Source organism: Micromonospora sp. NPDC006766, from assembly GCF_040636055.1.
GTDB lineage: Bacteria > Actinomycetota > Actinomycetes > Mycobacteriales > Micromonosporaceae > Micromonospora.
Genome location: NZ_JBEYIX010000009.1, coordinates 55,885 through 170,035, shown reverse-complemented (window position 1 = coordinate 170,035; position 114,151 = coordinate 55,885). Strand labels below are relative to the sequence as shown.

General features: G+C 72.6%; 104 protein-coding genes and 1 riboswitch. Of the genes, 87 read left to right on the top strand and 17 right to left on the bottom strand.

Annotated features, from left to right (window positions below):
* Positions 1-226 precede the first annotated feature (226 nt).
* The gene (locus ABZ671_RS12690; RefSeq protein ID WP_357855752.1) at positions 227-838 is read right to left on the bottom strand and encodes a hypothetical protein; all 612 of its coding nucleotides are present in this window, start codon (positions 836-838) and stop codon (positions 227-229) included.
* A 598-nt stretch (positions 839-1,436) separates the two neighbouring features.
* Here ABZ671_RS12690 and ABZ671_RS12685 point away from each other — a divergent pair.
* Together ABZ671_RS12685 and ABZ671_RS12680 are read left to right on the top strand one after the other, a co-directional pair.
* Positions 1,437-3,005, top strand: a complete 1,569-nt coding sequence (locus ABZ671_RS12685; RefSeq protein ID WP_357855749.1) for an MFS transporter — start codon at positions 1,437-1,439, stop codon at positions 3,003-3,005.
* 11 nt (positions 3,006-3,016) lie between these two features.
* A complete protein-coding gene (locus ABZ671_RS12680) occupies positions 3,017-3,625 on the top strand; it encodes a TetR/AcrR family transcriptional regulator (protein WP_357855746.1) in 609 nt (202 codons plus the stop codon).
* 13 nt (positions 3,626-3,638) lie between these two features.
* On the opposite strand, the gene ABZ671_RS12675 is transcribed toward ABZ671_RS12680, so the two are convergent.
* Both ABZ671_RS12675 and ABZ671_RS12670 read right to left on the bottom strand, forming a co-directional pair.
* Positions 3,639-5,573: a helix-turn-helix domain-containing protein gene (locus tag ABZ671_RS12675; protein WP_357855744.1), complete on the bottom strand. Its 1,935-nt coding sequence runs from the start codon at positions 5,571-5,573 to the stop codon at positions 3,639-3,641.
* On the bottom strand, positions 5,573-6,355 hold the full coding sequence (locus tag ABZ671_RS12670) for a 3-hydroxybutyrate dehydrogenase (RefSeq protein ID WP_357855741.1): 783 nt from the start codon (positions 6,353-6,355) through the stop codon (positions 5,573-5,575). Before ABZ671_RS12670 ends, ABZ671_RS12675 begins: the two co-directional genes overlap by 1 nt.
* Positions 6,356-6,537: 182 nt before the next feature.
* Here ABZ671_RS12670 and ruvC point away from each other — a divergent pair, with 182 nt between their 5' ends.
* The 8 genes from ruvC to ABZ671_RS12630 all read left to right on the top strand — a co-directional run bounded on the left by ruvC (position 6,538) and on the right by ABZ671_RS12630 (position 15,983).
* Positions 6,538-7,065, top strand: a complete 528-nt coding sequence (gene ruvC / locus ABZ671_RS12665) for a crossover junction endodeoxyribonuclease RuvC (protein ID WP_357855738.1) — start codon at positions 6,538-6,540, stop codon at positions 7,063-7,065.
* Positions 7,062-7,664, top strand: a complete 603-nt coding sequence (ruvA, locus tag ABZ671_RS12660) for a Holliday junction branch migration protein RuvA (protein ID WP_357855735.1) — start codon at positions 7,062-7,064, stop codon at positions 7,662-7,664. Before ruvC ends, ruvA begins: the two co-directional genes overlap by 4 nt.
* Entirely contained in the window at positions 7,661-8,719 is a 1,059-nt protein-coding gene (gene ruvB, locus ABZ671_RS12655) for a Holliday junction branch migration DNA helicase RuvB (RefSeq protein WP_357855732.1), read from the top strand. The genes ruvA and ruvB overlap by 4 nt, the downstream gene beginning before the upstream one ends.
* A gap of 143 nt (positions 8,720-8,862) precedes the next feature.
* Complete coding sequence (gene yajC, locus ABZ671_RS12650) at positions 8,863-9,210, top strand: preprotein translocase subunit YajC (protein WP_357855729.1); 348 nt, start codon at positions 8,863-8,865, stop codon at positions 9,208-9,210.
* Positions 9,211-9,457: 247 nt separating this feature from the next.
* Complete coding sequence (gene secD, locus ABZ671_RS12645; RefSeq protein ID WP_357855780.1) at positions 9,458-11,362, top strand: protein translocase subunit SecD; 1,905 nt, start codon at positions 9,458-9,460, stop codon at positions 11,360-11,362.
* Between the two features lies 1 nt (position 11,363).
* Entirely contained in the window at positions 11,364-12,548 is a 1,185-nt protein-coding gene (gene secF, locus ABZ671_RS12640) for a protein translocase subunit SecF (RefSeq protein ID WP_357855726.1), read from the top strand.
* Between the two features lie 105 nt (positions 12,549-12,653).
* A complete protein-coding gene (locus ABZ671_RS12635) occupies positions 12,654-13,220 on the top strand; it encodes an adenine phosphoribosyltransferase (protein ID WP_357855724.1) in 567 nt (188 codons plus the stop codon).
* A gap of 315 nt (positions 13,221-13,535) precedes the next feature.
* Positions 13,536-15,983: a bifunctional (p)ppGpp synthetase/guanosine-3',5'-bis(diphosphate) 3'-pyrophosphohydrolase gene (locus ABZ671_RS12630; RefSeq protein ID WP_357855778.1), complete on the top strand. Its 2,448-nt coding sequence runs from the start codon at positions 13,536-13,538 to the stop codon at positions 15,981-15,983.
* 90 nt (positions 15,984-16,073) lie between these two features.
* Here ABZ671_RS12630 and ABZ671_RS12625 read toward each other — a convergent pair whose 3' ends face one another.
* Together ABZ671_RS12625 and ABZ671_RS12620 are read right to left on the bottom strand one after the other, a co-directional pair.
* The gene (locus ABZ671_RS12625) at positions 16,074-16,913 is read right to left on the bottom strand and encodes a peptidylprolyl isomerase (RefSeq protein WP_357855720.1); all 840 of its coding nucleotides are present in this window, start codon (positions 16,911-16,913) and stop codon (positions 16,074-16,076) included.
* 68 nt (positions 16,914-16,981) lie between these two features.
* Entirely contained in the window at positions 16,982-17,833 is an 852-nt protein-coding gene (locus ABZ671_RS12620; protein ID WP_357855717.1) for a peptidylprolyl isomerase, read from the bottom strand.
* A gap of 182 nt (positions 17,834-18,015) precedes the next feature.
* Between ABZ671_RS12620 and ABZ671_RS12615 the strand changes: the two genes are divergently transcribed.
* From ABZ671_RS12615 to ABZ671_RS12575, 9 genes are all read left to right on the top strand, one after another.
* Complete coding sequence (locus tag ABZ671_RS12615) at positions 18,016-18,735, top strand: MBL fold metallo-hydrolase (protein WP_357855775.1); 720 nt, start codon at positions 18,016-18,018, stop codon at positions 18,733-18,735.
* Between the two features lie 54 nt (positions 18,736-18,789).
* On the top strand, positions 18,790-20,127 hold the full coding sequence (gene hisS, locus ABZ671_RS12610) for a histidine--tRNA ligase (protein WP_357855714.1): 1,338 nt from the start codon (positions 18,790-18,792) through the stop codon (positions 20,125-20,127).
* A gap of 52 nt (positions 20,128-20,179) precedes the next feature.
* The gene (locus ABZ671_RS12605) at positions 20,180-21,130 is read left to right on the top strand and encodes an acyl-ACP desaturase (protein ID WP_357855711.1); all 951 of its coding nucleotides are present in this window, start codon (positions 20,180-20,182) and stop codon (positions 21,128-21,130) included.
* A 204-nt stretch (positions 21,131-21,334) separates the two neighbouring features.
* Entirely contained in the window at positions 21,335-22,393 is a 1,059-nt protein-coding gene (locus ABZ671_RS12600; RefSeq protein WP_357855708.1) for a S1 family peptidase, read from the top strand.
* A 203-nt stretch (positions 22,394-22,596) separates the two neighbouring features.
* The gene (locus ABZ671_RS12595) at positions 22,597-23,064 is read left to right on the top strand and encodes a zinc ribbon domain-containing protein (protein WP_357855706.1); all 468 of its coding nucleotides are present in this window, start codon (positions 22,597-22,599) and stop codon (positions 23,062-23,064) included.
* A 19-nt stretch (positions 23,065-23,083) separates the two neighbouring features.
* Positions 23,084-24,889 carry an aspartate--tRNA ligase gene (gene aspS / locus ABZ671_RS12590; RefSeq protein ID WP_357855703.1) on the top strand — a complete coding sequence of 602 codons (1,806 nt, stop codon included), beginning with the start codon at positions 23,084-23,086 and terminating at the stop codon, positions 24,887-24,889.
* Positions 24,890-24,996: 107 nt separating this feature from the next.
* Positions 24,997-25,809, top strand: a complete 813-nt coding sequence (locus ABZ671_RS12585; protein WP_357855700.1) for a sugar nucleotide-binding protein — start codon at positions 24,997-24,999, stop codon at positions 25,807-25,809.
* Between the two features lie 85 nt (positions 25,810-25,894).
* Positions 25,895-26,515, top strand: a complete 621-nt coding sequence (locus ABZ671_RS12580) for a helix-turn-helix domain-containing protein (RefSeq protein WP_357855697.1) — start codon at positions 25,895-25,897, stop codon at positions 26,513-26,515.
* A complete protein-coding gene (locus tag ABZ671_RS12575) occupies positions 26,512-27,855 on the top strand; it encodes an MFS transporter (RefSeq protein ID WP_357855694.1) in 1,344 nt (447 codons plus the stop codon). The genes ABZ671_RS12580 and ABZ671_RS12575 overlap by 4 nt, the downstream gene beginning before the upstream one ends.
* A 65-nt stretch (positions 27,856-27,920) precedes the next feature.
* On the opposite strand, the gene ABZ671_RS12570 is transcribed toward ABZ671_RS12575, so the two are convergent.
* Positions 27,921-28,661: a GNAT family N-acetyltransferase gene (locus ABZ671_RS12570; protein ID WP_357855691.1), complete on the bottom strand. Its 741-nt coding sequence runs from the start codon at positions 28,659-28,661 to the stop codon at positions 27,921-27,923.
* Between the two features lie 141 nt (positions 28,662-28,802).
* Positions 28,803-30,035 carry an MFS transporter gene (locus ABZ671_RS12565; RefSeq protein WP_357855688.1) on the bottom strand — a complete coding sequence of 411 codons (1,233 nt, stop codon included), beginning with the start codon at positions 30,033-30,035 and terminating at the stop codon, positions 28,803-28,805.
* Between the two features lie 78 nt (positions 30,036-30,113).
* On the opposite strand from ABZ671_RS12565, the gene ABZ671_RS12560 reads away from it, so the two are divergent.
* The 17 genes from ABZ671_RS12560 (at position 30,114) to nusB (ending at position 46,059) form a co-directional block, all read left to right on the top strand.
* Entirely contained in the window at positions 30,114-30,566 is a 453-nt protein-coding gene (locus ABZ671_RS12560; protein ID WP_357855684.1) for a helix-turn-helix domain-containing protein, read from the top strand.
* Positions 30,563-30,763, top strand: coding sequence for a GNAT family N-acetyltransferase (locus ABZ671_RS12555; RefSeq protein ID WP_357855681.1), 201 nt, complete (start codon positions 30,563-30,565; stop codon positions 30,761-30,763). The genes ABZ671_RS12560 and ABZ671_RS12555 overlap by 4 nt, the downstream gene beginning before the upstream one ends.
* 102 nt (positions 30,764-30,865) lie before the next feature.
* Entirely contained in the window at positions 30,866-31,048 is a 183-nt protein-coding gene (locus ABZ671_RS12550; protein ID WP_357855678.1) for a hypothetical protein, read from the top strand.
* 87 nt (positions 31,049-31,135) lie between these two features.
* A complete protein-coding gene (locus ABZ671_RS12545; protein ID WP_357855675.1) occupies positions 31,136-32,635 on the top strand; it encodes a replication-associated recombination protein A in 1,500 nt (499 codons plus the stop codon).
* Between the two features lie 1,817 nt (positions 32,636-34,452).
* Positions 34,453-35,070 (top strand): hypothetical protein, encoded by a 618-nt coding sequence (locus tag ABZ671_RS12540; protein WP_357855772.1) that lies wholly within the window; start codon positions 34,453-34,455, stop codon positions 35,068-35,070.
* Between the two features lie 146 nt (positions 35,071-35,216).
* Complete coding sequence (locus tag ABZ671_RS12535; protein ID WP_357855672.1) at positions 35,217-35,678, top strand: DUF948 domain-containing protein; 462 nt, start codon at positions 35,217-35,219, stop codon at positions 35,676-35,678.
* Positions 35,679-35,702: 24 nt separating this feature from the next.
* Positions 35,703-36,008, top strand: a complete 306-nt coding sequence (locus ABZ671_RS12530; protein WP_357855669.1) for a DUF6167 family protein — start codon at positions 35,703-35,705, stop codon at positions 36,006-36,008.
* Positions 36,005-38,683 (top strand): alanine--tRNA ligase, encoded by a 2,679-nt coding sequence (gene alaS, locus ABZ671_RS12525; protein ID WP_357855666.1) that lies wholly within the window; start codon positions 36,005-36,007, stop codon positions 38,681-38,683. The genes ABZ671_RS12530 and alaS overlap by 4 nt, the downstream gene beginning before the upstream one ends.
* A 73-nt stretch (positions 38,684-38,756) precedes the next feature.
* Positions 38,757-39,218, top strand: a complete 462-nt coding sequence (gene ruvX / locus ABZ671_RS12520; protein WP_357855663.1) for a Holliday junction resolvase RuvX — start codon at positions 38,757-38,759, stop codon at positions 39,216-39,218.
* On the top strand, positions 39,215-40,432 hold the full coding sequence (mltG, locus tag ABZ671_RS12515; protein ID WP_357855660.1) for an endolytic transglycosylase MltG: 1,218 nt from the start codon (positions 39,215-39,217) through the stop codon (positions 40,430-40,432). The genes ruvX and mltG overlap by 4 nt, the downstream gene beginning before the upstream one ends.
* On the top strand, positions 40,429-41,238 hold the full coding sequence (locus ABZ671_RS12510; protein WP_357855657.1) for a shikimate dehydrogenase: 810 nt from the start codon (positions 40,429-40,431) through the stop codon (positions 41,236-41,238). Before mltG ends, ABZ671_RS12510 begins: the two co-directional genes overlap by 4 nt.
* A 224-nt stretch (positions 41,239-41,462) precedes the next feature.
* Positions 41,463-42,641: a chorismate synthase gene (aroC, locus tag ABZ671_RS12505; RefSeq protein WP_357855654.1), complete on the top strand. Its 1,179-nt coding sequence runs from the start codon at positions 41,463-41,465 to the stop codon at positions 42,639-42,641.
* A complete protein-coding gene (locus ABZ671_RS12500) occupies positions 42,638-43,159 on the top strand; it encodes a shikimate kinase (protein ID WP_357855651.1) in 522 nt (173 codons plus the stop codon). The genes aroC and ABZ671_RS12500 overlap by 4 nt, the downstream gene beginning before the upstream one ends.
* Positions 43,156-44,235, top strand: coding sequence for a 3-dehydroquinate synthase (gene aroB, locus ABZ671_RS12495; RefSeq protein WP_357855648.1), 1,080 nt, complete (start codon positions 43,156-43,158; stop codon positions 44,233-44,235). The genes ABZ671_RS12500 and aroB overlap by 4 nt, the downstream gene beginning before the upstream one ends.
* Entirely contained in the window at positions 44,232-44,672 is a 441-nt protein-coding gene (aroQ, locus tag ABZ671_RS12490; RefSeq protein ID WP_357855644.1) for a type II 3-dehydroquinate dehydratase, read from the top strand. The genes aroB and aroQ overlap by 4 nt, the downstream gene beginning before the upstream one ends.
* A 395-nt stretch (positions 44,673-45,067) precedes the next feature.
* On the top strand, positions 45,068-45,625 hold the full coding sequence (gene efp, locus ABZ671_RS12485; RefSeq protein WP_357855641.1) for an elongation factor P: 558 nt from the start codon (positions 45,068-45,070) through the stop codon (positions 45,623-45,625).
* 23 nt (positions 45,626-45,648) lie between these two features.
* Entirely contained in the window at positions 45,649-46,059 is a 411-nt protein-coding gene (nusB, locus tag ABZ671_RS12480) for a transcription antitermination factor NusB (RefSeq protein ID WP_357855771.1), read from the top strand.
* Between the two features lie 74 nt (positions 46,060-46,133).
* On the opposite strand, the gene ABZ671_RS12475 is transcribed toward nusB, so the two are convergent.
* Entirely contained in the window at positions 46,134-46,622 is a 489-nt protein-coding gene (locus ABZ671_RS12475; RefSeq protein ID WP_357549717.1) for a transcriptional regulator, read from the bottom strand.
* 284 nt (positions 46,623-46,906) lie between these two features.
* Between ABZ671_RS12475 and pyrR the strand changes: the two genes are divergently transcribed.
* The 19 genes from pyrR to ABZ671_RS12380 all read left to right on the top strand — a co-directional run bounded on the left by pyrR (position 46,907) and on the right by ABZ671_RS12380 (position 69,862).
* Positions 46,907-47,491, top strand: coding sequence for a bifunctional pyr operon transcriptional regulator/uracil phosphoribosyltransferase PyrR (gene pyrR / locus ABZ671_RS12470; RefSeq protein WP_357855638.1), 585 nt, complete (start codon positions 46,907-46,909; stop codon positions 47,489-47,491).
* Entirely contained in the window at positions 47,488-48,414 is a 927-nt protein-coding gene (locus ABZ671_RS12465; protein WP_357855635.1) for an aspartate carbamoyltransferase catalytic subunit, read from the top strand. The genes pyrR and ABZ671_RS12465 overlap by 4 nt, the downstream gene beginning before the upstream one ends.
* Positions 48,411-49,688 carry a dihydroorotase gene (locus tag ABZ671_RS12460; RefSeq protein WP_357855632.1) on the top strand — a complete coding sequence of 426 codons (1,278 nt, stop codon included), beginning with the start codon at positions 48,411-48,413 and terminating at the stop codon, positions 49,686-49,688. The genes ABZ671_RS12465 and ABZ671_RS12460 overlap by 4 nt, the downstream gene beginning before the upstream one ends.
* 2 nt (positions 49,689-49,690) lie before the next feature.
* Positions 49,691-50,833 carry a glutamine-hydrolyzing carbamoyl-phosphate synthase small subunit gene (carA, locus tag ABZ671_RS12455; RefSeq protein WP_357855768.1) on the top strand — a complete coding sequence of 381 codons (1,143 nt, stop codon included), beginning with the start codon at positions 49,691-49,693 and terminating at the stop codon, positions 50,831-50,833.
* Positions 50,826-54,173, top strand: a complete 3,348-nt coding sequence (carB, locus tag ABZ671_RS12450; RefSeq protein WP_357855629.1) for a carbamoyl-phosphate synthase large subunit — start codon at positions 50,826-50,828, stop codon at positions 54,171-54,173. Before carA ends, carB begins: the two co-directional genes overlap by 8 nt.
* A 103-nt stretch (positions 54,174-54,276) precedes the next feature.
* Positions 54,277-55,296 (top strand): quinone-dependent dihydroorotate dehydrogenase, encoded by a 1,020-nt coding sequence (locus ABZ671_RS12445; protein ID WP_357855626.1) that lies wholly within the window; start codon positions 54,277-54,279, stop codon positions 55,294-55,296.
* Positions 55,297-55,413: 117 nt separating this feature from the next.
* A complete protein-coding gene (locus tag ABZ671_RS12440; RefSeq protein WP_357855623.1) occupies positions 55,414-56,688 on the top strand; it encodes an adenosylmethionine--8-amino-7-oxononanoate transaminase in 1,275 nt (424 codons plus the stop codon).
* Positions 56,689-56,956: 268 nt separating this feature from the next.
* On the top strand, positions 56,957-57,799 hold the full coding sequence (pyrF, locus tag ABZ671_RS12435; RefSeq protein ID WP_357855620.1) for an orotidine-5'-phosphate decarboxylase: 843 nt from the start codon (positions 56,957-56,959) through the stop codon (positions 57,797-57,799).
* A gap of 172 nt (positions 57,800-57,971) precedes the next feature.
* Positions 57,972-58,289 carry an integration host factor, actinobacterial type gene (gene mihF / locus ABZ671_RS12430; RefSeq protein ID WP_357855617.1) on the top strand — a complete coding sequence of 106 codons (318 nt, stop codon included), beginning with the start codon at positions 57,972-57,974 and terminating at the stop codon, positions 58,287-58,289.
* A 25-nt stretch (positions 58,290-58,314) separates the two neighbouring features.
* A complete protein-coding gene (locus ABZ671_RS12425; RefSeq protein WP_357855614.1) occupies positions 58,315-58,848 on the top strand; it encodes a guanylate kinase in 534 nt (177 codons plus the stop codon).
* A 45-nt stretch (positions 58,849-58,893) separates the two neighbouring features.
* Complete coding sequence (rpoZ, locus tag ABZ671_RS12420) at positions 58,894-59,160, top strand: DNA-directed RNA polymerase subunit omega (RefSeq protein ID WP_013285517.1); 267 nt, start codon at positions 58,894-58,896, stop codon at positions 59,158-59,160.
* 14 nt (positions 59,161-59,174) lie between these two features.
* Positions 59,175-60,383, top strand: coding sequence for a bifunctional phosphopantothenoylcysteine decarboxylase/phosphopantothenate--cysteine ligase CoaBC (gene coaBC, locus ABZ671_RS12415; RefSeq protein ID WP_357855611.1), 1,209 nt, complete (start codon positions 59,175-59,177; stop codon positions 60,381-60,383).
* A gap of 99 nt (positions 60,384-60,482) precedes the next feature.
* Entirely contained in the window at positions 60,483-61,673 is a 1,191-nt protein-coding gene (metK, locus tag ABZ671_RS12410; RefSeq protein ID WP_357855608.1) for a methionine adenosyltransferase, read from the top strand.
* A gap of 59 nt (positions 61,674-61,732) precedes the next feature.
* Positions 61,733-63,655 (top strand): primosomal protein N', encoded by a 1,923-nt coding sequence (locus tag ABZ671_RS12405; protein WP_357855605.1) that lies wholly within the window; start codon positions 61,733-61,735, stop codon positions 63,653-63,655.
* A 219-nt stretch (positions 63,656-63,874) separates the two neighbouring features.
* A complete protein-coding gene (locus ABZ671_RS12400) occupies positions 63,875-64,858 on the top strand; it encodes an AAA family ATPase (RefSeq protein ID WP_357855602.1) in 984 nt (327 codons plus the stop codon).
* A gap of 122 nt (positions 64,859-64,980) precedes the next feature.
* Positions 64,981-65,541: a peptide deformylase gene (gene def, locus ABZ671_RS12395; protein WP_357855600.1), complete on the top strand. Its 561-nt coding sequence runs from the start codon at positions 64,981-64,983 to the stop codon at positions 65,539-65,541.
* Between the two features lie 4 nt (positions 65,542-65,545).
* Positions 65,546-66,472: a methionyl-tRNA formyltransferase gene (gene fmt / locus ABZ671_RS12390; protein ID WP_357855597.1), complete on the top strand. Its 927-nt coding sequence runs from the start codon at positions 65,546-65,548 to the stop codon at positions 66,470-66,472.
* Positions 66,469-67,935: a transcription antitermination factor NusB gene (locus ABZ671_RS12385; RefSeq protein ID WP_357855594.1), complete on the top strand. Its 1,467-nt coding sequence runs from the start codon at positions 66,469-66,471 to the stop codon at positions 67,933-67,935. Before fmt ends, ABZ671_RS12385 begins: the two co-directional genes overlap by 4 nt.
* Positions 67,936-68,434: 499 nt before the next feature.
* The gene (locus tag ABZ671_RS12380; RefSeq protein WP_357855591.1) at positions 68,435-69,862 is read left to right on the top strand and encodes a M28 family peptidase; all 1,428 of its coding nucleotides are present in this window, start codon (positions 68,435-68,437) and stop codon (positions 69,860-69,862) included.
* A gap of 52 nt (positions 69,863-69,914) precedes the next feature.
* On the opposite strand, the gene ABZ671_RS12375 is transcribed toward ABZ671_RS12380, so the two are convergent.
* Positions 69,915-70,799, bottom strand: coding sequence for a septum formation family protein (locus ABZ671_RS12375; RefSeq protein WP_357855588.1), 885 nt, complete (start codon positions 70,797-70,799; stop codon positions 69,915-69,917).
* A gap of 126 nt (positions 70,800-70,925) precedes the next feature.
* On the opposite strand from ABZ671_RS12375, the gene rpe reads away from it, so the two are divergent.
* The 7 genes from rpe (at position 70,926) to ribH (ending at position 77,127) form a co-directional block, all read left to right on the top strand.
* Complete coding sequence (rpe, locus tag ABZ671_RS12370; protein ID WP_357855585.1) at positions 70,926-71,606, top strand: ribulose-phosphate 3-epimerase; 681 nt, start codon at positions 70,926-70,928, stop codon at positions 71,604-71,606.
* A gap of 1 nt (position 71,607) precedes the next feature.
* On the top strand, positions 71,608-72,564 hold the full coding sequence (locus tag ABZ671_RS12365) for a response regulator (RefSeq protein WP_357855582.1): 957 nt from the start codon (positions 71,608-71,610) through the stop codon (positions 72,562-72,564).
* An 81-nt stretch (positions 72,565-72,645) separates the two neighbouring features.
* A riboswitch (FMN riboswitch) is annotated at positions 72,646-72,818 on the top strand.
* 165 nt (positions 72,819-72,983) lie between these two features.
* Positions 72,984-74,045: a bifunctional diaminohydroxyphosphoribosylaminopyrimidine deaminase/5-amino-6-(5-phosphoribosylamino)uracil reductase RibD gene (gene ribD / locus ABZ671_RS12360; protein WP_357855579.1), complete on the top strand. Its 1,062-nt coding sequence runs from the start codon at positions 72,984-72,986 to the stop codon at positions 74,043-74,045.
* A 1-nt stretch (position 74,046) separates the two neighbouring features.
* Positions 74,047-74,679: a riboflavin synthase gene (locus ABZ671_RS12355; RefSeq protein WP_357855576.1), complete on the top strand. Its 633-nt coding sequence runs from the start codon at positions 74,047-74,049 to the stop codon at positions 74,677-74,679.
* Positions 74,679-75,365 (top strand): nicotinamide riboside transporter PnuC, encoded by a 687-nt coding sequence (gene pnuC / locus ABZ671_RS12350; protein WP_357855573.1) that lies wholly within the window; start codon positions 74,679-74,681, stop codon positions 75,363-75,365. The genes ABZ671_RS12355 and pnuC overlap by 1 nt, the downstream gene beginning before the upstream one ends.
* Positions 75,362-76,627, top strand: a complete 1,266-nt coding sequence (locus ABZ671_RS12345) for a bifunctional 3,4-dihydroxy-2-butanone-4-phosphate synthase/GTP cyclohydrolase II (RefSeq protein WP_357855570.1) — start codon at positions 75,362-75,364, stop codon at positions 76,625-76,627. The genes pnuC and ABZ671_RS12345 overlap by 4 nt, the downstream gene beginning before the upstream one ends.
* 2 nt (positions 76,628-76,629) lie before the next feature.
* Entirely contained in the window at positions 76,630-77,127 is a 498-nt protein-coding gene (gene ribH, locus ABZ671_RS12340) for a 6,7-dimethyl-8-ribityllumazine synthase (RefSeq protein WP_357855566.1), read from the top strand.
* Between the two features lie 26 nt (positions 77,128-77,153).
* Here ribH and ABZ671_RS12335 read toward each other — a convergent pair whose 3' ends face one another.
* The 5 genes from ABZ671_RS12335 to ABZ671_RS12315 form a co-directional block, all read right to left on the bottom strand.
* Entirely contained in the window at positions 77,154-78,464 is a 1,311-nt protein-coding gene (locus ABZ671_RS12335; RefSeq protein ID WP_357855563.1) for an MFS transporter, read from the bottom strand.
* The gene (locus ABZ671_RS12330; protein ID WP_357855560.1) at positions 78,461-79,075 is read right to left on the bottom strand and encodes a helix-turn-helix domain-containing protein; all 615 of its coding nucleotides are present in this window, start codon (positions 79,073-79,075) and stop codon (positions 78,461-78,463) included. Before ABZ671_RS12330 ends, ABZ671_RS12335 begins: the two co-directional genes overlap by 4 nt.
* A gap of 67 nt (positions 79,076-79,142) precedes the next feature.
* The gene (locus ABZ671_RS12325) at positions 79,143-79,886 is read right to left on the bottom strand and encodes an amino acid ABC transporter ATP-binding protein (protein WP_357855765.1); all 744 of its coding nucleotides are present in this window, start codon (positions 79,884-79,886) and stop codon (positions 79,143-79,145) included.
* A gap of 1 nt (position 79,887) precedes the next feature.
* The gene (locus tag ABZ671_RS12320) at positions 79,888-80,733 is read right to left on the bottom strand and encodes an amino acid ABC transporter permease (RefSeq protein WP_357855558.1); all 846 of its coding nucleotides are present in this window, start codon (positions 80,731-80,733) and stop codon (positions 79,888-79,890) included.
* The gene (locus ABZ671_RS12315; RefSeq protein WP_357855556.1) at positions 80,730-81,590 is read right to left on the bottom strand and encodes a transporter substrate-binding domain-containing protein; all 861 of its coding nucleotides are present in this window, start codon (positions 81,588-81,590) and stop codon (positions 80,730-80,732) included. Before ABZ671_RS12315 ends, ABZ671_RS12320 begins: the two co-directional genes overlap by 4 nt.
* 129 nt (positions 81,591-81,719) lie before the next feature.
* Between ABZ671_RS12315 and ABZ671_RS12310 the strand changes: the two genes are divergently transcribed.
* The 11 genes from ABZ671_RS12310 to ABZ671_RS12260 all read left to right on the top strand — a co-directional run bounded on the left by ABZ671_RS12310 (position 81,720) and on the right by ABZ671_RS12260 (position 91,260).
* On the top strand, positions 81,720-82,001 hold the full coding sequence (locus ABZ671_RS12310) for a phosphoribosyl-ATP diphosphatase (protein WP_357855762.1): 282 nt from the start codon (positions 81,720-81,722) through the stop codon (positions 81,999-82,001).
* 49 nt (positions 82,002-82,050) lie between these two features.
* Entirely contained in the window at positions 82,051-82,896 is an 846-nt protein-coding gene (gene hisG, locus ABZ671_RS12305) for an ATP phosphoribosyltransferase (RefSeq protein ID WP_357855553.1), read from the top strand.
* Positions 82,893-83,855, top strand: coding sequence for a DMT family transporter (locus ABZ671_RS12300; protein ID WP_357855550.1), 963 nt, complete (start codon positions 82,893-82,895; stop codon positions 83,853-83,855). The genes hisG and ABZ671_RS12300 overlap by 4 nt, the downstream gene beginning before the upstream one ends.
* A complete protein-coding gene (locus ABZ671_RS12295) occupies positions 83,852-84,322 on the top strand; it encodes a PH domain-containing protein (protein WP_357855547.1) in 471 nt (156 codons plus the stop codon). The genes ABZ671_RS12300 and ABZ671_RS12295 overlap by 4 nt, the downstream gene beginning before the upstream one ends.
* Before the next feature lie 432 nt (positions 84,323-84,754).
* On the top strand, positions 84,755-85,423 hold the full coding sequence (gene infC / locus ABZ671_RS12290) for a translation initiation factor IF-3 (RefSeq protein ID WP_357855544.1): 669 nt from the start codon (positions 84,755-84,757) through the stop codon (positions 85,421-85,423).
* A 19-nt stretch (positions 85,424-85,442) separates the two neighbouring features.
* Positions 85,443-85,637: a 50S ribosomal protein L35 gene (rpmI, locus tag ABZ671_RS12285; RefSeq protein WP_026267805.1), complete on the top strand. Its 195-nt coding sequence runs from the start codon at positions 85,443-85,445 to the stop codon at positions 85,635-85,637.
* 32 nt (positions 85,638-85,669) lie between these two features.
* Positions 85,670-86,062 carry a 50S ribosomal protein L20 gene (gene rplT / locus ABZ671_RS12280; RefSeq protein ID WP_357855541.1) on the top strand — a complete coding sequence of 131 codons (393 nt, stop codon included), beginning with the start codon at positions 85,670-85,672 and terminating at the stop codon, positions 86,060-86,062.
* A gap of 32 nt (positions 86,063-86,094) precedes the next feature.
* On the top strand, positions 86,095-86,940 hold the full coding sequence (locus ABZ671_RS12275) for an RNA methyltransferase (RefSeq protein ID WP_357855538.1): 846 nt from the start codon (positions 86,095-86,097) through the stop codon (positions 86,938-86,940).
* A 207-nt stretch (positions 86,941-87,147) separates the two neighbouring features.
* Complete coding sequence (gene pheS / locus ABZ671_RS12270; RefSeq protein ID WP_357855535.1) at positions 87,148-88,209, top strand: phenylalanine--tRNA ligase subunit alpha; 1,062 nt, start codon at positions 87,148-87,150, stop codon at positions 88,207-88,209.
* A 38-nt stretch (positions 88,210-88,247) separates the two neighbouring features.
* The gene (gene pheT / locus ABZ671_RS12265; RefSeq protein ID WP_357855532.1) at positions 88,248-90,797 is read left to right on the top strand and encodes a phenylalanine--tRNA ligase subunit beta; all 2,550 of its coding nucleotides are present in this window, start codon (positions 88,248-88,250) and stop codon (positions 90,795-90,797) included.
* 1 nt (position 90,798) lies between these two features.
* The gene (locus tag ABZ671_RS12260; RefSeq protein WP_357855529.1) at positions 90,799-91,260 is read left to right on the top strand and encodes a S26 family signal peptidase; all 462 of its coding nucleotides are present in this window, start codon (positions 90,799-90,801) and stop codon (positions 91,258-91,260) included.
* Between the two features lie 107 nt (positions 91,261-91,367).
* On the opposite strand, the gene ABZ671_RS12255 is transcribed toward ABZ671_RS12260, so the two are convergent.
* On the bottom strand, positions 91,368-91,583 hold the full coding sequence (locus tag ABZ671_RS12255; RefSeq protein ID WP_357855526.1) for a hypothetical protein: 216 nt from the start codon (positions 91,581-91,583) through the stop codon (positions 91,368-91,370).
* 156 nt (positions 91,584-91,739) lie between these two features.
* Here ABZ671_RS12255 and ABZ671_RS12250 point away from each other — a divergent pair, with 156 nt between their 5' ends.
* From ABZ671_RS12250 to ABZ671_RS12240, 3 genes are read left to right on the top strand one after another with little or no spacing between them, the layout of a single operon-like run.
* Positions 91,740-92,291, top strand: coding sequence for a MauE/DoxX family redox-associated membrane protein (locus ABZ671_RS12250; protein WP_357855524.1), 552 nt, complete (start codon positions 91,740-91,742; stop codon positions 92,289-92,291).
* A gap of 34 nt (positions 92,292-92,325) precedes the next feature.
* Positions 92,326-92,868, top strand: coding sequence for a thioredoxin-like domain-containing protein (locus ABZ671_RS12245; RefSeq protein WP_357855521.1), 543 nt, complete (start codon positions 92,326-92,328; stop codon positions 92,866-92,868).
* Complete coding sequence (locus tag ABZ671_RS12240; protein WP_357855518.1) at positions 92,865-94,739, top strand: ABC transporter ATP-binding protein; 1,875 nt, start codon at positions 92,865-92,867, stop codon at positions 94,737-94,739. The genes ABZ671_RS12245 and ABZ671_RS12240 overlap by 4 nt, the downstream gene beginning before the upstream one ends.
* Before the next feature lie 16 nt (positions 94,740-94,755).
* On the opposite strand, the gene ABZ671_RS12235 is transcribed toward ABZ671_RS12240, so the two are convergent.
* Positions 94,756-96,294 carry a BTAD domain-containing putative transcriptional regulator gene (locus ABZ671_RS12235; RefSeq protein ID WP_357855515.1) on the bottom strand — a complete coding sequence of 513 codons (1,539 nt, stop codon included), beginning with the start codon at positions 96,292-96,294 and terminating at the stop codon, positions 94,756-94,758.
* Between the two features lie 163 nt (positions 96,295-96,457).
* Positions 96,458-97,375 carry a helix-turn-helix transcriptional regulator gene (locus ABZ671_RS12230; RefSeq protein WP_357855759.1) on the bottom strand — a complete coding sequence of 306 codons (918 nt, stop codon included), beginning with the start codon at positions 97,373-97,375 and terminating at the stop codon, positions 96,458-96,460.
* A gap of 441 nt (positions 97,376-97,816) precedes the next feature.
* Here ABZ671_RS12230 and ABZ671_RS12225 point away from each other — a divergent pair, with 441 nt between their 5' ends.
* Genes ABZ671_RS12225 through ABZ671_RS12175 form a run of 11 tightly spaced genes read left to right on the top strand, consistent with a single transcriptional unit; the run spans position 97,817 to position 114,143 of the window.
* A complete protein-coding gene (locus tag ABZ671_RS12225; RefSeq protein ID WP_357855512.1) occupies positions 97,817-98,077 on the top strand; it encodes a hypothetical protein in 261 nt (86 codons plus the stop codon).
* A gap of 28 nt (positions 98,078-98,105) precedes the next feature.
* Positions 98,106-99,923, top strand: coding sequence for a BTAD domain-containing putative transcriptional regulator (locus ABZ671_RS12220; protein WP_357855510.1), 1,818 nt, complete (start codon positions 98,106-98,108; stop codon positions 99,921-99,923).
* On the top strand, positions 99,923-102,097 hold the full coding sequence (locus tag ABZ671_RS12215; RefSeq protein ID WP_357855507.1) for a TOMM precursor leader peptide-binding protein: 2,175 nt from the start codon (positions 99,923-99,925) through the stop codon (positions 102,095-102,097). Before ABZ671_RS12220 ends, ABZ671_RS12215 begins: the two co-directional genes overlap by 1 nt.
* Positions 102,094-103,974 carry a TOMM precursor leader peptide-binding protein gene (locus ABZ671_RS12210; RefSeq protein ID WP_357855504.1) on the top strand — a complete coding sequence of 627 codons (1,881 nt, stop codon included), beginning with the start codon at positions 102,094-102,096 and terminating at the stop codon, positions 103,972-103,974. The genes ABZ671_RS12215 and ABZ671_RS12210 overlap by 4 nt, the downstream gene beginning before the upstream one ends.
* Positions 103,975-103,982: 8 nt before the next feature.
* Positions 103,983-105,575, top strand: a complete 1,593-nt coding sequence (locus ABZ671_RS12205; RefSeq protein ID WP_357855501.1) for a SagB family peptide dehydrogenase — start codon at positions 103,983-103,985, stop codon at positions 105,573-105,575.
* A complete protein-coding gene (locus ABZ671_RS12200; protein ID WP_357855498.1) occupies positions 105,572-108,304 on the top strand; it encodes a lantibiotic dehydratase in 2,733 nt (910 codons plus the stop codon). Before ABZ671_RS12205 ends, ABZ671_RS12200 begins: the two co-directional genes overlap by 4 nt.
* A complete protein-coding gene (locus ABZ671_RS12195) occupies positions 108,301-109,374 on the top strand; it encodes a lantibiotic dehydratase C-terminal domain-containing protein (protein WP_357855495.1) in 1,074 nt (357 codons plus the stop codon). The genes ABZ671_RS12200 and ABZ671_RS12195 overlap by 4 nt, the downstream gene beginning before the upstream one ends.
* On the top strand, positions 109,371-110,537 hold the full coding sequence (locus tag ABZ671_RS12190) for a peptidase M50 (protein WP_357855492.1): 1,167 nt from the start codon (positions 109,371-109,373) through the stop codon (positions 110,535-110,537). The genes ABZ671_RS12195 and ABZ671_RS12190 overlap by 4 nt, the downstream gene beginning before the upstream one ends.
* Positions 110,534-111,460 (top strand): ABC transporter ATP-binding protein, encoded by a 927-nt coding sequence (locus ABZ671_RS12185; RefSeq protein ID WP_357855489.1) that lies wholly within the window; start codon positions 110,534-110,536, stop codon positions 111,458-111,460. The genes ABZ671_RS12190 and ABZ671_RS12185 overlap by 4 nt, the downstream gene beginning before the upstream one ends.
* Positions 111,457-112,212, top strand: coding sequence for an ABC transporter permease (locus ABZ671_RS12180; protein WP_357855486.1), 756 nt, complete (start codon positions 111,457-111,459; stop codon positions 112,210-112,212). Before ABZ671_RS12185 ends, ABZ671_RS12180 begins: the two co-directional genes overlap by 4 nt.
* Positions 112,209-114,143: a TOMM precursor leader peptide-binding protein gene (locus ABZ671_RS12175; protein WP_357855483.1), complete on the top strand. Its 1,935-nt coding sequence runs from the start codon at positions 112,209-112,211 to the stop codon at positions 114,141-114,143. The genes ABZ671_RS12180 and ABZ671_RS12175 overlap by 4 nt, the downstream gene beginning before the upstream one ends.
* The last annotated feature ends 8 nt before the right edge of the window (positions 114,144-114,151 follow it).

The following is a 114,151-nucleotide window of genomic DNA, read 5'->3' as shown; positions in this document are numbered from 1 at the left end:
GGGGGGGGCGTGGGTGCCGGGCCCGGGGCGGTCAGGCTTGATCCCTGCGCCGGTCACCCTCGCCCCCAGCCCCGTCGTGCACCCTGTCCGCCCGCCCTTCACGCTTCTTCTCCGCGCCGCTTGCAGATCTTGGAGAGTTGCCGTTCGTGGTGAACGGTAGGTCTCCAAGATCTGCAAGATGCCGCTGGCCGGCACCCGTGTTCGGGTGCCGGCCAGCGTGCTTGTGTCAGTTGTTCCAGTGCTGGGCGACCAGGTCGGCGGCCTGCTGCTCCCACTGGGCGTAGGCATCCGGGTAGGCCGACACCTGCACCGTCTGGGCGGCCTTGGTCAGGGGCATGTCCTGCCATCCGTCAACCTGCTTCAGGCCCTTGAGGAACGCGGTCGTCGCGTACTCGGGGTCGGTGATCTGTTCCGGGGTGCCCCATCCACTGGACGGGCGCTGCTGGAACAGGCCCAGCGAGTCGTGGTCGTTCTGGTCACCCAGGTGGCCCAGGTTCTCCAGCTTCGACTCCTGCAGGCTCGTGGCGATCGAGATGACCGCGGCCCGCTCGGGCAGGCCGGCCTTCTTCGTCGCCGCGATGATCGCCTTCGCATCCGCGACCTGCTCGTCGTTCAGGTTGATCTTCGACTGGGCGCCCTGCACATCGTGCGGGATGAGCGCGCTCATGTCCGGCTTGGCGGCCTGCGCGGCCGGCTGGTCGGCCTGGACCACGGCGGCGGGGGTCGTCGCGGTGCTGGGGGTCGCCTCGTGGTGGGCCAGCGGGCCGGCGATCACACCACTGGTGAAGGCCAGACCGGCGATACCGATAATGCTCTTCCGCAGCAGCATCGTGTTCATCGCAAGAGCTCCATTCGGGGGTTGGCGCACCCGCCGATGGGGGTCGGCTGTGGTGCGCAAGCACCGTCAGGCGCTCAAAGAAAAAAGGGGGGAAAGTCTCTGCCCGGTCGGCTCGCGGGGCGGGGCCTCTTCGCGGCGCCGGGACCATGTACAACGACCGGCGGCCCGCCAACATTCCGGGCCTCGCACACCCCGCCTGGCGGGGGGCGTCCTCCTCGGCCGTGCACCCGTGTTCAACGACCGACCGCCGCCCGCCATTCCGGCCCCGCGACGCCCGCCCACCACGCCCACAAACCGGACACACCATCCCACCGGTGGTCACGCCGGCCAGGTGCCAGGCCCGTCAGTGGAACACCACGGACGTCAAACGGCCCCGGTGACCTCCATGGCGTTCCACCCACCGCACCCAGCCAACCCGCAACCGGACATAACCCGCCCGCAGACCGCGCCATCCCGGCACCAGGGGGTGGGTGCGTGACCCGGCACACATACGATACGAACCGGTTCCGTATCGAAACTCGCTCGCTTACGCTCAGGGCCGTTACGAGTCTGCCCCGTATCGTATTTCGACGCGGGTAAACCGGGGGGAGAACCGGCCGTGGAACAGCACGAGAACACCGGACATCCGAGGAGGTGGGCGATCCTCGGGGTACTGGTGATCAGCCTCCTCGTGGTCGTCCTCGACAACACCATTCTCAACGTCGCCCTGCGTACCCTCGCCGACCCGGTGCACGGCCTCGGCGCCACCCAGGGCCAGCTGGAATGGGCGATCAACTCCTACACGCTGGTCTTCGCCGGCCTGCTCTTCACCTTCGGCGTCCTCGGTGACCGCCTTGGGCGCCGGCGCTTCCTGCTGATCGGTCTGGCCCTGTTCGGCCTGGCGTCGCTGCTGTCGGCGTACGCGCAGGACCCGGCGCAGTTGATCGCCACCCGCGCGCTGATGGGCGTCGGCGGTGCGGCCATCATGCCGGTGACCCTCTCGATCATCTCCAACGTCTTCGACCCCCAGGAACGAGCGAAGGCGATCGGCGTCTGGGCCGGGGCGGTCGGTCTTGCCGTGGCGATCGGCCCGGTCCTCGGCGGCGCGCTGCTCGAGCACTACTGGTGGGGATCGGTCTTCCTGATCAACGTGCCGGTGGTGGCGCTCGGCGTGGTCCTGATCGCCGTGCTGGTGCCGGAGTCCCGCGATCCGAACCCCGGCCGGGTGGACCTGCCCGGCGTGCTGCTGTCCGTGATCGGCCTGGTCGCCCTCACCTACGGCATCATCGACGGCGGCGAGCACGGCTTCGACCGGCTGCCGGTCTGGGTCGCCATCGTCGGCGGGCTCGCGGTGCTGGCCTGGTTCGTCACTCACGAACTGCGCAGCGAGCACCCGTCGCTGGACGTCCGGCTGTTCCGAGTGCCCCGCTTCGCCGCACCGGTAGCGATGGTCGGGCTGGTCTTCTTCGCCGCGATGGGCGTGATGTTCTTCGGGGCGTTCTACCTTCAGCTGGTACGCGGCTACAGCCCGCTGCAGAGCGGCCTGCTCTTCCTGCCGTTCGCGGTCGCTCAGCTGATCTTCGCCCCGCGTAGCGCTGCCATGGTCCGCCGATACGGCGGCCGGGCCGTATCCACCGTCGGGCTGCTGCTCACCGCCGCCGCGCTCGGCGCGTACGTCCTCATCGACGCGGACACGCCGATCTGGATCTTCTCGGCGTTGGGCTTCGTCCAGGGCGCCGGGATGGCCAACATCATGCCGCCGGCCACCGAGTCGATCATGTCGGCGCTGCCCCGGGAGAAGGCCGGGGTCGGTTCGGCGGTGAGCAACACCGTCCGCCAGGTCGCCGGCGCGCTCGGCGTGGCGGTGCTCGGTTCGGTGCTCTCCGCGGTCTACCGGGACGAGGTCGCCTCGGCGCTCGCCGGGCTGCCCGAGCCGGTCCGGGCGGCGGCCGGCGAGTCCATCTCCGGCGCGTACGCGGCGGCCGCTCAGCTCGGCCCGGCGGCGCCGAGGCTGATCGCGGCGGCCAACGACTCGTTCGTCTCGGCGATGCACTGGGCCGCGGCGGTCTCCGCGCTGGTGGCCGCGCTCGGCATCGGCATCGTGCTCCGCTGGATGCCGGGCCGCCCGGTGTCCGCCCAGGCCGACGCCCGGCCGGGCACGAAGCCGGAATTGGCCGGGACTCCGTAGGTTCCGTAACAATGTCCGACATGAGTTCCACCGCCGATGCTCCGCGGTCGCCCGGGCGACCGCGGAGCATCCGCGCCGACGAGGCGATCGTCCAGGCGACCCTGGACCTGCTTGCCGAGGGCAGCACGATCGAGGCGCTCTCCATCGAGGCGATCGCCGCCCGCGCCGGGGTGGGCAAGGCCACCATCTACCGCCGCTGGTCGGGCAAGGACACCCTGCTGCTCGACGCGCTGCGCACCCTCAAGGGGGTCGTGCCGCAGCCCGCCGGGCACTCCGTCCGGGACGACCTGGTGCTGCTCGTGGGCGCGGTCGGCCACAACATCGACCCGCGGGCCGCCAAGATCATGCCGTGTCTGGTGCCCGAGGTGAACCGCAGCCCGGACCACTTCCAGCTCTACCAGAACATCATCGAGCCCCGCCGGAAGCTGATGCGCGAGGTGCTGCGGCGCGGCGTGGCCAGCGGGGAACTGCGGGCCGACCTCGACATTGAGCTGGCGTTGGCGCTGCTCACCGGCCCGATGCTGATCCAGCGGATGCTGCGCTGGCACCCCGAGCTGGACGAGAAGATCCTGCCGGAGCGGATCGTCGACGCCGCACTGGAGGGCCTGCGCGCCCGCTGACCGGCGGCTCGGCTCACTCAGTCGTGGCACGCAGCCGGTGCAGCCGCAGCGCGAGCTGCACCTCCAGCGCCCGTTCCGGCTTCTGCCAGTCGGCGCCGAGCAGCTGCCCGACCCGCTCCAGCCGCTGGGTCACCGTGTTGACGTGCACGTGCAGCAGTTCCGCCGCCCGAGCCAGGCTGCCGCCCATCCCGAAGTACGCCTCCAGCGTCTTCACCAGCGCGGTGCCGCGCCGGGCGTCGTAGTCCACCACCGGCCCGACCGTCGCGGCGAGGAACCGGGCCACGTCCCGATCGCCGGAGTCACCGACGGCACCCAGCAGCAGCCCCACGAAGCCCAGCTCTGCGGTGCTGGCGCCCTGCCCGGCGCGGCCCAGCGCGCCCAGCGCGGTCAGGCAGCGGTCCGCCTCGGCGAAGACGGTGGCCAGCGACGCCGGCCCGGTGGACGGCCCGCTCCCCCCGGCGGTCACCGGCCGGCCGGTCACCCGGGACAGGTCGCGGGCCACCGCGCGCGCCGCGCCGCCGGCATCCTTGCCGGGCAGCATCAGCACCACCCGGCCGTCCCGCGCCGCCGCCAGCCCGCCCCGCGTCGAGGCGTACGTGATGGCCCAGGAGAGCACCCGCTGCCGCGCCGAGCCGGTCGCGGCGAACGCGTCGTCGCCGACCGCGACCAGCACGTGCGGGGCGTCCAGGTCCACCCCGAGCCGGCGGGCCCGGCCGCGCAGCGCGTCGGTGTCCTGCGCCGGCCGGGCGATCAGGTCGTCGAGCAGCTCGCCCCGGACCCGTCCCTCCGCCTCCGCCACGGTCCGCCGGAACAGCAGCAGCAACGCGGTCACCAGCGCGGCCCGTTCCAGGATCCGCTGGTCGGCGTCGACCAGCTCACCGTCCGGGCGCAGCACCAGCGCGCCCAGATTCTCCGCGCCGGCCACCACCGCCGCGTACCAGAGCGGACCCCGGCGGACGCTGCGCCCCTCGGTCCGGGAGGCGGCCACCGCCTCCACCAGATCCGCCCGGTCCGGCTCCCCGATCTCGCCCACCCGGGCCAGCCGCCGCCCCTCGGCGTCCAGCGCCAGCAGCGCCCCGCCGAGCACGTCGGTGACCGCCGCCGCCAGGTCCTCCATCCCGCCACCGCGCACCACCAGAGCGGTCATCCGGTCGTGGGCGGCGGCGGCCCGCTCCACCGAGCTGCTGTGCGCCCGGATCGTGCTGTTCGCCGCCGACAGCTCGGCCAGCGCCGCGCGGGTCTCCGCCAGCAGCCGGGCGGTGTCGATCGCCACCGCCGCGTGCGCCGCGAGGGAGACCAGCAGCGACACCTCCTCCCGGGCGAACGGCCGGGCCGACCGGTTGGCCGCGTACAGCACGCCGATCACGCTCGACCCGAGCCGCAGCGGCACGCCGAGGATGGCCACCAGGCCCTCCTCGCCGACCCCGCCGTCGATCTCTCCGGTGTGCCGGAAGCGCTTGTCCTCCTGATAGTTCGAGGTGACGTACGGGGTGCCGGTCTGGGCCACCAGGCCGCCGAGGCCGTCGCCCATCTCCAGCCGCAGCCCCTGGAACCGGGCCGAGATCGAACCGTCGGTGACCCGCATGTAGGTGTCGCCGCGCTCGTCGTCGTTGAGCGTCATGTACGCCACGTCGGTGCTGAGCAGGATCCGGGCCCGGTGCACGATCGCCCGCAGCACGTCGTCCAGGTCGCGCAGCCCGGCCAGGTCGCTGGCCGTGTCGTACAGGCCGGAGAGCTCGATTTCCCGGCGGCGCCGGCGTTCCAGCAGCGCGCGGACCCGCAGCGCCACCACCTTCGCCTGCTCCAGCTCGGCGAGCCGATCGGCCGGCAGGCCGGCGGCGCGGGCCGCGACCAGCGGCCCCTCGAACTCGATCGCGGCGGCCTCCCGGGCCAGCAGCTCGAGAAACTCGACCGGCGACGACATGCCCGCCATTGTGCGCGCGGCCACTAGTTGGCCGTCCAGCCCCCGTCGAGGGCGATCGAGGCGCCGGTGATGAACGCGGCCGGCGGCGAGCAGAGGTACGCGACCAGCTCCGCCACCTCCTCGGGCTCGATGAGGCGCTTGATCGCCGCCCTAGCCAGCATGATCTTCTCGACCACCTCGTCCTCGCCGATGCCGTGGCTGGCCGCCTGGTCGGCGATCTGGCTCTCCACGAGCGCGGTCCGCACGTACGCCGGGTTGATGCAGTTGGCGGTCACCCCGTGCGCGGCACCCTCCAGCGCCACCACCTTCGACAGCCCTTCCAGGGCGTGTTTGGCCGACACGTACGCCGCCTTGTACGGCGAGGCGCGCAGCCCGTGCACCGAGGAGATGTTGACGATCCGGCCCCAGCCCTGCGCGTACATGTGCGGCAGGGCGCGACGGATCAGCAGGAACGGCGCCTCCACCATCACCCGGTGCAGGTACTCGAAGCGCTCGGTGGAGAAGTCCTGCACCGGCGCGACGTGCTGCAGTCCGGCGTTGTTCACCACGATGTCCACGTCCGCGTCGAGCCGGTCCACCGCCGCCGGGTCGGCCAGGTCGATGCCTTCGGCCCGGCCGCCCGCCTCGGCGGCCACCGCCTCGGCCGCCGCCACGTTGCGGTCGACCACCAGCACCGCCGCGCCGGCCGCCGCCAGCCGCAGGGCGCAGGCCCGTCCGATGCCGCTGCCACCACCGGTCACCAGGGCGATACGACCGGAGAGGTCGACGCGTACGACGTGGGGGACCGCCACGGGTTCTGCCGTCATGGCGCAAGAAGTTACGAGCTGTGTGGCCGGCGGCACATGGGGCGGTGACACATACTCGGCGGCGGTTGTGTGTGGGGCCGGTCCGCCCGAGCGGGCCGCGGGCGTGTCCCGCCCGGCGGGCGCCGAAGTGGATCGGTAGGGTGTCGAACACACGTTCTGCTTGATGCTCGGGAGGAGGCGGCGTGCGGGTGCTCGGCGTCGACCCGGGGCTGACCCGGTGCGGGGTCGGCGTGGTCGAGGGCGTGCCGGGGCGGCCCTGCACCCTGGTCGGCTACTACGTGGTCCGCACCGATCCCGACGACGAGCTGCCGCTGCGCCTGCTGCACCTGGACCGCTCGCTCACCGACCTGGTCGCCGAGCACCGGCCCGACGCGGTGGCGGTGGAGCGGGTGTTCAGCCAGCACAACGTGCGCACCGTGATGGGCACCGCCCAGGCCAGCGGGATCGCCGTGCTCGCCGGGGCGCGGGCCGGGCTGCCCGTGCAGACGTACACCCCGAGCGAGGTCAAGGCGGCGGTGACCGGGTCCGGTCAGGCCGACAAGGCGCAGATGACCATGATGGTCACCCGGCTGCTGCGGCTGGCCGAGCCGCCCCGGCCCGCCGACGCCGCCGACGCCCTGGCCCTGGCCATCTGCCATGTCTGGCGCGGCGGCACCCGGTCCAAGCTGGCCGCCGCGGCCGAGCGGGTACGACGAGAAGGAGCGCGATGATCGCCAGCGTGCGCGGCACGGTGACCGCGACCGGTCCGGACCACGCGGTGGTGGAGGTGGGCGGCATCGGCCTGGCGGTGCAGTGCGCCCCCGGCACCCTCGCCGAGCTGCGGGTCGGCCAGCCGGCCCGGCTCGCCACCAGCCTGGTCGTCCGGGAAGACTCGCTCACCCTCTACGGCTTCGCCGACGACGACGCCAAGCAGCTGTTCGAGCTGCTCCAGACCGCCAGCGGGGTGGGCCCCCGGCTGGCCCAGGCGGTGCTCGCCGTGCACACCCCGGACGCGGTACGCAAGGCCATCGCCAACGCCGACACCGCCGCGTTGACCCGGGTGCCCGGCATCGGCAAGAAGGGCGCGGAACGGCTCGTCCTGGAGCTGCGTGACCGGATCGGCCCGGTGCCGGTCGGGCCGGACGGCGCCGCCGGGGTCACCGGGGGCGCCTGGCCCGAGCAGGTGCGCCAGGCCCTGGTCGGGCTCGGCTGGAGCACCGCCCAGGCCGAGCAGGCCGTCGCCGCCGTCGCGGAGACCGTCGACGGGGCGACCCCGCCGGTGCCGGTCCTGCTCAAGCAGGCCATCCGTCTGCTGGGCCGCACCCGATGACGGCAGAGAATCTGGTCTCGGCGTACGTCAGCGACGCGGAACGGGACGCGGAGGTCAGCGTCCGGCCGAAGCGCCTGGACGAGTTCATCGCCCAGCACCGGGTCCGCGACCAGTTGGACCTGCTGCTCCAGGGCGCGATGCGGCGCGGCTCCCCGCCCGACCACATTCTGCTCTCGGGGCCACCTGGCTTGGGTAAAACGACGTTGGCCAACATCGTGGCGGCCGAGCTGGGCTCGGGCATCCGGGTGACCAGCGGCCCGGCGATCGAGCGTTCCGGCGACCTGGCCGCCATCCTGACCAGCCTCGCCGAGGGTGATGTCCTGTTCATCGACGAGATTCATCGGATCGCCCGGCCGGCCGAGGAGCTGCTCTACAGCGCGATGGAAGACTTCCGGGTCGACGTGGTGGTCGGCAAGGGCCCGGGGGCCACCGCCATCCCGCTCGACGTCGAGCCGTTCACGCTGGTCGGCGCGACCACCCGCTCGGGCCTGCTCACCGGGCCGATGCGGGACCGGTTCGGCTTCGTCGCCCACCTCGACTTCTACACTCCGGCCGAGCTGGAGGTGCTGCTGCGCCGGTCAGCCCGGATCCTCGGCGTGCCGATCACTGACGAGGGCGCGGCCGAGGTCGCCGGCCGGTCGCGGGGCACCCCGCGGATCGCCAACCGGCTGCTGCGCCGGGTCCGGGACTTCGCCGAGGTCCGGGCCGACGGGGTGGTCACCCTGGAGACCGCCCGGGCCGCCCTCACCGTGTACGACGTCGACGCGCTCGGGCTGGACCGGCTGGACCGGGCGGTGCTCACCGCGCTGGTCGACTCGTTCCGGGGCGGTCCGGTTGGCCTCTCCACCCTGGCGGTGGCGGTGGGGGAGCAGCCGGACACGGTCGAGGAGGTCTGCGAGCCGTTCCTGGTGCGGGCCGGGCTGCTGGCCCGTACGCCTCGGGGCCGGGTGGCCACCGAGGCCGCCTGGCACCACCTGGGGCGAACGCCACCGAATGGTACATTTGGCACCGATGCTCCTGCCGCGCCCGATCTGTTCTCGACTCAGGCCGAGTAGCCGTGATCCGAACGTGATCTGCACCGCATTCGGTCTTCTCAGGCGCAGGGATTAGACTTCGCCGCGTTTGTACAGGACGTAAGAATGCACCTCCGCTCCGCGCCCCTCGGCGCGACGCGGAAACCAATGGGAAGGTCTGAACCGTGGTCTACGCAGCAGCGAGTGGTGGGGGAGCCGGCGGCCTGACGCCGATCCTGATGATCGCTCTGCTCTTCGGCGTCATGTACTTCATGATGATCCGCCCGCAGCAGAAGCGGCGTCGGGAGGCCGAGCAGATGCAGTCCGCGCTCGCCCCGGGCGACGAGGTCGTCACCATCGGCGGGCTCCACGGCACGGTCACCGGCGTGGACGACGAGACCGTCCTGCTGGAGATCGCGCCGGGCGTGCAGACCAAGTACGCGCGTCCAGCCATCGCCAAGGTGGTCAAGCAGGCCGAGCGCCCCGAGGCGATCGAGTCGGCCGTCGAGGAAGTGGAGCCGGTCAAGGAGTGACCGGCGGCCCCGGACGGGGCAGCGGAGTCATCGTCACAAGTGAATAGTTGGGTCGGCGCTCGACGCCGGCACGTGGAGATCTCGTTCGGCGCCGCTGCGTCGTCACCCTTCGAGGCGTGTCGGCCGGCGGCGCCGGCTCGTCGGGGCAGTCGGGCGGACACCCCCGGCCCGATATTCGTTGCCGCTGCCCAGCGGCGCGACCGTACAGGGAGACAGGACAGCCGTGGCACCACCACCTCAGGGACAGATGCGCCCCGGACGGCAGCTCGCCGTGCTTGGGCTCATCTTCGTCGTCCTCTATCTTTTGGTGTTCTTCTCGGGCGGCGCCAGCGGTGGCCTGAGAGATCGGCTGGAGCCCCGGCTCGGCCTGGACCTGGTCGGCGGCACCCGGCTGACGCTCGAGGCCACCAACAGCGTCGACGGCAAGCCCCCGACGGCGGCCAACCTCGAAGAGGCGCGGCAGATCATCGAGAACCGGGTCAACGCGTACGGCGTGGCCGAGGCCGAGGTGGTCACCGAGGGCAACCGCAACATCGTCATCTCCCTGCCCGGCTCGAACCGGGACCTGACCGACGTCGGCAGCGCCGCCGAGCTGCGCTTCCGCAAGGTCCTCAAGGCCACCGACGGCAGCGGCATGACCGTCGCCCCGGCGCCGAGCGCCAGTGCCACCCCGGAGCCGTCCGGCAGCGCCACCCCGGCCCCGTCGGGCAGCGCGACGCCGAAGCCGTCCGGCAGCGTCGAGCCGAAGGCCAGCTCGTCGCCGAGCAGCGGCGGGCAGGGCGGCATGGCCCCGGCGCCGAGCGCCAGCGCGTCGGCCTCGCCGAGCGCCGCCGAGCCGAGCGCGAGCGCGGAGCCGACGTCGAGCGCGGCAGCCGAGCCGGTGTCGCAGAGCGTCGAGGAGCAGCGCAAGGCCGTCGAGCAGAAGGTCGGCCCGGACGCCTGGGCCGCCGCCACCGGCCTGAAGGACCCGGCCGATCTCAGCGCCGACCCGGCGCTGGCGGAGAAGCTCAAGCCGTTCGGTGCCCTCTCCCCGGAGGAGATCGCGGTGCTGCCGGTCGGGATGCAGTTCAACGTCCCGACCATCACCTGCGCCCAGCTCGACAAGCGGCCGCCGGCGTCGATCAAGGACGAGAAGCAGCAGGCCGTCGCCTGTGAGTACGGCGCCAAGTACCTGCTGGACCAGGCGAAGGTGCTCGGCACCGACGTCAAGAACGCGTCCGCCCAGCTCGACCAGGCCAGCGCCTGGGTGGTGAGCTTGAACTTCACCAGCAAGGGCCAGGAGCGGTGGACCAACCTGACCCGCGAGGCGTTCAGCAACGAGGGCCAGGCCTGCGACGCGTCCGCGCTCGGCGAGGGTGGCAAGTGCCGGGTCGCCGTGGTGCTGGACAACGAGATCGTCTCGTCCCCGGTGATCCAGGGCGTGCTGACCGGTGATTCGCAGATCAGCGGCAGCTTCGACAGCCAGAGCGCGAACCAGCTGGCGAGCCAGCTGCGTTACGGCGCCCTGCCGGTGACGTTCGTGCCGCAGGAGCAGCAGAACGTCACCGCGACCCTGGGCGACAGCCACCTCAAGGCGGGCCTGCTCGCGGCCGGCATCGGCATGCTGCTGGTCATCATCTACTCGTTCTTCTACTACCGGCTGCTCGGCTCGGTCATCTTCCTCAGCCTGGTCCTCTCCGGCCTGCTGGTCTTCGGCTCGCTGGTGGTGCTCGGCCGGTCGATCGGGTTCACCCTCACCCTCGCCGGCCTCGCCGGCATGATCGTCTCACTCGGCGTGGCGGCGGACTCGTTCGTCATCTACTTCGAGCGGCTCAAGGACGAGATCCGGGAGGGGCGCAGCCCACGTAGCGCGGTGCCGCGGGCGTGGATCCGGGCTCGCCGGACGATCATCTCGGCGAACGCCATCACCCTGATGTCCGCCGTGGTGCTCTACCTCGTCTCGGTCGGCACGGTGAAGGGCTTCGCCTTCGCGCTCGGCCTGGCGACGATCCTCGACCTGGTCGTCGTCTTCCTCTTCCGCCACCCGATCATGACGATGTTCGCCCGGACCCGGGCGTTCCTGTCCCCGCGGGTCAGCGGTCTCGGTCGGGCCCTGCCGGCCCGGTCGGCCGAGCAGGCCGCCGCTCACAACCCGCGCGTCAAGGAGGCCTGAGATGGCTAAGAATGGTCTGGCGTCCCGGCTCTACCGGGGCGAGGCCGATCTCAACATCGTCGGCCGGCGCAAGATGTGGTTCGCCGCGGCCGGCCTGCTGGTGCTCGTGGCCGTGCTGAGCTTCACGTTCCGCGGCTTCAGCCTCGGCATCGAGTTCGCCGGCGGCAACACGTTCCAGGTGCCGGCCAGCGTCGGCACCCTGGACCAGGCCGAGGCGAAGGTCAACACGGTGCTGGCGGCCAAGGGTGGCGGCATCACGGTGGTCACCGCGCAGAAGGTCGGCAGCACCAGCGGCGAGTACTACGAGCTGCGCACCGCGCAGCTCAGCGCCGAGGATGCCAACGCGGTCAAGACCGAGATGGCCCAGGAGTTCGGCATCAACGCCGACCAGATCAGCGGCAGCCAGGTCTCCGAGGCCTGGGGCCATCAGGTCACCGAACGGGCGCTGCTCGGTCTGCTGATCTTCATCGCGGTGGTGGCGATCTACCTGATCCTGCGCTTCGAGTGGCGGATGGCGGTCGCCGCGATCTCCTCGCTGGTCATCGACCTGCTCCTCACCTCCGGCATCTACTCGCTGGTCGGCTTCGAGGTCACCCCGTCGACGATCATCGGTTTCCTCACCATCCTGGGCTTCGCGCTCTATGACGTGGTGGTGGTCTTCGACAAGGTCCAGGAGAACACCCGCGGCATCACCGCCAACAACAACCAGACCTACGGCGAGGCGGCCAACCTGGCGTTGAACCAGAGCCTGATGCGGTCGCTGAACACCTCCGTGGTCGCCCTGCTCCCGGTCGGTGGCCTGCTCTTCATCGGCGCGGGCCTGCTGGGCGCCGGCACCCTGAAGGACCTGGGTCTGGTGCTGTTCGTTGGTATGGCGGTGGCGTTCCTGACCTCGATCCTGCTGGCCACCCCGGCGCTGGTGCTGCTGAAGAACCAGGACCCGCGGATCAGTGCGCACAACAAGCGGGTGCTGGCCCGTCGGGGCGCCATCGCCCGGGGCGAGGTCACCCCGAAGGGCGCGTCGCGGGTCGTACCGGCCGGTGACGACGTCATCGACCCGGAGGAGGCGGCCCTCGCCGGCGCGGCGCCTAAGGTCGGCGCCCGCCCGGCCGGCAAGCGTCCGTCCGCTGTCCGGGGCGGTCGTCCCGGCGGCGGTAACCGGCCGGGCGGCGCCAAGCGCCGCTGACCCCCGACCGGGACACCCGGTAGGAACCGACTGGACGGCGTCCGTCATGCTGTGCGAGCGGCATGACGGACGCCGTTGTCGTTTTGAAGGGACATGGGACCTACCGTGACGGAGACCCACACCACCGTGGTACGGGGAGACAGCGGCCCGGCGGTCGCCCAGTTGGTCGCCAGCCGGGTGCTGGACGTGCCGGACTTCCCCAAGCCCGGCGTGATGTTCAAGGACCTGATGCCGCTCTTCGCCGACGGTGCCGTCTTCCGCGAGGTGATCGACGGGATCATCGCGTATCACGGGCGGGACTCGTTCGACACGGTGGCCGGCATCGAGGCGCGCGGCTTCGTGCTCGCCGCGGCCATCGCGTACGCCACCGGGGTCGGGGTGGTGCCGGTGCGCAAGGCCGGCAAGCTGCCCCGCGCCACGCACTCCGCCTCCTACGCCCTCGAATACGGCGAGGCGACGCTGGAGGTGCACCAGGACGCCTTCACCGCCGGCCACCGGGTCCTCGTGGTGGACGACGTCCTCGCCACCGGCGGCACCGCCGAGGCCACCCTCGACCTGGTGGAGCGGGCCGGCGGCACGGTCAGCGGCTTCACTGTCCTGCTGGAGCTGGGTTTCCTCGACGGGCGGGAGCGGCTCGCCCCGCGTCCGGTCCATGCCCTCCTGACCGTTTGAGCGCGCGCCTGCCCGGACCGACCCGGCAGGGTCCGTCCGGTGGAGGCGCGGTGTACCCCGCGTGCGGGTAGCATTGCCCTTTGCTGACCGGGCGGGTGACCGTCCGGCGGCGCGACGACCGGCCCGACGGCCGGCGCGGCGCGCGGGGCGGCCGGGACCGCGAGGTCCCCGGCGGCCGGCGCGAACCACGTCGACGGGGCGGGGCGGCGCGGAACAAGACCGGCTCCCGGGCCGGTTGAACAAAACGTCGGCCGGACGGCCGGCGCATCCCGGCGAGCGGTGAGGAGGCCGGTGTCCCACGATGTCGCCCCTCCGGTGGAGGGCACGGTGCACCCGACAGGCGACGCGGACGGCGCGGCGACCGGGCAGAACGGCAACTCGCCGACCCGGGTGACCGGCTCCGGCAGCGGGCCCGACGCCCACGCGGACGGCGGCGGGGCGGCCGTGGTGCCGTTGCGGGCCGATGGCCCGGGGGAGTCCTCCCCCGGCGGCGGCTTCGCCCTCGCCAGCGCCCCGACCGGTCGCCGGGTGCGTGCCCGGCTGGCCCGGTTCAACGCGCCGTGGCAGACCTCCCAGGTCAGCGAGGTGTTGGAGCCGCTGATCTCGCTGCACCGCGAGAACCACCCCAAGGCGGACGCTCGGCTGCTGCAACGGGCCTTCGACACCGCGGCCCGCTGGCACTCCGGCCAGTACCGCAAGTCCGGTGACCCGTACATCACCCACCCCCTGGCTGTGGCGACCATCCTGGCCACCCTGGGGATGGACACCACCACCCTGGTCGCGGCGCTGCTGCACGACACGATCGAGGACACCGAATACACCCTCGACCAGATGCGCGCCGACTTCGGCGGTGAGGTGGCCCTGCTGGTCGACGGCGTCACCAAGCTCGACAAGGTCAAGCTCGGTGACGCGGCCAAGGCGGAGACCATCCGCAAGATGGTGGTCGCCATGGCCAAGGACCCGCGGGTCCTGGTGATCAAGCTCGCGGACCGGCTGCACAACATGCGTACCCTCACCTTCCTGCCCCGCCCCAAGCAGGAGCAGAAGGCCAAGGAGACGTTGGAGATCCTGGCCCCGCTGGCGCACCGCCTGGGTATGAACACGATCAAGTGGGAGCTGGAGGACCTTGCCTTCGGCACCCTGTTCCCGAAGCGGTTCGAGGAGATCAACCGCCTGATCGGGGAGCACCAGCCGCAGCGCGAGGCGCTGCTGCGCCAGGTGACCCAGAAGGTGGGCACCGACCTGAAGGCCGCCAAGATCAAGGCGGAGGTCACCGGGCGGCCGAAGCACCTCTACTCGATCTACCAGAAGATGATCGTGCGGGGGCGCGACTTCAACGACATCTACGACCTGGTCGGGGTGCGGATCCTGGTCGACACGGTGCGGGACTGCTACGCGGCGTTGGGCGTCATCCACGCCAACTGGCAGCCGGTGCCGGGTCGGTTCAAGGACTACATCGCAATGCCCAAGTTCAACATGTACCAGTCGTTGCACACGACGGTCATCGGGCCCACCGGCAAGCCGGTGGAGATGCAGATCCGCACGTACGCGATGCACCGCACCGCCGAGTTCGGCATCGCCGCGCACTGGAAGTACAAGGAGCACAAGGGCGCCCAGATCGTCGGCCCGCCGGCGCACATCGACGAGATGACCTGGCTGCGCCAGCTGCTGGACTGGCAGCGGGAGGCGGCTGATCCGAGCGAGTTCCTCGACGCGCTGCGCTTCGACCTGTCCAGCCAGGAGGTGTACGTCTTCACCCCGAAGGGTGACGTCATCCCGCTGCCGACCGGGTCGACGCCGGTGGACTTCGCGTACGCGGTGCACACCGAGGTCGGGCACAAGTGCATCGGTGCCCGGGTCAACGGCAAGCTGGTGCCCCTGGAATCGACGCTGTCCAACGGCGACGTGATCGAGATCTTCACCTCGAAGTCCGACACCGCCGGGCCGACCCAGGACTGGCTCGGGTTCGTCAAAAGCCCGCGCGCCCGCACCAAGATCCGCCAGTATTTCAACAAGGAGCGGCGCGAGGAGGCGATCGAGGCCGGTAAGGACTCGATCGTCAAGGCGATGCGCAAGCAGGGCATGCCGCTGCAGCGGATGCTCACCCCGGACGCGCTGATGGCGATCGCCCGGGACCTGCACCTGGCCGATGTCGCCTCGCTCTACGCGGCGGTCGGCGACAGCCAGGTCTCCGCGCAGTCGGTGGTGCAGAAGCTGATGGCCACGTACGGCGGCGAGGAGGGCGCGGCGGAGGACATCGCCGAGACCGCCGTCGCCACCCGGCCGCCGCGCAGCCGGGCGAGCAGCCACGATCCGGGTGTGGTGGTCCGGGGCGTCAGCGACGTCTGGATCAAGCTGGCCCGGTGCTGCACGCCGGTGCCGCCGGACGCCGTCTTCGGCTTCGTCACCCGCTCCGGCGGGGTGAGCGTGCACCGCGACGACTGCGCCAACGCCGAGGACCTCAAGGCGCAGAGCGAGCGCATGGTCGAGGTGAGCTGGAAGCTCACCTCCGCGTCGACCTTCCTGGTCGCCATCCAGGTGGAGGCCCTCGACCGGCACAAGCTGCTCACCGACGTCACCCGGGTGCTCTCCGACGAGCGGGTCAACATCCTCTCCGCCACGGTCACCACCACCCGGGACCGGGTGGCGGTGAGCCGGTTCAGCTTCGAGATGGCCGACCCGAAGCACCTGGGGCACCTGCTGGCCGCGGTCCGCAAGGTCGACGGTGTCTTCGACGCCTACCGGGTCACCTCGGGGTCCTGAGGCGGTCCTGAGGCGGTTCCTGGGGCATACGAGAGCGCCCGCCGGCTCCAAGGCCGGCGGGCGCTCTCGTATGCGGTGCGAAGGCGGGGCTCAGCCGCCCTGGATGTCGCTCATCGTCAGCTTGTTGATGACGACCTCCTTCTTCGGGTGCCCGCCCCCGGCGTTCTCGTTGAACGCGCCGTCGTCACCGGCCGCCGCGACCTGCTCCACCAGGTCCATGCCGCCGGTGATCGTGCCCAGCACCGTGTAGTCCGGGGGGAGCTGGGAGTCTTCGTACACGATGAAGAACTGGCTGCCGGTGCTCCCGGGCGCCGACGACTTGGCCATCGCGATGACGCCCGCCGGGTACGGCGGCCGCTTGTCGGTGGGCAGGTTCTCCTCGGGCATGTTGTAGCTCGGGCCGCCGGTGCCGTCGGTGTCCCGCCAGCCCTTGCCGGTCGCGCTCGGGTCGCCGCACTGGAGGACCTTGATCCCCTCGGTCACCAGGCGGTGGCATTTGGTGTTGTCGAAGAAGTTCTTGCTGGCCAGGTGGGTGAAGCTACCGGCGGTGCAGGGCACCTGCTCGCGGTTGATCTTGGCGGTGATCGGACCGAGGTTGGTGTCGATCGTCATCGTCTGGGTGCCCTTGTTGTCCTGCTGGTTCGGGGGCCGCCCGACGTCCTTGATCTCCTTGGTGCGCGCCTCCGCGGGAATCTCGTTGTAGACGCACTGCGAGTAGCCCGCCGTGCTGGCGGTCTGCTGCTTGTCGTCGTCACCACCGAGCTTGGTGACCAGCCACACGCTGCCGGCGACCACGAGCACCAGCACAGCCGCCGCGCCGGCGATGGCCTGTGTCTGCCGGCGCTTGCGCGCCTTGGTGGCGCGCTCGGCCATCTCCCGCTCGAGTCGGGCCCGCGCCGCCGCGCGCTGCCGCTCTCTGGTGGACGTCACGGTCACTCCTTACGGTGTATTTCGGGCGCGGACGGTGCCGCGGCTGCTGGGGATGGAAGGCGGCCGGGTCAGCTGGCGCTGCTGCTCGCCGCCGCCCCGAGGTTTGCCTCGCCGACGGTGAGGCTCTGGATCACCACGTCCGTCTTCGGCTTGACCTTGGCCCCGTTCCCATTGTCCACGGTCGCCAGGGCACCGATCTTCTCCACCACGTCGAGCCCGCCGGTGATCTTGCCGATGATCGGGTACGTCGGCGTCTCGGTCGTGAAGTCCTTGAAGAAGATCAGGAACTGGCTGCCGTTGGACCCCGGCGGGTTGGCGGCCATGGCGACCGTGCCCTTCGGGTACGTCGCGGGCTCGTCCGGCGCCGGAGAGGCGGACGCGCTCGGCTTCGCCCCGGTGGGGAGGTACTCGTCGTAGAACGAGTAGGTCGGGCCGCCGATGCCGGTGCCGCTCGGGTCGCCGCAGTGCAGCGCGCCCTCGGTGGTGATCTCGTGGCAGGTGGTGTTGTCGTAGAACGACTTGCCGGCCAGGTAGGAGATGCTCGCCGCGGCGCACGGCGCCGAGGCCAGGTCGAGCTCGGCGGTGATCGGGTCGCCCTGGTTGGTGGTGACCGTCATCGTCCGGGTGCCGGTGGTGGGCAGGCCGGTGGCGGGCGGCTTGCCCACGTCCTTGAGGTTGGTGTTGGCGCTCGCGTCCTGCGGAGTCCAGAGGCAGACGTCCTCGGCGGCCTCCGGCTTCGGCTTCGAGTCGAACGCGCCGAGCGCCCACGCCGAACCGACCACGATCAGCGCGAGCACCACGGCCGCGCCGACGCCGGCCTGGATCTGCCGGTGACGCTTCGCCCTGGCGGCCCGCCGGGCGAGCTGCCGGTCGAGCTTGGCCCGCGCCAGTTTGCGCTGCCGATCCCTGCTGGAAGCCACCCGTGCTCCCCTTCCTTTACCCTGGTCTCCGCGGCGCGGGGCCGTTTGTCCACCCGTCGGTGCGCAGGTGCGCCACGCCACACGCCCGCCAGAGTGTACGGCCACCGGCTGGGAAAGTCGTGTACGAGGTTCCGACTAGGCTGCTGATGTAGACCATGACCGGAAACGGAAGGGGAGCGGACGTGCTCGTGGCCGGCTTTCCCGCGGACGCCTTCGGCACCAACTGCTATGTGGTGGCGACCGCGCCGGGGGAGCAGTGCGTGGTGGTCGACCCCGGGATCGGGGTGCTGGACCGGCTCGACGCCGTGCTCGCCGAGCACCGCCTGCACCCGGCCGCCGTGCTGCTCACCCACGGCCACCTCGACCACACCTTCTCGGTGGCGCCGGTCTGCGGCGCGCGGGGCATCACCGCGTACGTGCACCCGGAGGACCGGGAGCTGCTCGCCGACCCGGCCAAGGCGCTCTCGATAGATCTCGCCCAGCTCTTCGGCGGCCGGCTGCCCTACGCCGAGCCGGAGGACGTGGCCGAGCTGACCGACGGCGCCACGCTCAGCCTCGCCGGGTTGGAGATCACCGTCGACCACGCCCCCGGCCATACCGGCGGGTCGGTGCTGTTCCGGCTGCCCGGCGCCGGCTCGCCCTGGGAGGCCGAGCAGATCTGCCTCTCCGGTGACGTGCTCTTCGCCGGCTCGATCGGCCGCACCGACCTGCCGGGCGGCAGCATGCCCCGCATGCTGGCCAGCCTCCGGGACAGGGTCCTCCCGCTGGCCGACGACACCGTCGTCCTGCCCGGCCACGGCCCCGCGACCACCATCGGCCGCGAGCGCGCGACCAACCCGTACCTCATCGAGGTGGCGGGGGCCGGCGCCGCGCGCCCGGCCGCGCCCGCCCGCGGCCTGTAGCCGCCGCGACCACGACCTCCCCGCGCGGTCCGCGCGGGATTCAAGGAGTACGCCATGAGCAAGCCCACGCCCATCTCTGGATTCCCCGAGTGGAACCCGTCGCAGCGCATGATCGAGCAGTTCGTGCTGGATCGGATCCGCGCCACCTTCGAGCTGTACGGCTTCTCCCCCCTGGAGACCCGCGCGGTCGAGCCCCTCGACCAGCTGCTGCGCAAGGGGGAGACCTCGAAGGAGGTCTACGTGCTGCGCCGGCTGCAGGCCGACCCGGAGGGCGCGACCGGCGACGACGCGCTCGGCCTGCACTTCGACCTGACCGTGCCGTTCGCCCGGTACGTGCTGGAGAACGCCGGCAAGCTGCAGTTCCCGTTCCGCCGCTACCAGATCCAAAAGGTGTGGCGGGGCGAGCGGCCGCAGGAGGGGCGCTACCGCGAGTTCCTGCAGGCCGACATCGACATCGTCGACCGGGACACCCTGCCGGCCCACTACGAGGCGGAGATGCCCCTGGTCATCGGCGACGCGCTGCGCTCGCTGCCGATCCCGCCGGTGCGTATCCAGGTCAACAACCGCAAGATCTGCGAGGGCTTCTACCGGGGCGTCGGGTTGACCGAGCCGGAGGCGGCGCTGCGCGCGGTCGACAAGCTCGACAAGATCGGCCCGGCGAAGGTGGCCGAGCTGCTGGCCGAGACGGCCGGGGCGAGTGAGGCACAGGCCAAGGCCGTGCTGGCCCTCGCGGAGATCTCCGCGCCGGACGCGTCCTTCGCCGACGCGGTCCGCGCGCTCGGGGTGAGCGACCCGTTGCTTGACGAGGGCATCGCGGAGCTGGTCGCGGTGGTGGAGACCGCCGCCGCCCACTCGCCCGGCCTCTGCGTCGCCGACCTGCGGATCGCCCGGGGCCTGGATTACTACACCGGCACGGTGTACGAGACGCAGATGATCGGCTACGAGCGGTTCGGCTCGGTCTGCTCCGGCGGGCGCTATGACAACCTGGCCAGCTCGGGCAACGTCCGCTTCCCGGGCGTGGGCATCTCCATCGGGGTGACCCGTCTGCTCGGCCTGCTCTTCGGCGCCGACGCGCTGTCGGTGTCCCGCAGCGTGCCGACCTGCGTGCTGGTCGCGGTCACCACCGAGGAGGAGCGGCCGGCCAGCAACCGGGTCGCCGAGGCCCTGCGCTCCCGGGGCATCCCGACCGAGGTGTCGCCGAGCGCGGCCAAGTTCGGCAAGCAGATCCGCTACGCCGAGCGCCGCGGCATCCCGTACGTCTGGTTCTCCGGGGCTGAGGGCGACGAGGTGAAGGACATCCGCTCGGGCGAGCAGGTGCCCGCCGCGGCGGGCGAGTGGACCCCGCCCCGGGCGGACCTGAAGCCGCTGGTGGGTCCCGCGACTGGCGCGTGAGAAGGATTCGACCTACGGTGGCGTAACTTACGCCATCGTAGGGAGAAACCGCGTGACCGTGCTCAGCCAGACCGCCCTGCTCCACGAACTCGAACCCGTGGTCGAGAAGAACCTCGACCGGCACCTCTCGCTGGCGAAGGAGTGGTTCCCGCACGAGTACGTGCCGTGGAGCGAGGGCCGGACCTTCGACGGTCCGCTCGGCGGCGAGGCGTGGTCCCCGCAGGATTCGACGCTGCCCGAGGTGGCCCGCACCGCGCTGATCGTCAACCTGCTCACCGAGGACAACCTGCCCTCGTACCACCACGAGATCGCCACCCTGTTCGGCCGGGACGGCGCGTGGGGCACCTGGGTGCACCGGTGGACCGCCGAGGAAGGCCGGCACGGCACCGCCATCCGCGACTACCTGACGGTGACTCGGGCGGTCGACCCGGTGGCGCTGGAACGGGCCCGGATGATCCACATGTCGGCGGGCTACGCCAACACGCACGGCGACGAGGTGCTGCATTCCCTGGCGTACGTGTCGTTCCAGGAGCTGGCGACCCGCATCTCGCACCGCAACACCGGCCGGGCCACCGGCGATCCGGTCTGCGAGGGGCTGCTGGCCCGGGTGGCGGCCGACGAGAACCTGCACATGGTCTTCTACCGCAACCTGCTCGGCGCGGCCTTCGAACTAGCCCCGAGCCAGGCCATGCGCGCGGTCGCTGACGTGCTGGCCGACTTCCAGATGCCCGGCGTCGGCATCGACGGTTTCGCCCGCAAGTCGGTGGCCATCGCCCTGGCCGGCATCTACGACCTGCGTCAGCACCGTGACGACGTGGTCGTACCGGTGCTGCGCCAGTGGGACGTCTTCGAGGTGACCGGTCTGAACGCCGACGGCGAGGCCGCCCGCGACCAGATCGCCGCCCACCTGAACACCCTGAACATCCAGGCGTCCCGCTTCGAAGACAAACGCGCCGCCCGCGCCGCCCGCCTCGCCGCCGCCCCCGCCCCCCTGCTGCCCTGATCATGGAGTTGTGGCCGGAGTCAAAAGTGGATGAAAGCCGCATGTCGGGCGCCACAACTCCATGATCGCCGAACCCCGGGTGCTTGCGAGGGATCTTAAATATGTGAATACTTTGATGACCTGGTCGGTTTTTCAGGCCGGTCGGGTTGTCCTTGGGCGCGTCCGTGTGACGGCGCCCGTCGCCCCCTCCTTGGAGGTTGTTACATGCGACCCACGAGGTCCCCGCTCCGCCGTGCCATGGCCATCGCCGTGGCCGGTGCCCTGGTCACGGGCTCGCTCCTCGGCGCACCCGCCCAGGCGGCCCCGGCCACGGCCGCGTCCCCCGACGCCGCCGCCACCCTCGTCGCCAAGCTCGGCGACCGCGCCGCCGGCACGTACGCCGACGCCAGCGGCAAGATGGTCATCGCGGTGACCGACGACGCGGCCGCGCGGCAGGTCCGCGCCGCCGGCGCCACCCCGAAGCTCGTCACCCGGGGCGCCAACAAGCTCAATGCGGCCACCGCCGAGCTGGAGCGGTCCGCCAAGATCCCGGGCACCGCCTGGTGGGTCGACCCGGCCACCAACCAGGTCGTGGTCTCCGTCGACAGCACCGTCACCGGCGCCAAGCTGGAGCGGGTCAAGGCCGCCGCCGCCCGCACCGGCGGCACGGTCCGGATCGAGGCCGAGTCCGGCGTGCTGAGCACCCGGCTCTCCGGCGGCCAGGCCATCTACGCCGGCGGCGGCGGGCGCTGCTCGCTCGGCTTCAACGTGCGCAGCAGCTCCGGCGTCTACTACTTCCTCACCGCCGGGCACTGCACCAACATCGCGGCGAACTGGTACAGCAACTCGGGGCAGACCTCACTGCTCGGCACTCGCGCCGGCAGCACCTTCCCGGGCCGGGACTACGGCATCGTGAAGTACAGCAACCAGAGCAGCGCCCCGCCGAGCAACGTCTACCTGTACAACAACAGCTACCAGAAGATCAGCAGCGCCGGCAGCGCGTACGTCGGCCAGACCGTCAACCGCTCCGGCAGCACCACCGGTGTGCGCAGCGGCTCGGTCACCGCGCTCAACGCCACGGTCAACTACGCCGAGGGCAGCGTCTCCGGCCTGATCCGCACCACCGTCTGCGCGGAGCCGGGCGACAGCGGCGGCTCGCTCTACTCGGGCAGCACCGCGCTCGGCATGACCTCGGGCGGCAGCGGCAACTGCTCCAGCGGCGGCACCACCTACTTCCAGCCGGTCACCGCGGCGCTGAGCGCCTACGGCGTGAGCATCTACTGATCGATTCCCCGCGAGCGGGCCGCCGGGCAACCGGCGGCCCGCTCTCCGCGTTTCCGGACCGGCCCCGCAGGGCGGCAAAGGGGGCTGCTGCGTGCCGCGGACCGCGCCCGGTGGGCGGTGCTGACAGAATGCGGGGAAGCAGACGTGTACCGCAGGTGAGGAGCAGCGACTGGTGGTTGCTTCCTTTCTAGGGCTGTCGACGGTTGTGCGTAGCGTGTATCGGATCGATATGCGCAGGGTGCTGCAGCCGGGCTTCGACGCCGACCGGCGGGAAGAACATCAATCGGCGTCTCGCCGCGTCAACCAAGGGGGTCACCGCCGAGGCGCTGAAGAACGTGTCGGTGCGCAGAGGTTCTGCGCACGTTCCCGTCAACGCTGCCTACACCTCACAAACCTGTCACCGCTGCGGTCGGTTCGGCCGCCGTAGCGGGGACCGGTTTGACTGCACTTCGTGCGGGGTGGTGTGGCAGGCCGACGTGAACGCCGCGATCAACATCCTGTATCGAGCCGGCGACCCCGACATCGCCCTGCACACCCCACACCATGTGGTGAAGCAGATCCTGCAGGATAGGATCGATCGCCGCCGGACCAGACTGCCGGTCCAGGACTCCAGCCCGGCAACAGTCGAGCGGAAAGCGAAACATCCGAATCGCTCAACAACGAGCAACTAGTAGGAAGCAGACGCAAGCCGTGATCCGTACTCACAATGCCGGAAGCCTGCGCGCGACGGACGCCGGCACCACGGTGACGCTCGCCGGGTGGGTGGCCCGCCGGCGCGACCACGGCGGTGTCATCTTCGTCGACCTGCGCGACGGCTCCGGTGTGGTCCAGGTGGTCTTCCGCGAGGAGGACGCGCACGCGCTGCGCAACGAGTTCTGCGTGAAGGTCACCGGCGAAGTGACCCGCCGCCCCGAGGGCAACGAGAACCCGGACCTGCCCACCGGCGAGGTCGAGGTCACCGCGAGCGTGCTGGAGGTGCTCTCCGAGGCGGCGCCGCTGCCGCTGCCGGTGGACGACCAGATCGAGGCCGGTGACGACATCCGGCTCAAGTACCGCTACCTGGACCTGCGCCGCAGCGGCCCGGCGAAGGCGATCCGGCTGCGCTCGCGGGCCAACCAGCTCGCCCGCACCGTGCTCAACGAGCGGGACTTCCTGGAGATCGAGACGCCCACCCTGACCCGCTCCACTCCGGAGGGCGCCCGCGACTTCCTGGTCCCGGTCCGGCTCCAGCCGGGCAGCTGGTACGCCCTGCCGCAGTCGCCGCAGCTGTTCAAGCAACTGCTGATGGTCGGCGGCATGGAGCGCTATTACCAGATCGCCCGCTGCTACCGCGACGAGGACTTCCGCGCCGACCGTCAGCCGGAGTTCACCCAGCTCGACATCGAGATGTCCTTCGTCACCGAGGACGACGTCATCGAGCTCGGCGAGGCCATCGTCTCGACGCTCTGGTCCGACCTGGCCGGCCACGAGATCTCCCGGCCGATCCCGCGGATCACCTGGCACGACGCCATGTCGCGGTACGGCTCCGACAAGCCCGACCTGCGCTACGGCGTCGAGCTGACCGAGCTGACCGACTACCTGCGTGGCACCGAGTTCCGGGTGTTCGCCGGCGCGATCGGCGCGGGCGGCTACGTCGGCGCGGTCGTCATGCCGGGCGGCGCGGCGCAGAGCCGCAAGGAGCTGGACGGCTGGCAGGACTGGGCCAAGGCGCGCGGCGCGAAGGGCCTGGCGTACGTGGTGCTCGACGCGGAGACCGGCGAGGCGCGCGGCCCGGTGGCCAAGAACCTCTCCGAGGCGCACCTGGCCGGGCTGGCCGACGCGGTCGGCGCCAAGCCGGGCGACGCGATCTTCTTCGCCGCCAGCACCAACACCCGGGAGGCGCAGGAGTTGCTCGGCGCCGCCCGGATCGAGATCGCCAAGCGGGCCAAGCTGATCGACGAGAGCGCCTGGGCGTTCTGCTGGGTGGTCGACGCGCCGATGTTCGAGCGCACCGACGAGGGCGGCTGGACGGCCGTGCACCACCCGTTCACCTCGCCGAACGACGAGTGGGTGGACCGGTTCGAGGAGGCCCCGGACCGGGCCCTGGCCTACGCGTACGACATCGTCTGCAACGGCAACGAGATCGGCGGCGGTTCCATCCGTATCCACCGGGGCGACGTGCAGCAGCGGGTGTTCGAGCTGCTCGGTATCACCCCGGAGGAGGCGCAGGACAAGTTCGGCTTCCTGCTGGAGGCGTTCAAGTACGGCCCGCCGCCGCACGGCGGCATCGCCTTCGGCTGGGACCGGATCTGCATGCTGCTCGCCGGCGCGGACTCGATCCGTGAGGTCATCGCCTTCCCGAAGACCCGGGGCGGCTTCGACCCCCTGACCGGTGCCCCGACGCCGATCACCGCGCAGCAGCGCGCCGAGGCCGGCGTAGACGCCAAGCCGAAGCCCCCCGCAGCCCCGCACACCGGCACCGCCGGCACCGCCGCCCCCGTCGCCGACCCCACCTGATCCGCCTGATCCGCAGCCCTCTCGTCGATCATGAGGTTGGCGGGCACCCGCCCCGGCGGGCCGCCCCGCTAACCTCATGATCGACGCATGAGAGGTGGGTGGGTGGGGTGACGCTGCTTGTGGTGGGGGGTAGCGGGTTTCTGGGTGGGGAGGTCTGCCGGCAGGCCGTGGCGGCCGGCCGGCGGGTGGTCGGGACCTACCACTCGGCCGCCGTCGCGGTGCCGGGGGTGGCCGCCCGCCGGCTCGACGTCACCGACCGCGCCGCCGTGCGCGCGCTGCTGACCCGGGTACGCCCCGACGCCGTCGTCGCCACCCCCTACCGGTACGACGACTGGGCGGTCACCGCCGACGGGGCGGCGCATGTCGCGTACGCCGCTGCCGAGGTGGGGGCGCGGCTGGTGCACCTGTCCAGCGACGCCCTGCATGCCGGGCGGCCGGCGCCCTATCTGGACGACGAGGCGCCCACCCCGGTCTATCCGTACGGGGCGGCGAAGGCGGCGGCGGAGACCGCGGTGCGGGCGATCGACCCGGGCGCGGTGCTGGTGCGCACCTCGCTCATCGTGGGGGAGGGCAGCAAGCAGATCCAGCTTTGCCGAGACGCGCTCGCTGGCCGGGCGAGCCTGTTTACCGACGAGGTCCGCTGCCCGATCGACGTGTCCGATCTGGCCGCCGCCGTGCTCGAACTCGTGCCGTCGGACTGTGCCGGTCCGCTCAACGTGGCCGGGCCGGAGGCGGTCAGCCGCGCCGAGCTGGGTCTCCTGGTCGCCCGGCGGCTCGGCGTCGACCCGGTCGGGCTGAAGACGACGACCGCCGTCGCCGCCGGTGTGTGCCGTCCGGACGAGGTACGCCTCGACTCCTCCCGCGCCGCCGGCCTGCTGCGTACCCGGCTGCGCGGCGTCACCGAACTCCTCATCGCCTGAGCATCGCCGCTTCGCTGGCGAATCCATGCACACTTCCTATGCATAACTCTTGTGCACAGAAAGTGTGCACAGGTATTGTGCGTCTATGGGAGACGACAAGAAGCCGACGTCACGTCAGGTCCGGCTCGACCATCGGCAGGTGCGGGTGCTGGCGCATCCACTGCGGATCCGCCTGCTCGGTGCGCTGCGGGTGAAGGGTCCGGCCACAGCCACGGCCCTCGCCGAACTGCTCGGCACCAACACCGGGGCGACCAGCTACCACCTGCGCCAGCTCGCCGAGGTCGGGCTGGTCGTGGAAGATCCCAACCTGGGCACCGGCCGGCAGCGGTTCTGGCGAGCCGCGCACGACGTCACCAACTGGGAGACGACCGACTTCGACGACGACCCGGACGCCCGCGCCGCCATCGAGTGGATCGAGGGCGACCAGGTGCGGCACTTCGCCGAACACGCCGAGCGGTGGTTCGCCCTCCGCCACGAGTGGTCACCGGCCTGGCGGGACGTGTTCGGTATGGGCGACTTCTTCATGACGATCCCGTCGGCGCGGCTGGCGTCGCTCAAGGTCGAGGTGGAGCAGCTCCTCAAGCGCTACCGCGACGAAGCCGACCCCGGCGAGCCCGGCGCGGAGCAGGTGCAGGTCTATTTCGCCGCCCTGCCGATGCTGACCGACCTGCGGCTCACCACCCCACCGTCGGAGGAGGAGCGATGAGCACGCTGTCCGTACGCCAGGTCCGGTTCCGTTACCTCACCCTCTACGGCCTGCGCTGGCTGCCCACCGGCCTGATGGTTCCGGTGATGATCCTGCTGATGCAGGAGCGCGGCCTCACGCTGTCCCAGATCGGTCTGGTCGCCACCGCGCAGGGGCTGGTCGTGCTCGCGCTGGAGTTGCCCGCCGGTGGTCTCGCCGACGCGCTCGGCCGCAAGCCAGCTCTCGGCGTCGCCTGGGTGATCGGCCTGATCTCGCTGATCATCTTCGCGGTGGCCGACTCGTTCTGGCTCTTCTTCCTGGTCTGGGCGTTGCAGGGCGTCTACCGGGCGCTCGACAGCGGCCCCCTGGAATCCTGGTACGTCGACGCCACCCTCGCCGCCGACCCGCACGCTGATTACGAGCGCGGCCTCGGACAGGCCGGCACCGTCAGCGGCCTCGCCATCGGCGTCGGCGCGCTGCTCGGCGGCGGCCTGGTCGCGCTCGGCCCGGTCGGGCCGGTCAGCGCGCTGACCCTGCCCGTGCTGGTGGCCATCGTCCTGTACGGCGTCTCGCTGCTCGCGCTGCTGGTGCTGCTGGTGGAGACCCGCCCGGCCCGAGGCGCGGCGGCGCTCCGCGCCTCGCTGGCCGAGGTGCCCCGGATGGCCGGGCAGGCGATCGGCCTGCTGCGCCGCTCCCGGGTGCTGCTCGCCCTGGTCGCCGTCGAGCTGTTCTGGGGCTTCGGCATGGTCACCTTCGAGTCGCTGCTGCCGATCCGGCTGTCCGAGGTGGTCGGCGGCGCCGACCGCGCGGCGGCGCTGCTCGGCCCCGCCGGCTCGGCGGCCTGGCTGGCCAACGCGGCCGGCGCCGCGCTCACCCCGTTCCTGCTGCGCCGGTTGGGCGCCGCGCCCGCCGCCGCGCTGCTGCGGGTGCTCCAGGGTGTGACCGTGGTCGGGATGGGCCTGCTCGCCGGCCCGGCCGGGGTGCTCGTCGCCTACCTGGCCTGCTACACCGTGCACGGCGCGTCCAACCCGCTGCACAATGCGCTGCTGCATCGGCAGGTCGACGGGCCGTACCGGACCAGCGTCATGTCGCTCAACTCGATGGTGGGCCTGCCGGCGGGCGCGCTCGGCGCGGTGGTGCTGACCGCCCTGGCCGACCGCACCAGCGTCAGCCTCGCCATGCTGGTCGGCGCGGTGATGCTCGCGCTGGCCGCGCCGCTCTATCTGCCGGCCTGGCGCGCCGGCCGGGCCGCCGTGCCCGTCCCAGCGGCCGTCGGTCAGCCGGTCGGCTCGGCAGGGGCGGCGGATGCGCACGCCGCCGTGCCGGCCGACCTGGACAATGTCCCGGCCCGGGCTCGCTGAGGGCGGCGATGGTTAAGAGGGGTCCCCTGCTTTGCGTCATGCGTTAGCAGGGGGCCCTTCCTCTGTCAACCGAGGTGGACCGAGGTGCGGGGTTCGGTGTTGATGTAGCCGAGCCGGCGATAGAGCCGGATCGCCCCGAGGTTCTCGGTGTAGACGCCGAGCGCCACGTGGTCGTACCGGGCGAAGAGGGCGCGGGTCATCCCGGCGGTGAGCGCCGCGCCGAGGCCTTGCCCGCGCCGGTCGATCGCCACGGTGAGGCCGGCGAGGAAGCCGATGTCGCCCCGGCTGCGGTCCGCCCCGCAGGCGACCAGGCGGTCGCCGTCCCGGATGCCGTACCAGTCGACGATGCGTGGGTCGCCGGGGCGGGAGGTGGTGCTGGGAAAGGAGCCCTCGACCAGCGCGGCCAGGGCCGGGTGATCGGCCTCGGTGAGACGCACCACGCGCTCCTGCTCCGGCTGCGGGGGCGGCGGCGTGGTGGTCCAGAGAAAGTCCCACTCGTCCAGCCGCGCCACGGTCAGCCGGCCGGCCACCTCCTCGGGCGCCGCGCGGGGCAGGTGCAGCCACTGCCCGGCGTGCAGCGTCCCGTCCGCGACCAGGCCGGCGAAGACGTCCAGCGCCGGCCCGGCCGCCCCGAGCGCCCCGCCGGCCGGTCCCTGCTCCGGCGGGAGCAACCAGCCCACCGCGCCGTCGCGCCGCCACCCGCGCGCCTCGTGGTCCCGCCAGAGGGCGTGCCGGGCGTACGGGTGGTGACCGGCGGCGGCGAGCAGGGCGTCCCGACCCGACAGAACCTGGTCGGCAGTGATCATGCCGCCAGCCTAGCTAGTTGCGCCGGCCTGGCTTGGTGCACCTGCAGGTCGGTGATGGTGTAGACGGTTTCGGTGGTGAACCGTCTCGGCTGGTCGAGGCGGCGTCTGCGGCGGCGGATCTTCTGGCGGCCGTGGCCGCGGTCAGTGTCGCGTGCGGCGTCTGGGACGGCCCGCCAGGGTAGACCGGTGAGTTGGGCGTGCAGGCTGGGTTGCGTGCCGCGCTGCGCGTGCACTGAGCGCCCAGGTGAGCAGACCGGCTACGGCGAATGTGGCGCCGAGCAGAGCCGAGCCCGCCCAGCCGGCAGTGCTGTAGCGGGCGGTGGTGGAGGCGGCTCCGAGGGCGGAGCCGAGGGAGTAGAAGACCATGTATGCGCCGATGGTTGTGGAGACGCGGTCGGCGTGCACGGTGGTGAGGATGTGCTGGCTGCTGACGTGGACAGCCTGGACGGCGAAGTCAAGCAGGATCACGCCGAGGACCAGCAGCAGCAGTGACCAGGGCAACTGTCCGATCGCGGCCCACGAGGCGAGCAGGATCGCAAGCGCGATACCGGTGACCCGGTTCGCGTTCCCGGCGTCTGCCCAGCGCCCTGCGCGGGCCGCGCTGAAGGCTCCGGCGAGTCCGGCGATGCCGAACAGCCCGATCTGCGTCTCGCTGAGATGCCACGGCACCCCGGACAGCGGCAACGCCATGCCGCTCCACAGCGTCCCAAAAGAGGCGAACAGGAAGAACGCGATTAGGCCACGGCTGAGGAACACCGGCTCGACGAACAAGCCTACGAAGGCACGCAGCAGGTTCCCGTACCGAGATGCCCCGGATCGGACATCGGCGGGCAGTAGCCGAAGCGAGAGCAGTCCGAGGCTCGCGGCCAGGACTGCCAGGAGGAGGTAGATGCTGCGCCACCCCCATACATCAGCGAGCAGCCCAGCGAGAATGCGGGAGCCGAGGATCCCGATCACCACCCCCGAGGTCACGATCCCAAGGTTGCGGCCACGCTCAGACGGCCCGGACAGTGCCGTCGCGTAGGCGACCGTCGTCTGCACCACCACGGCGAAGACACCCGCGACCGCGAGCCCGCAGAACGCGACCCAGGCGGACGGCGCGACCGCAGCCGCCGTTAGGCCCCCTGCGAGCAATAGGAGGTGAAGCGCGATCAAGCGCCTCCGATCACGCAGATCGCCTAACGGAACCAGCAACACCAGACCCGCCAGGTAGCCGAGCTGCCCGACCGCGACGAACCACCCCACCGCTTTTGCGGGCACTCCCAGGTCTTGTCCCATCTGACCGAGCACCGGTTGGCCCGCGTACACGCTCGCCACCGCGACCCCGCAGATCACGGCCAGCAGCAGCCTCGTACGCCCCGTCACATCCGCCACCTCACTCGGTTGCAGTTTGCTACTGACCGAACGGTAGGGCAGAATGGTTGCAATCCGCAACTCAATGGGGGTGTGACGGTGGACCAGGCGAGCAAGGGCATGGCGTGGACAGACCCGAACTGCCCGGTCGCGCGAGCGGCCGACATGGTCGGTGACCGGTGGAGTCTGCTCATCATTAGGGACGCGATGGACGGCGCCCACTCCTTCACCGACTTCCAGCAGCGCACCAGCATCGCCCGCAACATCCTCACCGACCGTCTCCGCAAGCTCATCGCGTACGGCCTGCTCATCCAGGTCGACGCCCCATCCGGCCGGCGCAAGCTGTATGAGCTCACCGATGCAGGCAGAGACCTTTTCGCGGTGATCGTCACGCTGCGACAGTGGGGCGAACGTCACACCTTCGGGGACAACGAGCCCCACTCGACCCTCCTCGACCGAGAAGGTCGACCTCTGCCGCGAGTGCTGCCCGTCGACATTGACGGGGCGGCGGTCAGCGTCGACTCCACACGCGTGCAGAAGGTGTCGAGGTGATCCACGCCGTCCGGCCGACCTGGCGGGACGCGGCCGGCGGCGAGCCGCGGCTCGCGTACCACCTGGCCGCCGTCGCGGACGACCAACTGGTGGGCCTGGGCGCGCTGACCGTGACGAGCCCGGCGCACCGGCGCGGAGAGGTCGGCTACGTGGTCCACCCGGACCGTTGGGGGAAGGGTCTCGGCAACGACCGGTAGCGCCGCCCGGACCGGGGGAGCGTTCCACGGTGGAGATTGCCGAGCAGGCCGATCGGGTACAGCTCTCGGCAACCTGCTGGGACCCCGCACCGGAGGAACGACATGCTCGCACTTCTCGCCGCCATCGTGTTCGGCTTCGCGCTGCTGCTCGACTTCCTGAACACCAACCTCGGCGCCCCCGACCTGTTCAACGTGCACACCCTCATGCTCATCGGCTTCCTGCTGCTCTCCCTGCACCTGGCCGGGTTCGGCAGCCGGGGCCGCTGGCACCGGGGTCGGCGTTAAAGCCGTGGCTGACCGGAACGGATCATCCCGGGCCGGGCCAGCAGCGTGATTCCAGCGGCGTCGGCCCGGCCCGGTACTGTTCTCGTGATGCAGTCCGACGCTCTCTTCACCCTCGGCGAACCCGCCGGAGCGCCCAGCGCCCCCGCAGGTTCCGCCGTCGTGGACGGGTTCACCACCGTACGCGCGGACTCGCCGCTGCCCGTCCGGATGCGTCCGGCGAGCATCGACGAGCTCGTCGGGCAGGACCATCTGCTCGCCCCGGGCGCGCCGTTGCGCCAGCTGGTCGGGGGCGCGGCGCCGATGTCGGTGATCCTCTGGGGGCCGCCCGGCAGCGGGAAGACCACCATCGCCCACCTGGTGGCCCAGGCCACCGACCGCCGCTTCGTCGCGATGTCCGCGCTGACCGCCGGCGTGAAGGACGTCCGCGCGGTGATCGACACCGCCCGCCGGCAGCGGCGAGCCGGCGGTCCGCCGACCGTGCTCTTCATCGACGAGGTGCACCGGTTCAGCAAGACCCAGCAGGACTCGCTGCTCGCCGCGGTGGAGGACCGAACGGTCACCCTGCTCGCGGCAACCACCGAGAACCCGTACTTCTCGGTCATCTCGCCGCTGCTGTCCCGCTGTGTGCTGCTCACCCTCCAGCCGCTGAACGACGACGCCGTGCGCGGCCTGCTGCGCCGCGCGGTCGCCGACGAGCGCGGGCTGGGCAGCGCGTTGATCCTGGAGACCGGGGCGGAGGACCACCTCGTCCGCCTCGCCGGCGGCGACGTACGCAAGGCGCTGACCGCCCTGGAGGCGGCTGCCGCCACCGCCACCGCGCTCGGCACCGGGCGGATCGACCTGGCCACCGCCGAGCAGGCCGTCGACGTCGCCGCCGTTCGGTACGACCGGGACGGCGACGCCCACTACGACGTGATCAGCGCGTTCATCAAGAGCATGCGGGGCTCGGACGTGGACGCGGCGTTGCACTGGCTGGCCCGGATGCTGGTGGCCGGCGAGGACGCCCGGTTCATCGCCCGGCGTCTGGTCATCTTCGCCAGCGAGGACGTCGGCATGGCCGACCCCACCGCGCTCACCGTCGCCACCGCCGCCGCGCACGCCGTCGAGTACGTCGGGCTGCCCGAGGCCCAGCTCAACCTGGCCCAGGCGGTGATCCACCTGGCCACCGCCCCGAAGTCCAACTCGGCCACCACGGCGATCGGCGCCGCCGTCGCCGACGTGCGCGCCGGTCGGGGCGGGCCGGTGCCGCGAACGCTGCGCGACGCCCACTATTCCGGTGCCCGTGGCCTCGGGCACGGCGCCGGTTACCGCTACCCCCACGACGACCATCGTGGCGTGGTCACCCAGCAGTACGCTCCGGACGATCTCGTCGGGACCGACTACTACCAACCAAGCGGGCACGGCGCGGAGCGGGCGGTGGCCGGCCGGTTGCCGCTGCTGCGGCGGATCGTCCGCGGGCTGCCGGCACCGGCTGCCCGTCCGGAGCCCGCCGCACCGGCCGCGCCCGCCGGACGCCCCGCCGGCGTCGAGCTGAGCAACGGGGCGAGCGAGGACGGCAGCGACGCCGTCGGGGAGGGTCAGCAGTGATGGCGCGTGGTCCGGAGCGGCCGGAGGACGGCCCCGACGAGCGGCGCGACCGGAGCGCCAAGGGCCGCCGGTGGGGGCGGGGTCGGGCCGACGCCGAGCCGGAGGAGGCGACCGCCGGCGAGGAGTTCGGCTGGATCGACGACCTGCGTACGGCAAAGCAGCAGCGTACCGACCTCGGCCCGGGCGGCGACGGTCCTGCCGCCGCGCCGCCCCCCGCGGTTGCCGGGCCGCGCCTCGACCCGTCCACCGCCGAGCCGCCGCGCGGCCCACGCCCCGGCGTGATGCCGCCGTCCGCCCAGTCCGGGCCGTCCGCCCAGTCCGGGCCGTCCGCCCGGCGTGGCCCGGCCGATGCCGGGCCGGCGGCACCTCCGGTACGTCCCGGCAAGCCTGACTCGACGGCGGCCCGCCGCCGGCCGGTCGACGGGCCCTGGCCCGGTACGCCCGAGCCGCCCCGGCATCCCGCCGAGCCGTCCCGACCGCCGCGCCGCGGCCCGGAGGCACCCACCGGGCAGTCGGCACCGCTGGCGCCGGGCACCGGCGGACCGACCGATCCGGCTGGCCGACCGACCTTGCCGTCCGATGCCGCCCCGGGCCGTGCCCGGGCTGGTCAGGTGCCCGGCCCCGGCTGGCAGCCGCCGGGTCCCGTCGGGCCGCCCGACGGGCCGCCGACGCCCCGTGGCCGGCCCGCTGGAGCAGCTGCCCCCGAGCCCCGGCGTCGCCGCGGTGCTGCGGAACATGACCCCTCCGCCGCCGGCCCGTCCCCGATGGACGCTCCCACCGCACCAGGCGGTCGACGCCGTGCCGGCGAGCCCGATCGGCCGGTGGCGGTGCCCCGCAGCGGGAACGCCCCGCCGATCCCGGATGCCCCGTCCGGCGCGTCCTCCGGTGGTCCGGGGCAGGGTCCGGGCACGCCGACGGCTCGCCGCGCCGCGCCCGCCGCCCCGGCCGATGAGCCGACCGCGTCCGGTCGCCGTGTCGCCCAGGAGCCGCCGGGCACACGACGGTCGGCCGGTGAGGCGCCGCCGAGCCCGCGCCGCGTGGCCCGCGAGGCCACCGACGCGCGGTCCCAGCGCCCCGAGCGTCCGGTCGACTGGCTCCCGCAGGCCGGTCGTACCCACCACAGCGACGCCCTGCCGGTGATCCGCCCCACCGGTTCCCCGGTCGGCGAGCCGACGGCCGGTCGAGCGGGCGTACCTGCCGGGCCCGAGGCTGTCTCGCCCGGTCGAGCGAGTGTCCCCGCGGGGCCCGACCGCGCCCCGGCCGGTCGGGGCGGTGCCGCCGTGCCGCCGGTGAAGCCCGACCAGTCCGGTCCCGCCCGGGGTGCCGGGCGTCCCCCTGGCACGTCTGGCCGCTCCGCCGGGCCCGACCCGGCTCGCACGGGAGGCTTCCCCGTCGGGAGTGATCCGGCCCGGGCCGGCGGCCTACCCACCGGCGGCGACGCCGGCCATGACCCGTCGAACCGGGCCGGGCACACGGGTCCCGGCCAGCCGGGCCGGCCCGGTCCGGTCGCCCGGGCAGCCGCCTCCGTGGCCCGTCCGGAGAGCTCTGACGAACGGCCGACCGGCCGGGTGGTCCCACCGGGCGCGGAGCCGGGCCGGCCCGCACCGATCGGCGCGGCCGTCGTACCCCCGCCGGGGCGGCCCGCCGAGCCGGCGGTGGCCCGGGCCGCCGTGGTCGCACCGCTGGAACCGGCCGCGCCGCGACCCGGCCCGGCCGACGGGGCCGGACCAGCGCTGCGACCGGCCGAGGCGAAGTCGGCGTCGGCCGGCGGCACGGCCGGTGCCCTGCGCGGCGCCCGCTCTGAGCTGCGGCGGCAGATGCGCGAGCGACGGCGGCTGCGGCTGGGCATCCTCGCCCTGGTCAGCGTGGTGCTACTCGGCGCGGTCCCGCTCTTTTTCGGGCTGCGCGCCCTCAGCCACGACCCGGTTTTCGACACCCTCGACGGGCTGAGGGTGCCCGCCTGGGCGGCGGTGACGACCGTCGACAACGTCAGCGGCAACCGCTGGTGCTTCCGTGAATGCCGGCTGCGGGAGCGGACCGTCGAGTCGCAGCGGGCGCCGAAGGAGACCGCGCGGGCGTACGAGCAGGCGCTGGCCGGGGATGGCTGGCGGCGTTGGAAGAACAGCCGCTGCCCGGAGCGGCCGGTCGAGGGCAGCTTCACCTGCTGGCGTCGGGACGAGCTCACCCTCGAACTCTGGGTACGCGAACCCGTCTGCACGCCGCCGCCGATCGACGGGTCGCCGGCACCATCGCCGGCCCCGTCGCCCGCAGCGGAGAAGTGCACCGGGTCGTTGGTGTCGGTGAAGGTTCGCAACGCGATCGACGACGAGCGGACCGGGCCACAGCCGACCAAGGATCCGTCCCTCACCGGTGTGGATCCCTTCCCGACCTTCGCCGACGACCCACTCGACGAATCGGCACCCTCACCGTCGTGAGCAGGTCTCCATCACGGACGGTAGGGTCTGGGGCTGGCGGGTTCGGCGGTGCGGTAGGTCGCGGTGGGACCGGCTGAGGCGGAGTGGGCAGGACGGTCGCGCGTCCCGGGGCGTCGGCTCCCGGGACCTTGTCGAGGAGGACAGGCGTGGAAATTTTGGAGGTCGCGGCGCTGGTCGCGGCAATCGCGTTCGCGATGCTCGTGTTGATCCTGACGCTGCCTATCCTGCGGCTGCGACACACCGTCGACGCCGCCACCCGGATGATCAACGACCTCAACGACCGCGCCGCGCCGCTGCTCGGCGATGTCAACACCACGGTGAGGAACGTCAACACCGCGCTGGAGCAGGCGCAGACCACCCTCGACGGGGTCAACCTGCAGCTCGCCAAGGTGGACACCATGACCACCCATGCGCAGAACGTCACCGCCAACGTCGCCAACCTCACCGCCGTGGTCTCCGCCGCCGCCGCGAACCCGCTGGTCAAGGTGGCCGCCTTCGGCTACGGCGTACGCCGGGCCGCCGCCGCCCGCCGCAACGCGGACCAGGAGCGGGAGGCACGCGACATCATCAAGCAGCGGCGCCGCGCTGATAAGCGCGCCAACCGGTGAACCGGCTCGCGGGGAGGATGTGACATGAAACGCGTGTTCTGGCTTGGCATCGGGCTGGCCGTGGGCGTGCTGGTGGTCCGCAAGGCCACCCGGGCCGCGCAGGCGTACACGCCGGCCGGCATCGCCAGCGGCCTGTCCGAATCCGCCGGCAGCCTCGTCGAGTCGGTCCGCGGCTTCGTCGAGGACGTCCGGACCGGCATGGCCGAGCGCGAGCAGGAGATCCACGAGGCTTTCGCCCGCGGCGAGATGTACGACGACCAGTTCGCCGAGCTGCGGGAGGACCCGCGGATCGGCGACCGAGAGATTTTCCCGGAGGAACACCAGCGATGAAGACGGCGGAGATCAAGCGGCGGTACCTCGCCCACTTCGAGGCGAACGGCCATGCCGTGGTGCCGTCCGCTCCGCTGCCCGCCATCAGCGACCCGAACCTGCTGTTCGTCAACGCCGGCATGGTGCAGTTCGTCCCCTACTTCCTGGGCCAGCAGACCCCGCCGTTCCAGCGCGCGGTCAGCGTCCAGAAGTGCATCCGCACCCCGGACATCGACGAGGTCGGCAAGACCAGCCGGCACGGCACGTTCTTCCAGATGAACGGCAACTTCTCCTTCGGCGACTACTTCAAGGAGGGGGCGATCCCGCTCGCCTGGGACCTGGTCACCAAGCCGGTCGGGGCAGGCGGGTTCGGGCTCGACCCGGAGCGGATCTGGCCGACCGTCTACCTGGACGACGACGAGGCGTACGAGATCTGGCGGTCGGTCGGCGTGCCGGCCGAGCGGATCGTGCGCCGGGGCAAGGCGGACAACTTCTGGTCGATGGGCATTCCCGGCCCGTGCGGCCCGTGCTCGGAACTGTTCTACGACCGGGGGCCGGAGTACGGCCGCGAGGGCGGACCGGCGGTCGACGAGGACCGCTACATGGAGTTCTGGAACCTCGTCTTCATGCAGTTCGAGCGTGGTCCGGGCATCGGCAAGGAGAACTTCCCGATCCTCGGCGACCTGCCGGCGAAGAACATCGACACCGGCATGGGCCTGGAGCGGATGGCCTCGATCCTGCAGGGCGTCGACAACCTCTACGAGATCGACGAGGTGCGGCCGATCCTGGACCGGGCCGCCGAGCTGACCGGCAAGCGGTACGGCGCGCACTCCGGCCACGCGGCCAGCGAGTCGCACCCGGACGATGTCCGGCTGCGGGTGATCGCCGACCACGTGCGCACCGCGCTGATGCTGATCGGCGACGGGGTGACCCCGTCCAACGAGGGGCGCGGCTACGTGCTGCGCCGGATCATGCGCCGGGCCATCCGCGCGGTCCGCCTGCTGGGCTACCAGGACCGGGCGCTGCCCGAGCTGCTGCCGGTGGCCCGCGACTGCATGGCCCCGTCGTACCCGGAGCTGGCCGAGGAGTTCGGCCGGATCTCCCAGTACGCGTACGCGGAGGAGGACGCGTTCCTCGCCACGCTGCGGGCGGGCACCACGATTCTGGACACCGCGATCGCCGAGACCAAGTCGGCGGGGCAGGCCTCGATCTCCGGCGACAAGGCGTTCCAGCTGCACGACACGTACGGCTTCCCGATCGACCTGACCCTGGAGATCGCGGCCGAGCAGGGCCTACAGGTCGACGCGGAGGGCTTCCGCCGGCTGATGGCCGACCAGCGCAGCCGGGCCAAGGCGGACGCGCAGGCGCGCAAGACCGGCCACACGGACGTGTCCGCGTACCGGTCGGTGCTCGACGGCGGCGGGCCGGTGGAGTTCACCGGCTACACCGAGCTGAGCCGCGAGTCCCGGGTCCGCGCGCTGCTCGCCGGCGGCGCCCAGGTCGGCGCGGCGGTCGAGGGGGACACGATCGAGCTGGTGCTCGACACCACCCCGTTCTACGCCGAGGGTGGCGGCCAGCAGCCGGACCAGGGTTTGATCACGGTCGGCGGCGGTCAGCTCGAGGTCTTCGACGTGCAGCAGCCGGTGCCGGGGTTGATCGTGCACCGGGCCAAGGTGGTCCGGGGCGAGGTGCGCGCCGGCGATTCCGGGTACGCCGAGATTGACGTGTCCCGCCGGCGGGCGATCTCCCGCTCGCACACCGCCACCCACCTGGTGCACCAGACCATGCGTAACTTCCTCGGCGAGTCGGCCACCCAGGCGGGTTCGCTGAACGCGCCGGGCCGGCTGCGGTTCGACTTCAACACTCCGACCGGGGTGGCGCCGAGCGTGCTGCACGACGTGGAGCAGCAGGTCAACGAGGTGCTCTTGGCCGACATGGAGGTGCACGCCTTCATCACCACCCAGGAGGAGGCCCGCCGGATCGGTGCGATGGCGCTGTTCGGCGAGAAGTACGGCGAGCGGGTGCGGGTCGTCGAGGTCGGCGACTACGCCCGGGAGCTGTGCGGCGGCACGCACGTGGCCCGCTCGGCCCAGCTCGGCCTGGTCAAGATCCTCTCCGAGGCGTCGGTCGGCTCCGGTGTCCGCCGGATCGAGGCCCTGGTGGGCATGGACGCGTTCGGCTTCCTGGCCCGCGAGCACCTGCTGGTCTCCCGGCTCGCCGAGCTGTTCCGGGTGCCCGGCGAGCAGGTCGCCGACCGGGTGGAGCAGACCGTCACCCAGCTCCGCGACGCGGAGAAGGAACTGGAGAAGCTCCGCGCCCAGCTGGTGCTGGGCGGGGCGGCGGCGCTCGCCGGGCAGGCGAAGGACGTGCGGGGCGTCGCGTACGTCGGCACTGAGGCGCCCGAGGGTGCGGCCACCAACGACGTGCGGACCCTGGCTCAGGAGATCCGCGGCCGAATCGACCCGGCCCGGCCGGCGGTGGTGGCGGTGGCCGCCCGCGCGAACGGCAAGGCGTCCCTGGTGGTGGCGGTCAACCAGGCCGCCCGGGGGCGGGGCCTGACCGCGAAGGACCTGGTGAAGGCGGCCTTCTCCGGCCGGGGCGGCGGCAGCGACGACCTGGCCCAGGGCGGTGGCCTGCCCGCGGTGGAGGCACCGAACCTGCTGGTCACCGTGGAAAAGGCGATCGCCGAGGCGTGATGGACGCACCGATCGACGCCAGGGCGGACCGGATGGTCCGCCCTGGCCCGTACCGGCGGAAAGGTGCCCGGTGATGGCGGAACTGTCCCGTGGGGTCCGGCTCGGGGTTGATGTCGGGCAGGTCCGGGTGGGTGTCGCCCGGTCCGATCCGCACGGCATCCTGGCAACCCCGCTGCTCACCCTCGCCCGGGACCTGACGGCGGCCCCGGACGCGGTGCCGAGCGACATGGCCGCGCTCGCCGCGCTGGCCGCCGAGCACGAGGCGGTCGAGATCGTGGTCGGCCTGCCGGTCAACCTCGCCGGGAAGCACGGCCCGGCGGCGGCGAACGTCTCGGTGTACGCTGCCCGACTGGCCGAGGTGCTGGTGGCGATTCCGGTGACGCTGACGGACGAGAGGATGTCGACGGTGGTCGCGACCCGTAGGCTGGCCGAACGGGGCGTCCGGGGGAAGCGCCAACGGGCGGTGGTCGACCAGGCCGCCGCGGTGGAGATTCTGCAGAGCTGGCTGGACGCGCAGCGGAGGCGGACGCAATGATCGACGACCTTGATCTGGGGTTTGACGAGCCGGAGAGGGGGGAGAAGGGCCGGCATCGGCGCAGCGCGGTGCGTAAGCGCAACGGCGAAGGCGGCGGCCGGGGCAAGACCATCTTCGCCTTCCTGATGGTGTTCGTGCTGCTCGGCGCCATCGGCGGTGGGGCGTACGTCGGGTTCGACCGGATCAGCGGCTACTTCGTCACCCCGGACTACCCGGGCCCGGGCTCGGGCGAGGTGCTGGTGCAGGTGAAGAAGGGCGACACGCTCACCGACATCGGCAACACCCTCTATGACGCCGGGGTCGTGAAGAGCACCAAGGCGTTCATCGAGGCCGCCGACGCAAACCCCCACGGCACGGAGATCCAGGTCGCCAGCTACAAGCTTCGCAAGGAGATGAAGGCCGCCGACGCGGTGACCATGCTGCTCGACCCGAAGAACCGGGTGATCAACGGGGTGACCATCCCCGAGGGCACGATCAGCCTGAACGTCTACGCGATCCTCGCCAAGGAGACCAAGATCCCGGTCGCCGACTTCAAGAACGCCGCGAAGGACCCGGCCAAGCTGGGCGTGCCGGATTACTGGTTCAAGCGCGACGACGGCAAGAAGGGCCCGAAGAGCATCGAGGGCTTCCTCTATCCGGCCACGTACGAGATTCCGCCGAAGGCCACCGCCGAGCAGATCCTGAAGATGATGGTGCAGAAGTTCCTCGCAGTCACCGAGGAGATGGACTTCGCCAACCGGGTGCAGAAGGAGCGGAAGATCTCCCCGTACGAGGCGTTGATCACCGCCTCCATCGCCGAGGCCGAGGCGGTCGACCCGAAGGATCTGCCCAAGGTCTCCCGGGTGATCTACAACCGGGTCTACGCCGGCAAGATCAGCTGCAACTGCCTCGGCATCGACAGTGGCATCAACTACTGGCTGCGCCTGCAGGGCAAGGACCCGAAGGACTCGGACGAGCTGCTAGCGGCCGAGATCGACGACTTGAAAAACCCGTACAACACGCACAGGGTGGCCGGCCTGCCGATCACCCCGATCAGCAATCCGGGCGAGGCCGCGATCAAGGGCGCGATGGAGCCGGAGGACGGTCCCTGGATCTACTTCATGACGGTCGACAAGAAGGGCAAGATGGGCTACGGCTCCAACGACGCCGACTTCAACAAGCTGAACAAGCAGATGTGCGACAACGGCGTCCTGACCGGGACGAACTGCAAGTGAAAGCCGCCGTCGTCGGCAAGCCCATCGCCCACTCGCTCTCCCCCGTGATCCATGAGGCGGGCTACGCGGCGGCCGGTTTGAGCGGGTGGTCGTACACCCGGATCGAGTGCGCGGCCGACGAGCTGGCCGGCCTGGTCGCCGGCCTGGGCCCGGAGTGGGCCGGCCTGTCGGTGACCATGCCGGGCAAGGAGGCGGCGCTCGCGGTGGCCGACGAGGTCTCGCCGGTCGCCGCCGCCGTCGGTGCCGCCAACACTCTGGTACGCCGACCCGACGGCACCTGGTACGCCGACAACACCGACGTCACCGGCATGGTCGACGTGCTCACCGCTGCCGGCTGCGCGACGGGCGCCGTGGTGACCGTGCTCGGGGCGGGCGGCACCGCCCGGGCCGCCCTCGCGGCGGCGGCCCGGATCGGCGCGGCCGAGGTGACCGTGGTGGCCCGCCGGCCCGAGGCGGTCGACGAGCTGCGTCCGGTGGCCGCCGCCGTCGGCGTGCCCCTCGCGGGTGCCGACTGGGACGGGGCACCGGCGCACGCCCGCGCCGACCTGGTGATCTCCACGGTGCCGAAGGGGGTCGCCGACCCGCTCGCCGCGCACTTCGACTGGCGGCCCGGCACGGTCTTCTTCGACGTCGTCTACGACCCCTGGCCCACCCCGCTCGCGGCGACGGCGCTCGCCGCCGGCTGCCGGGTGGTCTCCGGGCTGGACCTGCTGCTGGCCCAGGCGGTCGACCAGTTCGCGCAGTTCACCGGGATTCCCGCGTCGGTCGACGCGATGCGCGCGGCGCTGGCCGCGACGCGCGTCTAGGCGGCGACCGGCTCGGCCGGCCCGGTGGTGAACCTGGAGGTTCCCTGCCGGGGAAACCCCTCCGTTCCCGCCGGTTCTGTGGAGTTTGCGTCCGGACCGAGACAGCCGGGCCCGGCCGACAGCAGATAGCTCTCCCGGCAGCCGGAGCTTTCCGGTCCGTCCGCAGGGCGGGACGCGGCGGGCGGCGCATCGGGGCGGGCACCGGGCGTGACAGACTTGCCGCTGTGTTGCGCTGGCTGACTGCAGGTGAATCGCACGGACCCGCCCTCGTCGCGTTGCTGGAGGGGGTGCCCGCCGGGATCGAGCTGACCACCGGGGAGATCTCCGGCGAGCTGGCCCGGCGTCGGCTCGGCTATGGCCGGGGTGCCCGGATGTCGTTCGAGCAGGACGAGGTCGAGATCATCGGCGGCCTGCGGCACGGCGTCACGATCGGCAGCCCGGTGGCGATCCGGGTCGGCAACTCCGAGTGGCCCAAGTGGCAGACGGTCATGGCCGCCGACCCGGTCGACCCGGAGGAGCTAGCCAGCCAGGCCCGCAACGCCCCGCTCACCCGCCCCCGCCCCGGCCACGCCGACCTGGCCGGCATGCAGAAGTACGGCCACACCGACGCCCGCCCGATCCTGGAGCGGGCCAGCGCCCGGGAGACCGCCGCCCGGGTCGCCGTCGGCACGGTCGCCAAGGCCCTGGTACGCCAGGCGCTCGGCGTCGAGATCGTCTCCCACGTGGTGGAGCTGGGCCCGGTCGCCGTCAAGCCCGGCCTGCGCCCGACCCCCGAGGACGCCGCCCGGATCGACGCCGACCCGCTGCGCTGCCTCGACCCGGAGGCCAGCGCCCGGATGGTCGCCGAGGTCGACGCCGCGAAGAAGGCCGCCGACACCCTCGGCGGCGTGGTCGAGGTGCTCGCGTACGGGGTGCCGCCGGGCCTGGGCAGCCACGTGCAGTGGGACCGGAAGCTGGACGCCCGGCTGGCCACCGCGCTGATGTCGATTCAGGCCATCAAGGGCGTGGAGATCGGCGACGGCTGGCAGCAGGCGCGCTCGCGCGGCTCGGAGGCGCACGACGAGATCCTGCCCACCGCCACCGGCGTACGCCGGGTCACCGACCGGGCCGGGGGCCTGGAGGGCGGCATCACCACCGGCGAGCCGCTGCGGGTGAAGGCCGCGATGAAGCCGATCTCCTCGTTGAACCGGGCGCTGTCCACGGTCGACGTGACGACCGGGGAGCCGGCCACCGCGATCAACCAGCGCTCCGACGTGTGCGCCGTGCCGGCCGCGGCGGTGGTGGCCGAGGCGATGGTGGCGCTCGTGCTGGCCGAGGCGGCGGTGGAGAAGTTCGGCGGCGACTCGATCGCCGAGATGCGGCGTAACCTCGCCGGCTACCTCGACGCGCTGGTGATCAAATGAGGCCGGTCTGCGTGTTGGTCGGGGCGCCCGGCTCGGGTAAGACCACGGTGGGGGAGGCCCTCGCGGACGCGCTCGGCGTGACGTTCCGCGACACCGACGCCGACATCGAGCAGCTCGCCGGCAAGCCGATCCCGGAGATCTTCATCGACGAGGGGGAGGCCCACTTCCGTAACCTCGAACGGGCGGCGGTGGCGACGGCGCTGGCCTCGCACCCGGGGGTGCTCGCCCTCGGCGGCGGCGCGGTCCTCGCCGAGGAAACCCGTGCCGCGCTGATCGGGCACACCGTCGTGCACCTGTCGGTGGAGCTGCCCGACGCGGTGAAGCGGGTCGGTCTCGGGGCCGGCCGGCCGCTGCTGGCGCTCAACCCGCGCGCCACCCTCAAGCACCTGATGGAGCAGCGCCGCCCCCTCTACGCGGAGGTGGCGACCGCGACCGTGGTGACCGACGGGCGCACCCCGGAGGAGATCGCCGCCGAGCTCGCCGCGCTGCTCGCGACGGACGGACAGGCCGCCCGGTGACGGACGAGGTAACCCGGATTCCGGTCGGCGGCGAGCAGCCGTACGACGTGCTGGTGGGGCGTGACCTGCTCGACGCGCTGCCCCCGCTGCTGCCCGGGGCCGCCCGGGTGGCGGTGCTGCATGCGGCCCCGATGAAGGCCCTCGCAGACGCGCTCGGCGAGCGGCTGCGCGCGGCCGGGCTGGCTCCGCTGCCGATCGAGGTGCCGGACGCCGAGGCGGGCAAGCACGTCGACGTGGCCGCCGCCTGCTGGGACCGACTCGGCGAGGCCGGGTTCACCCGTACCGACGCGGTGGTCGGCGTGGGCGGCGGGGCGGTCACCGACCTGGCCGGTTTCGTCGCGGCCTGCTGGCTGCGCGGGGTGCGCTGGGTGCCGGTGGCGACCTCCCTGCTCGGCATGGTCGACGCCGCCGTCGGCGGCAAGACCGGGATCAACACCGCGGCCGGCAAGAATTTGGTCGGCGCCTTCCACCCGCCGGTGGGGGTCCTCTGCGATCTCGCCGCGCTGGATGGCCTGCCCCCGGTCGACCTGGCCGCCGGCCTGGCCGAGGTGGTCAAGTGCGGCTTCATCGCCGACCCGGTGATCCTCGACCTGGTCGAGCGGGACCCGGCCGCCGCGCTCGACCCGACCGGGCCGGTGACCCGCGAGCTGATCGAGCGGGCCGTGCGGGTCAAGGCGGACGTGGTCTCCGGTGACCTCCGCGAGTCCGGGGTACGCGAGGTGCTCAACTACGGGCACACCCTGGCCCACGCGATCGAGAAGGTGGAGGGCTACCGCTGGCGGCACGGCCACGCCGTGGCCGTCGGCCTGGTCTACGCCGCCGCCCTGGCCCGGCTCGCCGGCCGGCTGGACGCGGCCACCGCCGAGCGGCACCGCGCCGTGCTGACCCTGCTCGGCCTGCCCACCAGCTATCGGGCCGACGCCTGGTCGCGCCTGCTGGCCACCATGCGGGTGGACAAGAAAGCCCGGGGGAACACGCTGCGCTTCGTGGTGCTGGACGGGCTGGCCCGCCCGGCGATCCTGGAGGGCCCCTCCGACGATCTGTTGCGCTCCGCCTACCGGGAGGTCTCCGGGTGAGGGTTTATGTGCTCAACGGGCCGAACCTGGGGCGGCTCGGCACCCGTCAGGTCGACGTGTACGGGCTGGTCAGCTACGCCGACCTGGTGACCATGTGCGTGGAGACCGGTCGGGAGTTGGGGCTGGACGTGGTGGTCCGGCAGACCGACGCCGAGCACGAGCTGCTGGGCTGGCTGCACGACGCGGCGGACGAGGGGGCGGCGGTGGTGCTCAACCCGGCCGCCTGGTCGCACTACTCGATCGCGGTCCGGGACGCCTGCGCGTTGCTCCGGGCCCCGCTGGTCGAGGTGCACATCTCCAACATCCACGCCCGGGAGGAGTTCCGGCACCACTCGGTGGTCTCCGCGGTGGCGACCGGGGTGATCTGTGGCCTGGGCGTGGACGGCTACCGGCTGGCCCTGCGCCACCTCGCCACCCGGCTGACCGCGCAGGCGTGACCCTCGTCGCGCCCGGTTCCGTCGCTCTCCGTGTTCGCGGCCTTCGTTACGCTGAGTTATCGGCATCTGCGAGGTGTGGGAAAGCCTCTGCCTGCCTTTGCTCTGCAGCCATCCACGCAGCACCCCGCTGAGCTGGGCCTTGGTGAATTTCGTCGGCGAGGTGATCGCTTGAGTCTGGTGACGGAGGGTGCCTGTTGCGTCGGTGGCTGCAGAGCAAAGGCAGGGCGAAGGGGCCACCGGGGCGCGCGGGATGATTGCGCTGCGTGATGCTCGGCGCAGTGTCCGGCGGGTGTGTCGGCCGGCCACTGGGCCGCGACGTGCAGCGCGACGGAGCGGGTTCGACGCGACTAGTAGAATTCCTAAGTCTGTCCGCCAATTAATGATCAAGGCAGGAAATGGCCACCACCAACGACCTCAAGAACGGCATGGTACTCAACCTCGACGGCGAGCTCTGGGCTGTCGTCGAGTTCCAGCACGTCAAGCCCGGTAAGGGCGGCGCGTTCGTGCGTACCACGCTGAAGAACGTGCTGTCCGGCAAGGTGGTCGACAAGACCTTCAACGCGGGCACCAAGGTCGACACCGCCACCGTCGACAAGCGCACCATGCAATACCTGTACGCCGACGGTGAGGACTACGTCTTCATGGATCTGGAGACGTACGACCAGATCACCGTGCCCGGCGGGACCGTCGGCGAGGCGGCCAACTATCTCCTCCCCGAGGCCGAGGCGACCGTCGCCACGCACGAGGGTGTGCCGCTCTACATCGAGCTGCCGACCTCCGTCGTGCTGGAGGTCACCTACACCGAGCCGGGTCTGCAGGGCGACCGGTCGACCGGCGGCAACAAGCCGGCCACCGTCGAGACCGGCGCGACGGTCCAGGTGCCGCTCTTCATCACCACCGGCGAGAAGATCAAGGTCGACACCCGCGACGGCCGTTACCTCGGCCGCTCCTGATGGCCGAGGGTGCCAAGCAGCAGATGCCGGCGCGCCGCAAGGCGCGCAAGCGGGCGCTGGACGTGCTTTTCGAGGCCGATCTGCGGGACCGGCCCCCGGTGGAGGTGCTGGCCGGCTACCTCGAGCGAATCGAGAAACCCCGGCCGGAGCACCTGGGCTACGCGGTGAGCCTGGTCGAGGGTGTCGCGGCGCACCTCGACCGGATCGACGAGCTGATCGCCAGCTACGCCGAGGGCTGGACGCTGGACCGGATGCCGGCGGTCGACCGTAACCTGGCCCGGGTCGCGGTCTACGAGCTGCTCTACGTCGACGAGATCGACGACGCGGTGGCGATCAGCGAGGCCGTCGAGCTGGCCCGGCAGATGTCGACCGACGACTCGCCCCGCTTCCTCAACGGCATCCTCGGCCGGATCGCCGAGTACGCCACCCGCTGAGCGGCGTCAGTCGCGTCACACCGACACCGGAAGGGCCCGTGCCGATGGCACGGGCCCTTCCGGTGCGACAGTGGTCAGTTCGCGAAGAACGCGCGCGGGTCGGCGACCAGCACACCGTGCTCGGTGAGCCGCTCGATCAGACCCGACGGCGAGGCGTCGTAGACGATCGCGAGGGCGCGCAGGTCGTCGGCGCGGATGGAGAGCACCCGCCCGTTGTAGTCGCCGCGCTGCTGCTGGATGGCGCGGGCGTACCGGGCGACGTAGGCGAGGTCCTCGGAGGCCTCGTCGTACAGCCGCTCCAGGTCCAGGACGATCTTGCTGGTGGGCTCGTGGCGCACCCCGCTGCCGTCGGGCAGCAGCTCCGAGACGGGAACACGGTAGAACTCGGCCAGTTCCGCCAGGCGGGACACGGTGACGGCGCGGTCGCCACGCTCGTACGAGCCGACCACCACGGCCTTCCACCGCCCGTTCGACTTCTCCTCCACACCCTGCAGGGACAGACCCTGCTGCTGGCGGATGGAGCGCAGGCGGGCGCCCAGCGACTTGGCGTATTCAGAGGGCATTCGGACACTCCCAGTGCTGCTCGGGGTTCACCCAGCTATCGCTACGGAGCGTGACGGTACGGGGATTGCGACACCTGGTCAAGTGCCCGTGACCTGACTGTTGGGGAGCGTGGGGAGGTTATCCGCTTTTTTGCCGCCCTGACCTGGGGATCAGTACCGGCGACGGCCGGCCTGGTGACCGCTGGTAACGTGGCGTGAAGCCCGGTCCGGGCCCCGCGTGGCCCGCCCGGAAGACCAGACGTCCTTTAACGACCCGTCCCGTGAGGCGGGGAAGGAGGTCCGCCGTGGCCTGCCCACCGGCTGCCCAGTCGTCGTCGCCGCGACAACCCTCGGTGAAGGTGATCCTCGCCGCACCGGATGTGTCGCGGGTGGTCGATCGCATTGCCCACCAGATCCTGGAGAAGACCCAGGGCGCCGCCGACACCGTCCTGCTCGGCATCCCCACCCGTGGGGTCCCGCTCGCCAGGCGCCTCGCGACCCGGATCAGCACCTTCGAGGACGTGACCGTCCCGGTCGGTGTGCTCGACATCACTCTTTACCGCGATGACCTGCGCCGGCAGGCCACCCGCGCGGTCGGCCCCACCGAGCTGCCCAGCGGCGGGATCGACGGCCGGCGGGTGATCCTGGTCGACGACGTGCTCTTCTCCGGCCGCACCGTGCGGGCCGCCCTGGACGCGCTCGGCGACGTCGGGCGCCCGGCCTCCGTGCAGCTCGCCGTCCTGGTCGACCGCGGTCACCGCCAGCTGCCGATCCGCGCCGACTACGTCGGCAAGAACATTCCGACCGCGCTGGCCGAGAACGTCAAGGTCACCCTCGCCGAGACCGACGGTTCCGACGAGGTCCGGCTGTATCCGGGAGTCGCCGCATGATCCGTCACCTGCTCTCCGGGGCCGACCTGGACGCCGCCACCGCGACCCAGATCCTGGACACCGCGGCCGAGATGGCCACCGTCGCCGGGCGGGAGGTCAAGAAGCTGCCCGCGCTGCGCGGCCGGACCGTGGTGAACCTGTTCTACGAGGATTCCACCCGGACCCGGATCTCGTTCGAGGCGGCCGCCAAGCGGCTCAGCGCCGACGTGATCAACTTTTCCGCGAAGGGCTCCAGCGTCGCCAAGGGCGAGAGCCTGAAGGACACCGCCCTCACCCTGCAGGCCATGGGGGCCGACGCGGTGGTCGTCCGGCATCCCGCCTCCGGCGCCCCGCACCGGCTGGCCAACTGGGTGGACGGGTCGGTGGTCAACGCCGGCGACGGCACCCACGAGCACCCCACCCAGGCGCTGCTCGACGCGTACACGATGCGCTCCCGGCTGGGCCGCCTCGCCGGCCTGCACGTGGCGATCGTCGGCGACGTGCTGCACTCCCGGGTGGCCCGCTCCAACGTGCTGCTGCTGTCCACCCTCGGCGCCAAGGTCACCCTGGTCGGCCCGCCGACCCTCATCCCGGTGGACATTCCCCAGGCGCTCGCGCCCGGCACCGACGTCTCCTACGACCTCGACGCCGTTCTACCCGGTGTGGACGTGGTGATGATGCTGCGGGTGCAGCGGGAGCGGATGAGCGACTCCTACTTCCCGTCGGCCCGCGAGTACGCCCGCCGCTACGGGCTGGACGGGCCGCGGCTGCGCCGGCTGCCCGAGCACGCGATCGTCATGCACCCCGGCCCGATGAACCGGGGCATGGAGATCACGCCCGAGGTCGCCGACTCGCCCCGCTCCACCATCGTCGAACAGGTCGCCAACGGGGTTTCCGTGCGGATGGCCGTGCTCTATCTGCTGCTCGGAGGGAACAACCGGTGACCGCGTACCTGATCAAGAACGTGAGCGTGGTCGGCGCCGCGCCGACCGACCTGCTGATCCGCGACGGTGTCGTGGCCGAGGCCGGTGTGGGGTTGACCGCGCCGGGCGCCACGGTGCTCGACGCGACCGGCCTGGTCGCCCTGCCCGGCCTGGTCGACCTGCACACTCACCTGCGCGAGCCCGGCCGGGAGGACGCCGAGACCGTCGAGTCCGGCTCCCGGGCGGCGGCGCTCGGCGGCTACACCGCCGTCTGCGCGATGGCCAACACCTCGCCGGTCGCCGACACCGCCGGCGTGGTGGAGCAGGTCTGGCGGCTCGGCCGGGAGGCCGGGCTGGTCGACGTGCAGCCGATCGGCGCGGTCACCGTCGGCCTGGCCGGCGAGCGCCTGGCCGAGCTGGGCGCGATGGCCGACTCGGCGGCCCGGGTGCGGATCTTCTCCGACGACGGGCACTGCGTCGCCGACCCGAAGCTGATGCGCCGGGCCCTGGAGTACGTGAAGGCGTTCGACGGCGTCATCGCCCAGCACGCCGAGGAGCCCCGGTTGACCGAGGGCGCCCAGATGCACGAGGGCGAGGTTTCCACCCGGCTCGGGCTGACCGGCTGGCCGGCGGTCGCCGAGGAGGCGATCATCGCCCGCGACGTGCTGCTGGCCGAGCACGTCGGCAGCCGGCTGCACATCTGCCACGTCTCCACCGCCGGCAGCGTGGCGGTGCTGCGGCACGCCAAGGCGCGCGGGGTGAAAGTGAGCGCCGAGGTGACCCCGCACCACCTGCTGCTCACCGACGAGAAGGCCGCCACCTACGACCCGGTCTACAAGGTCAACCCGCCGCTGCGCACCGCGGCCGACGTCACCGCGCTCCGGGCCGCCCTCGCCGAAGGCGTGATCGACATCATCGCCACCGATCACGCCCCGCACGCCGTCGAGGACAAGGAGTGCGAGTGGGCGTACGCCCGGCCGGGCATGCTCGGCCTGGAGACGGCGCTCTCCATCGCGCTGGACGTGCTCGGCCCGCAGTGGGATCTGATCGCCGAGCGGATGTCCCGCGCCCCGGCCCGGATCGCCGGGCTGGACGGGCACGGGGTCGACCCCGCCCCCGGCGTGCCGGCCAACCTGACCCTGGTCGACCCGGCCGCCCGCCGGGTCATCGAGCCGGCCGAACTGGCCAGTCGCAGTCGCAACACGCCGTACGCCCGCATGACGCTGCCGGGTCGCATCGTGGCGACCTTCCTGCGCGGCGAGCCGACGGTTCTCGACGGAAAGGCTGTCAAGTAATGGTGAAGCGCAGGCCCGCGATCCTCGTCCTCGAGGACGGGCGCACGTTCCACGGCGAGGCGTACGGCAGCGTCGGGGAAACCTTCGGCGAGGCGGTCTTCAACACCGGCATGACCGGCTACCAGGAGACCCTCACCGACCCGTCGTACCACCGGCAGGTGGTGGTGCAGACCGCGCCGCACATCGGCAACACCGGCGTCAACGGCGAGGACGACGAGTCGTCCCGGATCTGGGTCGCCGGGTACGTGGTGCGCGATCCGGCCCGGATCAGCTCCAACTGGCGGGCCACCGGCGGCCTGGAGGACCGGCTCGCCGCCGAGGGCGTGGTCGGCATCAGCGGGGTGGACACCCGGGCGCTCACCCGCCACCTGCGCGACCGGGGCGCGATGCGGGTCGGCATCTCCAGCGTCGACGACGACCCGCACGCCCTGCTCGACCGGGTACGCCGGTCGCCGCAGATGGTCGGCGCGTACCTCTCCACCGAGGTGACCACCGCCGAGCCGTACGTGGTGCCGGCGCAGGGCGAGCACCGGTTCACCGTGGCCGCGCTCGACCTGGGCATCAAGCGCAGTGTGGCCCGCCGGCTGGCCGCGCGGGGGGTGACCACCCACGTGCTGCCGGTCACCGCCACCATCGAGGACGTGCTGGCCACCGGCGCCGACGCGGTCTTCTTCTCGCCCGGCCCGGGCGACCCGGCCACCGCCGACGGCCCGGTCGCGCTGGCCCGGGAGGTGCTCACCCGGCGGATGCCGCTCTTCGGCATCTGCTTCGGCAGCCAGATCCTCGGCCGGGCGCTCGGCTTCGGCACCTACAAGCTCGACTACGGCCATCGTGGCATCAACCAGCCGGTGCTCGACCGGGCCACCGGCCGGGTGGAGGTGACCAGCCACAACCACGGCTTCGCCGTGCAGGTGCCGGGCGCGCAGGCCGGGGCGATCGTGCCCGACCAGGTGATCGACACCGAGTTCGGCGGCGTCCAGGTGTCGCACGTCTGCCTCAACGACAACGTGGTCGAGGGGCTGCGGGCCAAGGACGTGCCCGCCCTCGCCGTCCAGTACCACCCGGAGGCGGCGGCCGGCCCGCACGACGCGGACTACCTCTTCGACCGATTCGCCGAGCTGATCGAAGGCGGCAAAAATGCCTAAGCGCACCGACCTCAAGCACGTCCTGGTGATCGGCTCCGGGCCGATCGTGATCGGGCAGGCCTGCGAGTTCGACTACTCCGGCACCCAGGCCTGCCGGGTGCTGCGCAACGAGGGGATTCGGGTCAGCCTGGTCAACTCCAACCCGGCGACGATCATGACGGACCCCGAGTTCGCCGACGCCACGTACGTCGAGCCGATCACCCCGGAGTTCGTCGAGCTGGTGATCGCCAAGGAGCGCCCCGACGCGCTGCTGCCCACCCTGGGCGGGCAGACCGCGTTGAACACCGCGGTCGCCCTGCACGAGGCCGGCGTGCTGGAGAAGTACGGCGTCGAGCTGATCGGCGCCAACATCGACGCGATCCGGCGCGGCGAGGACCGGCAGCTGTTCAAGGACATCGTGGCCCAGGCCGGCGCTCGGATCGGCCTCGAGGACCCGACCGCGCTGGTGCCGCGCTCGCGGGTCTGCCACTCGATGGACGAGGTCCGCGCCACCGCCGGCGAGCTGGGCCTGCCGGTGGTGATCCGCCCCTCGTACACCATGGGTGGCCTCGGCTCCGGCATGGCGCACACCGAGGAGGACCTGGCGCGGATCGCCGGTGCCGGCCTGGCCGCCAGCCCCGTGCACGAGGTGCTCATCGAGGAGAGCGTGCTCGGCTGGAAGGAGTACGAGCTCGAACTCATGCGCGACCGCCACGACAACGTGGTGGTGGTCTGCTCGATCGAGAACGTCGACCCGATGGGCGTGCACACCGGCGACAGCGTCACCGTCGCCCCGGCCATGACCCTGACCGACCGCGAGTACCAGCGGCTGCGCGACCTCGGCATCGCGGTGCTGCGCGAGGTCGGGGTGGACACCGGGGGCTGCAACATCCAGTTCGCGGTGAACCCGGCCGACGGCCGGATCGTCGTGATCGAGATGAATCCCCGGGTGTCCCGCTCGTCGGCGCTGGCGTCGAAGGCCACCGGCTTCCCGATCGCCAAGATCGCCGCGAAGCTGGCCATCGGCTACACCCTCGAGGAGATCCCCAACGACATCACCCGCAAGACCCCGGCGGCGTTCGAGCCGACCCTGGACTACGTGGTGGTGAAGATTCCCCGGTTCGCGTTCGAGAAGTTCCCCGGCGCCGACCCGGAGCTGACCACCACGATGAAGTCGGTCGGCGAGGCGATGAGCCTCGGCCGCAACTTCACCGAGGCGCTCAACAAGGCGATGCGCTCGATGGAAACCAAGGCGGGTGGCTTCTGGAGCGTGCCGGATCCGCAGGGGGCGACCAGGGAGAACACCCTCGCCGCGCTGCGTATGCCGCACGACGGTCGGCTCTACACCGTCGAGCGGGCGCTGCGGCTCGGCGCCTCGATCGCCGAGGTCACCGCGGCGTCGGGCGGGATGGACCCCTGGTTCGTGGACCAGATCGCCGCGTTGGTCGAGCTGCGCGCCGAGATCGTCGACGCCCCGGTGCTCGACGCCGACCTGCTGCGCCGGGCCAAGCGGGCCGGCCTGTCCGACCGGCAACTCGCCGCGCTCCGCCCCGAGTTGGCCGCCGAGAACGGCGTCCGCACTCTGCGCCACCGGTTGGGCGTACGCCCGGTCTACAAGACGGTGGACACCTGCGCGGCCGAGTTCGAGGCGACGACGCCCTACCACTACTCGACGTACGACCAGGAGACCGAGGTGGTGCCCTCGGCGCAGCCCAAGGTGATCATCCTGGGCTCCGGGCCGAACCGGATCGGGCAGGGCATCGAGTTCGACTACTCCTGCGTGCACGCGGTCATGGCGCTGCGGGAGGTGGGCTACGAGACGGTGATGGTCAACTGCAACCCGGAGACCGTCTCCACCGACTACGACACCGCCGACCGGCTCTACTTCGAGCCGCTGACCTTCGAGGACGTGCTGGAGGTCTGGCACGCCGAGGACTCGTCCGGCCGGGCGGCCGGCGGCCCGGGCGTCGTCGGGGTGATCGTGCAGCTCGGCGGGCAGACCCCGCTCGGCCTGGCACAGCGGCTCAAGGACGCGGGCGTGCCGGTGGTCGGCACCTCGCCGGAGTCGATCCACCTGGCCGAGGAACGGGGCGCGTTCGGCGCGGTGCTGGCCCGGGCCGGGCTGCGCGCCCCGGCGCACGGCATGGCCACCTCGTTCGACGAGGCGAAGGCGATCGCCGACGAGATCGGCTACCCGGTGCTGGTCCGGCCGTCGTACGTGCTCGGCGGGCGGGGCATGGAGATCGTCTACGACGACGCGACCCTGCGCGAGTACATCAGCCGGGCCACCGACATCTCGCCCGACCGTCCGGTGCTGGTGGATCATTTCCTCGACGACGCCATCGAGATCGACGTGGACGCGCTCTGCGACGCCGACGGCGAGGTCTACCTCGGCGGCGTGATGGAGCACATCGAGGAGGCCGGCATCCACTCCGGCGACTCGTCCTGCGCGCTGCCGCCGATCACCCTGGCCGGCTCCCACCTGGCCCAGGTCCGCCGTTACACCGAGGAGATCGCCCACGGCGTCGGCGTGCGCGGCCTGCTCAACGTCCAGTACGCCCTCAAGGACGACGTGCTGTACGTGCTGGAGGCGAACCCGCGGGCGTCCCGGACGGTCCCGTTCGTCTCCAAGGCCACCGCGGTGTCGTTGGCCAAGGCGGCGGCCCGGATCGCGCTGGGTGCCACCATCGCCGAGCTGCGCGCCGAGGGAATGCTGCCGGCCGACGGGGACGGCGGCACCATGCCGGCCGATGCCCCGATCGCGGTCAAGGAGGCGGTGCTGCCGTTCAAGCGGTTCCGGACTCCGGCCGGTAAGGGCATCGACGTGCTGCTCGGCCCGGAGATGAAGTCCACCGGCGAGGTGATGGGCATCGACATCGGCTTCGGTCAGGCCTTCGCCAAGTCGCAGGCGGCGGCGTACGGGTCGCTGCCGACCGCCGGGAAGATCTTCGTCTCGGTGGCCAACCGGGACAAGCGCGCCATGATCTTCCCGATCAAGCGCCTGGCGGACCTCGGCTTCGAGATCGTGGCCACCAGCGGCACCGCCGAGGTGCTGCGCCGGCACGGCATCGCCTGCGAGCAGATCCGCAAGCACTACGAGACGGGCGCCGGCGAGGATGCGGTGTCGCTGATCCTCGGCGGCGACGTGGCGCTGGTGCTGAACACCCCGCAGGGCTCCGGGGCGAGCGCGCGCTCCGACGGCTACGAGATCCGCAGCGCCGCCGTCACGGCGGACATCCCCTGCATCACCACCGTGCCCGGCGCCGCCGCGGCGGTCATGGGCATCGAGGCGCGCATCCGGGGCGACCTCCACGTCCGCCCCCTCCAGGCCCTCCACGCCGCACTCCGGGCCGCCCAGTGACCGCCCGCACCACCGCGTTGATCATGAGGTTGGCGGCTGTCGACGAGATCGACATCGCCGTCAACCTCATGATCGACGGTTCCTGGGGGCGGGAGGAGGGGCGGTGATGTTTGAGCAGGTGGTTCGGCCCTGGCTCTTCCGCATTGGGGGTGGGGATGCGGAGGGGGCGCATGAGTGGACCCTCGAACGGCTCGCGGGGGTGTCCCGGTGGCCGGTTGCGCTGGCGGGGCTTCGGGCGCGATATTTTCGGGCCGCGCCGCGCACAGTGTTCGGGGTGGGCTTTCCGAACCCGGTCGGGCTCGCGGCCGGGATGGACAAGAACGGCGTCGCACTGCCGGCCTGGCCGGCGCTCGGCTTCGGCTTCGTCGAGGTGGGCACCGTCACCGCGCACGCTCAGCCGGGCAACCCTCGGCCCCGGCTGTTCCGGCTGCGCGACAGCGAGGCCGTGGTCAACCGGATGGGCTTCAACAACGCCGGCGCCGAGGCCCTCGCGGCCCGGCTGACGGCACTGCCGCGCCCGATCGGCGTACCGCTGGGCATCTCGCTCGGCAAGTCCAAGGTGACCCCGCTGGACGAGGCGGTCGAGGACTATCTGGCCTCCTACCGGGCGCTGAAGGAACACGGCGACTACTTCGCGGTCAACGTCTCCTCGCCGAACACCCCGGGCCTGCGTTCCCTGCAGGACCGGTCGCATCTGGACGCGTTGCTCGCCGCGCTGGTGGGGGAGAAGCCGGTGCTGGTGAAGATCGCCCCCGATCTCACCGAGCCGGCCATCGCCGAGTTGCTGGAGGTCTGCCTCGACCGTGGCGCGGCCGGGGTGATCGCCACCAACACCACCCTGGCCCGGGACGGGCTCGCCCCGGCCGACCGGGCGCGGGGTGCGGAGAGCGGCGGCCTGTCCGGCCGCCCGCTGACCGGGCGCGCCCGCGAGGTGGTCGCCTTCGTGCACCGGGAGACCAACGGCCGGCTGCCGGTGATCGGCGTCGGCGGCATCCTCGACCCGGACGACGCCACCCGGATGTTCGACGCCGGCGCGAGCCTGGTCCAGCTCTACACCGGCTTCATCTACCGCGGCCCCGCCCTACCCCGCGCCATCACCCGCACCCTCCCCCCACCCCGCTGACCCCCGCCCGCCTCCGCGATCTTGCACTTTGTACCCGGTCATACTTGCTGAAACGGGCGAAACGGGGGCCGAAACTGCAAGATCGCGGGGGGACGGGCGGGGCAGGAAGGAACCTGCGTGACGCCTGAGGAGATTCTGGCCGTTGACCGGCGGCATGTGTGGCATCCGTATGCGGCGGTGCCGCCGGGTAGTCCGCCCTATCCGGTGGAGAGCGCCTCGGGGGTACGGCTGCGGCTGGCCGACGGCCGGGAACTGGTCGACGGGATGTCGTCCTGGTGGGCGGCGATCCACGGCTACCGGCACCCGGTGCTGGACGCCGCCATCACCGACCAGCTCGGCCGGATGAGCCACGTGATGTTCGGCGGCCTCACCCACGAGCCCGCGGTACGCCTGGCGCGGGCCCTGGTCGAGCTGGCCCCGGATGGCCTGGAGCACGTCTTCCTGGCCGACTCCGGCTCGGTCAGCGTCGAGGTCGCGGTGAAGATGTGCCTGCAGTACCAGCGGGCCACCGGGCGGCCGGAGCGGCGCCGGCTGGGCACCTGGCGGGGTGGCTACCACGGTGACACCTTCCACCCGATGAGCGTCTGTGACCCGGAGGGCGGCATGCACCACCTCTGGGGGGACGTGCTGCCCCGGCAGGTCTTCGCGCCGGTGCCACCGGGTGGCTTCGACACCCCGCCCGATCCCGCGTACGAGGCGGCCCTGGTGGACGCGGTGGAGCGGCACGCCGACGAGCTGGCCGCGGTGATCGTCGAGCCGGTGGTGCAGGGTGCCGGCGGGATGCGCTTCCACCACCCGCACTACCTGCGGGTGCTGCGCGAGGTGACCCGGGCGCACGGCGTCCTGCTGATCTTCGACGAGATCGCCACCGGCTTCGGCCGGACCGGGACCATGTTCGCCGCCGAACACGCCGGGGTGGCCCCGGACGTGCTCTGCGTCGGCAAGGCGCTCACCGGCGGCTACCTCACCCTGGCCGCCGCGCTCTGCACGGCCGAGGTGGCCCGTGGCATCTCCGCCGACGGGGTGCTCGCGCACGGCCCCACCTTCATGGGCAACCCGCTCGCCTGCGCGGTCGCCAACGCCTCCCTGGGCCTGCTGGCGGCCGGGGACTGGGCCGGGCAGGTGGCGAGGATCTCCGACGGGCTGAGGGCCGGCCTGGAGCCGCTGCGCGGCACCCCCGGGGTGGCCGACGTCCGCGTGCTCGGCGCGATCGGCGTGGTTCAGCTCGACCACGAGGTGGACATTCCCCGGGCGACCGCCGCCGCGGTCGCGCAGGGCGTGTGGCTGCGTCCGTTCCGCGACCTCATCTACACCATGCCGCCCTACATCACCGACCCGGCAGACGTGGCGAGGATCGCCGCCGCCATCCAGGCAGCCACCAAGTCCGCCTAACCCACCCCACCCCCACCCCCACCCCCACCCCCACGCCTCGCTGATCATGGAGTTGTGGTCGGGCGCAAAAGCCGCTTATCGGGATGAAAAGGGCGCCAGAAGTCCATGATCGACGACGCGGGGGCGGGGCGGGCGGGGCGGGCGTGGCGGGCGGGGTGGGCGGGATGGTGACGAGATGGCCGCCGTACGGGCGGCAGGACGACGACGGGCGCGCCCGTCGACGCGGATCGCGGCGCGACGCCGCGCGAGGAGAGGGAGAAGAGTTGCGATGGAGAGTTTCGGAGCCCGCCTGCACCGGGCCGTGACTGAGCGGGGGCCGCTCTGCGTGGGCATTGACCCGCACCCCGGGTTGCTGGCCCGTTGGGGGCTCACTGACGACGTCGACGGCCTCGACCGGTTCAGCCGGACGGTGGTGGAGGCGCTCGGTGACCGGGTCGCGGTCGTCAAGCCCCAGTCGGCCTTTTTTGAGCGCTTCGGATCGCGGGGCATCGCGGTCCTTGAGTCAACTATCCGACAGTTGCGAAATGCCGGCACACTCGTGCTGCTTGATGTCAAGCGCGGCGACATCGGGTCGACGGTCGCCGCGTACGCCTCGGCGTATCTCGACCCATCCAGCACGCTCTATGTAGACGCGGTGACGGCGAGCCCGTACCTCGGGGTCGGCTCGCTGGCGCCGATGTTCGATCTGGCCGCCGCGCACGGTGGCGGGGTCTTCGTCCTGGCGCTCACCTCCAATCCGGAGGGGGCCGCCGTGCAGCGCGCCGCAGGGGCCGACGGGCGAACCGTCGCGCAGACCGTCATCGACGAGATTTCCCAGCTCAACCAGGGTGCCGATCCGCTCGGCAGTTTCGGTCTGGTGGTCGGCGCGACGGTCGGCGGCACCGGCCACGACCTCTCCGCGGTGAACGGTCCGCTCCTCGCGCCGGGGCTGGGCGCGCAGGGCGCCACGGCCGCGGACCTGCGCACCGTGTTCGGCTCCAGCCTGCCCGCGGTGCTGCCGTCGTACTCCCGGGAGGTGCTGCTGGCCGGGCCCGACCCGACCGCTCTGCGGGCCGCCGCCGAGCGGGCACTGGCCGACTGTCGGACCGTCCTGGCCGCGGCGACTGACTGACGGCTCGGTCACTTTACGATGATCTTCGCGCGCCCACGTTGCCGAAAACTCCGTTGAACGCTAGTTTTCCCCGCGCTGGGAACCACGGACCCCTTTGGTTGCCAGCGACACCACGTTTCACAGAAGCGGCGGTGCGTACCGTCCGCCGCGTTTAGGGACCTGAGGAGAACTGGTGCCGCTCCCGTCATTGACCCCCGAGCAGCGCGCTGCCGCGCTGGAGAAGGCCGCGGAGATCCGCAAGGCCCGTGCCAGGCTGAAGGAGGACCTCAAGCAGGGCAAGACCAGCCTCGCCACCGTCCTTGAGCGGGCCGAGTCCGACGATGTCGTCGGCAAGCTGAAGGTGTCGGCCGTGCTGCAGGCGATGCCGGGCATCGGCAAGATCCGGGCCACCCAGATCATGGAGAAGCTCAAGATCGCCGACAGCCGTCGCCTGCGTGGCCTGGGCGAGCAGCAGCGCAAGGCTCTGCTTGGAGAGTTCGCCGCCAACTGAACGCCGCACCGTGTAGAAACAAGCGGTGAGCACGGATGACGAGGCGCGCCCGGCGGCTCGGCTCACTGTCCTGGCCGGACCTTCGGGTGCCGGCCGGCGCAGTGTCGTCGAGCAGGTCCGGGCGCGTTTTCCGTTGGTGTGGGTGCCGGTCGCCGCCACCACCCGAGCACCCCGCGCCGGCGAGGTCGACGGCGTCGACCGGATCTTCCTCGACCCCGCCGAGTTCGATCGGATGATCGGCGCCGACGAGCTGCTGGAGTGGTGCCGGATCGGGCCGTACCGGCGTGGTGTGCCGCGGGCGGGTGTCCGGGCCCGGCTCGCCGAGGGCCGGCCGGTGCTGCTCCCGCTGGACCTGCCCGGCGCGCTCGCGGTCCGGTCCGCGGTGCCGGACGCGGAGCTGGTCCTGCTCGCTCCGCCGTCGTACCGGCCGGATCCGGCCGTCGCGGCCGTCTTCGCGTACGCCGTGGTGCACGACCGCACCGAGCGCGCGGCGGAGCAACTGGTAGGCTTGCTCGGTTCTTGCTTCCTGGCTCCGGCCCAACCGCGTTTCAACGGTTGAGAGAGCACCGCTTCGCGGCGGTGCACGAGACGCAGAGGTTATTTCGTGGGATCCATCGCCACCAACCCCGAGGGCATCACCAATCCGCCGATCGACGAGCTCCTCGAGAAGACGACCTCGAAGTACGCTCTGGTGATCTTCGCCGCCAAGCGCGCGCGCCAGGTCAACGCCTACTACAGCCAGCTCGGTGAGGGTCTGCTGGAGTACGTTGGTCCGCTCGTCGAGACCACTCCGCAGGAGAAGCCGCTCTCCATCGCCATGCGCGAGATCAACGCGGGTCTGCTCACCGCCGAGCCGACCGACCAGCCGTAGCCTCGTCCGCGTCGATGTCCGCCGAGATCGTCCTTGGGGTCGGCGGTGGCATCGCCGCCTACAAGGCGTGTGAGCTGCTCCGACTCTTCACGGAGTCGGGCCACCGGGTCCGGGTCGTGCCGACCGCGTCGGCGCTCCGCTTCGTCGGAGCGCCGACCTGGGCCGCGCTGTCCGGGCAGCCGGTCGCCGACGACGTGTGGTCGGACGTGCACGAGGTGCCGCACGTCCGCCTCGGCCAGCACGCCGACCTGGTCGTCGTGGCCCCCGCAACCGCGGACCTGCTCGCCAAGGCCGCCCACGGCCTCGCCGACGACCTGCTCACCAACACCCTGCTGACCGCCCGCTGTCCGGTCGTGCTCGCCCCGGCTATGCATACCGAGATGTGGGAGCACCCGGCCACCGTCGCCAACGTGGCGACCCTGCGGTCCCGGGGCGCGCTGGTGATCGAGCCGGCCGTCGGGCGGCTCACCGGCAAGGACACCGGCAAGGGGCGGCTGCCCGACCCGGCGGAGATCTTCGCGGTCGCCCGCCGGGCCCTGGCCCGGGGCGTCGCCGCCCCGGCCGATCTGGCCGGGCGCCACCTGGTGATCACCGCCGGCGGCACTCGTGAGCCGCTCGACCCGGTGCGCTTCCTGGGCAACCGCTCGTCCGGCAAGCAGGGGTACGCGTTCGCCCGCGCGGCCGTCGCCCGGGGTGCCCGGGTCACCCTGGTATCGGCCAACGTCGCGCTCGCCGACCCGGCCGGCGTCGACCTGGTGCGGGTGGGCACCACCGAGGAACTGCGCAAGGCGACCCTGGACGCGGCCGCGGCGGCGGACGCCGTGGTGATGGCCGCCGCCCCCGCCGATTTCCGCCCGGCCACGTACGCGTCGGGTAAGATCAAGAAGGCGGAGGACGGCAGCGCGCCCACCATCGAGCTGGTCACCAATCCGGACATCGCCGCCGAGTTGGGGCAGCGTCGCCGGCCCGGGCAGGTGCTGGTGGTCTTCGCCGCCGAGACCGGAGACGCCGAGGCCAACGGCCGGGCCAAGCTCGCCCGCAAGCGGGCCGACCTTGTCGTCATCAACGAGGTGGGCGTGGACAAGGTCTTCGGAGCCGAGACCAACGCCGCCACCGTGATCGGGGCGGACGGTTCGGTGCACCGGCTGCCCGAGCAGCCCAAGGAGGACCTGGCCGACGCCGTCTGGGACCTCGTGGTCGCTCGACTGAGTGAGCAATCCTGATGGTTGGCACCTTCCGTTCCCGGGGTCACGCTGGGAGCGCGGTGACTAAACTGCCGCCGAGCGACCTTTCCACCCAGTTTTCACACGCTTAGGAGTGCCGTGACACGTCTTTTCACGTCCGAATCGGTCACGGAAGGCCACCCGGACAAGATCGCCGACCAGATCAGTGACGGCATCCTCGACGCGCTGCTCGCCCAGGACCCGCACAGCCGCGTCGCGGTCGAGACCCTGATCACCACCGGCCAGGTGCACGTCGCCGGTGAGGTCACCACCAAGGCTTACGCCGACATCCCGACCATCGTCCGGGACACCATCCTGGGCATCGGGTACGACTCGTCGAAGAAGGGCTTCGACGGCGCGTCCTGCGGCGTCAGCGTCTCCATCGGGTCCCAGTCGCCCGACATCGCCCAGGGCGTGGACAACGCCTTCGAGCTGCGTACCGGCTCGTCGGAGAGCGCGCTGGACGCCCAGGGCGCCGGCGACCAGGGCATGATGTTCGGCTTCGCCTGCTCCGAGACGCCCGAGCTGATGCCGCTGCCGATCGCGCTCGCCCACCGGCTGGCCCGTCGCCTTGCCGCGGCGCGCAAGGACGGCACCGTCCCCTACCTGCGGCCGGACGGCAAGACCCAGGTGACCATCGAGTACGACGGGCTGCGCCCGGTCCGGCTCGACACCGTCGTGGTCTCCAGCCAGCACGCCGCGGACATCTCGCTCGAATCGCTGCTCACCCCGGACATCCGCGACCACGTGATCGCCCCCGAGCTGGAGAGCCTCGGCCTGGACGTCGACGGCTACCGGCTGCTGGTCAACCCGACCGGACGGTTCGAGATCGGCGGGCCGATGGGCGACGCCGGCCTCACTGGGCGGAAGATCATTGTCGACACCTACGGCGGGTACGCCCGGCACGGCGGCGGCGCGTTCTCCGGCAAGGACCCGTCGAAGGTGGACCGTTCCGCCGCGTACGCGATGCGCTGGGTGGCCAAGAACGTGGTCGCCGCCGGCCTGGCCGAGCGGTGCGAGGCGCAGGTCGCGTACGCGATCGGCAAGGCGCACCCGGTCAGCCTCTTCATCGAGACCTTCGGCACCGAGACCGTGCCGGTCGCCTCGATCGAGAAGGCCGTCGCCGAGGTGTTCGATCTGCGCCCGGCGGCGATCATCCGGGACCTCAACCTGCTCCGCCCGATCTATCAGCAGACCGCCGCGTACGGCCACTTCGGCCGCGATCTGCCGGACCTGACCTGGGAGAGCACCGACCGGGCCGCCGACCTCAAGTCGGCTGCGGGAGCCTGACCGGCACCAGGCGGGGCGACCGGCGACCCGCTGACGGGTCGCCGGTCGCTCGCGTCTGCGTGGATCTGCCCCTGGCCCACCTCGACCGCCCGTTCGACTACCTGGTCCCCGCCGAGTTGGACGCCCAGGCGTTGCCCGGGGTGCGGGTGAAGATCCGCTTCGCCGGCCAGCTCGTCGACGGCTGGCTGCTGGAGCGCGTCGATGAGTCTGGCCACCCCCGGCTGGCGTACCTGGAGAAGGTCGTCTCGTCGGTGCCGGCGCTGGCGCCCGAGGTGGCCCGGCTGGCCCGAGCGGTCGCCGACCGGTACGCCGGCAGCCTCGCCGACGTGCTCCGGCTGGCCGTCCCGCCCCGGCACGCCCGGGTGGAGAAGGAGCCGACGGCCACCGCCGAACCGGCCACCGCCAGCCCGGCCGCACCGCCCGCCGCCGTCGACCCGCGCGGGTGGCGGGACTACCCGTTCGGGCCGGCCCTGCTGCGCGCGCTCACCGACGGGCGGGCGCCCCGCGCGGTCTGGTCGGCCCTACCCGGTGAGGACTGGGCCGCCCGGTACGCCGACGCGGTGGCCGCCACGGTGGCCGGCGGCCGAGGCGCGCTTGTCGTGGTGGCCGACGCTCGCGACCTGGACCGCCTCGACGCCGCCCTGACCGACGTCCTCGGGCCGGGCCGGCACGTCTGCCTCTCTGCCGCGCTCGGCCCCGCCCGGCGCTACCGGGCCTTCCTCGCCGCCCGGCGCGGGGAGGTGCCCGTGGTGATCGGCACCCGGGCCGCGATGTTCGCGCCGGTCGACCGGCTCGGCCTCGTGGCGATCTGGGACGACGGCGACGACCTGCACGCCGAACCTCGGGCGCCCTATCCGCACGCCCGGGAGGTGCTGCTCACCCGGGCCCGGCTCGGCGAGACGGCGGCCCTGGTCGGCGGGTACGCCCGCACCGCCGAGGCGCAATTGCTGGTGGAGACCCGCTGGGCCCAGGAGGTGGTCGCCGACCGGGCGACCGTACGGGCCCGGGTGCCGGCGATCGCGCCGACCGGGGACGACCCGCAGTTGGCCCGCGACCCCGGCGCCGCCTCCGCCCGGCTGCCCAGCCTGGCCTGGACCACGGCCCGGGACGCGCTTCGCGCCGATCTGCCGGTGCTGGTGCAGGTGCCCCGGCGTGGTTACCTGCCCTCGACCGCCTGCGCTGACTGCCGGGCACCGGCCCGCTGTCCGCACTGCGCCGGGCCCCTCGCCCTGCCTGCCGGCGACGGGATGCCGACCTGCCGCTGGTGCGGCCGGGTCGCCGCCGCGTACGCCTGTCCGGATTGCGGCGGGCGGCGGCTGCGCGCCGCGGTCACCGGCGCCCGACGGACCGCCGAGGAGCTGGGCCGGGCCTTTCCCGGTGTGCCGGTCCGTACCTCCGGCCGCGAGGAGATGCTGACCGCGGTCCCGGGCGGCGCCGGCCTGGTGGTCGCCACCCCGGGTGCCGAGCCGGCCGCCGACGGCGGCTACGGGGCGGTGCTGCTGCTCGACTCGTGGGCCCTGCTCACCCGGGCCGACCTGCGGGCCGGGGAGGAGGCGCTGCGTCGCTGGCTGGCCGCCGCCGCGCTGGCCCGGCCCGGCGCGGCGGGCGGCCGGGTGGTGGTGGTCGCCGACGGCAGCCTCGCGCCGGTGCAGGCGTTGCTGCGCTGGGACGCCGCCTGGTTCGCCGCCAGGGAACTGGCCGAACGGCGCGAGCTGGGTTTCCCGCCGGCGGTCCGGATGGCCAGCGTGAGCGGCCTGCCGGACGCGGTGGCCGAGCTGCTCACCGGGGCCCGGCTGCCCGAGGGCGCCGAGGTGCTCGGTCCGGTCCCCGCCGACGAGGGGCGGGAGCGGATGTTGGTCCGGGTCCCCCGGGCCCGGGCCGCCGCTCTTGCCGAGGCGCTGCACACCGCCGCCGGGCTGCGTAGCGCCCGCAAGGCCGCCGACCCGGTCCGGCTCCAGGTCGACCCGCTCAGCCTCTTCTGACCGCCCCGCCCGCGGGTGGCGTACGCCACCGCGGGCCCTTCGGGCCCGCTCCGGGAGGGCCATGCCGCACACCTCGTCCGGCAAATGGGTAGAGACTGCGTGATAGCATCGCCCGTCATGCCCGAGGGCTCACGGACGATGCGACGCAGGTGGGCGCACGTCTGAGTCGACGCCACATCGCGATGTCATAACAGTCGGTATCAGGGATGGACCAGTGTCGTGACCGTTCGTCAATCGATCGTCTTCAACGGTGACCTCGGCAGCGGCAAGAGCACCGTCTCCGTGGAGATCGCCAAGCGGCTGGGCCTGCGCCGGGTCAGCGTCGGCGACCTCTATCGGCAGATGGCCCAGGAGCGGCAGATGACCGCTCTGCAGCTCAACCTGCACGCCGAATTGGACCAGGCCGTCGACGGATACGTCGACCAGCTCCAGCGGGACATCGCGGCCTCCGGCGAGCGGCTGGTCATGGACTCCCGGCTGGCCTGGCACTTCTTCACCGACGCGCTCAAGGTGCACATGATCACCGAGCCGGCCGAGGCGGCCCGGCGGGTGCTGGCCCGCCCGTCCGGCCCGGCCGAGAGCTACGCCTCTCTCGAGGAGGCGAAGGCCAAGCTCAAGGAGCGCAGCGAGAGTGAACGCGGCCGGTTCATCGTCCGGTACGGCGTGGACAAGGCCCGGCTGCGCAACTACGACCTGATCTGCGACACCACCCGGGCCACGCCGGAGCAGGTGATCCAGCACGTCATCGACGTCTACGAGGGGCGCCTCGGCGCGGACGTGCTGGGCGAGGGCTCGCCGCTGCTGCTGCTCGACCCGGCCCGGGTCTACCCGACCGAGGAGATCGCCGCCCTCCGTGGCCTCTGGGACTCCGAGCTCGTGGGCGCCGTGACCGAGGCCGGCGACGCGGCCCTGGCCCCACTGACCATCGGCTACACCGGCGAGTACTTCTTCGCGGTCGACGGGCACCGGCGGCTCAGCGCCGCCCTGCAGAGCGGCTTGCCGCTGGTTCCCGCCCGGCTCGTCGGCGAGGTGGACGAGCCGGTGGTCGGCGGGATGAGCGCTGTCGACTACTTCGCCGCCCAGGCCCGCCCCAGCCTGATCCACGACTGGGAGGCCGCGCACGGCATCCAGCTCCCGCTGCCCGAGCACGCCCTGCTCGGCGGCGACGCGGTGCTCGCCGGGGAGCCGGGCGCCAGCGCCTGAGCCAGGCGCTTCGGCCGGGCGACGTGTCGTCGGGCACGGATCGTGGTACGCCGGCCGGGGCGTCCGGGGCGACTCCGTAGACTGGTACGACACCGCCCGTTCCAGACAAGGAGCCGCCCCGCGTGACCGTCCAGCCCATCCGTCTGTTCGGGGACCCGGTGCTGCGTACGCCGGCCGACCCGGTGGTCGACTTCGACGCCGAGCTGCGCAGGCTGATCACCGACCTGACCGACACCATGCGTGAGCAGGGCGGCGCCGGCCTGGCCGCGCCGCAGCTCGGGGTGGGCCTGCGGGTGTTCACCTTCGATGTGGACGACGTCGTCGGGCACCTGGTCAACCCGGTGCTGGAGTTCCCCGACGAGGAGGAGCAGGACGGCCCCGAGGGGTGCCTGTCCATCCCCGGGCTCTACTTCGACACCAAGCGCCGGCAGAACGTCATCGCCAAGGGGTTCAACGGCTACGGCGACCCGATGCAGATCGTCGGCACCGGGCTGATGGCCCGGTGCGTGCAGCACGAGACCGATCACCTCGACGGGGTGCTCTTCGTCGATCGGCTGGATTCGGCCGGCCGGAAGGCGGCCATGAAGGCGATCCGCCAGGCCGAGTGGTACGACCCGGCCACCCCGCCGACGGTCAAGCTCAGCCCGCACGCCGCGAGCAACCCGTTCGGCCTGGGACGGTGACCGGGTGCGTCTGATCTTCGCCGGCACGCCGGCCGTCGCCGTTCCCGCCCTGGACGCCATCGCCGCGTCCGGTCACGAGTTGCTGGCCGTGGTCACCCGTCCCGACGCCCCGGCCGGCCGGGGGCGGGGCCTGGTCCGCTCGGCGGTCGGTGCGTGGGCCGACGCGAACGGCGTCGAGGTGCTCACCCCGGCGCGGCCCCGCGAGCCCGAGTTCCTGGACCGGCTCCGCGAGTTGGCCCCGGACTGCGTGCCGGTGGTCGCGTACGGCGCGCTGGTGCCGCCGGTGGCACTGGAGATCCCCCGGCACGGCTGGATCAACCTGCACTTCTCGCTGCTGCCCGCCTGGCGCGGCGCCGCCCCCGTGCAGCAGGCCGTGCTGCACGGCGACGAGCTGACCGGGGCGAGCGTCTTCCAGCTGGAGGAGGGGCTGGACACCGGCCCGGTGTACGGCACGGTCACCGACGAGATCCGCGCCACCGACACCTCCGGCGACCTGCTGGAGCGGCTCGCCCGGTCGGGCGCGGGCCTGCTGGTGGCCGTCCTCGACGCGCTGGAAGCCGGCACCGCCCGGGCCGAGCCACAACCCGCCGACGGGGTGTCCCTGGCACCCAAGCTGACCGTCGAGGACGCCCGGGTGCGCTGGAGCGAACCGGCGTTCGCGGTCGACCGGCGGATCCGCGCCTGCACCCCGGCCCCCGGCCCGTGGACCACGTTCCGCGGCGACCGGGTGAAGCTCGGACCGGTCACCCCGGTGGCGGACGGCCCCGAGCTGAAGCCCGGCGAGCTGCTGGTCGAGAAGTCCCGGGTGCTCGCGGGCACCGCCACGGTCCCGGTGCGCCTCGGCGAGGTGCGGGCGGCCGGCAAGAAGGCCATGTCGGCGAGTGACTGGGCGCGTGGCGCCCGGGTCGTGGCCGGCGAGGTGCTCGCGTGACCGCCGACCGGTCCGGCTTCGACCGGCGTGGCCCTCGCCGCGACTTCGACCGGGGGCGCGGCCCTCGCCCCGACGCAGACCGGCGCGGCCGTGGCCCCGGCCGGCCCGCCCTCGACCTGCCCCGGCACGTCGCGTACCAGGCGATCGCAGCGGTGCACCGGGACGACGCGTACGCCAACCTGGTGCTGCCGGCGATGCTGCGCGACGAGGGGCTGACCGGGCGGGACGCCGCGTTCGCCACCGAACTGACCTACGGCGCGCTGCGCCACACCGGCACCCTCGACGCGATCATCACCGACGCCGCCGGCCGGGACGTGCAGCGGATCGACCCGCCGGTGCGGGACGCGCTGCGGCTCGGGGCGTACCAGCTGCTGCACACCCGGGTGCCGGCACACGCGGCGGTTTCCTCCACCGTGGACCTGGTCCGGACCGTCGCCCCCGGGGCCACCGGCTTCGCCAACGCGGTGCTGCGTGAGGTGGCCGGCCGCGACGTCGACGGCTGGGTGGCGAAGCTCGCCCCGTCGGCCGAGACCGACCCGATCGGCCACCTGGCCCTGGCGTACAGCCATCCGCAGTGGATCGTCCGGGCGTTCGCCGAGGCGCTCGGCGGCGATCTGGGCGAGACGGCGCGGCTGCTGATCGAAAACAATGAGCGCCCGCCGGTGCACCTGTGCGCCCGCCCGGGCCTGGCCGATCCGGCGGAGCTGGCCGACGAGGTCGGCGGCGCACCCGGCGCCTTCTCGCCGTACGCGGTTTATCTGTCCGGCGGCGCGCCGGGGGAGCTGTCAGCGGTGGCGCAGGGACGCGCCCACGTCCAGGACGAGGGTTCCCAGCTGGTGGCGCACGCGCTCGCGACCGCGCCGCTGGACGGCCCGGACGGCCGCTGGCTGGACCTGTGCGCCGGTCCGGGCGGCAAGGCGGGCCTGCTGGGTGCGCTCGCCGCGCAGCGCGGTGCCCGGCTCACCGCGGTCGAGGTCGCCGAGCATCGGGCCCGGCTGGTCGCCAACGCCACCCGGGGCCTGCCGGTGGCCGTGCTGAACACCGACGGGCGCACCGTCGGCGCCGACCCGAAGCTGCCGGAGGAGCACTTCGACCGGGTGCTGGTCGACGCCCCGTGCACCGGGCTCGGCTCGCTGCGCCGCCGGCCGGAGTCCCGCTGGCGCCGCCAGCCGTCCGACCTGCCGCCGCTGACCCGGCTGCAGCGGGAACTGCTCACCGCGGCGCTGCGCGCGGTCCGACCGGGCGGGCTGGTCGCCTACGTCACCTGCTCGCCGCACATCGTGGAGACGCACGTGACGGTGACCGAGGCGTCCCGCCGCTGCGGCTTCCCGGTCGACTTCGTCGACGCCCGGCCGGTGCTGCCCGCCGGGATGCCCGGCCTCGAGGACGGGCCGACGGTGCAGTTGTGGCCGCAGCGGCATGGCACCGACGCGATGTTCCTGGCGCTGCTGCGTCGGGGCTGAGCAGCCACGCCTGGCACCGCCTCGATCAGGCCCACCGGCGCCGCGCTGCCCTGATCCCTGCCTACCCGCCTCCCCGGGCCTCCGCGGCCCGGGGAGGCGGGTCTCTTCCGCAGGCTACGAACTTGATGACGTGGATGATTCAGGGCTGGCCCGGGCCGGGCCAGCCCGGGCGGGTGCCGGGGGTGCCGGGGCGGGCCGGTGGGCGGTGCGCCGATGGCTGGCGTGAGTCGTCTGCGTCATCAAGTTCGTAGGCGCTGTGGAGGCAGGTGCGCGCCCGTGGCGCGAGATCCTTGTGGCGCTCTGGAGCTGATGGCGTCAACGACTCAGCTGTTCGCGGCATCGGGGCGCGGGCACGCGGGATGTAACACCCCGTTGACTGTCTGATCGACATATGTCACTGTTCCGATCGCGGTTCGTCGCGTGGACGCTCCCACCGGAGCGCGCCGCCGCGCCATCCCCCCACCCCGCCGCACCCCGCCGACCCCCACGAGGAGTCCACATGAGACACCGCCCGCCGAGTGCAGGCCTCGCGCTCGCCCTGTTCGCCGCAGTGACGGCGACCCTGGCCGGCGCCCCCGCCACCGCCGCGCCGGTGGCCGCCGCCCCCGCGTTGGCCGCTGCCGCACCGGACATCTCGGTGACCAACGTCCAGGCCCACCTGACCCAGCTCAGCAGCATCGCCACCAGCAACGGCGGCACCCGGCGAGCCGGCTCGGCCGGCTACACCGCCTCGGTGAGCTACGTGAAGTCCAAGCTGCAGGCCGCCGGCTACACGGTCACCGAGCAGACCTGCACCAACTGCACCTACCCGGCGAGCAACCTGATCGCCGAGTGGCCGCAGGGACCCGCCGACCAGGTCATCATGTTCGGCGCGCATCTGGACAGCGTCGCCGCCGGCCCGGGCATCAACGACAACGGCTCCGGCTCGGCCACGCTGCTGGAGAACGCCCTGGTGCTGGCGAGTCAGAACCCGACCATGACCAAGCGGGTCCGGTTCGCCTGGTGGAACGGCGAGGAGCAGGGCCTGCAGGGCTCGAAGTTCTATGTCAACTCGCTCAGCGCCACCCAGAAGGGCTACATCAAGGCGTACTACAACTTCGACATGGTCGCCTCGCCCAACGGCGGCTACTTCATCAACAAGGTCACCTCGGCCACGGCAGCGCCGCTGAAGGCGTACTGGGACTCGTTCGGCCTCCAGCCGGAGGAGAACACCGAGGGGGCGGGCCGCTCCGACGACTACTCCTTCGCCAACGCCGGCATCCCCACCTCCGGCTACGCGGCGGGCGCCAGCTACACCAAGACGTCCGCCCAGGCCAGCAAGTGGGGTGGCACCGCCGGGGCGGCGTACGACTCGTGCTACCACAAGTCCTGCGACACCACCGCCAACATCAACGCGACCATCCTCAACCGCGCCGCGGACGGGGTCGCGTACACGATCTGGCAGCTCGCGGTCGGCGGTGGCACCGGCGGCTGCACCGCCGAACAGCTCATCGGCAACAGCAGCTTCGAGTCGGGCACCACGCCGTGGACGGCGACGTCGGGCGTGATCACCAACTCCACGGGTCAGGCGGCCCGGACCGGCTCGTACAAGGCGTGGCTGGACGGGTACGGCACCTCGCACACCGACACGCTGTCCCAGTCGGTGACCCTGCCGGCCGGGTGCGCCAGCTACACCCTGTCGTTCTGGCTGCACATCGACACGGCCGAGACCACCACCACGACGGCGTACGACAAGCTGACCGTCCAGGTGGGCAGCACCACGTTGGCGACGTACTCGAACCTGAACAAGGCCACCGGCTACACGCAGCGCACTTTCAACCTGGCCTCGTACGCCGGGCAGACGGTGACCCTGAAGTGGACCGGCGTGGAGGACACGGCGCTGCAGACCAGCTTCGTCATCGACGACGTGACGCTCCAGGTCGCCTGACCGAGCACGGGCGGGGCGGGCCGGCCGGAAACGGCGACCCGCCCCGCCCGGCTCAGCGGACCGGCAGGCCCTTGCTGCCGGCACCCTTCAACGAGCGGGTCAGCGTCCGGTCCACCCAGAGAAAGCACTGCACCCCGCGGTCACCGTCGTCCCACTGCTCCTTGCCAGGGTGATAGATGATCGTGCCGGCCCGGTACTGCATGTCGCTGTTGTTCGGCACCTTGACGTACGTCGCGATCAACGACCGGCACGCCTTGTGCGTCCGCGCCGAGTCGCGCTGGAACTGCGCGTACGTGAGTTCGGGGAACCGCTGGATCCCGACGAACTCGGCGTGGTGCTTGGCGGTGCAGGGCACCGGCCGCATCTGCTCCACGTCGTCCTTGCTGACCTTCGGGTTGAAGCAGCCGAGGGCCAGCGGGGACCCCGGCGCGAGGGCGTCGCGCAGGCTGGCGGTGCGCGGTGTGACGTTGACCTCGTCCAGGCCGTCCACCTCGAACAGGTCACAACGGAACCAGCGGGCCCCGCCGCTCCAGGCCGGCTCCGACGGGAAGACGACGGCGAGCCCGAGCCGTCCCGAGCGCCAGTCGGCGCCGACTGCCTTGCCGACCTCCCGGTCGCACTCGGCGCGTGCGGCCCGCATCCCGGTCGAGCCGGCGTTCGGCGGAGCGTCCCCGCCGGCGTCGGCGCCGGTCAGCGTGCCCACGTGCAGCGTCTCGGCGCGGTGCGAGGTGGCGCAGTCGATCGGGGCGTAGCCGCTGAGATAGCCGACGTCCTGGATCGTGGCATGACAGACGTCCGCCGCCGGCACGAAAGCCTCGGCGGCCGGGAAGGCAGGCCAGTCGTCGGTCAGGTGCCGGTCCACCCCGGCCGGCAGCACGCCACACCCGGAGAGGGTCAGAGCCGCGCCCACCGCGACCGCCGTCCACCAACGCCGCATCGCCCACCGACCTCCCCGTCGTCGTGGTCGCGTTTCCGTGCACCTCACGCTATGGCGGTGCAGCATACGGCACCGGGGCGGTGCCGCGCTGCGGGCGACCATGGGACGCATTCGTACACTGGCCCGGTGACCGTACCGCCGCCGATCGTCGCGCCCAGCATCCTGGCCGCCGATTTCGCCCACCTCGCCGACGAGGTCCGCGCCGTCGAGCACGCCGCCGACTGGTTGCACGTCGACGTCATGGACAACCATTTCGTGCCGAACCTGACCATCGGGCTGCCGGTGGTGCAGAGCCTGCGGGCGGCGACCGAGTTGCCGTTCGACGTGCACCTCATGATCGAGGATCCGCGCCGCTGGGCCCCCGGGTACGCCGACGCCGGGGCGTACAACGTCACGTTCCACGCCGAGGCGTGTGACGACCCGGCGGCCCTCGCGAAGGACCTCCGCTCGGCCGGGGCGAAGGCGGGGCTGGCGATCGACCGGGACACCCCGATCGAGCCGTACCTGGAGCTGCTGCCCAGCTTCGACACGCTGCTGATCATGACGATCAAGGCCGGCTTCGGCGGGCAGCGGTTCATTCCGCAGCTGTTGGACAAGGTGCGCACCGCCCGGCGGCACGTCGACAGCGGCCACCTGGAGCTGCGGATCGAGGTCGACGGCGGGATCGCCGCCGACACCATCGAGCAGGCCGCCGCGGCGGGTGCCGACGCCTTCGTCGCCGGCACCGCGGTCTACGGCGCCGACGATCCCGCCGAGGCGGTACGTCGCCTGCGGTCCCTGGCGGAACGCGCGACCCCCGGGGCCTGAGGTGGACCCGGCCGGCGAGCGACCCGACATCGTCCTGGTCGTCGACGACGACGAGGACATCGCGCGGTTCGTCGAGTTCAACCTGCGCCTGCACGGTTTCGAGGTGCTGCACGCCGGCGACGGCCAGGAGGCGCTCGAGGTGATCGAGCGGCAGCGGCCCGACCTGGCCGTGGTCGACCTGATGATGCCGCGCATCGACGGCCTGGAGCTGACCCGCCGGCTGCGCGCCAACCCGCTGACCTCGGCGCTGCCGGTGATCATGCTGACCGCCAAGGGCATGACCGTGGACAAGGTCAACGGACTCAGCGCCGGCGCCGACGACTACCTGGTGAAACCCTTCGACACCGCCGAGTTGATCGCCCGGGTCAGCTCCACGCTGCGGCGCAACAAGGAGTTCCGCGAGGTCTCCCCGCTGACCGGGTTGCCCGGCAACAGCCGGATCCGACGCGAGATCAACGACCGGGTACGCGCCGGAACCGACTACGCGGTCGGGTACATCGACATCGACCGGTTCAAGAGCGTCAACGACCGGTACGGCTTCGTCCGGGGCGACGAGTTCATCTCCGCGCTGGCCCGCAGCCTGCACCGGGCGGTGGTGTCGATCGGCCTGCCGCCGGCGTTCCTCGGTCACGTCGGCGGCGACGACTTCGTCATCGTCTGCACCCCGGAGCAGGTCCGCCCGCTGACCTTCCGGGCGGTGGAGGACTTCGAGAAGGCAGCCGACGCCCTCTACGACCCGGTCGACCGGGAGCGCGGCTTCGTCGAGCTGAAGGACCGGCGGGGCAACATCAGGCGGGCCGCCCTGGTCACCCTCTCCATCGGCGTCTCCCTGTCCGACGCCGGCAAGCGCTTCACCGACCCTCTCGAGGCGATCGCCGTCGCGTCCGAGATGAAGACGGTCGCCAAGAGCCAGCCCGGGTCGTACGTCGCGGTCGACCGCCGGCGCGGAGTTACGTGATCGTGCTCTCTTCGCTGTGAGGTAGCTCGCCTCTCTGGCGCGGCCCCCCGCCCGGCGTGTAAGACTCTCGGTATACCCACCACGCGCTGGCGGGGCTCGGTGAAATTCCGAACCGGCGGTGATCCACGGCCCGACCGTGGTAAGCCCGCGACCCGGACGGCTTCGGCCGGACGGTGGACCTGGTGAGAATCCGGGGCCGACGGTTGGGGTGCGGCTCGTCCGTCCCCAGAAAGTCCGGATGGGAGACAGCGCGCGGGACGGGGAGGCCCTGCCGGCCGCTGGCACCGTCAGCCGCCGCGTGGGCTCTCCGGGGTCGGCGACGCCGTCCCCGGTCTCCGCCGCCGCTCGTCTGCGGCACCTGTGTCGCCACCTCCCAGCCTCGCCCGCGCGTACCGGCGAGCGAAAGGGCAGGGCAGGCGATGGCGAGCGGCTCCGTCGACGAGGCGATGCGTCGCGCGATCTCCCTGGCGGCCCGCGGCCTCGGCACCACCAGCCCCAATCCGGTGGTCGGCTGCGTCCTGCTCGACCCGGACGGCCAGGTGGTCGGCGAGGGGTTCCACGCGTACGCGGGCGGGCCGCACGCCGAGATCGTCGCCCTCGCCCAGGCGGGTGAGCGGGCCCGCGGCGGCACGGCCGTGGTCACCCTGGAACCCTGCGACCACACCGGCCGCACCGGCCCCTGCAGCCACGCGTTGATCACCGCCGGGCTCGCCCGGGTGGTGATCGCCGTCGCCGACCCCAACCCGGTCGCCACCGGCGGCGCGGCCACCCTGCGCGCCGCCGGGATCGAGGTCGAGGTCGGGGTACGCGCCGAGGAGGCCGCGGCGGGCAACATCGCCTGGCTCACCTCGGTGCGTCGCGGCTGGCCGTACGTGATCTGGAAGTACGCCGCCACCCTCGACGGGCGTTCCGCCGCGGCCGACGGCACCAGCATGTGGATCACCTCCGAGGCGGCCCGGATCGACGTGCACGCCCTGCGCGGCACGGTCGACGCGGTGATCGCCGGGGTGGGCACCGTGCTCGCCGACGATCCCCGACTCACCGCCCGCAACCTGCGCGACGGCACCCTGGCCATCCGGCAGCCGCTGCGGGTGGTGGTGGACAGCTCGGGGCGTACCCCGGCCGACGCCCGGGTCCGCGACGGCGCCGCCCGGACCTGGATCGCGACCGCCGCCGAGGTCGGCGCCGGCCCGGACGGCCGGGTCGACCTGCCGGCGCTGCTCGCGGAGCTGCACCACCGCGGCGTCCGGGCCGCCCTGCTGGAGGGCGGCCCCCGGCTGGCCGGCGCGTTCCTCGCCGCCGGCCTGGTCGACAAGATCGTCGGGTACGTCGCGCCGAAGCTGCTCGGCGCCGGCCCGACCGCGCTGCTCGACGCCGGCGTGACCACCATCGCCGACGTCATCGACCTGGAACTCACCGACGTCACGCAGATCGGCCCCGACCTGCGGATCACCGCGCTGCCCCGAAAGAGGGAGGCCTGAGATGTTCACCGGCATCGTCGAGGAACTGGGCGAGGTCGTCCGAACCACCCAGACCGGGGGTGACTCGGCGCTGGTCGCCATCCGCGGCCCGCTGGTCACGACCGACGCCCGGCACGGCGACTCCATCGCCGTCAACGGCGTCTGCCTGACCGTGGTCGACGTGGACGGCGACGTGTTCACCGCGGACGTGATGGGGGAGACCCTGCGCCGATCCGCGCTCGGCGCGCTGCGTCCGGGCGCCCCGGTCAACCTGGAGCGGGCCGCCACGCTGGGCAGCCGCCTCGGCGGGCACCTGGTCCAGGGCCACGTCGACGGGGTCGGCGAGATCATCTCCCGGGAACCGGCCGCGCAGTGGGAGACGGTCCGCTTCCGGCTGCCTGCCGCGCTGTCCCGGTACGTGGTGGAGAAGGGCTCGATCACCGTCGACGGTGTTTCGCTGACCGTCGCCGAGGTCGGCGACGACTGGTTCGCCGTCGGGCTGATCCCCACCACCCTCAAGCTCACCACCCTCGGCGCCAAGGGCGTCGGCGACCCGGTCAACCTCGAGGTGGACGTGCTGGCCAAGTACGTCGAGCGACTGCTCGGCGGTTCCGGCGGGCCCGGCGGCGCGGTCGTCCCCGGCGGTGACCTCTGATGGGCCCGCTCGGTTGGCTGCTCGACGCCCAGCTCCAGATCGCCGGCTCGCCGGTGCTGGTCCGGGAGATCGTCGGCAACGTCTTCGGCCTCGGCTCCGCGCTGTTCGGGCTGCGCCGCCTGGTCTGGGCCTGGCCGATCGGCATGATCGGCAACGCGCTGCTGTTCACCGTGTTCCTCGGCGGCGCCTTCGCCACCCCGCAGGCGCACGACCTCTACGGCCAGGCCGGCCGCCAGGTCTTCTTCTTCGCGGTCAGCCTCTACGGCTGGTGGCGCTGGTCGCGCAACCGGCGTGCCGGCGGCGGGAAGGAACCGGCGGTCACTCCGCGCTGGGCCACCGGGCGGGAACGGCTCGGCCTGCTCGCCGCCGCGCTGGTCGGCACCGCCGTCGCGTACCCGGTGCTGGCCGCGCTCGGCTCGTGGGGGCCGCTGCCGGACGCCTGGATCCTGGTCGGCAGCCTGCTCGCCACGTACGGCATGGCCCGCGGCTGGGTGGAGTTCTGGCTGGTCTGGATCGCCGTCGACGCGGTCGGCGTGCCGCTGCTGCTGCGCGGCGGCTTCTACCCGTCGGCCGTCATGTACCTGGTCTACGGCGGGTTCTGCGCCGCCGGCCTGGCCACGTGGTGGCGCACCTCGCGGGCCACCCCGCCCGCCCGTACCCCGATCTACTCGGAGGCCGTCGCATGACCAGCTTTGGATCCATCGAGCAGGCGGTGGCGGACATCGCCGCCGGCCGGCCCGTCGTCGTGGTCGACGACGAGGGCCGGGAGAACGAGGGCGATCTGATCTTCGCGGCCGAGCTGGCCACCCCGGAGCTGCTCGCCTTCATGGTCCGCTACACCTCGGGCTACATCTGCGTGCCGCTCACCGAGAGCGAGTGCGACCGGCTGGACCTGCCGCCGATGCACCACACCAACCAGGACCGGCGGGGCACCGCGTACACGGTGACCGTGGACGCCCGGGAGGGGGTCAGCACCGGCATCTCGGCCGCCGACCGCTCGCACACCATCCGGCTGCTCGCCGATGCGGCCACCGACCCGACCGACCTGGCCCGCCCCGGGCACGTGGTGCCGCTGCGCGCCCGCGCGGGCGGCGTGCTGCGCCGTCCCGGGCACACCGAGGCGGCCGTCGACCTGACCCGGCTGGCCGGGCTGCGCCCGGCCGGGGTGCTCTGCGAGCTGGTCAACGACGACGGCACCATGATGCGCCTGCCGGACCTGGAGAAGTTCTGCGCCGAGCACGGGCTGACCCTGATCACCATTGCCGACCTGATCGCCTACCGGCGGCGTACCGAGAAGCAGGTGAAGCAGGTCGCCGAGGCGCGGATGCCCACCCCGTACGGGCTGTTCCGGGCGCTCGGCTACCGCAGCGAGCACGACACCGCCGAGCACGTCGCGCTGGTCATGGGCGACCTCGGTGACGGGGAGGACGTGCTGGTCCGGGTGCACTCCGAGTGTCTCACCGGCGACGTCTTCGGCTCGCTGCGCTGCGACTGCGGCCCACAGCTGCAGGCCGCCCTGGCGCGGGTGGCCGAGGAGGGGCGCGGCGTGGTGCTCTACGTGCGCGGGCACGAGGGGCGCGGCATCGGGCTGCTGCACAAGCTTCAGGCGTACCAGCTTCAGGACCAGGGCCGGGACACCGTCGACGCGAACCTCGACCTGGGGTTGCCCGCCGACGCGCGGGACTACGGCACCGGCGCGCAGATCCTCTACGACCTGGGCGTGCGTTCGATGCGGCTGCTGACCAACAACCCGGCCAAGCGGGCCGGTCTGGAGGGGTACGGCCTCACGGTGAGCGGCCGCGAGGGGCTGCCCGTCCGGTCGAACCCGGAGAACGTGCGCTACCTGCGGACCAAGCGGGATCGGATGGGCCACCTCCTGGAGGGGCTGGACGAGCTGACCGAAGCGCCGATGGGGCGCCCGGTCGCCGGCGACGAGATCGGAGCGTAGGCATGGCGGGTTTCGGGGAACCAGGCGTCACCTCGGTGGACGCCGCCGGGCTGACCGTGGGCATCGTTGCCGCGCGCTGGCACGGCGACCTCACCGACCACATGGTCGACCGGGCGGTGGCCGCCGCCGAGGCCTGCGGCGCGCGCGCCGTGGTGGCCCGGGTGGCCGGCTCGGTGGAGCTGCCCGTGGTGGCCCAGGCGATGGCCCGCCGGTACGACGTGGTGGTCGCCCTTGGTGTGGTGGTGCGGGGCGCGACGGCCCATTTCGACTACGTCTGCAAGTCGGTGACCGAGGGGCTGACCCGGGTCGCGCTGGACGAGGACACGCCGGTGGCGCACGGGGTGCTCACCGTGGACACCATCGAGCAGGCCCGGGACCGGGCCGGCCTGCCCGGCTCGGCGGAGGACAAGGGCTGGTCGGCCACCGTCGCGGCCCTCGACGCCGCCCTGACCATCCGCGGCCTCGACGCCACCACCGGCCACCGCGTCGGCTTCGCCTGACCGGTCCCTGGCCGCCTGACCGGTCGCTACCCGGCGGCGGCCGGTGCCGGCTCGACCGGCTCGACGGCCGGTGCGGGCTCGATCGGGGTGGTGAGGCGGCGGCCGGTGAGCAGGTAGCCGGCCGCGACCAGCAGCACCACCCCGATCGCCGCGTACAGGAGGCGGTAGTCGACCAGACCGACCAGCAACGCGCCCGCCCCGATCGCCACCGACTGAGGCCCGCTCGCGAGGGCGTCCAGCGCGGCCGAGACCCGGCCGACCAGGTTCGCCGGGGTACGCCGCTGGATCAGCGTCATGACGCCCACCATCGACATCGGCAGCCCGAGCCCGATCAGCACGATGCCGACGAAGGCGAGCATCAGGTTCGGGCGGACCATGGCCAGGGTGCCGACGGCGAGGGCGGCCACGCCGAGCGCCAGGGTGCTGAGCTCCCCGAGCCGGCGTACCAGCGCCGCCGAGCCGATCCCGCCGACCAGGCCGCCGATCCCCTGTACGGAGACCAGTACCCCCAGGAATGCGGGCGGCCGCCCGAGCCCCTGGTCCACGTACGCGAACCAGAGCGTCTCGCCGAACCCCAGCCCGACGGTGGCGACGACAACCGCCACCAGCGCCCGGCGCAGCGCGGGCTCGGCCACCAGGTGCCGGAGCCCGGCGACCAGCGCCCCGCGCCCGCCGGTGGCGGCTGTGCCATCGGTCCCGCTCGGGGTCGTCGCCCCGGTCGGCGCGGCGACCGGGTTTGGGTCGGCCACCGACCCGAACCTGTCAGCCGTGGCCGTAGCCGGGCGCAGGGCCAGGCCGATCGCGGCTGCGACGAGGAAGCCGAGCGCGCAGGCGGCGGCCAGGGCCGGGCCGCCGAGGAGAACGTAGAGGCCGGCGCCGAGCAGCGGGCCGGCGAGCCGCAGCCCCTGCTTGACGGTCTGGGACGCGCCGTTGGCGTCGGGCAGCAGGTCGGCGGGGACCAGCTCCTGCACGAGCGCGGTGACCGTCGCGCCGAGCGCTATGTAGGAGAGCCCGTAGCCGGCGGCGACCGCGTAGACGATCCAGAGCTGGCTGGCGTCGCGCACGGTCAGCAGCGGCAGCAGCAGCGCGGCGGTGATCGCGTTGAGCGCCACGAAGAGGGTCCGGCGGGGTGCCCGGTCGACCACCCAGCCGACCAGCGGCGCGAGCACCATCGGCGCGGTCAGTGCGACGAAGGTGGCGCCGGCCAGCCCGTCGGAGCCGGTCAGCTCCTTGACCCACACGGCTAGCGCGAGCAGCAGGACCGACTCGGCGACCATGCTCACGGTCAGCGCGAGGAAGAACCGCCGGAAGTCCGACCGGCGCAGCAGCTGTTTCATCGTTCCCTGCTTTCTTCCGTGTCGGCGTCGCCCACGACCGTTCCGTCGACCTCGGGCACGCCCCAGGCCATCAGCCGCACCGGCCGCGAACCGGCTGGGCGGGCTGCCGGGTCGTCGAGCCGGTCCAGGTAGCGCCCGAACAGTTCCTGGATCTCTGCCTGCAGTCCACTGAGCTCATCCGCGGTGCACCACGCGATGAACTGGTTGAAGTAGCTGGCGTCCCGCCAGACGGCGGGCTGCTGGCGGCGGGCCGCCATCCAGTCCCAGAGCTTGCGGTACTCAAGGTCGAGCAGGACCCGGGCGGCCGCGTCGCCAGCCTGCGCCAGCTCCGGGCTTTCCTCGCCCTCGCTCCACCGGTGCCCGCCGGTGACCAGCCGCCAGGGCCGCTGCCGGCCGGTGCCGCCGCCGGCCTCGGTGACGAAGCCGTACTTGGCGAGCTGGCGCAGGTGCCAGGAGCAGTTGGCCGGGCTCTCGCCGACCCGCTCGGCCACCTCGGTGGCGGTGAGTGGGCCGTACAGGCCGACCGCGTTGAGAATGCGCAGCCGCAGCGGGTGTGCGAAGGCGCGGAGGGTGGCGACGTCGGTGATCTCGCGAGGCTGCTGATCGGACACACGCCGAGGCTAGTCCTCGAAAGGGTCCTTTCGAAAGCCCTCTTTCCATGAGCCGCAGCAGGCCTGGTCAGAGTCGGCCGGCCTCGATGATCCGGCTCAGGAACTGCCGGGTACGCGGCTGGGTCGGCTCGCCGAGCACCTGCTCCGGCGGCCCGGCCTCCACCACCCGCCCGCCGTCGAGGAAGCAGACCTGGTCGGCGACCTCCCGGGCGAACCCCATCTCGTGGGTGGCCAGCACCATGGTCATCCCGTCGGCCTTCAGGTCGCGGATCAACGTCAGCACCTCGCCCACCAGCTCCGGGTCCAGCGCCGAGGTGACCTCGTCCAGCAGCATCAGGCGGGGCGAGTTGGCCAGCGCCCGCACGATCGCCACCCGCTGCTGCTGCCCGCCGGAGAGCCGGTCCGGATAGGCCTCTGCCTTCTCGCCCAGCCCGACCCGGTCAAGCAACTCCCGAGCCTGGGCCTCGGCCTCCGCCCGGCCCCGCCGGTGCACCCGCTGCGGGGCCAGGGTGATGTTCTCCAACACGGTCAGATGCGGGAAGAGGTTGTACGACTGGAAGACCATGCCGATCCGGCGACGAACCAGGTCCGGGTCGACCCGGGGATCGGAGATGTCCTCCCCGTCCAGCTCGATGGTGCCGTCGTCCAACTCCTCCAGCAGGTTGACGCAGCGCAGCAGGGTCGACTTGCCCGACCCGGACGCGCCGATCAGCGCCACCACCTGATGTTCGTCGACGGTCAGGTCGAGCCCGTCGAGCACCACGTGCCCGGCGAACTCCTTGCGCAGCCCTCGGCAGGTCAGCACGACTATCTCAACCTCCGGACTGGCGTCGGGCCGCGCGCAGCGTCACCCAGTCGGTGACCGCGATCAGCGGGATGGCGAGCAGCACGAACAGCACGCCGGCCACGATGTACGGGGTGAAGTTGAAGTGCTGCGCGGTGGCGATCTGGGCGGCGCGGACCGCGTCGATCGGCCCGGCCAGGGAGACCAGGCCCACGTCCTTCTGCAACGCCACCACGTCGTTGAGCAGCGGCGGGGCCACCCGGCGTACGGCCTGCGGCAGCACCACATGCCGCATGGTCTGCCGGTAGGTCAGCCCGAGCGACCGGGCGGCGGCGAGCTGGCTCGGGTGCACCGACTCGATGCCGGCCCGGAACACCTCCGCCAGGTACCCGCCGTAGGTGAGCACCAGCGCGAGCCCACCGAGGACCAGCACCGGGGGCATGCCCCGCAACCGCAGGCCCGGCACGCCCAGCGTCAGCACGTAGAGCACGATGATCAGCGGCAGGCCGCGGAACGTGTACGTGTAGCCGGCGGCCAGGGCCCGCACCGGGAAGAAGACCGGGCCGCGCAGCGTGCGCAGCAGGGCGATGAGCAGCCCGAGCAGCAGCGCGCCGGCGGCGCAGCAGACCAGCAGTTGGACGTTGAGTTTGAGCCCGTCGAGCACCGCCGGCAGGGCGTCCCGGGCGATCGCCGGGTCCAGAAACGACTCGCGGACCCGCTCCCAGCCGGGTGCGCCGGTGACGGCGAGGACCAGCAGCGTGCCGAGCGCCGCCGTGGAGGAGGCGGCGACCAGCACGCTGCGTATGGTTTGCCGGCGCCGGTACGCGGTCCGCCGTTGCTGCGCGGCCGAGGGGGTGTGATCCAGCGCACTCACGTGAGCTCGGGTGCTCCGGCCGCCTCGGCGAGCCACTTCTGCTGCAACTCCTTGAGCGTGCCGGCCTTGTCGAGCTGGTCGATCGCACCGTTGACGCAGGGGACGAGCGGGGAGTCCTTGTCCAGCAGCAGCCCGAACGTCTCGGGCGCGCCGACCTGCGGCACCTGGCCGACGATGACGGCGCCGGTGAGTTCCGCGCCGGTCATGTAGAAGGCGGTCGGCAGGTCCACCACCAGGCCGTCGAGCTGGCCGTTCTGCAGCGCCTTCTTGGCGTCGTCGTTGTTGTTGAAGACCTGCGGCTTCCGGGTCGGCTTGATCACGTCGGTGATTGCCTGGTAGCTGGTGGTGCCGACCTGGGCGCCGAGGGTCGCGTCCTTCAGGTCGGCCAGTGACTTCTTCCCAGCGATCTTCGAGGACTTGAGCGCGATCACGGTCTGCCGCACCAGGTAGTAGGGCGCGGAGAAGGCAACCGCCTGCTGGCGTTTCTCGGTGACGGAGAACTGGTTGATGTCGAAATCGAAGGTCTTCGGGCCGGGGGCGATGGCGGCGTCGAACTTGACCCGGGTCCAGGTGACGTCCTCGGGCGCGTACCCGAGCTTGTCGGCCACCGCGTACGCGACGGCGGCCTCGTAGCCCTCGCCGTTGTCCGGCTTGTTCTGGCGGAACCACGGCTCGTACGCCGGTTCGTCGGTGGCGATGGTGAGCTTGCCGGCGGTCTGCGTCGGCATGGTGCCCTTCGTGCACGAGGCGGTGGGGTTCGGGGTGGGAGACTGATCGTCCTGAGGTGCGCAGGCGGCGACCGCGACGAGGACGGCGCCGGCCGTGCCGAGCGCGAGGATGCGGGGAGTGTCGGCCATGGCGGACAGCGTAGAGCCCCGAACGGTCGTGATCGATATGTGTCTCACCCGTTGTGGTGAGAACTTGGATCATCTGCCGTCCCGGCCACCGGGCCGACCGGACCCGCCGTACCCGGCGCCGCCGGCAGGCTGGAAGAATCGTCTGCCGTGAAGACGTTCGAGGAGCTGTTCGCCGAGCTGCAGGCCAAGGCCGCCGCCGGCACCCCGGGCTCGGGCACGGTCACCGCGCTCGAGAAGGGGGTGCACTTCATCGGCAAGAAGGTTGTCGAGGAGGCGGCCGAGGCGTGGATGGCCGCCGAGCACGAGGGCCCCGAGCGGGCCGCCGAGGAGATCTCCCAGCTGCTCTACCAGGCCCAGGTGTTGATGCTCGCCACCGGTCTCGAGCTCAAGGACGTCTACCGACATCTGTGAGTGTTCCCGCCCGCTGATCATCCCGATCGATCGAAGGAGCACTCCACCCATGCTGCGTGTCGCCGTACCCAACAAAGGCACCCTGGCCGAGTCGGCCGCCCAGATGCTGCGCGAGGCGGGCTACCGCCAGCGCACCGACCCCAAGGACCTGGTCTGCCGCGACGAGGCCAACGACCTCGAGTTCTTCTACCTGCGGCCCAAGGACATCGCCACCTACGTCGGCTCCGGTGACCTCGATGTCGGCATCACCGGTCGCGACCTGCTGATCGACTCCGGCGCACCGGCCGAGGAGGTGCTCGACCTGAACTTCGGGCGGGCCACGTTCCGGTTCGCGGCCCGCCCGGAGGACGTGGACTCCGTCCAGCAGTTGGGCGGGCACCGGATCGCCACCGCGTACCCGGGTCTGGTCGAGCGGCACCTGGCGGAGCTGGGCGTCAAGGCCGACGTGATCCGCCTGGACGGCGCGGTCGAGAACGCCATCCGCCTCGGCGTGGCCGACGTGGTCGCCGACGTGGTGGAGACCGGCGTCACCCTGCGCCAGGCCGGGCTGGTGGTGTTCGGGGAGCCGCTGCTGCACTCCTCGGCCGTGCTGGTTCGCCGGATCGGCGCCCCCGGCTGCGCGCAGGCCGACCAGTTGCTGCGCCGGCTGCACGGCGTGCTGGTCGCCCGCCGCTACGTGATGCTCGCCTACGACGTGCCAGCCGGGCTGCTCGACCGGGCCAGCTCGCTGACCCCCGGCATCGAGTCGCCGACCGTCTCCCCGCTGCACCGCGAGGGCTGGGTCGCCGTGCAGGCGATGGTCCTGCGCGACGACGTGCACCGGATCATGGACGAGCTCTACGAGCTGGGCGCCCGAGCCATCCTGGTCACCAACATCCACGCCTGCCGGCTGTGAGGCCACTGCCGGCTCCGGCCGCCCTGTCGCTGGTCGTTCTCGGCGGGGTGGCCGCGGCCGTGCAGGGCGTGGTCAACGCCGGCCTGGGGGAGCGGGCCGGCGCCCCGATGCTCGGCGCGGTGGTCAACAACCTCGGCGGCAGCCTTCTCGTCGTGCTCGGGCTGCTCGCCGTGCCCTCGATGCGGAGCGGGTTGGCCGTGCTGCGCCGCGCCGGCCTGCCCTGGTGGGCGTATCTGGGCGGGCTCGGCGGCGCGGCGATTGTGGTGATCGGCGCGTACGTGGTGCCGGTGCTCGGGGTGGCCGTCTTCACCATCGCCCAGGTGGCCGGCGGCAGCCTGGGCGGGCTGGCCGTGGACCGGGCGGGCCTGTCCCCGGCGGGACGGCTGCCGCTCACCGCGCCCCGGGTCGCCGGGGGGCTGCTCGGCATCGTGGCGGTGTCCCTCGCCCAGCTCGGTCGACCGGTCGGTGACCTGGCGCTGGGGCTGGTCCTGCTCGCGGTCGTCGGCGGGCTGGCGGTGGCCCTGCAGTCCGCGCTGAACGGTCGGGTCTCCGCCGCCGGCAGCACCGCGGCCGGGCTCGCGGTCAACTTCGCCGTCGGCACCCCGGTGATCCTGGCGGTCGCGGCCCTGGTCGGGGCGTTCGCAGCCAGCCCCACCTGGCCCGGGCAGTGGTGGTTCTACACCGGCGGCCTGCTCGGGGTCGGCATCGTGCTCACCCTGCTGGTGGGCGTCCGCGCGGCCGGGGTGCTGCGGACCGGCCTTGCCCTGGTCGCCGGGCAGCTCGGCGGGGCCCTGCTGCTGGACGTGGCGCTGCCCGGCGGGGCCGGGGTTCGCTGGCCGGTGCTGGTCGGCGCGGCGCTCACCGGGCTCGCGGTGCTGGTGGCGGGGGTGCGGCGGCGCGTGCCGTTGCGTGTGGCGACGGAACGCGAGCCCGAGCCGGATGGCAGACTGGTCGGGTGAGCGATTCAGTGGTGACCGTGCGGCCGCGCCGGATCCGGCTGGTCTGCTGGGCGTCGGCCGCCGCCGTGCTGCTGGTGTTCAGCCTGGTGGCCACGTCGCTGACCGGGAGCGTCGGCGACGGCTCCGGCACGTTCCAGCGGGGTGACCAGCTCGCCATGATCGGGCTGGGTGTCTTCGCCGCCCTCGGCATCCTGCTCTTCACCCGCCCGCGGGTGGTGGCCGACGCCAAGGGCGTCCGGGTCCGCAACGTGATCGGCTCGCACGAGTTGCCGTGGGAGGTCGTCCGCGGGGTCCGGTTCGACCGGGGTGCCCCGTGGGCCAGCCTGGAGTTGCACGACGACGACCTGCTGCCGATGGTCGCCCTCCAGGCCGCCGACAAGGAACTCGCGGTCGAAGGCGTGCGCGCCCTGCGCCGCCTGCACCAGGCCCACCTGGCCGACCTGGCCGGCGACTCCGCCGCCCACTGACTCAAGATCCGCGCATCTTCGGGGAACCTGCTGCCTCGCCGCGCCGGGAGGCAGCAGGTTCGGGGAATCTGCGCGGATCTTGCAAACCGTCATCCGCGCGGTATGACGCGGCGGGGCGGGTTGGGGGTTGGTGGGGTGGGGGTGTAGTGTTGGTGAGTCGACCAGACTGCTCCCGTCGCTGACGTGTGGGTGGTCCTGAAGCGGAGCGCCTGCTCCCACCCGAGTCGCCACGAAGGCGGCCGGGTCCGGTCCCCGGTTCCGGGCACGTCCCGGTTCCGGATGCGCGATCATGTGATCGTGCCGACCGGTCGAGCGGGCCCTGGCATGCGCCGGGGCCCTCTGCTTTCCGGGTCGGCTCCCGCCCTGGGAGCCTATGGAGTCGGCATCATAGGAGACTCGACTCGAGGAGGCCCCATCAGCGTCGAACCACGCGTGAACGAGCAGATCCGGGCACGTGAGGTCCGACTGGTCGGCCCTGAGGGTGAGCAGGTGGGCATCGTCCCGCTGGAGCGCGCCCTGCAGCTGGCCGCGGACGTCGACCTGGACCTGGTCGAGGTTGCGCCGATGGCGCGCCCGCCGGTGTGCAAGCTCATGGACTTCGGCAAGTTCAAGTACGAGAGCGCACTGAAGGCGCGCGAAGCGCGGCGTAACCAGCAGCAGACCGTCATCAAGGAGATGAAGCTCCGGCCGAAGATCGACCCGCACGACTACGAGACCAAGAAGGGTCACGTGGTGCGGTTCCTCAAGGCCGGCGACAAGGTCAAGGTGACGATCATGTTCCGCGGTCGCGAGCAGAGCCGCCCGGAGCTGGGTTACCGGCTCCTGCGCCGGCTCGAGTCCGAGATCACGGACCTGGGATACGTCGAGGCCGCGCCGAAGCAGGACGGCCGAAACATGATCATGGTTCTCGCTCCGCACCGGGCCGTCAAGGCCTCCGCGGTCGCCGCGACGGCGTCCCGTGGCGGGCCCCGGGACCGGGCCGCGGAGGAGTCCGCCGCTCCGGCAGCCGGTGAGACCGCGGAGACCGGTGAGACCGCAGCAGCCGGCGAGACCGCAGCAGCCGGCGAGACCGGCGCAGTCGCCGAGAACACCGGCGAGTAACAGGGGAGAAGACGTTCCAATGCCGAAGATGAAGAGCCACACGGGTATGGGCAAGCGGGTCAAGGTGACCGGCAAGGGCAAGATCGTTGCCCAGCAGGCCGGCCTTCGCCACAACCTGGAGAAGAAGCCCTCCACCCAGACCCGGCGGCTGACCGGCACGGTCGAGCTGGCCAAGGCTGACGTCAAGCGAATCAAGAAGCTGCTCGGCCGCTGACGCGCGCCACCTGAACCGAAGAAGGAGTTGAGATGGCACGCGTCAAGCGGGCTGTTAACGCCCAGAAGAAGCGTCGTACCCTGCTGGAGACCGCGAGCGGCTACCGCGGTCAGCGCTCCCGCCTCTACCGCAAGGCCAAGGAGCAGGTGCTGCACTCGATGCAGTACGCCTACCGGGACCGTCGCGACCGCAAGGGTGACTTCCGGCAGCTCTGGATCCAGCGGATCAACGCCGGCGCCCGGGCCAACGGCCTGACCTACAACCGGCTGATCCAGGGCCTGCGTCTGGCCGGCATCGAGGTCGACCGCAAGATCCTGGCCGACATGGCCGTCAACGACGCCGCGTCGTTCGCCGCGCTCGTCGAGTTGGCCCGTGCCGCCGTGGCGGCCGAGGGCACCGGTGGCGCCGCGGCCCAGGCCGCCTGATCCACCCGAAGCAGCAGATCGAGGCGTCTCCCATGCCATCACCATCGCGCGGGGGGCGCCTCGACGCTGTCTCCGGCCCGTTCACTCCGCGTACCCCCAGGGTTGTCGCGGCTCGTCGGCTGCACCGCCGCCGCGACCGTGACGCCACCGGCCGGTTTCTGGCCGAGGGGCCGCAGGCCGTCCGCGAGGCCCTGGCCCGCGTCGGCACCGTCGTCGAACTCTTCGGTACGCCGGCCGCGCTGGACCGGTACGCCGACCTCGCCGCCGAGGCCGCCCGGGCCGACGTGCCCGTCTCCGAGGTCACCGACGAGGCGCTGGCGGCGCTCGCCGAGACCGTCGCCCCGCAGGGCCTGATCGCTGTCTGCCGGCACCTGGACGTGCCGCTGGAGCAGGCCCTCGCGCGCGAGCCGCGGCTGGTCGCGGTGCTCGCCGAGATCCGCGACCCGGGCAACGCCGGCACGGTGCTGCGCACCGCCGACGCGGCCGGGGCCGGCGCGGTGATCTTCGCCGGTGACGCGGTCGACCCGTACAACGGCAAGTGCGTGCGGTCCTCCGCCGGCAGCCTGTTCCACGTCGATGTGGTCCGCGCTCCCGACCCGGTCGCCGTTGTTGACGCGCTGCGGGCTGGCGGCCTCACGGTCCTCGCCACCACCGGGTACGGCGACAGCGACCTCGACGATCTCGCCGACGCCGGTCGGCTGGCCGCCCCGACCGCCTGGCTCTTCGGCTCCGAGGCGCACGGCCTGCCCGAGGCGCTGACCGCCGCGGCCGACGCCCGGGTCCGGGTGCCGCTGCACGGGCGTGCCGAGAGCCTGAACCTGGCTGCGGCCGCGGCCGTCTGCCTGTACGCTTCAGCGAGAGCACTGCGCCGTCCGTAGGATCCGCGCGGTCACACAGCAGGGGAGTAGTTCGGATGATGAACGCGCCTTGGCGTTCGTTTAGCCAGCCCGCCGGTGTCGGCGGGCGGCGGGCCTGACCTTCCCCCTGCACATCTCCCTACCGGCGGGCTGCGGCGAAGCCGCGCGTCCGTAGACTCGCCTAGCCGCCTGTGAGGGCCGGCGCCGCCGTGAGGGAGTGCCCGTTCCATGAGCTACCGCAACGATCCGTACGACCCGAAGCAGGTCGCCCTGCTCGACCCGGACGCCCTGGCCGAGGCCGTGGCCGAGGCCGAGAAGGGGTTCGCCGACGCCGCCGATCCGGACGCGCTGCACGCGCTGCGCCCCGCGCACCTGGGTGACCGGGCCCCGGTCTCGCTGGCCCGCCGGGAGATCGGCGCGCTGCCGCCGGCCGCCAAGTCCGACGCCGGCAAGCGGGTCAACGAGGCCCGCCGCGCCATCGAGACCGCGTACGCCGCCCGCCTGGAGGTTCTGGAGCGGGAGCAGGCCGAGCGGGTGCTGGTCGAGGAGCGGGTCGACGTGACCCTGCCGTACGACCGGCGGCCGCGCGGCGCCCGCCACCCGCTCAGCACGCTGATGGAGCAGATCAGCGACCTGTTCATCGGGATGGGCTACGAGATCGCCGAGGGCCCCGAGGTCGAGTTGGAGTGGACCAACTTCGACGCGTTGAACATCCCCGCCGACCACCCGGCGCGCGGGCTGATGGACACCTTCCACATCGCCCCCGAGGGCTCGGGCCTTGTTCTGCGCACCCACACCTCGCCGGTGCAGGCGCGCACCATGCTCACCCGCAAGCCGCCGATCTACGTGGTGGTGCCCGGCCGGGTCTATCGCACCGACGAGCTGGACGCCACCCACGCGCCGGTCTTCCACCAGGTCGAGGGCCTGGTGGTGGACAAGGGCATCACCATGGCGCACCTGCGCGGCACGCTGGACCACTTCGCCCGGGCCATGTTCGGTGAGGGCGCGAAGACCCGGTTCCGGCCGCACTACTTCCCGTTCACCGAGCCGTCGGCCGAGTTCGACATCTGGTTCCCGGAGCACCGGGCCGGGCCCCGGTGGGTCGAGTGGGGTGGCTGCGGCATGGTCAACCCGCGGGTGCTGCGCGCCTGCGGCATCGACCCGGAGGTCTACTCCGGGTTCGCCTTCGGCATGGGCATCGACCGGACGGTGATGTTCCGCCACGGGGTCAGCGACATGCGGGACCTGGTCGAGGGCGACGTGCGGTTCACCCGCGCGTTCGGGGTCTGAACGGCGCCACGAGCTAACGGAGACGGTGGTCAATAGTCATGCGAGTTTCTGTCAGTTGGCTGCGGGAGTACGTCGACCTCCCCGCTGACCTGTCCGCCGGCGACCTGGAGCGGGCGCTGGTTGACCTCGGCATCGAGGTCGAGTCCATCGAGGACCTGCGGGAGTCGGTCACCGGTCCGCTGGTGGTCGGTGAGGTTCTGGAGATCGAGGAGCTGACCGGCTTCAAGAAGCCCATCCGGTTCTGCCGGGTCGACGTCGGCGCCGCCAACGGCACCGGTGAGCCGCAGGAGATCGTCTGCGGGGCGCGCAACTTCGCCCAGGGCGACCGGGTGGTGGTGATCCTCCCCGGCGGCGTGCTGCCCGGCAATTTCGCCATCGGCGCGCGCAAGACGTACGGGCGCAACTCCAACGGCATGATCTGCTCGGCGAAGGAGCTGGGCCTGGGCGACGACCACTCGGGCATCATCGTGCTGCCCGAGGACAGCAAGGCCCAGCCCGGCGAGGACGCCCGCCCGGTGGTCGGCCTCGACGACGTGGTGGTCGATTTGGAGATCACCCCCGATCGGGGGTACGCGCTGAGCGTGCGGGGCATCGCCCGCGAACTGTCGCACGCCCTCGGTGTGCCGTTCCACGACCCGGCCGCGATCCCGGCCCCCGGCGCCACCGCCGAGCCGGCGTACCCGGTCGAGGTGCGGGACACCGTCGGCTGCGACCGGTTCGCCGCCCGGATGGTGCGCGGCGTCGACCCGACCGCGCAGACGCCCGGCTGGATGTCCCAGCGGCTCACCGTGGCCGGCATCCGCAGCATCTCGCTGCCGGTCGACATCACCAACTACCTGATGCTCGAACTCGGCCAGCCGATGCACGCGTTCGACGCCGACCGGATCCGTGGGCCGTTGGTGGTCCGCCGCGCCGAGCCGGGGGAGAAGCTGACCACCCTGGACGGGGTGAGCCGGACGCTGGTCGCCGAGGACATGGTGATCTGCGACGACACCGGGCCTATCTCGCTGGCTGCGGTGATGGGTGGCGAGACCAGCGAGGTGATCGCCTCCACCACGGACGTGCTGTTCGAGGCCGCGCACTGGGACCCGGCCATGGTGGGCCGCACCGCCCGCCGGCACAAGCTGTTCAGCGAGGCGGCCAAGCGCTGGGAGCGGGGCGTCGACCCGGCCCTGCCGCTGGTCGCGTTGGAGAAGGCGGTCCGGCTGCTCACCGAGCACGCCGGGGGCACGGTCGGCGGGGAGATCCTCGACCTCGACCACGTACGGCCGCGTACCCCGGTGGCCCTGCCGGCGGACCTGCCGTCGCGTCGGGTCGGTGTGGCGTACGCCCCGGAGCGGGTGGTCGAGTTGCTGGAGGAGGTCGGCTGCACCGTCGAGCGGGGCGCCGACCGGCTCGGCGAGGACCCGGGCGAGGTCGGGGTGGCCGCCGCCGCCAGCGTCGAGGTGCTCACGGTGATCCCGCCGAGCTGGCGGCCCGACCTCACCGACCCGGCTGATCTGGTCGAGGAGGTGGTCCGCCTCGACGGGTACGACCGGCTGCCGTCGGTGCTGCCCACCGCGCCGCCCGGCCGTGGCCTCACCTGGCAGCAGCAGCGCCGCCGGGCGGTCGCCCGGTCGCTTGCCGAGCGCGGCTACGTCGAGGTCCTCGCGCACCCGTTCGTCTCGGTCGAGTTGGCCGACCAGCTCGGCCTGCCGGCCGACGACCCGCGTCGCCCGGCGGTGCGGGTGGCGAACCCGCTGTCCGAGGAGGAGCCGCTGCTGCGCACCACGCTGCTCGGCCCGCTGCTCGGCAGCCTCAAGCGCAACATCGGCCGGGGTCAGCGCGACGTGGCGGTCTACGAGATCGGGGCGGTGTTCCACCCGCGTCCCGGCGCCGGCACGCCGCCGGCCATGGGCGTGGACCGCCGTCCCACCGACGAGGAGTTCGCCGCCGCCGACGCGGTGGTGCCGGACCAGCCCCGGCACGTCGCCGTGGCGCTGGCCGGTGACATCGAGCCGACCGGATGGTGGGGTGCCGGCCGGGCGGCCGGCTGGGCGGACGCCGTGGAGGCCGGCCGGGCCGTCCTCGCCGCCGCCGGCCTGCCGGCCGACCGGGTCACCGTCCGGGCCGCCGAGCGCGCCCCCTGGCACCCCGGTCGCTGCGCCGAGCTGCTCGTGGACGGCACCGTGGTCGGCTACGCGGGCGAGCTGCACCCGGCCGTGGTGGCCACGCTGGAGCTGCCCCGTCGCACCTGTGCCATGGAGCTGAACCTGGACGCGCTGCCTCCGGCCCCGATGGTGGCCGGCCCGGCCGTCTCCACCTTCCCGCCCGCGTTGATCGACGTGGCGCTGGTGCTGGACGAGTCGGTGCCCGCCGCGGAGGTCGAACGGGCCCTGGTCGAGGGGGCCGGCGACCTGCTGGAGGACGTGCGGCTCTTCGACGTGTACGCCGCCGAGCAGCTCGGCGCGGGCCGCCGGTCGCTGGCGTACAAGCTGACGTTCCGGGCGCCGGACCGGACGCTGGCCGGCGAGGAGGCGGTGGCGGCCCGCGACGCGGCGGTCGCCGAGGCCGGGCGCCGCTTCGGCGCCACCCTGCGCGGCGCCTGAGGTGCCGTTCGTCGGATGGTTGGTGGTGGCCGTCGTGCTCGCGTCGGCCACCACCGGCCTGCTCTGGGCCCGCCGGCATTTGCTGCTCGTGTCCGTGGTAGGCCGCAGCATGGAGCCGACGCTGCGCGCGGGGGACCGGGTCCTGGCTCGGCGGGTGCCGCTGTCCCGGATCCGCCCCGGGGACGTGGTCGTGGTGGTGGCCCCGGCGGCGATGACCGCCGGCCAGCCTGGTGACGGCGAGCCGGGGCTGTTGATCAAGCGGGCCCACGCGGTGCCCGGCGAGCCGGTGCCGGTGGACCGGGTGCCGCTGCTGCGGCAGCGACGCGAGCGGGTCGTCCCACCGGGGCAACTGGTGGTGCTCGGCGACAACCCGCCGTTCAGCTACGACTCCCGCGAGTGTGGCTACATCTCGGAGCCGGACGTGCTCGGCGTGGTGATCCGGCCCCGGCTGCCCGCCGACTGACCGGCGATCGGGCTTCCGCGACGGGCCGGCCGCCCAGCATGGTCGGCCGGCCTCGCCCTGCGGTGGCGTGCCGCCCGGCATCGGCCGCGCGGCACGCCGATGCCGGCTCAGCAGAGGGGGGTCATGGTGGCCGCGCCGGCAGTGCAGAGGCCGTCGCAGCTTCCGCAGACCTCCTTGCAGGCCATGTTGATCGTGCACCGCTGGAAGTAGCACGTCCTGCAGACCCTGCAGTACGTCTCCGGCGGGCAGCCGGCGGCGGCGGTCACCTTTGGCACGAACACGCCGAGCATCCGCTCGCCCAGGCTCTCAAGTCGACGGAACATCCGTTCACCTCCTCTCGATGTTGATCGATGCCGGGACGCTACGGTCGGCCGGTACACCGGCCCTACAGTCGTCACCGCCACCGGCGCGGCTCGATGTATCCGCGCTGTATCCGCCGCTCCTAGCGTGGGCCTCTCCGCGTCGAGGAGGTGGTACGGATGCGAGCGGTGGAGCTGGCCGCACGGCTGCTGCTGGCCCTGGTGTTCCTGACCGCGGTGGTCGGCAAGTTGCGGGCCCGGGCGGGTTTCGCCGGGTTCGCCGACTCGGTCCGCCAGTTCGGCGTGCCGGCCCGGTGGGCCACCCCGGTCGCCCGTCTCACGGTCGGTGTCGAGGCGGCCGTGGTCGTGCTGCTCGCCGTGCCGCGCACCGTCCCCGCCGGGCTGCTGCTCGCCGCCGGGCTGCTCGGCGTGCTCACCGTCGGGATCGTCGGCGCGCTGCGGCGCGGCGCCCGCCCGGCCTGCCCCTGCTTCGGCGCGGCGGACGCCCCGATCGGCCCGCGGCACGTCGCGCGCAACCTGGCCCTCACCGCGGCGGCGCTGCTCGGCCTGCTCGGCTGGGCTGCCGCCAGCCCGCCCCTGTCGGCGCCGGCGGCGCTGATCACCGCCGGGGTGGCCGTCCCGCTCGCCGCCGTGGTGATCCGCCTCGACGACCTGGTCGCCCTCTTCGCACCTACCCCGCGCCGGGCGCCCCGCCCGGCCGGCCGGACCTGACCCCGAACACCCCCGGCAATCCGAAGGAGCCCCCATGGCGTTGTTGACCGTCGCCGTCGTCCTCGTCGCCGCACTCGGCCTGCTCAACCTGGTGCTGATGCTCGGCGTGATCCGCCGGCTGCGCGAGCACACCGAGCTGCTCAGCGACCGCCCGTCCCCGCAGGCGGAGGTGATGCTGGAGGCCGGGTCGACCCCGGGTGACTTCGTCTCCACCACGGTGGACGGTCAACTGCGCACCCGCGCCGACATCCCGCCCATGACGCTGATGGCCTTCGTCTCGCCGGCCTGCGAGCACTGTGAGGCGCAGCTGCCCCTGCTGATCGATCGGGCGCGGGCCATGCCCGGCGGGACCGAGCACGTGTGGATCGTGGTGGTCGGGAAGGCTGGGCCGGAGGTCGACGCGTACGCCGCCCAGTTCACCGGCCTGGCGACCGTCTTCGTCGAGCCGGGCAGCGGCCCGCTGCCGCTCGCCTTCGAGGTCAAGGGTTACCCCGCGTTCGCCCTGCTCGACGAGCAGGGCGTGGTCCGGTCCACGACGCACGGCCTCGCCCGGTTGGACCTGCCGGTGGCGCGGTGACCGGGCCCCGGCTGACGCTTCGGCGGGCCGCCCGGCACGCCCGGGCGGCCCTCGGGCTCGCCTGGCGGGCCGCTCCCGTCGGCACCGTCACCGACCTGCTGATGGCGCTGCTGTCCGGGGCTGTGCCGGTGGCGGTGGCCGGGCTGACCAAGCTGCTGCTGGACCGGCTCACCGGCGCCGGTGAACGCGGCGTGCCGCTGGCGCTGCTCGGTGTCGGCCTCGCCGGGGTGGCCGCGGCCGGCGTGGTCCTGCCCCACCTGCGTCGCTACGTCGAGACCGAGCGGTCCCGGGCGGTGTCCCGGCTGGTGCGTCGCCGTCTGCACGACGCCGTCTCCCGCCTGGTCGGCCTGGTACGCCTCGAGGACCCGGTCTTTCAGGACCGGCTCCAGGCGGCCCAGCAGACCGGGCACCTCGGGCCGACCCAGCTCACCGGGAACCTGCTCGGCGCAGTGCAGAGCGGGGTGGCGATCGGCGGCTTCTTCGGCGTGCTGCTGGCGCTGAGTCCGCTGATCGGGCTGCTGGTGCTGCTGGCCGCCCTGCCCACCCTGTGGACGCAGCTGCGGCTCAACCGGGCCCGCGCGGCCATGGTGCTGCGGCTGGAGCACTTCCACCGCCGCGACCTGTTCTTCGCCCAGTTGATGACCGGCGTGCCCGCAGCCAAGGAGGTACGGCTGTTCGGCCTGGGCCGATTCTTCGGCGGCCGGATGCTCGACGAGCTGCACGGCATGCATCGGGTGGAGCGCCGGCTGGACGTCCGGGAGACCCGGGCCCAGGGGCTGCTCGCCCTGCTCGGCGCGGTGATCGCCGGTGCCGGCATGGTCTGGGTGGTCACCCGGGCCGCTGCCGGCCAGGTCGGGGTCGGCGACGTGGCGCTGTTCCTGGCGGCCGTGCCCGGGGTGCAGAGTGCGCTGGGTGCGCTGGTCAGCCAGGTCGGCGCGGTCCACCGGGCGCTGCTGCTGTTCGACCACTACGACGAGGTGGTCCACGCCGAGCCGGACCTGCCGGTGCCGGCCGTGCCGCGGCCGGTGCCGCCGCTGCGTCACGGCATCGAGCTGCGCGACGTGTGGTTCCGCTACTCCCCGGAGCATCCCTGGGTGCTGCGCGGGGTGGATCTGCTCCTGCCGGCCGGCGTGACCACCGCGCTGGTGGGGCTCAACGGCGCCGGCAAGAGCACCCTGGTCAAGCTGCTCTGCCGGTTCTACGATCCGGAGCGCGGCGCGATCCTCTGGGACGGCGTGGACCTGCGCGAGTTTGACCCGGCGGCGCTGCGGCAGCGGCTCGGCGCGGTGTTCCAGGACTTCATGCCGTACGACCTCACCGCCGGGGAGAACATCGCCGTCGGCGACCTCGCCGCGCGCGATGATCCCGAGCGGCTGCGGGCCGCCGCGGGGCAGGCCGGCATCGACGCCGCGTTGTCCGCGCTGCCCCGCGGGTACGACACGCTGCTCACTCGGGTCTTCGTCGACGGCCCGGACCGGGACGACCCGCGGGTCGGGGTGGTGCTCTCCGGCGGACAGTGGCAGCGGGTGGCGCTGGCCCGCGGGTTCCTGCGGGCCGACCGCGACCTGCTCGTCCTCGACGAGCCCAGTTCCGGCCTGGACGCCGAGGCCGAGCACGACCTGCACACCCGGCTGCGGGAGCTGCGCCGGGGTCGAACCAGTCTGCTCGTCTCGCACCGGCTCAACGCGGTGCGGGAGGCGGACGTCATCGTGGTGCTCGCCGATGGTCGGGTGGCCGAGCACGGTGACCACGACACGCTGCTCACCGCCGGTGGTGGGTATGCTCGGCTCTTCGCCCTGCAGGCCCGCGGCTATAGATCCGGTGGCCGGTCGGTGGCCGCCGATTCGGTGGCGGCGAGTTCGGCGACCTGACCGGGCCGTGGGCTGCTCAGCCGGCCAGCAGCCCGGCCTCGGCCAGCCGGGGGCGCTCGTCCCGCAGCATTCGGGCCAGCCAGGCCAGCGATCGGTGCGGGCTCTCGTCGAGCCGGCGAGCGGCGGCCCGCAGCGCCCGGGGCAGGCCGCCGCAGAGGGCCACCACGGTGCGGGCCGGGGCCGGCTCCCCAGCTACCCGGCGGTCGCCCACCAGCGCGCGGAGCAGCGCCAGCCCGTCTTCGGGCGGCAGCGGGTCCAGCCGCAGGGTTTGGGCGTACCCGTCGGGCAGCCGGGCGCGGCTGGTGATCAGCAGCGCGCAGCCGCCCCGGGCGGGCAGCAGGCCGTTCACCTGGGCCGGATCGGTGGCGTTGTCGAGCAGCAGCAGCACTTGGCGGCCGAAGAGCGCGGAGCGGACCCGGGCCTGTGCCTCCGCCAGCGTGGTCGACTCAGCGCGGGGCGTCGCGTGCAGTGCGCGCAGCACGCGGTCGGCGATCTCCCGCGACGGCAGCGGCTCCGCCGGCACCGAGCCGCCGAGGTCGAGATGGAGCTGACCGTCGGGGAAGCCGTCCAGCGCGGCGGTCGCGGCGCGCAGCGCCAGCGCCGACTTACCGGCACCGGCCGGCCCGTGCACGGACAGCGCCACCGGCTGCTGCCGGGCACCGGAGAGAGCGGCCCCCAGCAGGGCCAGCTCGGCGCGCCGGCCGACGAAGGGGTCGGCGGCGCAGGGCAACTCGTGCGGCACCGCCGGGGCGCGGTCGGTCACCACGGCGCGGGCGGCCACGCGGCGCCCGGCGGGTCGGATGCCGGGCTCGCCGTGCACGATGGCCCGGTACCGCGCGGTCAGTTCCGGCCCGGGAGCCACCCCCAACTCGCCGGCGAGCGCCCGGCAGGCCCGGCGGTACGCGCGCAGTGCCGCGGCCCGGTCCCCGGCCCGCTGCTCGGCGGTCATCAGCAGCGCCCAGCCGGTCTCCCGCAGCGGGTCCTCCGCCAGGTGCGCGTCGAGCAGGCCGCGCAGCTCGGCCGAGCCCGGGTCGCCGAGGTCCAGCCGACAGGCGGCGTACGCCTCCCGGGCGGCGGCTCGGCGCTCCCGCAACCGGTCGTACGCGGCAACGGTGGCTGCGCCGTACGCCGGTGGTGGCTCGGTGGGCGACCAGAGCGCCAGCGCCCGTTCCAGCCGGTCCACCGCGGTGGCCGTGGCGCCCCGGGCCTGGGCGGCCAGTCCTTCGGTCGTGAGCCGCTCGAACTCCACGGCGTCCACCTCGCCCGGCCCCGTGTGCAGCAGGTAGCCGCCGCTCTCGGCACGCAGCCGGGACGGCTCGCCCGGCGTCCCGAGCAGCCTGCGCAGTTGGCTCGCGTGGCTGCGCAGGTTCGCCACGGCGGACGTGGGTGGCCGCCCCGCCCACAGCTCTTCGCGGAGCCGCTCGACCGGCACCGGCGTGCCGGAGTGCAGCAGCAGCACGACCAGCAGTGCGGTCGGGCGGCCCGGGGGCAACCGTAGCCGTCGGCCGTCGCGGCAGGCCCGAATCGGACCGAGGATCTGCAGCATCAGGCCCATGCGTCCCCCGTGCGTCCCCGCGGGCCGGTGGAGCCGGCCCCGCACCTCCCAATGGCAGCAATGTTAATCGATGGATGTGGGCTGTCGTGGAATTTGTTCGGACGGGCTTTGCGTCGCCGCGGTGCCGCGACGGGCCGATGCTGCGCCGCGCGGATCGGCGCGGTCAGACCCAGCCGCGCAGCGCCGCCTCCACGCCGGCCTGGAAGCGGCTCTCGGCGTCGAGGCGCTTCATCAGGTCGGACACCGTGCGGCGCACGGTGCGCTCGGAAAGCCCCAGCTGGCGGCCGATCGCCTCGTCGGTGCGGCCCCGGCGGAGCAGCCTCAGGATGGCGGTCGCCTGGTCGCTCAGCCCGTCACTGTTCGCCAGCCGCCGGGAGAGGGGTGTGCTCTTGTCCCACAACATCTCGAACAGCAGGCACATCGCCGAGACGAGACGGTTGCCGCGGACCTCCAGTGCGCCGCGCCCGGAACACGGCTCGATCGGGATCAGTGCGAACTGCCGGTCGACGATGGTCATGCGTACCGGGGCCTCCGGCATGACCCGGCTCTGTTCACCACGCTCGGCCATCCACTCGGCGTACGCGAGCGAGGCGGCGTCCTGCAGGGTGTTCTCGTGGTAGATGTGCCGGATCTGCACGCCCCGGGACAGGGCGATCCGGCTGAGCATCTTGCCGGTCTCGATGGCCTCCGCCGGCATCGCCGCGCCGGTGGTCAGCATCTGCACGCTCTCGGTCGCGGTGCTGGCATGCTCGGCGAGGCGGTCGCGCACCGCGTCGAGCCCTTCCAGCCGTACGATCTCCTCCCGCTCGCGGTGGGTGTCGCGGCTGGCGGCATGGGCGAGAACCGAGGCGCGAACCGCCTGGAGCTTCGCCTGCTGGGCGAGCATTTGTTGCTCGGCCTGGTTCAGTAGGGCGATCAGGCCGAGCTGTGGGCCGATCGCGTGCAGGGCGCCGGGCTGGCCGGTCGGCGGCGTGATGAGGGTCTGGTCCGCCAGGGCGGACAGCGCGTCATGGACGACCGTCTCCGGGATGCCGAGATGCGCGACGAGTTCGTCCACGTCCCACGCCGGGTGGTCCAGCATGGCCCAGTACACCGCTTTGGCAGTTGCCGACACTCCCATCCGATCGAGCAAGGTTCCCTCCCTCGCCTTCCAAATTGATCATCCTAATTTAATCCGCGATCATCGCAAGGTTTCAATTGGATGTACGGGGTGTGAAGTCCCTGACCGGTCGGGATCCCGTCCGTGGCGGAACCGGTCACGGCCGGTTCCGGCAACGTCCAAAGTGGTGACAGAGGCCATGGCAGCGCCGCACGCTCTCTCCAGCGCCGACACCCAGGTTTCCCAGGAGAGGAGGGTGCCCGATGCGTATCAGCCGACAGTGGACAACCGGTCCGAGGTCGGTCGTGACCGCGACTCGCGACGGACCCCGGTTTTCGCTCGCAGTGATGCCCGATCGCCGTGGGGTCGGCTCGGAGGGGCAGACGCTGGGACCCGGTCGGCCCGGTTCAGCGGAGGCGCACCGTGCTGCTCACCCGGATCGCGCTACGGCCACCGCACGATGACTGCGACCTGTCCGCCGGCGAGCTGACCGACCTGTTGTGGCTCAACGCCACCGCGGCCGACGGCATCAGGCACATTCACGCCCGCAGGATCGCGGGACGGGTAGCGGTCGCGGTTTTCACGGTGGCCTCCGAGCAGGACATATCCGACTACATCGTGCAGCGCGTCTGCGAGCGTGCGATCCGGAGCGTGCCGGCGCTGCACGGCTGGACGGTCACCTAGGCCGCCCGTCTACAACGGAGAAATCGCGATGGAGCGTGCAGCGGTGAGCCCGCCCGGGCGGCGTGCCACGCCACCGGCGTCCACGCCGACGGCGGCGTTCCGCGTGCTCGGTCCGCTGACGCTCACCAGCGGCGCCGACGCGCTGGTCCTGCCGTCGTCGAAGGTGGCCTCGCTCCTGGCGGCGCTGCTGCTGCATCCCGACGAGGTGGTGTCGGTCGCCACCCTGCAACAGGTGATCTGGGGCGACGAACGGCCATCCTCGGCCAAGGCCGCGCTGCAGACGTGCGCGCTCCGACTTCGGCAGCTGTTCACCCGGCACGGCATCACCGGCAGCGTGATCAAGACAGTGCCCGGGGGCTACCGCATCACGGCCACCCCGGCCACCGTCGACCTGATGCGCTTCCGTGACCTGATCAGCCAGACCCGCGACGAACCGGACCCCGAGGCCGAACTGGCCATGCTGGAAGAGGCGCTCGCGCTGTGGAGCGACCCGGTGCTGGCCAATGTGCCGTCGGAGTCACTGCACCGGGACGTCGTGCCCCGCATCAGCGAGGAGCGCGTCCGGGTGATCGAGCGGGTCTGCGACCTGAAGATCGGGCTGGGCCGCGACCGTTCGGTGCTGGTGGACCTGTGGGCCGCGACCCGCGCCTATCCCGCGAACGAACGGTTCTCCGAGCAGCTCATCGAGGTGCTGTACCGGGCCGGCCGGCAGGCCGACGCGTTGGCGGAACTGCGCAGAGTCAGGGAGCATCTCGGCAACGAACTCGGCGTCGGCCCCGGCCCCGCGCTGCGCGAGCTGGAGCTGACCATCCTGCGCGGCGAGCCGCCCGCCCCGGCCGGCCCGGTGGCGCGACCCGCCGCCCCACTCGGTCACCCCACGGTCGCACCCGGCTTCATCGGCCGGGTCGCGCTCTGCCGCACCATCTCCGACCGACTGCGCGCGGGTGCCCCGATCGTGGTGCTCAGCGGCCCGCCGGGCGTCGGCAAGACCGCGCTGGCGCGGCACGTCGCGCAGCTCGTCGCCGACGACTTCCCCGGCGGTCAGCTGTCGGTGGAGATGGGGCCCGCGACGGGTGCCGTCCCGCCGATCGAGCACGCCGAGCGGCAGCTGCTGGCCGCGATCGGCGGCCACGGCGTCCGCACCGGCCCACGGCTGCTGCTGGTCGACGACGTCGCCGACGCCACGCAGGCACGGGAACTGCCGGCACTGCTGGCCCCCGGCGACGTCCTGCTCCTGACGAGCCGGCCGAGCCTGTCCGGTCTGGTCGCGCGGCTCGGTGGCTGGCTGCATCGGGTCGAGCCACTCGAACCCGCCGACTCCCTCCGGATGCTCGACGGGGCGCTGGGACCTGAGCGGGTCAGCGACGAACCGCAGGCCGCGGCGGACCTCGCGGCGCTGTGCGAGCACCTGCCGTTGGCCCTGCGCATCGCCGCCACCCGTATTCTCCTGCGGGCCCGCATGACCCTCGCGGAAGCGGTCGAATGGCTGCGCGCCGACCCCGTCGGCCGGCTGAGCCTGCCCGGTGATCCGGATATGTCGCTCCGGTTCCGCCTCGACGCCGCGCTGGCGAGGGCGGGAGAACGGCTGGCGGGGGCGTTCGTCCGGCTGACCGCCTCGGCCGCCGACCGGATCACCGCGGACCGGGCTGCGGAGCTGCTCGGCGTCGAACCAGCCGCGGCCCGCGACCTCCTCGACCAACTCGTCGACCACAGCCTGGTGGAAGAGGCCGCCGACCACTACTGGATCCGGGACCTGCTGCGGCTGCACGCACGGGATGCCGCCGACCGTCACGCACCACCCCAGGGTCCGCCACCACCCCCGTACCGAGCGAAGGGATCTCTTTGATGAGCACTGCCTACGACACGGTGGCGCAGACACGCCCGCGGATGCGCCACGATGTGCTGTTCACCCGAACCGAGGACGGGGTGCTGTTCCACAATGCCAACAGCGGCTTCCGGCTCTCCTCCGCCACCGCGTACCGGCTGGCGTCACTGCTCGTTCCGCACCTGAACGGACGCAACAGGGTCGTCGACATCTGCGCCCCGCTGCCCGCCGCGCAGCGCGCCATGATCGGCGAGCTGGTCAGCGCGCTCTACGCGCGCGGCTTCGCTCGTGACGTCCCGGCAGCGGACGGTGACCCGTCGGCGATCCTGGAGCCGGCCGTGGCCGAGCATTTCGCCGCCCAGATCGCCTACCTCGACCACTACATCGACCGGGCGCCGCAGCGGTTCGCCGCGTTCCGCGCGACTCGCGTCGCGGTGCTGGGCACGGGCCCGGTCGCCCGGGCGTGCGCCGCCGCCCTGCTGCGCAACGGTGCCGCCACCGTGACGGTGTCGCCTGCGGTCGCGCCGTCGCTCTCGGCGGAACTGGCCGAGCTGAGTGCGGCGGGTTGCGCCGCGACGGTCGCGGAGCTGAGCGGTGTGAGCATCGACATCGGATGGTCGGCACTGGAGTCGGCGGACATCGTCGTCGTGGCGGCCGGCGACGACGCTCCCCGCGACACCCTGCGGCTACTGGCCGCGGGCATCCCGGAGGATCGGCTGCTCCTGCCGGCCTGGGTCGCCGGGGGGCGCATGCTGGTGGGCCCGGTGCAGGGCGAGGGGCGGCGGGGCTGCTGGTGCTGCGCGATGATGCGACTCGCCGACAACGACGCGACCGGGGCCGCCGGGCACGTGTGGCGGGCCGCGGCGCTACCGTCCGGTGCCGCGCCGACGGTCGCCCAGCCGGACGGTCCGCTGGCGGCGATGGTCGGCAACCTGCTGGCGTACGAGGTCTTCCGGCTCACCACCGGGGTGCTCCCGGCGGAGACCGACGGCAGGGTGCTCGTGCAGCACCTCGCGTCGCTCGATGTCCTGGCCGAGCCGCTGCTGAGCCACCCCGGGTGTGTCTTCTGTCGACCGGAGCCGCCGGAGCTGCCGTGGGACGACGTCGAGCTGGACGTCACGCCCGCCGAGACCGACGAGGAGGAGGATGCGCAGGCGCAGGAGGCCGTGGCCCGGCTGGCCGCCCACCAGCCGCTGCTCCAGCCGCACCTGGGTGTGTTCCGCCGGTACGACGACGAGCAGTGGGACCAGACCCCTGTCAAGATCGGCGCGGTGGAGTTCACCGACGGCAGCGGCCGTCGCCGTACCGTGAGCGCCTTCGACGTCCATCACGTCGCCGCGGCCCGGCTGCGGGCGCTGCGGGTGGCGGCCGTGACCGCCACCGGCCACGCCGCCGTCGCCCGGCCGGCCCCCGACGACGCGCCCCGGCTCGACGCCGCTCGGCTCGGTCTCGCCTCGGGCTGGGGCGACCCCGCCTCGGACGCCTGGGCCGCGGCCCGTTCGCTGCTCACCGGCCAGGTGGCGGCGGTGCCGACGGCGGTGCTGGAGCCGTTCGGGGCGGCCAACCGGGGCCGCGGCGCGGAGCCGACCTGCGCCGGCGGGGGAGCGGGCGGCGACCTCGCCGAAGCGGTCCGGGCCGGGCTGGCCTCCGCGCTCGCCTATCACGCGCTGCGGCAGGTCGTCGACGGTCGAGCCGTGGCGCGGCAGGTCCGCCTCGACACCGTCGGCACCCATCCCGAGCTGGTTTTCCTGACCAAGTCGGCGGCGAACCTCGGCATCACGATGGAGCTGCTCGACCTGGGCGGCCAGCCCGCCACCGGGTTGCCGGTGCTGCTGGCACGCTACCGGGACCAGACGCGCGGTCAGTGGTCGTACGCCCTCGGCGCCGACCCGGTGTGGACGGTGGCGGCCGTCGCCGCGCTGCGCGACCTGCTGGGCCAGGCGCAGCTGCGCGAACAGGCTCCGGAGCTGGTCCCGGACGTCGGTGACCCGATGTTGGGTGACTTCGACGCCGGTACCGTCGCGGCGCACGGCGAGACGGCGGCGGGCGCCGGCGGGGACAGCCGCTGGGCCGATGTGCTGCGCCGGCTGCGGGAGCACGGCCACGACGTCCTCGTGGCGCCCGTCAGTGGCGCGGACCTGGCGGCCGGCGGGCTCGTCGCGGTCAAGGTGCTGCTGACCGAGGATGACCGATGAGCGCCACGCCCGCGACGACCGACGAGCTGATCTGCGCCGGCCTGGCGCGTCTGCTCGCCGAGCGCGGCTGTGACGCCGAGGTGGTCCCACTGGGGACACGCGACGAGCTGACCGCGCCTGCCCGGCCCGCTCGCTCCCCCCGCGTGCTGCTGTACGGGCATGTGGCGCTGCTCGGGCCGGCACCGCAGGCGGCGGCGTGCGGGACCTGCCTGGCGCGGCGCTGGCAGGCGGTGCGGCACCGCGATCTGCGGGACGCGGTCGAACTCGGCGGAGACACCGTCGCGGCCGGTCCGTGGCCGTACGCGACCCCGTTCGTCGCGGACTTCCTGCACGCCCTGATCGAGGCGCGCCGCACCACCGCCACCCGCGACGGCGGCAGCCCGAGCACGGTGTTCCAGGTCGACCTGCACACCCTGCGGGTGCACCGGATTCCGCTGGTGGCCGACCCGGAGTGCCCCGGGTGCGGCGGGGGTGTCGCCGACGCGCCCGAGCTGGCCACGATCGAGCTGCGGGCCACGCCGAAGAGCGCGCCGGGCACGTTCCGCGGCCACGACCTGGACGACTACCCGTTGGACGTCGAGGCCTTCGCCAACCCGGTCTGCGGTGCGCTCGGCGCCACCCTGTGGCAGGACGTCACCTCGTTGTCGACCTCCCCTGCGGTCGGCTCCTTCACCCTGCGCAGCGGCCGCTACCTGCGGGAGACGCTGTACGGCGGGCACGCCGACGGCTACCGGCGCAGCGGCCGCATCGCCGTGCTGGAAGGTCTCGAACGCGCCGCGGGACTGCGCCCACGAACCAAGCGCACCGTGGTCACCGCGACCCTGCGCGAACTGGGCGAGGACGCCCTCGACCCCCGCGCGTGCGGGCTCTACCCCGACGAGTTCTACCAGGCCAACCCGTACGTGCACCGATTCGATCCGGAGCGGCCGATCACCTGGGTCTGGGGCTGGTCGCTGCGGGACCAGCGACCGCTGCTGGTGCCCGAGGTCCTCGTCTACTACCACTCGGCCAGCGTCGAGGAACGCTTCGTCCAGGAGACGTCCAACGGGTGCGCCTCCGGCGCGTCGCTGGTGGAGGCGGTTTACCACGGCCTGATGGAGGCGGTCGAGCGGGACGCCTTCCTGCTGGCCTGGTACGGCGCCCGGTCGCTGCCGGAGATCGATCCGGCCAGCATCGAACGACCGCAGACCCGCATGATGATCGACCGGCTGGCCATGTACGGCTACCGGGCCAGGTTCTTCGACACCCGGATGACCTTCGACATCCCGGTGGTCACCGCGGTGGCCACCCGCGAGGACGGTGGCCTCGGCACGCTGGCGTTCGGGGGCGGGGCGAGCCTCGACCCGCAGGCCGCGATCACGGCGGCCCTGTGCGAGATCGCCACCGACTCGGTGATGGTCCGGGTCCGCGCCGGCGCAGACGAGGCCCGCCTGCGCCGGATGGTGGCCGACTTCTCCCAGGTGCAGGGCCTGCACGACCACCCGTTGCTGTACGGCCTGCCCGAGATGGCGCACCACGCCGCGTTCCTGTTGGAGCGTGGCCCGCGCCCGCTGCCGATGGGCGACCTGTACGAGCGGGACCGCCCCGCCCCGCCCGTCTCCGGCGATCTCCGCGACGACCTCGAGTACTGCCTCAAGGCGGTGACCGCGCAGGGCTTCGACGTGATCGCCGTCAACCAGACCACGCCCGAACAGCGCGACCTGGGCCTGGCCACCGCCAGCGTGGTCGTACCGGGGCTCCTGCCGATCGACTTCGGGTGGCTGCGCCAGCGCGCCCCACACTCGCGGCGGCTGCGGACCGCCTTCCGCAGCGCCGGGCTGCTCGACCGCGACCTGCACGACGACGAGATCCACTCCGTTCCCCACCCGTTCCCGTGAGGTGCGCCATGACGCCTGAGATCCCCGGCTTCGCCCACGCGTACGCGACCGCGATCCTGCGCCGCGGCCGTGATCCGATGCCTCCGGTCGACTTCACCCCCAACTGGGCCGACGCGCCCCGGCGCGGCAAGTACTACCCGGAGGCGACCGCCTTTCCGCTGCCGGCCGCGTCGGCGGTCACCGCCGATCTGGACGCCGCGTTGCACGGCCCCGGAGCCGCCGACGAGCCGTTCACGTTGGCGCTGCTGGCCGGCATGCTGCACGACTCGTACGGGCTGCTCGGGCGTCGGCTCGGCATCCAGGCCAACACCGACCTCGCCGCGCTGCCCTCGTACGCCCACGCCAACTGGCACCGCGGCACCGCCTCCGGCGGCGGCCTCTACCCGTGCAGCGTCTACTGGGTCGCGGGGCCCGGCGCCGGGGTCAGCCCCGGCGTCTACTACTACGCCCATGCCCGCCACGCCATGCAGCGACTGCTGGCCGGTGACGTCACCGCCCGGGTGAACGCGGCGGTCGGCCCGCGTCAGCCCGCCGGCCAGTTCCTGGTCATCGGGGTCAAGTTCTGGCAGAACGCTTTCAAATACAACAACTTCTCCTACCACGCCGTGTCGATGGACGTGGGCACCCTGCTGCAGACCTGGCGACTGTGGGCCGGCGCCCAGGGTCGACGGATCCGGCCGATCCTGTGGTTCGACCAGGCCGCCCTCGCCGACCTGCTCGGGCTCGCGCCCGACGACGAGGCGCTGTTCGCGGTCGTGCCCCTGACCTGGGCCGGGACCGCCCCGGCCGCTGCGGTGGACGCGCCGACGCCGGCGGCCGTGCGGGTCCGCCACACCGACCAGGAGCGGTCCCGCACCGTGCTCAGTTTTGCCACGCTGCGGCAGATCAACCGCAGCACCGCCGTGGCCGTCGACCGGCCGCCGATCGGGGCCCTCGCGGCGGCCGCCGCGCACCCGGCGCCGACGGGCCGGGCCCGCCTGCCGCTGCCACCCGCCGCGCCGATGGAGCTACCCGTCAGCGCCGCTCTCGCGGACCGCCGCAGCAGCTTCGGCCGGTTCTCGGCCCGCCGGCCGATCTCGGCGGAACACCTCGCGGCGCTGCTGCGGGCGACGGCCGGCACCACCGTGCCCTGCGAGATCGACGGCGACGCCGACCGTCCGCTGGCCAAGATCTACGCCTTCGTCAACCATGTCACCGGCGTGCCCGCCGGGGGCTACGAGTACGACCCCGAGGAACACGCCCTGGTCCGGGGCACCGACGGCCCGCCGGGCGACTTCCTCCAGCGGAACTACTTCCTGGCCAACTACAACCTGGAACAGGCCGCGGTCGTTCTCGTCCCGACCGTACGCACCCATGCCGTGCTGGACGCCACCGGCGACCGGGGCTACAACCTCGTCAACGCCACCGTCGGGGCGATCTCCCAGACCTTCTACACGGCCGCCTCGGCGCTGCGCCTCGGCGCGGGGGTGGCGCTGGGCTTCGACAACGTCTCGTACGTCGAGGAGTTGGGGCTCGCCGACACCGGCGAGTTCCCGCTGCTCATCATGCTCGCCGGCCACGAGCGCAGCCAGCTCGGCGACTACCGTTTCGAGCTGCGGTGACACCGGCAACGCGGGTGCCGAGCCCGCTCCGGCCCGCCGCCTCCGCCGACTGGCGGACGGGGTCCTACTTCACCGCCCGGGTCGCCGGCCTGCCCCTGTCGGCGGTCGACCCGCTCCGCTGCCCCCAGGCCTGCGAATGGGCCGACTCCGTGCTCGCCCTGCACGACCGGCTCGCGGCCGACGGGGAGGAGGTCAGCCAGCTGCTGCACGACCTCGTCAACGCCAACGAGGACGAGCACTCCCGGCGACGCCTGCTGGCCCTGCGGCGGCAGATCTTCAACAACGTCCTGCCCGCCTCCCCCGAGCCGGCACTCGCCGCGGTCGAACGCGCCCGCCCGTCGGCGCTGCCGCTGGTGCGCCAGTGGTTGGAGCTGCGCGCGCGGCTCGCCCGGCTCGAGGACGACGGCGCCGCGGTGTTCGCCGCCGACGTCGCCCGGACCCGCGCGCACCTGTGGCGCCTGGCCGACGAGCCGCGTCTGCGCGGCGGCCTGCAACTCGCCTCGCCGACCCTCGACGGGCAGCTCGCCACGGCCGCCCGGCCGGACCTGACCCGCCCGGCCAACAAGCGGACCCGCCGCGTCGAGCGCTCGCTGCTGTCCTACCTCTACCGCACCGCGTGCAAGACCAGCCCGTTCAGCACCTTCACCGCGGTCGCCCTCGGCCGCTTCGACGACACCGGGCCGGGGCTGGACATCACCGTCGGCGAGGACTGGCCGCGCCAGGTCCGCCTCAACGTCGTGCTCGTCGCCCGCCTGGCCGACCTGATCAGCGCCGATCCGCGGCGACGCGGCGACCTGCCGGTGGCGCTGAGCCCGGGCTGGCGCCGCGACGACGACCGGATCCGCTACGTGCGCCACTGGGTCACCGCCGGCGACGACAGCGCCGTGGTCAGCTTCGACTCGGTGCGGGACGGGCTGTTCTTCCTGCGCCGCAGCGGGGTCCTGGACGAGCTCACCGCCCTGCTGCAGGACCGCGGCACGATCCGCTGCGCCGACCTGGTGGACCGGCTGTGCGAGCGGACCGGCGCCGCCCGGGAGGACGGCGAGGCGTACCTGTCGACTCTGCTGCGGCTGGGCATGCTCCGGCTGGTGGGCCTGGACACCGACGTGCACACCCCGGATCCGATGCGGTCGCTGGCCGGCACGCTGGGAAAGCTCGACCGGCCCTGGGCCCGCGAGCTCGCCGACCGGCTCGACGAGATCGTGGGGTTGGTCGACGCCTACCGGCACGGCGACCTCGAGCGGCGCCGGGACCTGCTGCACACGCTGCGGGTCGCGCTGCGTGCGGCGATGGCGGCCCTCGGCGAGCCGGACGCGGCCCTGCCGCAGACCCTGCTGTACGAGGACAGCCGCGTCGGCGGCGCCCCGGTCGTCGTGTCCGCCGAGGCCTGGCAGCGGCTGGTCGGCACCGACCTCGCCGCGGTGGAACGGATCCTGCCCGCCTTCGACCAGAACCTGCCACACCGGATCATGTTCCACGGGTTCTTCCTGGCCCGGTTCGGCGTCGGCGGTCGCTGCGTCGACCTGCTGCGCCTGGTCGAGGACTTCCACGACGACCTCTACGACCAGTACTCCTCCTACACCGCCGGGCGTCGTCCGTTCGCCGACGACGGCACGTACACGCCGGAGGAGAACTGGCTGGGCCGGCCCGAGATGACCGCGCTGGATGAGGCCCGGCAGGCCTTCGCCGCCCGACTGCGTACGCTCGCCGAGGCCCACCCGGACCAGGCCGAGCTGCTGCTGCCCGCGGACCTGCTCGACGACGTGGGCGCGATGCTCGGCGACACCACCCGTGGTTTCCATCCGCAGGGGCACTTCGTGCAGCTGGCCCTGCGCGACCCGGACCCGCTCGTGGTGCTCAACCAGTCGTTCGGTGGACTGTCGTTCCCGTTCAGCCGCTTCACCCACTGCTTCGACGGCGACACCCCGACGCTCGCGGACCGGCTGCGCCGGCAGGCGAGCGCGATCACGCCGGCCGGCGCGGTGTTCGCGGAGCTGACCGGCGGGTCCGCCACCACCAATCTGAACCTGCACGCGAGGCTCACCGACTACGTCATCGTCTGTCCGGGCGAGACCAGCAGCGTCCCCCCGGAACGGCAGCTCACCCTCGACGACCTGTACCTCGTGCACGAGCCGGACACCGACCGGATCGTCCTGCGGTCCACCCGTCTCGACCGGGAGGTCATCCCCGTCTATCTCGGCTATCTGGTGCCGATGGCGCTGCCGCAGATCCCGCGTGCCCTCCTGCTGTTGTCGCCGGCGTCGATGGCGCGGCTCGACGTGTGGCGCGGCGTGCCCGCCGTGACCGGCCGCGACGGTGTCACCACGCGACCGCGGCTGCGCGCCGGCAACCTCGTGCTCAGCCGCCGCAGCTGGTCGGTGCGGGTACGCGACCTGCCGGACGCGGGCGATCCCGCGGCCGAACCGACGGCCTTCCTCGACTGGCGCCGGTGGCGCGTGCGACACGGCGTGCCGCCGCAGGTGTTCGCCACCGTCTACCCGGCCGAGCCGGGCCGGCTGGTGGCCAATCCGAAGCCGCAGTACGTCGACTTCGACAGCCCGCTGTCGTTGCAGGCGTTGCGCGCCGCGCTCGACGCGCCGGACGACCGGATCGTGCTCCGCGAGATGCTGCCCGCCGCGCACGAGCTGGCGGCCCGCAGCGAGCGCGGCGACCACGTCTGTGAGCTGGCCGTGGAGACCTTCCGTACCGACCCCAGGGAGACCCCATGACCGCGTCCGCCGGCGCCGCGCCACTCGACGTCGACCGGGCCACCGACCCGCGTGGGCAGTGGCTCGCCCTGCACGTCTTCTATGCGGCCAACCCGCAGCCCCTGCTGGTCGAGTGCGTCGCACCGCTGGTCCGCGACCTGACCGAGCAGGGGCTGCTCGCCGGCCACTTCTTCATCAACTACTGGTTGGAGGGGCCGCACGTGCGGCTGCGGCTGCGTCCGCGCACCCCCGCCGACGAGCCGGCGGTGCGGGCGCAGGCCGAGGCGGCGGTCAGCCGGTTCCTCGCCACCCGCCCGGCGCTCTACACGATGGGCGCCGGCTACCTGCGGGAGCTCTACGACATCCTCTTCGCGCTGGAGTTTCCCGCCGGCAGGCCGCCGGAGCTGGTCGACGCGAACGGGCAGATGCTGCTGCAGCCGAACAACTCCTTCAGCTACCGGCCCTACGAGCCGGAATACGGCAAGTACGGCGGGCCCGAGGGCATCGAGGTCGCCGAGTGGCACTTCCAGCACTCCAGCGACGTGGTCCTGCGGGCCATCTCGTCGATGAACCTGCATCTGCGCCCGGTGCTGTTGGGCGTCGCCGCGCAGCTGATGACGGTGCTGGCGGGCACGTTCCTGACCGACCGGGAGGAACTTGTCGACTTTCTCGACCGGTACCACCAGTTCTGGCACCGCGCGTTCGCCGGCACCAGCCTCATCGGGATCGACGAGTACACCCGCATGTACGACGGTGTGGCCGCCGAGCTGGGCCGCCGGGTGAAGCTGATCCTCGCCCTCGTCGAGCGGGGCGAGATCCAGCGCCTGCCGGGCTTCCTGCGCGGCTGGGCCGAACACGCCGTGCTGCTCAAGGGGAAGGTGCTTGACCTGGCCGGGTCCGGTCGGTTGACCGTCAGCACGTGGAGCGGCGGCGGGGACCGGGTCATCACCGATCCGGGCGAGGCGCTCGCGGCGCTGCTCTCGCCGTACCTGCACATGACCAACAACCGGCTGCACGCCACCATCCGCGACGAGGCGTACCTGTCCTATCTGCTCGCGCGGGTGCTGCGCGACCCGGAGGTGCCGGCGTGACCGGCCCGGGTCTGCTGGCCAAACGCCCCCGACTGCGCGAGGAGTTGATCTTCTCGCGGCCGTTGCAGCGCGGGGCCGCCACCGTCTACCTGATCAAGGACCGCCGCAACGGGCGCGCGTTCGAGATCGCGGCCAAGGAACAGTTCCTCTTCCGCCGCCTCGACGGCATGCGCTCGCTGGCCGAGATCACCGCCGAGTACGCCGCCGAGTTCGGCCGCCGGCTCGGCGACGAACACTGGATCCGGCTGCTCTGGCTGCTGCACGAGCGCGACCTGCTCAGCAGCGAACCCGCCGAGCCGGTGGCGACACCCCCGCGACACCGGGCGGTCGGCTGGTGGGCCCGTCGGCTGCGGTGGGTGCTGCACCCGACGGTCTTCGCGCTGCTGGGCGTGCTCGTCGCCGCCGTGCTGGCGGGCGTCGTGCTGCGCCTGGACCCGCTCTGGCAGGCCGCGCGCCCGGCGTTCACCGACCCCGTCAGCCTGCTCGTGCTGGTGCCGCTCGCCTGGCTCGGGGCCGCGCTGCACGAGTTCGCCCACGCGGTGGCGGCCGTGCACTTCGGAGCCACCGTCAACCGCATCAACCTGGCCACCCTCACCTGCCGGGTCGACGACTACCAGTATCTGCCGCGACGTCGGGAGCAGGTGGTGATCGCGGCTGCCGGCGGGGTGGCCAACGGCCTGTTCCTGCTGCTCGCCGGCGCCGCGCTCGCGGCCGCGCCGGGCGGTTCCACCGGCCGGCTGTTCAGCGCGTACGTTCTCCTCGGCGCGGCCCAGACGCTGGTCAACTTCATCCCCCTGTCGCCACTGGACGGTTACAAGATCCTCAGCCAACTGCTGGGCGCGCTGGACCTGGCCCCGGAGAGCCGCCGCTACCTGTACACGGCGCCTCGGCGGCTGCTGCGGCGAGCCGGCACCCGCTACCCGCGTCGGGCCGCGATCTGTCTCGGCCTCTACGGTCTCTGGTGGATATTCGCGGTCGCCACGGTCGCCGTCACCGTGATCTACTTCGTTGGCGCGTGGCTCGAGCCCGGTCTCGGCGCGCTCGGCTACGTCCTGCCCGCCGCGATCGTCGGCCTGACGATCGCCGGCTGGCTGGCCCGGCCCCGACGCGTCCGCCCCACCGACCCGTCGCCGCCCCAACCTCTCCGGCAGGACAACCAGTGAAAGGCGAGCCAATGTCACCCACCGACGGTCCAGCCATCGTGCTGGACGCAGTGAGCAAGTCGTATGGCGAGGTGAGGGCGGTTGACGACATCTCGGTCTCGATCAGCCGCGGCGAGTTCTTCGGTCTGCTCGGGCCCAACGGGGCGGGCAAGACGACGCTCATCGAGATGATCGAGGGCCTGCGCACCCCCGACAGCGGCAGCGTGACCGTCCTGGGCATGTCGCCGGCCCCGCGCAACCTCGCCCTGCTGCCCCGCATCGGTGTGCAGACCCAGCGCTCGGCGTTCTTCACCCGACTGACCGCCCGCGAGCATCTGGTGACGGTCGCCGCGCTGTACGGCCTGCCCGCGTCCGCCGCCGACCGGGCGCTGGAACTGGTCGGGCTGACCGCTTCGGCCAACGTGCGGGTCACCAACGTCTCCGGCGGCCAGCGCCAGCGCCTGGCCATCGCCTCGGCGCTCGTGCACGACCCGCAGGTGATCTTCTTGGACGAGCCCACCGCCGCACTGGACCCGCAGGCCCGCCGCGACCTCGGGCAGATGTTGCGGCAACTCAAGGCCATCGGCAAGACCATCGTCTACACCACCCACCACCTCGACGAGGCGCAGGGGCTGTGCGACCGGGTCGCCATCCTCGCCGCCGGGCGCATCCTCGCCCTCGACGCTCCCCGGGAGCTGATCGCCCGTTCCGGCGTCGGCACCCGGCTGGTCGTGCCCCCCGGCCGGCTCAGCCCTGAGCGGGCCGGCCAGCTCGACGGCGTCGACGGCGTCGACCTTGAGGACGGCGCCGTCGTCCTGCGTACGACACAGGCCGCCCGGGTGCTGGCCGCGCTCGGCGCCGAGGGCAGCCTGGACGACGTGGAGACCCGGCCCGCCACCCTGGAAGACGTCTACCTCAAGCTGATGGGAGCGCCGCAAGCATGAGCGCGTACGCCGCACTGTCCCGAGCCACCTACAAGGCAACCGTCCGGGACGCCACGACACTCTTCTTCACCTTCGCGTTCCCGCTCGTGTTCCTGCTCATCTTCGGGCTGATCTTCCGCAACCAGGAGGTCGCCGAGACCGGCCACGGCTACATCGATTTCATCGCCCCGGGCGTCCTGTCCTGGGGTCTGGCCAGCGCCGCCCTGTTCGGGGTGTCGTTCACCCTGATGCAGTGGCGCAACGACGACCTGCTGCGCATCATTCGGCTCTCCCCGACCAGCATCTGGTCGGTGATCGGCTCCCGCTACGTCGTCGCGCTCGCCATCGGCGTGGCCCAGAGCCTGCTCTTCGTCGGCATTGCCATGCTGCCGTTCCTCGGCATGCGTCCCGACCCGAAGTGGCCGCTGTCGGTGCCGGTGATGCTGCTCGCGGTCACGGCGTTCCTGGCCCTCGGCCTGATCGTCGGCTCCCGGGCGGACACCCCCGAGGCGGTCGCCGCGATCGCCAACTGCATCGTGGTGCCGATGGCGTTCCTGTCCGGCTCGTTCTACCCGCTCGAACTCATGCCGGGCTGGCTGCAGGGAATCTCGCGGGCCCTGCCGCTGCGCTACGTCAACGACGGCATGGCGTACGCGTTCACCGGGTTCGGCACGATGAACGACTACCTGCTGGCGTGCGGCGCACTGGTCGCCTTCGCCGTCGTGTTCGCGGCCATCGGCGTGCGTACCTTCCGCTGGAGCCACGACAAGTGACCACGACCGCGGCGGCGGCAGTGCCGACTGCTCCGCTGTCCTCCGCCGCGGCCCGGCTGCGTGACCACCTGCACGACCGCTGGACGGCGCAGCCCACGGGCCGTGAACCGCGCGTCGTGACGCTGGGCGGGGGCAACGCGCTCGCCGGGCCGCAGCCGGACCGCCGCGACGCCACCGTGCACCTCAGCGCGGACGCCGTGCTGATCGGCCCGCTGGGCGGCACTGCGGCGCACCCGGCGTGCGGGCACTGCCTGGCCGTCCGGTGGCAACGGCTACGCACCCGCAGCGAACGCGACGCCCTGGAGGTCGGCGACGGGATGACCGCGGTCGGTCCGTGGCCGCCGCTGACCGCCTACCAGCTCGACGCGGTCTGGGACCTCTACCGGGCCGTCCACGCCGGCCCGCCGCTGCCACCGCCGCCCACCTGGGACCGGCACAGCGCCCCGCTCGCCCGGGTCAGCCAACTCGACCTCGGCAGCCTGCGGGTGCGGACGTACCCGATCCTGACCGAGCCGCGCTGCCCGACGTGCTCGGTCCCGCGGCCCGACACGCCCACCGACCCGGCGAGCCTGTGGCAGCCACGGCCGAAACCGCATCCCGACTCGTACCGCCTCCGCCCCGCCGGTGGCTACCCGATGCCGGAGACCGCGCTGGTCAACCCCGTCTGCGGAGCCCTGGGGGCGGGCACCCAGCTCACCATCACCTCACCCACCACCGCGCCGGTCACCGGCAGCGTCTTCATCCGCGGCTACGGCGGGCTGCTCGACGTCTCCTGGAGCGGCCAGTCGACCGGCTACGACGCCAGCCGGTCACTCGCGTACCTGGAGGGCCTGGAGCGTTACGCGGGCACGCACCGGCGGCGCAACGTGACCCCGGTCGTCGCGGCCTACGCGGACGTCAGCGCGGACGCCCTGCACCCCGACAGCTGCGGCACCCTGCCCGACGCCGTGTACGGCACCGACCCGATCCTGCGCCCGTTCTCGCCGGACCGGCCGATACCGTGGGTGTGGGGCCACAACCTGCACACCGACCGGCCGGTGCTGGTGCCACGCCGGCTCTGCTTCTACAGCTCGCCGGCCGCGGACGACACCTTCGTGCTGTCGTCCTCCAGCGGCTGCGCCACCGGCAGCTGCCTGGCGGAGGCGGCCCTGTTCGGGCTGCTGGAGCTGATCGAGCGCGACGCGTTCCTGCTGGCCTGGTACGGCAACCTGACCCTGCCCCGGATCGACCTGTCCTGCGGCCCGCCGGCGGTGCGGGCGATGGCCGACCGGGCCGAGCTGCAGGGGTATCGCCTGCTCGCCTTCGACAACCGGATCGACCTCGACGTTCCCGTCGTCACCAGCCTCGCCGTACGCCACGACGGTGGTCCCGGCCTGCTGTCGTTCGCCGCCGCGGCCCACGTCGACCCGCATCAGGCCGTCGCCGGCGCGCTCGCCGAAACGCTCACCTACATCCCCCATCAGCCCGGCACGGTGCGTCGCCGCCGGGCCGAGCTGGAGCAGATGGCCGACGACTACACCCTCGTGCGCCGGCTGCCGGACCACTCGGCGCTGTTCGGCCTGCCGCGGATGGCGCAGCACGCCGGCACGTACCTGCGGGGCGGTGAGCCGCTGCCCATGGAGCAGGTGTACGCCGGCTACCACCCGACGGGCGGCGGGGACCTGCGCGACGACCTCCACCGGGTGCTCGACACCCTGCGGGAGCGCGGGTTCGAGGCGATCATGGTCGACCAGACCACACCGGAGCAGGAGACCATCGGGCTCCGCTCGGTGTGCATGATCGTGCCCGGGCTGCTGCCGATCGACTTCGGCTGGACCCGGCAGCGGGCCCTGCAGATGCCGCGGCTGCGCACGGCGCCGCAGGCGGCGGGCCTGGCCGATGGCGCCCGCACCGACAACGATCTGCGTCTCGTGCCGCACCCGTTCCCGTAAGCCGGCCG

Bases quoted from the DNA above. Each gene is read 5' to 3' on its own strand.
- ABZ671_RS12690 (WP_357855752.1), bottom strand. From the start codon at position 838: ATGAACACGATGCTGCTGCGGAAGAGCATTATCGGTATCGCCGGTCTG.
- ABZ671_RS12680 (WP_357855746.1), top strand. From the start codon at position 3,017: ATGTCCGACATGAGTTCCACCGCCGATGCTCCGCGGTCGCCCGGGCGA.
- ABZ671_RS12670 (WP_357855741.1), bottom strand. From the start codon at position 6,355: ATGACGGCAGAACCCGTGGCGGTCCCCCACGTCGTACGCGTCGACCTC.
- ruvA (WP_357855735.1), top strand. From the start codon at position 7,062: ATGATCGCCAGCGTGCGCGGCACGGTGACCGCGACCGGTCCGGACCAC.
- ruvB (WP_357855732.1), top strand. From the start codon at position 7,661: ATGACGGCAGAGAATCTGGTCTCGGCGTACGTCAGCGACGCGGAACGG.
- secD (WP_357855780.1), top strand. From the start codon at position 9,458: ATGCGCCCCGGACGGCAGCTCGCCGTGCTTGGGCTCATCTTCGTCGTC.
- secF (WP_357855726.1), top strand. From the start codon at position 11,364: ATGGCTAAGAATGGTCTGGCGTCCCGGCTCTACCGGGGCGAGGCCGAT.
- hisS (WP_357855714.1), top strand. From the start codon at position 18,790: ATGAGCAAGCCCACGCCCATCTCTGGATTCCCCGAGTGGAACCCGTCG.
- ABZ671_RS12600 (WP_357855708.1), top strand. From the start codon at position 21,335: ATGCGACCCACGAGGTCCCCGCTCCGCCGTGCCATGGCCATCGCCGTG.
- ABZ671_RS12580 (WP_357855697.1), top strand. From the start codon at position 25,895: ATGGGAGACGACAAGAAGCCGACGTCACGTCAGGTCCGGCTCGACCAT.
- ABZ671_RS12575 (WP_357855694.1), top strand. From the start codon at position 26,512: ATGAGCACGCTGTCCGTACGCCAGGTCCGGTTCCGTTACCTCACCCTC.
- ABZ671_RS12570 (WP_357855691.1), bottom strand. From the start codon at position 28,661: ATGATCACTGCCGACCAGGTTCTGTCGGGTCGGGACGCCCTGCTCGCC.
- ABZ671_RS12550 (WP_357855678.1), top strand. From the start codon at position 30,866: ATGCTCGCACTTCTCGCCGCCATCGTGTTCGGCTTCGCGCTGCTGCTC.
- ABZ671_RS12545 (WP_357855675.1), top strand. From the start codon at position 31,136: ATGCAGTCCGACGCTCTCTTCACCCTCGGCGAACCCGCCGGAGCGCCC.
- ABZ671_RS12540 (WP_357855772.1), top strand. From the start codon at position 34,453: ATGCGCGAGCGACGGCGGCTGCGGCTGGGCATCCTCGCCCTGGTCAGC.
- ABZ671_RS12530 (WP_357855669.1), top strand. From the start codon at position 35,703: ATGAAACGCGTGTTCTGGCTTGGCATCGGGCTGGCCGTGGGCGTGCTG.
- alaS (WP_357855666.1), top strand. From the start codon at position 36,005: ATGAAGACGGCGGAGATCAAGCGGCGGTACCTCGCCCACTTCGAGGCG.
- ruvX (WP_357855663.1), top strand. From the start codon at position 38,757: ATGGCGGAACTGTCCCGTGGGGTCCGGCTCGGGGTTGATGTCGGGCAG.
- mltG (WP_357855660.1), top strand. From the start codon at position 39,215: ATGATCGACGACCTTGATCTGGGGTTTGACGAGCCGGAGAGGGGGGAG.
- ABZ671_RS12500 (WP_357855651.1), top strand. From the start codon at position 42,638: ATGAGGCCGGTCTGCGTGTTGGTCGGGGCGCCCGGCTCGGGTAAGACC.
- efp (WP_357855641.1), top strand. From the start codon at position 45,068: ATGGCCACCACCAACGACCTCAAGAACGGCATGGTACTCAACCTCGAC.
- nusB (WP_357855771.1), top strand. From the start codon at position 45,649: ATGCCGGCGCGCCGCAAGGCGCGCAAGCGGGCGCTGGACGTGCTTTTC.
- ABZ671_RS12475 (WP_357549717.1), bottom strand. From the start codon at position 46,622: ATGCCCTCTGAATACGCCAAGTCGCTGGGCGCCCGCCTGCGCTCCATC.
- ABZ671_RS12465 (WP_357855635.1), top strand. From the start codon at position 47,488: ATGATCCGTCACCTGCTCTCCGGGGCCGACCTGGACGCCGCCACCGCG.
- carB (WP_357855629.1), top strand. From the start codon at position 50,826: ATGCCTAAGCGCACCGACCTCAAGCACGTCCTGGTGATCGGCTCCGGG.
- pyrF (WP_357855620.1), top strand. From the start codon at position 56,957: ATGGAGAGTTTCGGAGCCCGCCTGCACCGGGCCGTGACTGAGCGGGGG.
- coaBC (WP_357855611.1), top strand. From the start codon at position 59,175: ATGTCCGCCGAGATCGTCCTTGGGGTCGGCGGTGGCATCGCCGCCTAC.
- ABZ671_RS12380 (WP_357855591.1), top strand. From the start codon at position 68,435: ATGAGACACCGCCCGCCGAGTGCAGGCCTCGCGCTCGCCCTGTTCGCC.
- ABZ671_RS12375 (WP_357855588.1), bottom strand. From the start codon at position 70,799: ATGCGGCGTTGGTGGACGGCGGTCGCGGTGGGCGCGGCTCTGACCCTC.
- ribD (WP_357855579.1), top strand. From the start codon at position 72,984: ATGGCGAGCGGCTCCGTCGACGAGGCGATGCGTCGCGCGATCTCCCTG.
- ABZ671_RS12355 (WP_357855576.1), top strand. From the start codon at position 74,047: ATGTTCACCGGCATCGTCGAGGAACTGGGCGAGGTCGTCCGAACCACC.
- pnuC (WP_357855573.1), top strand. From the start codon at position 74,679: ATGGGCCCGCTCGGTTGGCTGCTCGACGCCCAGCTCCAGATCGCCGGC.
- ABZ671_RS12345 (WP_357855570.1), top strand. From the start codon at position 75,362: ATGACCAGCTTTGGATCCATCGAGCAGGCGGTGGCGGACATCGCCGCC.
- ribH (WP_357855566.1), top strand. From the start codon at position 76,630: ATGGCGGGTTTCGGGGAACCAGGCGTCACCTCGGTGGACGCCGCCGGG.
- ABZ671_RS12335 (WP_357855563.1), bottom strand. From the start codon at position 78,464: ATGAAACAGCTGCTGCGCCGGTCGGACTTCCGGCGGTTCTTCCTCGCG.
- ABZ671_RS12315 (WP_357855556.1), bottom strand. From the start codon at position 81,590: ATGGCCGACACTCCCCGCATCCTCGCGCTCGGCACGGCCGGCGCCGTC.
- hisG (WP_357855553.1), top strand. From the start codon at position 82,051: ATGCTGCGTGTCGCCGTACCCAACAAAGGCACCCTGGCCGAGTCGGCC.
- rpmI (WP_026267805.1), top strand. From the start codon at position 85,443: ATGCCGAAGATGAAGAGCCACACGGGTATGGGCAAGCGGGTCAAGGTG.
- rplT (WP_357855541.1), top strand. From the start codon at position 85,670: ATGGCACGCGTCAAGCGGGCTGTTAACGCCCAGAAGAAGCGTCGTACC.
- ABZ671_RS12275 (WP_357855538.1), top strand. From the start codon at position 86,095: ATGCCATCACCATCGCGCGGGGGGCGCCTCGACGCTGTCTCCGGCCCG.
- pheS (WP_357855535.1), top strand. From the start codon at position 87,148: ATGAGCTACCGCAACGATCCGTACGACCCGAAGCAGGTCGCCCTGCTC.
- pheT (WP_357855532.1), top strand. From the start codon at position 88,248: ATGCGAGTTTCTGTCAGTTGGCTGCGGGAGTACGTCGACCTCCCCGCT.
- ABZ671_RS12255 (WP_357855526.1), bottom strand. From the start codon at position 91,583: ATGTTCCGTCGACTTGAGAGCCTGGGCGAGCGGATGCTCGGCGTGTTC.
- ABZ671_RS12250 (WP_357855524.1), top strand. From the start codon at position 91,740: ATGCGAGCGGTGGAGCTGGCCGCACGGCTGCTGCTGGCCCTGGTGTTC.
- ABZ671_RS12245 (WP_357855521.1), top strand. From the start codon at position 92,326: ATGGCGTTGTTGACCGTCGCCGTCGTCCTCGTCGCCGCACTCGGCCTG.
- ABZ671_RS12235 (WP_357855515.1), bottom strand. From the start codon at position 96,294: ATGGGCCTGATGCTGCAGATCCTCGGTCCGATTCGGGCCTGCCGCGAC.
- ABZ671_RS12230 (WP_357855759.1), bottom strand. From the start codon at position 97,375: ATGCTGGACCACCCGGCGTGGGACGTGGACGAACTCGTCGCGCATCTC.
- ABZ671_RS12220 (WP_357855510.1), top strand. From the start codon at position 98,106: ATGGAGCGTGCAGCGGTGAGCCCGCCCGGGCGGCGTGCCACGCCACCG.
- ABZ671_RS12215 (WP_357855507.1), top strand. From the start codon at position 99,923: ATGAGCACTGCCTACGACACGGTGGCGCAGACACGCCCGCGGATGCGC.
- ABZ671_RS12210 (WP_357855504.1), top strand. From the start codon at position 102,094: ATGAGCGCCACGCCCGCGACGACCGACGAGCTGATCTGCGCCGGCCTG.
- ABZ671_RS12205 (WP_357855501.1), top strand. From the start codon at position 103,983: ATGACGCCTGAGATCCCCGGCTTCGCCCACGCGTACGCGACCGCGATC.
- ABZ671_RS12195 (WP_357855495.1), top strand. From the start codon at position 108,301: ATGACCGCGTCCGCCGGCGCCGCGCCACTCGACGTCGACCGGGCCACC.
- ABZ671_RS12180 (WP_357855486.1), top strand. From the start codon at position 111,457: ATGAGCGCGTACGCCGCACTGTCCCGAGCCACCTACAAGGCAACCGTC.